The sequence below is a fragment of the Ruegeria sp. BG11 genome (genome assembly GCF_056538565.1).
Genome location: NZ_JBQFTH010000005.1, coordinates 55,962 through 168,205 on the forward strand (window position 1 = coordinate 55,962; position 112,244 = coordinate 168,205).

The window sequence follows — 112,244 nt, forward strand, 5'->3', positions numbered from 1 at the left end:
ACTTTTCGCTAGATAAAACCTCTATATCATCCCAGTATCAATCGTCACACGCAGTGTGTCTTAGGGCGACTCTGCACGTGTTTTTACCAAACCATTTTCAAGGTCCAATCTCTTGGAAGTATTAATATTGCTTGTCGTTGCTGTGGTGATTGTTCTGTTGGTCTTGCATAGCAAGCGCCACCCCGACAGTAGCATTGAGCCGACCATCCAACCAAAGTCGGATTTGAAACCGAGATTGGAAACCTCCTACCCCCAAGTAGTTCAGCAGTCCCCGCGTTTCGATGCCGAAAGTGCCATACCAGAGCCCACAGAAAAGGTTCTAGAAGGCTCAGCCTATGTTGTGGATGGCGACACCATTAAAATAAAAAAACACAAGTGCGCTTGTTTGGTGTAGATGCGCTGGAGATTAACCACCTGTACGGCAAGAAGGCCAAGTGGGCTTTGGTATCCCTTTGCAAGGGGCAAAAGGTGAGGGTAGTGGCTACTGCTGAAGATGCCCACGGTCGTATAGTGGCAAAGTGCTACCTTGAGGATGGGCGCGACCTGTCCGCAGAAATGGTTAAGCTGGGGACGGCTAAAGACTGGCCAAAGTTCTCGAATGGCAAGTACAGTGATTTAGAATTGCCCGAAGAGAGAAAGAAGTAGTGGCTGACTGACGCATGGGAAAAGGGGCGGATATAGGTCTGGGAACAATTCGAAGCCAAGCAAGCACGGCGCAATCAGAACAAGTAGCAACGAACCAATTGTGTGGCGACAAACGCGCTGGCAACTTTGCGTTCTATTAATTGCCTAGTTGCTTCAAAAAATCGCTTGTTTGGCGCTATTGACGGCACCCTGTTTCTCTTCGTTACCAGTGTTTGCCGAGTACTCATTTGTGCCGAAACCGGTTTCTCCAGGAGGGGTCGAAGTGCCTGACGAGAGTCGCTTCAGACACAAATTTCTAAACGCGATGAAGCGCGAGCCAGATCAAAAAACCAATGTACAAAAAAACAGACACGTTCAAAACCGTATCGACGATAGAACCTGTCATTCGGAGACCTCTTTTGAAAGCGACTTGAGGAGACAGACCACAAGAATTGGTACGATGAATACAAACGCAATTGCCGAGAGAGCGATAATGGACCTGACAAGTGAAACATCGTTTACGAGGATCATGGCTAGCCCTAGTGCACCGAGCACCATCCCCCAGATGGTTCGAACGCTCGGCGAGGGGTTTTCGTCTCCGCCTGTTCCAATCATTGCAAGTGTGAAGCCTGCGCTCACGACGCTCGTTACAACAAAGAGGAAAGCGGCAGTGATCGTTGCGATCTGCGTGACAAACTTCAATGGAAATTGTTGCAGGAGAGCAAATGTCGTCGCATCAAGACTCTTTTCGTTGACCTCAAGAAGATGACCACTGCCATCCAAAACATCAAAAAAACCTACACCGCCGAGCACACCAAACCAGAAAACCGAAAAAAGAGTGGGCGCGATTATGACACCAGCCAGAAACTCGCGTATTGTGCGCCCCCGCGAAATGCGTGCAATGAAAATGCCTACAAATGGAGACCACGCAAGCCACCAGATCATGTAGTTCAGCGTCCAGTCTTGAAACCAGGTGGAAATGCTCTGATCAAAAAATGCTGTTGTCGAAAAACCGGCAGGTATGACGTTGTAGACATAACGTCCAAAACCCGAGACGATCGAATTCATCACAAAAGACGTGGGACCGGCGACAAGTAGAAAAACCAAAAGACTGATCGCGATCGCCATGGCCAAATTTGACAGTTTTGACATTCCTTCTCCTAGATCACGTCTCAGAGGAATAAGGAAAGCAACGCACATGGCGGCAAAAATAATTGCTGTCAGATAAGGAGAATTTGGAATTCCAAGAACTCCAGCCAGTCCTGTTTGAATTTGAAACACACCCATGGCCAACGAACCCGCTAGGCCAACGGCTATGGCGACGACGGATAAGAAATCGAACAGCCAAGCCAATCCGCGGGTCCAAGTTTTCTCTCCGTACACGTCCAGCAACGGAGCGCTTAGCAGCAACGAGCGCTCACGTCTAAACGCAAAATAGGCAACTATGAGTGCAACGACGCCATAGATGGCCCAGGCGTGGAACCCCCAGTTCAAATAGGTTACGAACATGGCGAGCCTTGCGGCTTCTGGATCGGAAGAAAAATCGCGTATTACCGAAAAGTGGGTGAGCGGCTCTGATACGCCAAAAAACAGCAGGCCTACACCCATACCTGCCGCGAAAAGCATTGCAATCCAAGCTGTAGTCGAAAACTCGGGCTCTGAACCTTCGGGTCCAATTCGGATAGCGCCGTACTTGGAAACCGCAAGATAAATTGCCAGCAACAAAAGTGCGCTGGCTTCGAGCATAATGAACCAGCCTCGGCTTTCGAACTGGATGGTGACAATTCTTGAGGAGACAGAACCCAAGCCACGCGGGTCGACAACACCCCATAGAGCAATACAGCTGCTGACGAAGAGAGCCGAAACCAAAAGCGCATTGACTTTCATAAATTACCCAATCGAAGAAGAATGGCTTCGCTTAATCGTAGCAGCGATTATCCAGCTCTAATAGCTGGAAACTTTTCTTTCCGGATTGGAACAGATAGCCGTTTTGTCCCGCTTAACAGTTGTTCGATTTATATAGACCGATTCAATTCATCAGATGACTGGTTTGGGCTGAAAGGCGACGTGAACACAGAATTTGAGCGCCGCATTCGTCGCTGTGGGTGAAAATCTGACTTTCGCTGTAATCGCTAAAACGCGCTTTGATTTTTTCTGTTTTCGGGGTCTGAGCAGAATAAGAAACAGCTTAGAGGGCTATGGGGAGCTTAAGCGAAATGCTCGCTCCTCTATCGACTTGGTTGATTTCGACCATTCCTCCATGCCTCTGCGCCACTGCCGAGACGATAGATAACCCTAGTCCGCTGCCCTCGGAATACTCCAACTGCGAAAACCTACTGAATGCTGCTTCGCTTTGGTCGGGAGACAGGCCAGCACCGTCATCGGCCACGGTTAGCTTCACGTGATTGCCCTCACGCCGCAGCACAACTGAGATGTGGCTCAGTGTAGTGCCACCGTGTTTGACTGCGTTGTCCAACAGGTTCTTTAGAGCCTCAATCAGAAAGATACGGTCGCCGAATACCGTGACTGCTGTCTCAGGCATCGTGACATCAAATTCGATACCCTTTGCGAGGATGTGAACGCCCATCTCCGCGCAGGCCTCTTCCACGACCGAGCGGAAGCCAATTTTATCCATTTGGTCTTGGTGCGTCGGCTGTCTAAGCCTTTCAAGTGACAAAAGCTGTTCGGCCACTGTTGCTGAGTTTTTTGCTGCCGCAACAAGTTCTGAGATGCGTTTTTCACGGTCGTCATCCGTTTGCGCGTCCTGCAACGCTTCGGCCATCGACTGCACGGCTGCCGCTGGATTCCGCAGTTGATGTGCAGCTTCGGATATAAACACTTGATGGGCGTTGATACTATTTTCCACCTGTCCAAAAAGTCGGTTCAGGGTTCTGACAACTCCTTGAACCTCGATCGGGACAGGGCGCTTGATCTCGCTGAGGTCATCTGGTGAACGCAGGTCAATTGCGTCCTGCAAATCCAACAAGGGCCTCAGACCACGCGCGACGCCGAACCATACAACAATGGCGAGGGTGGCCAGCAGAATTCCCATGAGAATTCCTGCGCGTATTGACAGTTCATTCGCGAAAGCGTTGCGATCCGCCATACGTTGCCAGACTGTAACTGTCGCATCTCCGACTAAATTTTCTATGGTTACTCTTTCCGTCATCTTGAGAACGCGAACTGGTTCTTGGCGGTAGAGCGCTTCGAAAAACCGCGGCTTGTACACCTCTTGATCAGAAGGGTTGGTGGCTGCCGGTGGGTAGGCATAGCCTGTCACATAGATGCCACCGGGTCCCGTTACGTGGTAAAAAATCTCTCCGCCCGACGCGTCACGGATCATGCTGCGTGTCGTTGGTGACAGCGCGTCACCTCCCGAAATCGCAACATCTCGCGAAATTGCGAGGCCAGCAGATAATAGGCTGTCGTCGAACAATTCCTGAGCCGTTTTCTGCGCAATCATAAAACGCCAAAGACCAAGCAGGGCGGCAATTAGTACCAAGGGGGTTAGGATAAGAATGAAAAGTCTTAACCTGAGCGAGCCGTGATTGATCACTTCTGCACCTCAAGCAGATATCCCAGACCACGAGCTGTCTTAATTCTAATACCGAGATCTTGAAGACGTTTTCTCAGCCGAGACACATGAGGCTCAACGGCCGAGGCCTCGACATCGGCACCCACGCCATAGACGTAATCTGTAAGTTGGCTTTTGGGAACAATTCTGCCCCTGCGCTCTAACAGGCATTCAAGCACCGCGATTTCCCGCCGCGGAATATCCATAACTTCGCCCTGCACACTCACCTGACGGGCAGCGCGGTCGAATTCCAGGCCACCAATGCTCTCCTTTGCGCCGTAGTCGAGATCTTTGCGTCGAGAAAGCGCCCGGATGCGTGCTTCCAACTCGTCCATCTCGAACGGCTTAACCAGGTAATCATCGGCGCCCATATCCAACCCCGATACCCGGTCGCTTGTTTCGGCACGTGCCGTAAGCAAGATCACTGGTACGCCGTCACCACGATTGCGAAGGGATTTCAGGATCTCCAATCCCGACTGTCCGGGCAAATTGATATCCAGAACAACCAAGTCGGCACCCTCTTGCGCAAGATACAAGTCAGCCTCGTCGCCATCCGCAAGCACTTCTGCCGCATGACCGCGATCCCGCAGACGATAGGCAATAGCGTTGGCGAGGGTCTCGTTGTCTTCGACGATGACGATCCGCATCGGGTCTCCTGCAAGTTTCGCGCAAGGTTGGCGCTCCATGATTGCCAGATGGGAGGGGGAATCAACCCCACAGTTCTATTTGCGATCACGGTGGCGCAGAGGGCGCTAGCGTGGTTGTTTGGTCAACAGGGAGGAACCAATGACCATTTCCAACTTCACCCGTCGCGCCGTCGTGGGGCTGATTGCCGCCGCCGGTATCGCCGCACCTGCCGCCGCCGAGGTCGATTTCTCGGGCAAGACAGTTGAATGGGTTATCCCGTTCTCGGAAACGGGCGGGTCTGCCAAATGGGCCAACTTCTTCGCGCCGCTTCTGTCCGAAGCACTGCCGGGTCGACCGACTGTTGTTGTGAAATTCATGCCCGGTGCCGGATCGACCAAAGGCGCAAACTGGTTCCAAGAGCAGAGCCATGACGATGGTACGCTGCTGTTTGGCACCTCCGGTTCAACTCAATTCCCTTATCTGCTGAGCGATCCGCGCGTGCGATATGAATACAACGACTGGATTCCGGTGATGGCGTCGGGAACCGGTGGTGTTGCCTATCTGAACGCCGAGGATGGAGCAAAGTTTGATGGCTCTGCGAACGCGCTGAAAGATACCAACTTCATCTATGGTTCGCAGGGCGCGACACGTCTTGACCTCGTGCCGCTGCTGGCTTGGCAAATGCTGGGTATGAATGTCGAGCCTGTCTTTGGCATCAAAGGCCGTGGCGATGGTCGTTTGATGTTCGAACGCGGTGAAGCCAACATCGACTATCAGACCTCGTCCGGCTATCTGGGTGGATCGGCGCCGCTGGTTGAATCCGGACAGGCTGTGCCGATGATGACCTGGGGGGCTCTGGATGCAGACGGCAATATCGTCCGTGACCCGACCTTCCCGGACATCCCGACATTCAAGGAAGTATGCGAAGCCACCGATGGCTGTGAAACAAGTGGTGAGGCATGGGATGCTTGGAAAGCGTTCTTTGTAGCCGGTTTCCCGGTTCAAAAGCTGGCCTTCCTGCCGGGCGATACACCTCAGGAAGTGGTCGACACATACACCGCAGCGTTCCAAGCTGTGACCGAGCGGGGCGACTTTGCCGAAATCTCGTCAAAGCGCGTGGGCAAGTACCCGGTGTTCGTGGGTGACGGCTCTAAGGCGGCGCTGCAAACCGCAACAAATGTCGACGACAACGCCAAAGCTTACGTTTTGAACTGGCTCAAAGAAGCCTATGGTGTCGAGCTGAACTAAACCCAGACACCACCGCGCGTGCCCCAATGTCGGGCGCGCGCTTTTCCAAACACAAGACAATTTATGAAAGGCGGCCGCTATGGAGGTTTTCGCCACAGCTCTTCCTGCGCTCAGTGATGCGTGGGGTCTGATCCTGCAACCTATTGTTCTGGGTTATCTTATTCTCGGTGTCGTCATGGGACTGGCCGTAGGTGTTTTCCCTGGGCTTGGCGGTATTGCTGGTCTGTCCTTGCTGCTGCCTTTCATGTTCGGCATGGACCCTATCCTCGGGTTGGCGTTGATGATCGGGATGGTTGCCGTTGTTCCGACCTCTGACACCTTTGCGTCGGTTCTTATGGGCATCCCCGGCAGTTCCGCCTCACAGGCGACGGTGCTGGATGGCTTCCCGATGGCGAAAAAGGGCGAGGCCGCGCGGGCATTGTCAGCGGCCTTTGCGTCATCGCTGTTTGGCGGTTTGGTCGGCGCGACTTTTCTGACCATGTTCATCCTGATCGCGCGGCCAATCGTTCTGGCATTCGGCCTGCCCGAGATGCTGATGATCACTATACTTGGTCTTTCCATGGTCGCCATTCTCGCCGGACGTATCCCGCTAAAAGGCGTTGCCGCCGCTGGGCTGGGCCTGATGGTTGGCACGATTGGCGAGGCGGATGCAGGCGGCTCACTTCGTATGGCCACTTATGACATTCCTTACCTGACCGACGGTCTGAAATTGGTCATCGTCGGCTTGGGTATCTTTGCGGTGCCGGAAATCGTCTCGCTGCTGCGTCAAGACCGATCCATTGCAAAGGGCGCTTCGCTGGGAGCGGGTTGGTTTGATGGCGTCAAAGACTGGGCTGCGAACATTTGGCTGTCGGTCCGCTGTTCAATTATTGGCGTGGTTGTCGGTGTCATTCCCGGCCTTGGGGGTTCGGTTGTTGACTGGATCGCTTATGGCCACTCTGTTCAATCGACCAAAGACAAAAGCAACTTCGGCAAGGGCGAAGTGCGTGGCGTCATCGGGCCGGAAAGCTCGAACAATGCCAAAGAGGGCGGCGGGCTGGTCCCGACGCTGCTGTTTGGCATCCCCGGTTCGGGTTCGATGGCGATCTTTATCGGCGCAGTTGCGCTGTTGGGATCCGGCGATATCGAGGTTGGTCCGAGCATGCTCAAGGATAATCTCGACATCACCTATTCGATTGTCTGGTTGTTGGCACTTGCCAACGTGGTGGGCACCATCCTGTGTATCGCTGCCTCGGGTGGCATCGCCAAACTAACGACGATCCGCTTCACCTATCTGGCGCCGTTTCTGTTCATGCTGATCAGCTTTGCGGCATTCCAATCCGGTCAGAATTTCGAAGACCTTCTGGCCCTGTTTGTCATCGGCCTGATCGGCATCTTCCTGCGCCGTTTCGACTGGTCACGCCCGGCCTTCCTGATTGGATTCGTGTTGTCCAACCCGGTTGAGAAGTTCACCAACCAGGCGTTCCAGATTGCCTCTTTCCGCTTCCGCAAAAGCTTTGGCGAAGGAATGGAGTACGTCTTCAGCCCAATCGTCATCGTCCTGATCGTGGTCACCGTGGTTTCGGTTATACTTGGCATTCGTCAAGCCAAGATGATCATGGCCGAGGGTGAGGTTAAATCCGGCAGCAAGCGCGCGCCGCTGATCTTCCTGCTGGTGATCATGGCCTATCTGATCGTGGCGTTGATCAATGCCAACATGATCCCTGACTACAACATGACTGACAAGATCATCCCGCTTGTGATCGGTAGCGTGTCGCTGTTCTGCTGCGTCATCCTGCTAATCCAGATGATGCGGCGGCCCGAGGGTGACGCGATCTTTGCTGACAAGGAACTCGCCGGTGAGGATGCAAGCGCGCCGCACGGACTTTGGTCAACGCTCGCGTGGTTTGCAGGTCTGATCGCGGCCACTTGGGTTGTTGGGTTCATCCTCGCCCTGATCGGGTTCCTGATCGCATTCTTCCGCATTCGCGCCGGGTCCAGCTGGCAGATGACGCTGCTCCTAACGGCCTGCGGCATCGGTTTCATGTGCTTCATGGCTGGCGCTTTGAACCGGGATTTCCCGCCGGGTCTGCTGCAAGACATGGTGAACCTGCCATGGCCGCTCAAGTAGGCGCTCAATGTCTGCCCGGCCTGCTCATCTGGCAACCGGGCAGCACTGAAATCAGAAATTTCAACGGTTTGTAAAGGAGGGTTCGCAATGACCCAGACAGCAATCCCATATGTTTTCATGCGCGGCGGTACTTCCCGAGGGCCTTATTTTCGACGCTCTGATCTGCCTGAAGATAGGGATAAGTTGGCTGATGTGCTGGTTGCTGCCCTTGGGGCTGGGCAAGCGCTCAATATCGACGGGATCGGTGGCGGCAACGCGGTGACGACCAAAGTGGCGATGCTGTCTGCCAGCGAGGACGACTGGGCCGATATCGACTATTTCTTCGCGCAAGTTTCTGTTGAAGAAAAGCTGGTCGATTTCAAACCCACCTGCGGAAACATTCTCTCAGGAGTTGGTCCAGCTGCGATCGAAATGGGATTGTTTCAGCCCAAGGGCGATGAGACCGAAATCCGCATTCGCGCCGTCAATACAGGCGCCCGCGTCGTTGCCAATGTGCAGACCCCAGGAGGTGAGTTGGTCTATGAGGGTGACGCGGAAATCGCCGGAGTTCCCGGCCATTCTGCACCGGTGAAACTGAGTTTCATGGGCGTTGTGGGCTCGGCAACAGGTGCATTTCTGCCCACGGGAAATTTGCGCGATAAAGTACAGGGGATCGAGCTGACTTGCATGGATGTCGCTATGCCGATGGCGATAGCCCGAGCAGAGGATTTCGGGCTGACAGGATATGAAAGCGCCGAAGAGCTGGATGCCAATCGTGCTTTCTTTGATCGGATGGAGTCCGTGCGGATCGAAGCCGGGGAACTAATGGGTATGGGGGACGTATCGAAATCGGTAACTCCCAAGTTCGGGCTGATGGCACCCGCCAGAGAGGGTGGAACCCTTGCGGTTCGGTACTTCATGCCATGGAAAACTCATCCAACTATGGCCGTTACGGGTGCGCAATGCATGGCGTCTTGCGCTTTGTCGCCCGGAACCGTCGCAGACGGGTTGCTTGATCGCCCGGATTCAAGCCCGGCTGACGTTGTGTTGGAACACGCTTCAGGCAAGATCGACGTTCTGGTGGACTTCTCGAACGATCAGGAGTTCAACGTGAATGCCGCCGGTCTGGTGAGAACAGCGCGCAAATTGGCGGATGGGCATGTCTATGTACCGGAATCTGTGTGGAACAACAGTTGAAAAGGCGGATCTCAAAAGGTATACTATGGTATACATAAAGAGGATGCCTCGATGGATGACTATTCTGAATGCCTTGGTATCGCGCGTCAGGAACTCAGGCTGGCGCAGTCGGCTCTGCGGAGGGACATTGCGGACTACCCGACACCGATTGCCGGGTGTGATGAGCAATTCAACCATTTGCTGGATCAGCGCGAACGTGTTCGCAACGCGCTAGAAGCGCTCGACACACGTCATTTTGTGCCGACGCCAAGAAAACTGAGCACCGAGTAGGGTATAGAGAGTCGATGAAAGTTCACATTCTGGATGATTGGTTTGATACTCTGCAGAGCTTGTCCTGTTTTGAGAAGCTATCTCTCCATGACGTGAAGGTCTGGACAGACCATGTCGAAGATACCAGCGAATTGGCTGAACGCTTGCAGGAGGCTGAGGCGCTGGTGTTGTTTCGCGAACGCACCAAGATCACCCGCGACTTAATTGAGAAACTCCCAAACCTGAAATTGATCAGTCAGCGCAGCGTGTATCCGCATGTTGATGTGCAGGCATGCTCGGATAACGGAGTACTGCTGTGTTCGAACATGCATGGCGGGACGCCTTCATATGCAGCAGCCGAATTGACGTGGGCGCTGATCATGGCCGGGATGCGCGATTTGCCTGCACAGATGGCCTCGGTCAAAGCTGGGCGTTGGCAGGCCGGAGTTGGCAAGACCCTGAGGGGGCGGCAGCTAGGGCTGTATGGATATGGCCGCATCGCCCGCGCCGTTGCTGGTTACGCCGAGGCATTCGGGATGAATGTGGTCTGGTGGTCTTCGGACGAAGGCCGGGCAAGGGCGCAGGCAGACGGCGTGCAGGTCGCCGCAAGCCGTGAAACGTTCTTTGCCGATAGTGATGTTGTGTCGGTCCATGTTCGTCTGAAGCCAAACACAAACGGCATCATCACAGCGTCGGATTTCTCGCAGATGCAACCGAGAGCACTGTTTGTGAATACCTCCCGGGCCGGGCTGATCGCTCCGGGTGCTTTGTTGAAAGCGCTGAACGCCGGTCACCCAGGCAAGGCCGCAATTGATGTCTTTGATACCGAGCCCCTAACGGACCCGAATGACCCTTTACTATCGCACCCAAACCTTATTGCGACACCGCATATAGGCTTTGTGACCGAGGACGAATTCGACCTGCAATTCGCAGACATTTTCGATCAGGTGAACGCCTATGCTGAAGGCGCTCCCATTCACGTCATCAACCCCGAGGTTTGGACCAGCGCAGGATAAGGTTGGCCGCTATTGGCGCGCCGATGATTACCAGCACAATCCTTGTCAGATGGTGGGTAATCACAAAGCCCAGATCCGCGCCTGAGACGATGGCCAGCACTGTCATCTCGGCTTGTCCGCCGGGGGCAAAGGCCAAGAAAGCCTCGACCGGTTGGCCGAAGCCCAACGTGGTGACAACGGCGGTGAAAGCGGCAGCAAGGATGGCAAGGACAATGACATAGGCGAAGCCCGCTGCAACCACCCGGCGAAGTTCGACCCAAGTGACGCCCACGAACTTCACGCCGATTCCGCAACCGATAAAGAACTGCGCTGCAAGGATGGCCTCGCGCGGTGGTCGTGTATGAATGAAGTCCCCCAGCGACAGGGCGGCTGTCAGGATCATTGGGCCGAGGATAGATGCCCCGAACAGGCCGATCCGCTCACCGCCTTTCCAGCCTATAAGGGCGGCCAGCACCATCAGCGCCAATTCATGTATTGGGAGGTCACGCGCAGGCTCTCCGATTGGGTTGGTGAGTTGAGCATCATAGAACACCGTCAGAAATAGCGGGGCCAGCGTCACGATTATCAGTACGCGCGTACCATGGATCAGGGAAAGTGTACGCGGGTTGGCGCCTGCTTCGGCGCCAAAGATGATCATGTCCTGCAATCCGCCCGGCATGGCGGCGTAAAATGCGGTCGTGGTGTCAAACCCCCAGATCTTGCGAAAGAAGGGCACGCCGACCAGTGCGATCAGCAGGATGAAGAACGGGACTAGTGCAATAGACGCGGCCATCTTCGGCAGCTCTGCGAACAGGGCAGGGGTAATCGAAGCCCCAACCGCAACGCCAAGTATCGTGCGCGCTGCAACCGAGACCTGACCAAAACCTTCCATAGGGGCATGCGCCAGGGCAGCGATCAGACACGCGCTCATCGGGCCGAAAAGAAAGGGCAGCGGCAGGTTCAACGACCAAAATACTCCGGTGCCCAGTAGTGCAAGGACCAGTGTTACGGCCCGCTTTGTCAGGAGAGAAGGTGTTTTGTTTTGGGCGGGCAAGGCGCGGCTTCCGACAATATTGACTCGCTATGTATCCAAATGTATACAACTGGACGCAAGAAGACAAGAGAGCGTTCGATGACCATTCAAGACGACCCCTTACAGCCTGGTCCACAAGGCAATTCAGCGTATCAACGCCTGCTGGATGAGATTCGGGATGGCACACTTCTGCCTGGCGAACGCCTGCGCGAGATTGAGTTGTCGGAACGACTAGGCGTCAGCCGTACTCCCGTGCGCGAGGCTATCCGGCAGTTAGAGGCCGACGGGCTAGTCACTCATGTGCCACGGCAGGGCGCAACTGTACGCAGCCTTGATTACGCCGAAGTAATGGAGCTCTATGAGATGCGCGCGGTGCTCGAGGGAACTGCGGCCCGTTTAGCCGCGCGTGCTGCGTCGGATGTCGAGTTGGACGAGCTGGGCGTCTTGAATGATCGCTTGGCTGAGGCTGGCACCGGTTCGGAAACGGCTCGGATCAACCGGATTTTCCACGCCACACTTTTGGACGCAGCAAAGAACCGGTTTCTTGCCAAGTCGATGTTGTCTTTGCAAAAAGCGCTGTTGATCCTTGGGCCGTCGCAATTGCTGGACGGTGATCGGGCCGAGACAGCAGTGGCAGAGCATAAGCGCGTCATGGCTGCCTTAAAGGCCCGCGATGGCGCAGCGGCTGAAACAGAAATGCGTGCGCATATTCAGGCCGCACAACGGATGCGTATTCGGGCGTTGCAAGAGCGCGACCGGACAACCGACGAAAATCAATAGGTAGACAGGATATGGCCACCCAAAAGGAAGCTTATGATATCGCTGTGATCGGCGGTGGGAACGCAGCCCTCTGCGCCGCGATGACCGCTGCCGAGGCAGGCGCCCGTGTTCTGATCCTTGAGACGGCACCAAAACCCTATCGTGGTGGAAACTCCCGCCATACGCGCAATTTTCGTTGTATGCATGGCGCTCCTCTGGGCCCGCTGGTCGAAGAATACAGTGAGGATGAGTATCTTGAAGATCTGCTCAAGGTCACTGGCGGCAAAACCGACGAACATCTTGCTCGCCTCGCGATCCGAACCTCCGAGGAATGCCTGCCGTGGATGGAAGAACACGGGGTGCGGTTCCAACCCTCTCTGTCCGGGACATTGTCACTGGCGCGGACCAACGCCTTCTTCATGGGGGGCGGGAAGTCTTTGGTAAACGCATATTACCGAACTGCTACTGGTTTGGGTGTCGATGTTCTGTACGAAGCTGCTGTCACGCATCTGGAGTTGAAAGGTGATCGGATCGAGTGGGTCGACTACACCTATGAGGGCCAGTCTCATCGTATCACGCCCAAGGCGGTCATCGTTGCCTCGGGTGGGTTTCAGGCCGACACCGATTGGCTGACCCGTGCATGGGGTGAACCTGCCAAGAATTTCTTGATCCGGGGCACACCCTATAACCGTGGCGTGGTTCTGTCTGATTTGCTGGATCAGGGTGTGGACAGCGTCGGCGATCCGACCCAGTGCCACGCCGTCGCAATTGACGGGCGCGCGCCGAAGTTTGACGGCGGTATCGTCACCCGCCTGGACTGCGTGCCGTTTTCAATTGTCGTGAACAAGAATGCCGAGCGGTTTTATGACGAGGGCGAAGACGTATGGCCCAAGCGCTATGCGATCTGGGGGCGTCTTGTTGCGGCCCAGCCGGATCAAGTTGGCTATGTGATCATCGATGCGAAGTCGCTGAACCTGTTTATGCCCTCGGTCTTTCCACCGCTAAAGGCGGACACCTTGGAAGAACTGGCCGGAATGATGGATCTGCCTGCCGACAAGTTGAAAGCGACTGTTGCTGAATTCAACGAAGCATGCGGTGATACCAGTGGGTTTCATCCGACTGAGTTGGACGGGGTCACGACCTCGGGTCTGACGCCGCCCAAGACGAACTGGGCGCGTCCGATCACCGAGCCGCCCTTTTATGGCTACTCGCTGCGCACCGGCGTGACCTTCACCTATCTGGGTCTGAAGGTCGACGACACAGCGCAGTGCTCGACGTCCAGCGGCAAGATCAAAAACCTTTGGGCCGCTGGCGAAACCATGGCCGGGTCGATCTTGGGGCAAGGTTACTTGGCCGGGTTCGGCATGACTATCGGAACCGTTTTTGGACGCATCGCAGGACGTGAGGCCGCCGCTTATGCAAACTGAACTAATTCAAGAAGCCCGCCGTCAGGCCGAGATTTGCAACGCCTGCCGGTATTGCGAGGGCTACTGCTCAGTCTTTCCATCCCTGCATGCGGAACGCGCGTTTTCCGGTGGAGACATCACGCAGCTGGCCAACCTCTGCCACAACTGCAGAGGCTGCTACTACGCCTGTCAGTATACCGCACCGCACGAGTTTGACCTGAACCTGCCGAAAGCTCTGGCCGAAGTGCGGCGGGACAGCTGGGAAAGCTTCGCCTGGCCGCAGCCTCTGGCGCGCCGGTTTCACACTCACGGCGGGGCTATTGCCTTGGCTCTGGTGATTGGATTTGCCCTGTTATTCTGGGCAATTCGCGCCATTGGATCAAGCGGAGGAGAGGGGTTCTATGCCGTCCTGTCCCACGATGCGATGGTCGCAATCTTTGCGCCGGCATTCTTGTTACCGCTTGTTAGCGTGGCTATCAGCCTAAGGCGCTATTGGGCGGAAGTCGGTGGCAAACCCCTCCAATTGTCTGATTTGATGGCCGCGTTCAAACGCGCCGGCAAGATGCAGGATCTGGCTGCCGGGCATGGTGAGGGATGCAACTTTGAAGATGAAGATCGGTTCAGCCAGGGGCGCCGTCACATCCACCATGCTATCATGTACGGCTTCCTGCTGTGTTTCGCGTCGACCTCGGTGGCGACAGTTATGCACTACGGGTTCGGGTTGCACGCGCCCTACGGGTTCTGGTCCCTGCCTAAACTCTTCGGGGTTTCCGGAGGTATCCTGCTGACAGTGGGATGCGGAGCTATGGTTCTGCTCAAGCAAAAATCTGATCGAGCGCTTGGCGATCCGTCTGCTTGGGGTGGAGACATCGGTTTCATCCTGCTGCTCGGTTTTGTCGGCCTAAGCGGGCTGGTCCTTTACGTCCTTGGTTCAACGTCTCTGATGCCTGCGCTGCTTGCTATCCATCTGGGATCGGTTCTGACTTTCTTCCTGCTAATGCCCCACACCAAGATGGCTCATGGCTTCTATCGGCTCGCGGCTTTGATCAGAGACGCGCAGCGGAAAAGAGAACTATCAGTTGTTTCCTAGTAAACACCCAACAATAGGCGCGTTTCTTCATCTTCCTTCAGCCGGAAGTTGTAGTATACGGCCTTGATTTGTTGATCTGATCTGAGGCCAGTTCAGCTCAAGCTTCCTGTCCTTGGGCTTTGAGCAAACATAGGTGGCGTCAAATTGTTGGTCGACCTCAACGGCAGCGAAACGGACCTTCCGAATAGCATCGGCGTTGTCCTTCGTCCTCAAAGAGAACGTTTCTTCGGTATTCGGGTAGGTCGCTGCGATGTCTGCAGGGACGGTTGCGCGGTGATAGTAGACGTCGCCATGTCTATAGAGTCGGGGTGTCGAGGCATCTTCTCAAGCGTCCTCTCTGTGACACCTCACTGTAACAGAATCGTTTCTAAGCTCTTGTAAATTAGGGGATAAACTCAAATCAACAGTATATCAAGATTTGGTGGAGCCTAGGGGAGTCGAACCCCTGACCTCTTGCATGCCATGCAAGCGCTCTCCCAACTGAGCTAAGGCCCCTTCCAGGTACTGCCGAAGCAGTGGGCGGACGTTTATGAGACAGCGCGCACGAGTGCAAGAGCAAATTTTGAATTCCGCGAAAAACTATGCGCCACCTCGCGCCACGAAAAAGGGCGGCCAGTGGCCGCCCCCGTATCGGATCAGTTTTCGTCTTCCGAGGACATGTCTTTGATGTCGTCCAGCGAAACATCATCATTGCCGTCGTCATCATCGTCCAGCAGATCGTCATCCAGGTCGACGTCGACATTGTCGTCATCATCCAGAACCAGATCATCCTCGGATGCGTTTTCGCGCGCTTTCTTGGTTGCCGCATCTTCGGCATCGGCCGCGATCATCCGGCTCTTGCCGGTTTCAAGTTCCACGATCTCGCCCGTGTAGGGGCTGACGATCGGGTCTTTGTTCAGGTCATAAAACCGCTTACCGGTGGTCGGACAAACGCGCTTTACGCCCCATTCTTCCTTGGGCATGTCAAATCCCCTTGATATCAGGTGAGTCGTCTAAAAGATTCAGTTCACCTGCCACAGGCGGCGGGTGCTGTCAAAGCCTTTGCGCGGAAGAGGACGGGATATGGGGGAACACGCTTTGCCGGGCAGGCCGCCAGTGCCGCTGACGCTGCGCAAATCAGCGCGGGCGCGGCGGATCAGTCTGCGGATTTCCCAATTGGACGGGCGGGTTACCCTGACTTATCCAAACGGCGTGCCCGAGATCGAGGCGTTGAACTTCGCGCGCAGCAAGGAAGATTGGATTCGTCAGAATCTGGCGGGTCAGCCCGAGAGGGAAGACGTTCGCGTTGGCGGCCTGATCCCAGTCGAAGGCATCGAACGCCGAATCGTCCCTGCAACCGGTCGGCGCGTTCAGTTGGGCGCGGACAAGGTGGCTGTCCCGACAGGGGCTGAGGGGCGTCGATTGGCCCGTTTTCTCAAGGAACTTGCTCGGGATCGTCTGAGCGAGGCTTGTGATGACTACGCCGCAATTCTGGGCCGGTCCTACACGACCCTGTCGCTGCGGGACACGCGGTCGCGTTGGGGGTCCTGCACTTCCGACGGCGGGTTGATGTTCTCGTGGCGCTTGATACTCGCCCCGCCCGAAGTTCTGCACTATGTCGCTGCGCATGAGGTGGCGCATCTGGCGGAGATGAACCACTCGCCGGCCTTTTGGGCGCAGGTGGAGCGTATATTTGGCCCTTACGATACCCCGCGTCGCTGGCTTAGGGACAATGGAGCCGTGTTGCATCGCTTCCGATTTGACGGGCCAGCGAGTTGACGTCACCGAATTTTGTGATCACATGAGGGCATGATAACGACACGGCCCACGGACTCGAGTATCGCAACGCATGATCGAGTCTATCGCACCCTGAGATCGCGCATTCTGCACGGAGAGATTGCGCCGGGCGAGGCTTTGACCCTCAGGGGCATTGGCAAGGAATTCGGTGTCTCGATGACGCCTGCGCGCGAAGCGGTGCGACGGTTGGCGGCTGAGGGGGCTTTATTTTTGTCGTCATCGGGGCGCGTCTCGACGCCTGAACTGACAAATGACCGAATTGAAGAGCTGGCAGCCCTAAGGGCGCTGCTGGAGGTTGAACTGGCCAGCCGCGCTTTGCCTCGCGCGCATATGGCGCTGATCGACCGGTTGCAGAGCATCAATATGAACGTCGCCGAGATGGTGACCAAGCGCGATGCGGTGGGCTATATCCGAACGAATCTGGAATTTCACCGAACGCTCTACCTGCGCGCGCAGGCGCCTGCGATGTTGGCCATGGCGGAAACCGTTTGGCTACAGCTTGGGCCGACCATGCGTGCGCTTTATGGCCGTTTGCGGCGAACAGAGCCGCCGCATTACCATAAGCTGATCATCGCTGCGCTGAAAGCGGGGGATGAGCCGGGCCTGCGCCTCGCGGTCCGCTCGGACGTGACACAGGGCTTGCGGTTGCTGGTCAGTTAGATCGCTTTGCGTTGATTTGGATCGAAACACGTTGCCTCGCCCTAGGGTCGACGCGCATTTCGATGGTCTTTCCTAAAGTTAAACGCAAAAATGCTTTAGGCGGCCAATTGCCGACCTGTCCAATCGGCGACCGTAGGGGTCAGTCGTTCTGGTTTGCGGGCGCGGACTGCGCTACTCTTGGGCAAATCACAAACCAGAGCAGATTTCAGTCATGATCAATAGACGCAGTTTTTCACTCGGTCTTGGTGCGGCGTTTTTGGCGGCTTGCAGTAATGCGACCACTCCGGCGCGCGCGCCTGCATCCCGAATGCAGCCTGTATCCAATGCGGGCTATGATGCCTGGGTGGCGGGGTTCAAATCCCGCGCTTCTTCACAGGGTATCTCACAATCCACACTGAACCGCGCTTTTCAGGGGGCAGGCTATCTGCCCGGCGTGATCGAACGGGACCGCAATCAGGTCGAGTTCAAGCGCTCGCTTGAGGACTATTTGGCCATAGCTGCCTCGGATGAGCGGATCAGTACCGGCAAACAGATGCTGCAACGCCATAACGGTGTTCTATCGCAGATTGAGGCGCAATACGGCGTCGACAAAGAGGTCGTCGTGGCCGTCTGGGGGCTGGAGAGCCGCTATGGCGCGCGACGCGGTGATGTGCCGGTGATCTCGGCAACCTCGACGCTGGCTTATGACGGGCGGCGCGGAGCGTTTTTCGAGAAGCAACTGATAGCAGCCTTGCAGATCATTCAGGCGGGCGACACATCGGCGGACAACATGACCGGCAGCTGGGCTGGCGCGATGGGGCATACTCAGTTCATTCCGACCTCGTATCTGGCCTATGCGGTCGATTTCACCGGTGATGGGCGACGCGATATCTGGTCCGAGGATCCGTCGGACTCACTGGCTTCAACCGCTGCCTATCTGTCGCGCGCGGGTTGGGTGCGTGGTCAGCCCTGGGGCGGAGAGGTCGGCACCGTTTCCGGCACGCCCGTCGCGGTCTTGCAGCCGCAGGTTCCCGGCCCAAAGATCGCCGTGTTCCGCAATTTCAACGTGATCAAACGCTATAACAACTCGGACAGCTACGCGATCGGCGTGGGCCATCTTTCCGACAGGATTGCCGGCGGCGCGCCGTTCAAGGCATCGTTCGGACCGGATGAAACAGGGCTCACACTGGAAGATCGCAAAGAGTTGCAACGCCGCCTGACTTCGGCCGGGTTCGATACAGAAGGCGCGGACGGCGTGATCGGCAAGAAATCCGAAGCCGCGATCAGCGGCTATCAGCGCGCAAACGGTCTGCCGGTCAACGGCAAGCCTTCGGTTGAGCTGTTGCGCCGGTTGGGCGGCTGACGGTTTACGCCGCCAGCCCTTTTGAGCCGATATCCAGGAACTTCTGACGGCGATCCTTGATCAGGGCCGCCGCATCCTTACCGTCCAGCTCTTTCAGCATGGCCGCAATGGCGGAACGGACCGATTCAATTGCAGCCGGACGATCGCGATGGGCGCCGCCTTTTGGTTCGGTGATGATGCGATCGCAGACACCCAAATTGTAAAGGTCCTGCGCGGTCAAGCGCAGTGCCTCGGCGGCCTCACGCATCTTCTCGGCGTCTTTCCAAAGAATCGAGGCACAGCCTTCGGGTGAGATCACCGAATAGACTGAATGCTCCAGCATCGCGACGCGGTTCGCGGTGGCAAAGGCCACAGCCCCACCAGAGCCACCTTCACCGATGATGACCGAAACCAGAGGCACTCCGATTTTCAGGCACATCTCGGTCGACCGGGCAATCGCTTCGGACTGACCGCGCTCCTCTGCGCCCTTGCCGGGGTAGGCCCCTGCGGTGTCGATCAGGGTCACGACCGGCAGACCAAACCGCCCGGCCATCTCCATCAGGCGGACGGCTTTGCGGTAGCCTTCAGGGCGGGCCATGCCGAAATTCCGCTCGATCCGCGACTTGGTATCCGAACCTTTTTCATGGCCGATCACCATCACCGGCTGGTCGTTGAACCGGGCCAGCCCGCCGATCACAGCCAGATCGTCGGCAAAGTTGCGATCCCCGGCCAGCGGCGTGAACTCGGTAAAAAGCTCTTTGACATAATCCTGACAATGAGGCCGCTCGGGGTGACGTGCGACCTGACATTTCCGCCAGGGGGTCAGATCGGCATACAGCTCATCCAGCAGCTTGGCGGCTTTGGCGTCCAGAGCTGAGGCTTCCTCGGCCACATCCATCTCTTCATTTGCGCGGGCCAGGGCGCGCAGCTCTTCTGCTTTGCCTTCGATCTCGGCCAGCGGTTTTTCGAAATCCAGATACTGGGTCATGACGCCTCTCAACGCGGAAGTTCCCTGCTATATGACGCGTGGTCGCTTGGGATGCAACTCAGCAAGATTTGTGAGAGCCGATTATGCGACCACGATTGGGCAGAGAGAAGGAAGGGATGCCAGATGGCAACCAGTTACGAGGACCGCATCCTGCGGGTGCTGACCTATATCCACGAACACCCCGATGGAGATCTGTCGCTGGATGCGCTGGCTGATGTCGCTGCGATGTCGCGGTTTCATTGGCACCGCGTGTTCCGCGCATTGACAGGCGAAACCTGCGCCCAAGCGGTACGTCGGATACGGCTGCACCGTGCGGCGGTCCAACTGGTCCGGTCAGACAACTCGATGTCGCAGGTTGCGCATTCCGTTGGCTACCCCAACCCGAACTCTTTCATCCGGGCCTTTACCGAGGCCTATGGCAGCAGCCCCGCCGCTTTCCGCAAAGCCGGTCAGTTTCTGCCAGCCCATCCAAACTTCAAAACCGGAGGATATCCGATGCATCCTGTGACCACCCGAACCGAACCCGCCCGCCGCGTGATCGCCTTGCCGCACAAAGGCGCATATTCCGAAATTGGCAAAAGCTTTGAAGCGTTCGGCGCGTTGTGCGAATCTCGTCAACTTTGGCCGCAAGTTGGCCCTGTAGTTGGTATCTACTTTGACAGCCCCGATGAGGTGCCAGAGGATCAGTTGCGCAGCTATGCCGGGGCCGAATTCCGTGGGAAAGGTACTCCCGATGGGATGGAGGACGTGCAGATCGCCGGGGGAAAGACAGCGGTGCTAACCTACAAAGGGCCCTATTCTGGCTTGGAGGCCGCCTACCACAGTCTTTTTGGAAACTGGTTGCCTGAATCAGGGGAAGAGCCAGCAGATCAACCCTGCTACGAGATCTACCTCAACGATCCGCGCGACACCGTGCCCGAGGATCTGTTGACCGAGATCTGCCTGCCGCTGAAGTGATCAGCTCGGCCACAATACCGGATAGAGCGAGGCCACTAGCAGGGCTGCCATTGTCCAGTTGAATACCACCAACCGGCGCGGATTCGTCAGGAGCCGCGCCATTTGCTGCCCCAGGACCGTCCAGGTGCTGACTGAGGGCAAGTTGACCGCTCCGAACACAAGCGCAACGATGATGATGACATTGAGAGTCTGACCCGGCGCATAAGCCGTTGTCGCGGTCAGCGCCATAGCCCAGGCCTTTGGGTTGACCCATTGAAAGGCGGCGGCCTGTAGAAAGCTCATCGGCGTACCCACGTCAGCGCCTTTCTCGGCCGGTGCGGCATGCGCGATCTTCCACGCCAGATACAACAGATATGCGACCGAGGCTGCCTTCAGCACCGTGTAGCTGACCGGGTATTGGTTGAACACCTGCACCAGACCCGCGCCAACCAGCAGCACCATGAAGGTGAAGCCAAGCCCGATACCCAACATATGCGGAATCGTACGCCGAAAGCCGAAATTGGCGCCAGATGCCATCAGCATCAGGTTGTTCGGTCCCGGCGTAATGGACGAGACGAAGGCAAAGGCGATCAGGGCCAAAAGGATATCGTAGGTCATGCGGGGGATATTTACCCCATATGGCGCAAATGAAATTGCGTTATTGTGCGTGAGTGATCTAGTTTAACAATTAATGACGAAAATGGATCGAATAAACCGCGAAATATTGCGTGAACTCTCAACGGATGGGCGCATCAGCAATCTTGAGCTGGCGGATCGTGTCGGGCTATCCCCGTCGGCCTGTTTGCGTCGCGTGCAAGAGTTGGAGAAGGCCGGAGTCATCACCGGTTACCGCGCTATTCTGGACCCGACCGCGCTTGGCAAGGGGTTTGTCGCCTATATCGGCGTTGGTCTGGGAGAGCATACAAAAGCCGCTCAGGAAGGGTTTGAACGGGCCTTGCAGCGCGCGCCCGAAGTGGTTGAATGCCACAATATCACCGGCACGATCGAATACCTTTTGCGCGTGGAATGCGCGGACCTTCCGTCGTACAAGGTTTTTCACACCGATGTGCTGGGAACATTGCCCCATGTCACGTCGATCACGTCGTACGTGGTCATGGGCTCGCCCAAGGATTTGCGGAGTTGATCGAAGGTTTACGTCTTATTGGACGGGAATTTGACTCTAATTCCGCAAAATGCTTCGGTGCGGCCTGACAGATATCATTTGGGGGAGGCGACATGTTTTCGCGACTAGCAATAATCTCAACCCTTGCGGCCATCGCAGGTACGGCAAGTCTTGCAGCGGAAACTGCAGAGCTTGCTCCGGTCCAGACCGATGTGAAGCCGGGCTTGAACGTGGTCTATGCTGAAGCGCCAAAAAAGATCAAAAGCCTTGAGCAGGCACGGGAATTGATCGACACGATCGGTGTTGCCGCGGACCCTGTGCCCGCATTTGATTTTCGAGATACCGAAGACGGTGACCCGGTCATGACAGCATCGCAGCCCTATAACGTGGCGGCGGAAATCACCGGGCTGATCAGGATTGATGAACCCGGTACCTACCAGTTTGAGGTTTATTCAAACGATGGAGCGGAAACAAAGCTGGGTGGGCAAACAATCGGATACTTCGACGGGGTGCAGGGCTGCGAAGGCAACGGTGTAAACGAAGTCGAAATTCCCGAAGCGGGTTGGTACGAGCTTACCACTTTGTATTTCCAGAAGGGCGGAAGTTCTTGCCTGATGATGAAATGGGGCAAGGACGGTCAGGACCTCGAATGGGTCCCGAACGATATCTTCGGACATAACTGAACCAGAACAAGGCGCCGTTTTGGTGCCTTGATCCGACTTGGCTTAGCCGTTCGCGGCGATCAACTCGGCTTGGGCGACGATGACCTCGGCCTGTTTGATCGACGCGATGTCGACCAGGCGGCCTTTGTAGACTGTCGCGCCTTCGCCATTGGCTTTGGCTTGTTCCATCGCGGCCAGGATTTCGCGGGCCTCGGATACAGCCTCGTCCGACGGGGTGAAGACCTGATTTGCCAGTGCGATCTGCTTGGGGTGGATAGCCCATTTGCCGACCATACCCAAAGTGGCTGAGCGTTTGGCTTGCGCAATATAGCCCTCATCGTCGCTGAAATCACCAAAGGGTCCATCGACCGGCAGAACGCCATGGGTGCGGCACGCGGCGACGATGGCCGCTTGCGCCCAATGCCACGGGTCTGACCAGTGCTTTTCACCTTCGCGCAGCATGTAGTAGTTTTCTTGCGTGCCGCCGATCCCGGTGGTCTGCATGCCCATGGAGGCGGCGAAGTCTGCAGCACCCAGGCTCATCGCCTGCATCCGGGGCGAAGATGCGGCGATCTCCTCGACATGGGCAATGCCAGCCGCGGACTCGATGATAACTTCAAACGAGATCGGCTTGCTCCGACCCTTGGCGCGCTCAATTGCGGTGACCAGAGCGTCTACGGCGTAGACATCTGCTGCGCAGCCGACCTTGGGGATCATGATCTGGTCGAGGCGCTCTCCGGCCTGTTCCAGAACGTCCGCCACATCGCGGTACCAATAGGGCGTATCCAGCCCGTTGATACGCACGGACATGTATTTGTTGCCCCAATCGACGGTTTTCAGCGCCTCGATGACATTAGCGCGGGCGACGTCCTTGTCAGAGGGTGCAACCGAATCCTCAAGGTCCAGGTTGATCACATCCGCAGCAGAGGCCGACATCTTCCGGAACAGCTTTGTGTTCGAGCCTGGGCCGAACAACTGGCAACGGTTTGGTCGCGCCGGAGCGGCGGGTTGGATGCGGAAACTCATCGGGACCTCGCAAGAGTAATGAAGTTACGTTTTGGTTCTCGTTCGGGATATTAAATTGCGCAATGCGGCGCAAGGGTCATTGTGCGGATGCGGCAATGCGTGCGCAGCATTTCTTGCGCATGGCGCAGTTTGCGGGTGCTGAAAGATTGTTCAGTTTAAAAACTTCGAAGAATTTTGCGATCAGACATCAAAATGCGCGAAAAATTATTGGTGAGGGGATGTATGTAGTGAAAATTCGCGAAACGCTCGTTCACGTGGTTCTTTAGTTTGGCGCGGAATCAAAGGAGTGCGACGCAATGATCGAGACACCGTATCTGTTGTTTTTGGGCGATGCGCCCGACCAGTTGGCCGCTAAAGTTGCCATCGGCATCCGTGACTGGCGTCCGGAAAACGCTGTGGGCCAGTACCGCATGCTGTGGGCCAGTACCGCATGGAGGGCTGCAATGCCGATCTGGGTATGACCGACATGACTTTGGCCGAGGCCAAAGAGGCCGGCGCGAAGACGCTGGTTATCGGTGTCGCCAACCGCGGGGGCGTGATCAGCGAGGCCTGGAAAACCGTTCTGATCGAGGCGTTGGAAATGGGCTATGACATCGCGTCGGGCCTGCACAACCTTTTGCGGGACGAAGGCGATCTGGTCGCGGCCGCCCAGACCCACGGCTGCACCCTGCACGATGTGCGGGTGCCGACCGTTGGATACCCCATCGCAAACGGCAAGAAACGCAGCGGCAAGCGTTGCCTGGCTGTTGGCACCGATTGCTCGGCGGGCAAAATGTATACGGCGATGTCGATGGATGCCGAGATGCGCAAGCGCGGCATGAAATCCACTTTCCGTGCCACTGGCCAGACCGGTATTTTGATCACCGGTCAAGGTGTTCCACTCGACGCGGTTGTCGCGGATTTCATGGCGGGTGCGGTCGAATACCTGACGCCCGACAATGATGAAGATCATTGGGATCACATTGAGGGGCAGGGCTCTTTATATCACGTGTCCTATTCGGGCGTCACGATGGCGCTGGTCCATGGCGGTCAGCCCGATGCGTTGATCTTGTGCCATGAGCCGACCCGGACCCATATGCGCGGCCTGCCCGAGTATTCGCTGCCGACGCTGCAGCAGCTGCGCGACACCGCTCTGCCTCTGGCGCGGGTTGGCAATCCGGCCTGTCAGGTTGTTGGCGTTTCGGTCAACACCCAGCACCTCAGCGAGGATGAGGCCACGGCTTACCTGGCTAAGGTCGAGGAAGAGATGGGCCTGCCTACCACTGACCCTTACCGCTTTGGTGCTGGAAAACTGGTGGATGCTCTGTCCGCTCTGTGATCAAAGAAACCCGCCGGAGGATCGTCTTCGGCGGGCATATTTTTGAAAAGATGAAGGAACAGGCGCGTGCAGGTTGAGGTCGCTCGTGATGTGTTTCGGCTGGCGCAGGTGTTTACCATCTCGCGCGGGTCGCGGACCGAAGCAAAGGTTCTGACGGTTCGAATTTCGGACGGAACCCATCAGGGCTGGGGCGAATGCGTGCCTTATGCCCGCTATGACGAAACGCTCGAGTCGGTCGAAGCTGAAATCGCGGCGCTGCCTGCCGAGTTCACGCGGCAATCGCTGATGGACCTGCTGCCCGCCGGGGCCGCGCGGAACGCTGTGGACTGCGCTCTTTGGGATCTGGAGTGCAAGCGTGCGGGCAAGCGCGCTTGGGACTTGGCCGGTCTGCCAGCTCCGGGTCCTGAAATCACGGCCTATACCCTGTCTCTGGCGACGCCCGAGGCGATGCAGAAGCAGGCGGCAGAAAACGCGCATCGCCCGCTTTTGAAGATCAAGCTGGGCACCCCGGACGACATGCCCCGGTTGGAGGCCGTGCGCGCAGGTGCGCCAAAATCCAAGATCATCGTTGATGCCAACGAAGGTTGGTCGGCTGAGGTCTATGCGGATCTTGCACCTCATCTGGTGCGGCTGGGTGTAGAACTGGTCGAGCAACCCTTGCCCTCAGGTGAGGATGACGCGCTGATTGGCATGGAGCGTCCGGTGCCTGTCTGTGCAGATGAATCCTGCCATGACCGGACCAGCCTGCCCAAACTGAAGGGCAAATATGATGTCGTGAACATCAAGCTCGATAAGACCGGTGGTCTGACTGAGGCTTTGCTGCTGCGTGAAGCGGCGTTGGCTGAGGGCTACAAAGTCATGGTCGGTTGCATGGTCGGCAGCTCTCTGGCCATGGCCCCTGCGACATTGCTGGCGCAGGGTGCGATGGTGACAGACCTTGACGGCCCGCTTCTGTTGGCCGAAGACCGCACCAACCCGCTGATTTTTGACGACGCCGGAGTGCATCCGCCTAGCGTGGACCTCTGGGGCTGAGGAGAGTGACATGACCCGCACCGTTTATGTGAATGGCGAATACCTGCCCGAAACCGAGGCCAAGGTATCCATTTTTGACCGCGGTTTCCTGATGGCAGATGCCGTTTATGAGGTGACCAGCGTTCTGGATGGCAAGCTGATCGACTTTGAAGGCCACGCGGTGCGCCTGAAACGTTCTTTGGACGAGCTGCAGATGGCCGAGCCTTGCGCCAAAGACGAGCTACTGGAGATCCACCGCAAGCTGGTCGAGTTGAACGAGATTGACGAAGGTTTGGTTTACCTGCAGGTCTCACGCGGCAGCGATGGGGACCGAGATTTTGTGTTCCCCTCCGCCGACACCAAACCGACGCTGGTTCTGTTCACGCAAAACAAGCCGGGTCTGGCGGATAGCCCTACGGCGCAAAAGGGCGCCAAGATCATCTCGATCGAGGATATCCGCTGGGGACGTCGTGACATCAAGACCGTGCAGCTGCTCTACCCGTCGATGGGCAAGATGATGGCCAAGGCTGCCGGGTGTGATGATGCGTGGATGATCGAAGACGGTCATGTCACCGAAGGCACCAGCAACAACGCCTATTTCGTGAAGAACGGCAAGATCGTCACCCGCCCGCTGTCGAACGAGATCCTGCACGGTATCACCCGCAAGGCCGTTCTGCGCATGGCTGCTGAGGCGCAGATGGAGGTCGAGGAACGTCTGTTCACCATCGACGAGGCGAAAGAGGCGGACGAGGCTTTCACCACATCGGCCAGCGCTTTTGTCATGCCGGTGGTTGAGATTGATGGAGTGGCGCTGGGCGATGGCACCCCTGGCCCAATCGCCAAACGCCTGCGCGAGATCTATCTGGATGAAAGCCGCAAAGCGGCCATTTGAGCGCCAGATCAGCCTAGTTTGAAATGCTATGGAAGTAGCCATTTTGGTTGGCCGCAAAATAGGCCAACCAAACCGACCAGAACCTTAGCGTCGCTTTAGTTGTTGTTCAGGTTTCCGACCCGATCCACGATTTTTGCACAGTCTTTTCGGCTCTGACGCGCGCATGACGCGTTCAGACGTGCGATGACATTCGCAATTGCAGACGGGTAGAGGATCGACGTCTCGGCAACGATCGCCTCGAACAGGGCCTGATACTGTCGGTGATTGTTCACGCTGTAGTAGAAGGCGCGCGGAAGATAGGCCCTTAGTTCATCCTGAAGTTCCTTGTCGCCTTCGAATTGATCGGGCAGTTCACGGCCAGCCAGAGGAAAGTCCTGAGGCTCTTCCCCCGGCGTCACATCGAAATGCAGATAGGCGTTTTCGACATAGCGCGGCAGTAGCTTGCCGAAGCTTGGGTTTTCACGGCGGCACGTGACCGTCTGGGCCAGACCACCGAATTTGTAGAACTCTTCATTAACCCATTCGGAATCCCGATACGCGATGACCGTGAAGTCCAACGACACAGGGCCGCTTGCGGATTCCGTGCCGGTCCCGATTTCAGCGGCCAAAGTGCCGACATATTCTGTACCTGCAGCATTCAGCGCGACGTCGCCCAAGCCAAAGACTTCGATCGCCTTTAGTGACCAGTTTGGACTGTTGGCCGCCCACTCGGATGGCTTGGCTTCATACTCTGCCTTAGGGGCCTTTATGTCGGGCAGGACACTGCGCACAAGGCCGCAGCCCGTCGACACTTCGGAGGCGTAGCCGTCGTGAATGATTAGGCGGGGATGAACGCGATCCTTGACCTGAGTAGTGTAGCCGCGTGCCTCCAACTGATCGAACCCCTCCCTCGTATGCACGATACGCAATTCCGACTGTGGATTGAACAGGACGAGCTTGTCATCGTCGGCTTCTTCAATCTGGAACGAGAACCCGATTCCAACTTCAGCCTCTGAGGTGCAAGCCAGATCCCGGCATCCGGTGTAGGAATGGTGGGTCACAACATCTGTAGTGTCACGGTCGCTAAATGCACCGTTCGAAAGCTCACCCTCCAGCACCACGACACGGATCCCGTTATGCGTTGTACCTGAAAGATACCCGGACCGTCCCGGCGTGGGTTCAAGATTGTAGACGATCGTCATGCCGGGCAAGAAGGTGGCGACCCTGTTGGCCTCTTTCTCCGCGCCAGAGTAGCTCTTTTTGCCTCTGGGTTCATTGTTGCCGATATTGGACAACGCAAATGTCCCGCCCACGACCCAGCGTCCTCCCTCAGGGATGCCGTTTGAGGTTGTTTGGGCAAAAACCGTTGAGACCGAGCAGGTTAGAGCGAGGACGTAGACTGTATTTTTAATCATCGAAAATCTCATTTCTATCGGAAATTCTGCGCCATTTCGTCCAATGAGGCGCCAAAAGTGGACGCGAATACATCCAGAGCGGCCTGATCAATGTCCTCGGGTTGCGCGTGCATCGTCTTGGTCAGGGTTTCTAGGCTCAGAAGGTTATCGTAATCTTGGTCTGGATAATGAATCCTAAGCTCGAGATAGATCGAATTGAGTTCGGTCAGGAGGGCCGAAAACTCGCTCTGACAGGTATCAACGTCGACACTGCGCAGGCTTCGTGCGCAGTCGGTAGACATGTAAGCCTTTGTGAACCGCTTGGTCAGCATGGTCAGCTGATCATTTCGAAACGTATTCAGCGCATCGCGTTTCGATGCCACTTCGATCCGGTTGTCCACCATGGCGATCAGAAATTGAGCGAAGAACACGATCACAAGGCCTGAAAGCAAGGCTTTGAAGGTGATCTCGACCAGGCTTTGAACAAGCGACTCTTTCTTTCCGGTCCAGAACGACATGTCCGACCCCTTTGCCAAGACAGGTTTTCGTCACGCAGTCAGTTATGCTGGGCGTGACGATTGGGACTCAGGTTCAGCAGAGCTGATATCTTGGGTTGCAGGCTGACGCCGGGGCCGTTGATACAGCCGTTAATGCAATTGCAGTTATTAAAACTACTGCAAAACACGTGCAAAAATTCCACGTCATTTCACGCTCCATAACACATTAAACAATATGACAAAGTTATCGGAAACCGCTCGATTCGTCAATTTTGGCAGGTTTTGAGCGGTGTGTGCCACGCTGATCGCCTCGCCGCCAAACCTGGATATGCCCGCCTTGCATAGCGGCTAGACCGTAACTGGCGTTGTCGGCCACGCGGCCCTTTCCTATCTGCTCGCTGTATCCAAAAGGAACACAAAATTTGCCGGGGAATACGCCTCGGTCTGAAAGGAAAGAAAATGGCACATACCGCAACACTCACCCCCTCGACCTTCAATTTCGGCGCACGCGTTTCCGCACTTATTGAACGCATCAAAGTCGCGCGGGCTCGGGCTGCCGAATACCAGCGGACCTACTCCGAACTGCAGCGGCTCAGCAATCGCGAGCTGGATGATATCGGTGTCCGTCGCTGCGATATCGCTGATATTGCGCACAAGCACGCTTACTGCGCCTGAACACCCCCACCACTCACACGCGAAGAGGCGTCCTTTTGGGCGTCTCTTTTGCGTTTGACAGGCTACACATCCACGCGCCACTTGCAACGCGGGCCACAAAGCTGTAGAGCGCCCCGGTGGCATTGCGTCCACGAGAATCAAAACCAAGAAATGCCGTGTTTGGCCCATCACGCTTCGGGGGTCACATCCGGCTTAGGAGAAGCGATATGAAACTGAACGAATTGCGCGATAACCCAGGCGCCTCACCGAAACGGACCCGCGTTGGCCGTGGTCCCGGTTCCGGCAAAGGTAAAATGGGTGGCCGTGGTATCAAAGGTCAGAAATCCCGTTCGGGTGTGGCCATCAACGGCTACGAAGGCGGCCAGATGCCGCTGTACCAGCGTCTTCCCAAGCGTGGCTTCAACAAGCCGAACCGCAAGGAATTCGCCGTTATCAACCTGGGCCTGATCCAGAAATTCGTCGACGCCGGTAAGCTGGACGCCAAAGCTGCGATCACCGAGGACGCTCTGGTTGCTTCCGGTCTGGTTCGTCGCAAGCTGGACGGTATCCGCGTTCTGGCCAAAGGCGAGGTTAGCGCCAAACTGAACCTGGAAGTGACAGGTGCTTCGAAAGCTGCCGTTGAGGCAGTTGAAAAAGCAGGCGGCTCACTGACGGTCACAAAAGCTGCTGCGGCAGAGTAAGCGCTTGTGAGCGGGCGAAGACCCGCTTACATAGAGCACTAAGTTTTCCCAGACGCCGCCCGAGCCGGAAAACGGTTCCGGGCGGTGTTTTCATAAGAGAGACCGATTTATGGTATCAGCAGCAGAACAAATGGCAGCCAACACAAGCTGGTCTGCCCTTGGCAAAGCCACCGATCTGCGCAACCGCATCCTGTTTACACTGGGTTTGTTGATCGTTTATCGCCTGGGCACCTTCATTCCGGTGCCGGGAATCGACGGACAAGCGCTGCGTGAATTCATGGAGCAAGCGGGGCAAGGCATCGGCGGCATGGTTTCGATGTTCACCGGCGGGGCGCTGGGTCGAATGGGTATCTTTGCCCTCGGCATCATGCCCTATATCTCGGCCTCGATCATCGTGCAGCTGCTGACTTCCATGGTTCCCGCGCTCGAGCAACTCAAGAAGGAGGGCGAGCAGGGCCGCAAGAAGATCAACCAATACACTCGTTTCGGTACTGTGGCGCTGGCCACCGTGCAGGCCTATGGTCTGGCCGTTTCGTTGGAATCGGGTGATTTGGCGACCGATCCGGGCCTGTTCTTCCGCATGTCGACCATGATCACTCTGGTCGGCGGCACCATGTTCCTGATGTGGCTGGGTGAGCAGATCACTGCGCGCGGCATCGGAAACGGGATCTCTCTGATCATCTTCGTCGGCATCATCGCCGAAGTTCCGGCCGCTCTGGCTCAGTTCTTTGCCTCGGGTCGTTCGGGCGCAATCAGCCCGGCCGTGATCGTTGGTGTAATCCTCATGGTCATCGTCGTGATCACCTTTGTGGTGTTCATGGAACGGGCCCTGCGAAAGATCCACATTCAATACCCGCGCCGTCAGGCCGGTATGAAGGTTTACGAAGGCGGCTCGAGCCACCTGCCGGTCAAGGTCAACCCGTCGGGCGTTATCCCTGCGATCTTTGCAAGCTCGCTGCTGTTGCTGCCGGTGACGATTTCGACCTTCTCGTCGGGTGCGGCCAACGGTCCGGTCATGTCGTGGCTGCTGGCGAACTTTGGCCCGGGACAGCCGCTCTATCTGCTGTTCTTCGCGTCGATGATCGTGTTCTTCGCGTATTTCTATACGTTCAACGTATCTTTCAAACCGGATGACGTGGCCGACAACCTGAAAAAGCAGAACGGTTTTGTGCCCGGCATCCGCCCTGGCAAGAAAACCGCCGAGTATCTCGAATACGTGGTCAACCGCGTTCTGGTTCTGGGTTCGGCTTATCTCGCGCTGGTCTGTCTGCTGCCCGAAATCGTTCGGAACCAGTTTGCCATCCCGTTCTACTTCGGTGGCACCTCAGTTCTGATTATCGTCTCTGTAACCATGGACACGATCCAACAGGTTCAGAGCCACCTGCTGGCGCATCAATATGAAGGGCTGATCGAAAAGTCCCAACTGCGCGGCAAAGGCAAGAAACGCGGCAGAAAGGGAGCTGCTCGTCGATGAATATCATTCTGCTTGGCCCCCCGGGTGCCGGTAAAGGTACCCAGGCGCGTCATCTGGTCGAAACACGCGGTATGGTGCAGCTTAGCACTGGTGATATGCTGCGCGAGGCCAAGGATAGCGGCACCGAGATGGGCAACCGTGTGGCCGAGGTTATGGCCAAAGGGCAGCTTGTGACCGATGAGATCGTGATCGGTCTGATCCGTGAAAAGCTGGACGCAGGTGCAGAGGGCGGTTTCATCTTTGACGGCTTCCCGCGCACATTGGCACAGGCCGACGCGCTGGGTGAGTTGCTGGACAGCACCGGCAACAGCCTGGACGCCGTGATCGAGATGGAAGTCGACGATGCCGCTCTGGTCGAACGGATCACCGCGCGGTCGACATGTGGCGGCTGTGGCGAGGTCTACAACGACATCACCAAGCCGATTCCCGCAGACGGCAAATGCTCCAATTGCGGCAAAGAGAATGACTTCAAGCGCCGCGCGGATGACAATGAGGAAAGCCTCAAGACCCGCTTGATGGAGTACTACAAGAAAACCTCGCCGCTGATCGGCTACTATTATGCCAAGGGTCAACTGACCAAGATCAACGGACTGGGCGAAATCGAAGAGGTTCAGGGCGCAATCGAAGCTGCCCTAAGGTAACACATCTTGACAATTGAATGTGTGCGTTTGACGAGGTATCACTTCGGCCAACGCGCGCATTTTTTGTTGGGAGATAGCTATGAGTCTATCGCTTAAATCGCTCGCGATGACGTCCGCTCTGACTATGGCAGCAATCGGTGCTTGTGCAGAACCGACGCCGGTGACCATCGACAACTTTGTCCGTGCGGCGACAGATATCGAATTTCGGAAGTATCTGGCGCAGTCGGGCGGCGTCAACACGCTGTTTCATGTGCGCGAGCCTACACCGTTGGATATGCAACCGACGATCCGCATGAACCGGGATACGCTCTATAGCATGGCGGTGGTTGATATTTCGGACGGCGCTGTGCTGACCGTGCCGGACACCGGGGATCGCTATGTCTCCGTACAGGTGGTCAATCAGGATCACTACGTCAATGATGTGTTCCTAGGCGGTGGTACCTATGAGCTGACGATCGATCAGTTCGATACGCCTTATGTTGCGCTGTTGTTTCGGTACCTCGTCGACTCGGAAGACCCCGCAGACATAGCCGAAGTAACCGCGTTGCAGGATGGCGTTACGCTGCAGGCTAATTCGGCGCGTCCTTTCGACGAAGTTCACTATGACAAGGATGCGTTTGATGAGGTGTTGAGCGCCGTGTTGGAGCTGGCGCGTTTCTCACCCGACAGCACCGGCACATTCGGCTCGAAAGAGGCGGTTAACCCTGTGCGCCACCTGCTGGGAACAGCGTTCGGCTGGGGCGGTCTGCCAGAGGCGCAGGCCTTCTATCTGAACGTCGAGCCGGGGCTGGAACTGGGGGCGTACAAGCTCAAGGTTCCTGCCGAGGTTCCGGTTGGCGCGTTCTGGTCGGTCAGCCTGTATAACGCGGCGGGGTTCTTTGAAGAGAACGATCTGGGTGTCTACGTGATCAACTCGGTGACGGGCGATAGCAACCCGGATGGGTCGATGACGGTTCATTTCGGTGGTTGCGACGACGGCCGTATGAATTGCCTGCCGATCATGGAGGGCTGGAACTATACCGTGCGTCTGTACCAATCCGCGCCCGAAGTGATCGACGGGACCTGGACCTTCCCCGAAATCGAGCTTGCGGAGTGAATTCGGGATCAATATGCGATCTGCGCTTGACGCGCGGGTCGCGCGACACTAATTGACGCTATCTCGGAAGAGAATCGAATTGTGCGCGGGTATTCCGTTCACATGATCATATCATAAAATGCTGAGCCCTCTGGCGACACTGCCACGGTTAGGCGTTGTGAAAAAAGGTTCTGGAGTTACGGAACCGCAACGAAAAGGAAAGTGACACGTGGCACGTATTGCCGGCGTAAACATCCCGACTGCAAAGCGGGTACCAATCGCCCTCACATACATCACCGGAATCGGCAACACCTCGGCCAAAGCGATCTGCGAAGCCGTGGGCATTGAAGCGACCCGTCGCGTCAACGAACTGTCCGACGCCGAAGTTCTGAAGATCCGTGAATTCATCGACGAAAACTTTACCGTCGAAGGTGACCTGCGTCGTGAAGTTCAAATGAACGTCAAGCGCCTGATGGATCTGGGCTGCTACCGCGGTCTGCGTCACCGCCGCAACCTGCCTGTTCGCGGTCAGCGCACCCACACCAATGCTCGTACCCGCAAAGGCCCCGCAAAGGCCATCGCTGGTAAGAAGAAATAAGGGAGGGTCTGACTGATGGCACGTGATAAGACTCGCGTTAAGCGCAAAGAGCGTAAGAACATCGCATCGGGCGTCGCCCATGTGAACTCGACCTTCAACAACACCAAGATCCTGATCTCGGACGTGCAGGGCAACGCCATCTCGTGGTCGTCTGCCGGTACCATGGGCTTCAAAGGGTCGCGGAAATCGACTCCCTACGCCGCTCAGATGGCTGCAGAAGATGCAGGCAAGAAGGCGCAGGAACATGGCGTCAAGACGCTGGAAGTCGAAGTTCAGGGCCCCGGTTCGGGTCGTGAATCGGCTCTGCGTGCACTGGCTGCCGTGGGCTTCAACATCACGTCGATCCGCGACGTGACTCCGATCGCTCACAACGGCTGCCGCCCGCCGAAGCGCCGCCGCGTCTAAGCGATTTTGAATTCAGCTGGGGCTGCGTTTTTGCGCGGCCCCAGCATGTCATTTTGAACCTCGGGCGTCTGCACCTTGTTGGTCATGGGGCGCGGACAGGAATGGAGGGATTACATGATCCACAAGAATTGGGCAGAATTGATCAAGCCGACCCAGCTGGACGGCAAGCCGGGCAACGACCCTGCGCGTCAGGCAACCTTGGTTGCTGAACCGCTGGAGCGTGGCTTTGGTCTGACACTGGGCAACGCGCTGCGCCGCGTTCTGATGAGCTCGTTGCAAGGCGCGGCCATCACCAGCGTTCAAATCGACAACGTCCTGCACGAGTTCTCGAGCGTGGCGGGCGTACGTGAAGACGTCACCGACATCATCCTGAACCTCAAAGGCGTGTCGCTGCGCATGGAAGTCGAAGGCCCCAAGCGTCTGTCGATCAATGCCAAAGGTCCCGCGGTTGTCACCGCTGGTGACATCAGCGAAAGCGCCGGCATCGAGGTTCTGAACCGCGATCACGTCATCTGCCACCTGGATGATGGCGCCGACCTGTTCATGGAACTGACCGTCAACACTGGCAAGGGATACGTCTCGGCTGAGAAGAACAAGCCGGAAGATGCACCCATCGGCCTGATCCCGATCGACGCAATCTACTCGCCGGTCAAAAAGGTTGCCTACGACGTTCAGCCGACCCGTGAAGGTCAGGTTCTGGACTATGACAAGCTGACCCTGAAGATCGAAACCGACGGTTCGATCACGCCGGAAGACGCGCTGGCCTATGCTGCGCGCATCCTGCAGGATCAGCTGTCGATCTTCGTCAACTTCGACGAGCCGGAATCGGCTGGCCGCCAGGACGAAGACGATGGTCTGGAGTTCAACCCGCTGCTGCTGAAGAAAGTCGACGAGCTGGAGCTGTCGGTCCGTTCGGCAAACTGCCTGAAGAACGACAACATCGTTTACATCGGCGACCTGATCCAGAAGACCGAAGCCGAGATGCTGCGCACCCCGAACTTCGGCCGCAAGTCGCTGAACGAGATCAAAGAAGTGCTGTCCGGCATGGGTCTGCACCTCGGCATGGATGTCGAGGATTGGCCGCCCGACAACATCGAAGATCTGGCGAAGAAATTCGAAGACGCGTTCTAAGCGCGTCTTCACAAATGCCCGGGCTTCCGGGGACTGTATGGGCACTTCCGCCCCAAGGAGAGCCGGTGACACGCATCGCCGGCCAGACAAAGCAAAACGCAAGATAGGAACTGAAAAATGCGTCACGCACGTGGTTACCGCCGCCTGAACCGTACTCATGAGCACCGCAAGGCTCTGTTTGCCAACATGGCTGGCTCGCTCATTGAGCATGAGCAAATCAAAACAACTCTGCCCAAGGCAAAAGAACTGCGCCCGATCATCGAAAAGCTGGTCACTCTGGGCAAGCGCGGCGACCTGCACGCCCGTCGTCAGGCCGCAGCACAGCTGAAAGAAGACAAAGACGTCGCAAAGCTGTTCGAAGTTCTGGGCCCCCGCTATGCCGAGCGTCAGGGCGGTTATGTCCGCATCCTGAAAGCAGGCTTCCGCTATGGCGACATGGCTCCGATGGCGATTATCGAATTCGTTGATCGTGACGTCGACGCCAAAGGCGCAGCTGACAAAGCTCGCGTTGCAGCCGAAGAGGCCGCAGAAGAATAAGAAAGCCTATAGCTTTCAAAAAAGAACCCCGTGTCCTCGACGCGGGGTTTTTCTTTGCGCAGTTGCAAATTGCTTGCATCGGCGCGACCAAAAATAGGCTTTCTCACACGGCGACCAGCTTACCGTCTTGCAATTCCAGCCTGTCCGGAGCCAGCGCATCGCGAAATGCAGGAGAATGGCTGACCAGAAGGATAGCCTGAGGCAGAGATTGCAGGATTTCGAGCAACCGCGCCTCGTTCTTGGTGTCCAGCGCATTGGTCGGCTCATCCAGCAGCAGGGCCTGGGGCTCCATCGCCAGAACCGTTGCCAGCGTGATCAGACGCTTTTCGCCACCTGACAGTTTATGCGTGGTCCGTTCCTTCAGATGCATGAGGTCGAGATCACCGAGAACGCGTTCTACAATCTCCAAGGCCTCGTCGCGCGTCTTGCGGAGGTTCAACGGACCAAAGGCAATGTCCTCAGCCACAGTGGGGCAAAACAGTTGGTCGTCAGGGTCTTGAAAGACAAGCCCGATATGGCGGCGCACTTCATGGAAATCTGCCTCGGCCTGTCGTGGTTTGCCAAAAACGGACACTGTACCCGAGGAAGGTCGCTGCAGACCAAGTGTGATACGTAGAAGCGTGGACTTTCCAGACCCGTTCGGGCCGGTCAGAGACAGGCGTTGTCCGGCCTCCAGCTGCAGGTTTGCACCGTTCAGAACCGGTTCTTGCCCGTGATAGGCAAAGCAGATGTTGTCCAGCGCGATTAGGGTCATGCGAATTCCACTAGGATCAGGGCTAGACAGAGGGCTCCAAGCCCGGCAGCAAAGACAATATCACGTCGGTTGATGCTATAGTCTTGCAGCAACAGCATCTTGCCTGAAAACCCCCGGCATTTCATCGCGCCGAGGATGCGCTCGGACCGTTCGATTGCCCGGACTAGCATCATGCCGACCAGATAGCCAAAGCTGCGATAGGTGTGCCAGTTGGTGCCGGGACGGAAGCCTCGGACTTTCATAGCGGCGCGGAGGCGTTGGTATTCCTCATGCAAGACGTCGATGTATCTGATGGTGAACATCAGAAGGTGCACCAGTGTTTCCGGGCAGCGTAGCCGGTGCAGGGCGTGGCCCAGTGTGACAGGCTCCATTGTGCCGACCAGAACCATCACGGTCAGGATCACGGCGTTGGCGGTCAGCGCGATTTCCACGGCTTTCCAGAGCCCTTGCCAGCTGGCCGGAAATCCCCAGATGGTAAACATAGGGTCGCCAGGCATGGTGAACGGCAAGAGGACCAGCATGAAGATGATGAAACTGTCCATCATCGCCATCCGCTTGAGTGTCTTGCGCCAAGGCAGCCGGGATATCACCAGCAGAGACAGCGCGATCATCAGCGCCGCCGCAAGGGCGGGCAGGGAGGATAGGGAGACCACAACGACCGCAAACAAAACGGACATGACGACGCGGACGCGCGGATCAAGCGCGGTGATCAACCCCCGTTGACCGATCGTGCCAGCCTCGGCCAGTGTCCGCTCCTGTGGTTCCAGTACGTGTGCCATCAGCCTGCCAGTTTCCTCCGCGCCGCGAGGTAGAAGCCCAGCCCGAACAGGCCAAAGATGTAACCGATGCCGCCTAGAATGGTCTGTAGGTCGTTATGTTCACGATAGGCGGCGATTTCCCGGCGTAGAGGGCGTATTTCGTCGCGGACCGCTGCTGCGATGGCCTGACGCTCTTCTTCGCTGAGAGAGGCCATTGTGACGCCCTCCGAGGCGGGCGTAGGCGTGGGTGACGCTGCAGGCTTGTTCTGGATGGCGACGCCCATGATCTTGGCAACGTCATCGGCGGGCATGGTGACCTCGGCCACGTGACCGGCGCCGAGGTCGGCAAAGAAGGTATGGGCGACGGCTGTGGTGGGCGTGTAGATGAAGAACCCGTCTGCGTTGGTCGTGGCCCGGCCCAGCTCGACCCCGTTTGGATCGGTCACGACGACCTCGGTATCGGTCGCCATGGTGCCGTTGGAGAAGCCGATTTCCCCTTCGATCGCATCGCCGGACGCAAAGACTCCGGCAATCACCTTATGGGCCAGCGCGGGCAGAGGGGCCGCGCATAGGGCCAGGATGAGCGCAATCTTTCTCATGTGGCGGGCCTTGTCAGGAACAGTTCAGGTTTGACTTTTCGCGCGAGAAGAACGGCAAATCCGGTCAGGACGGCCTCGACTATCATAACCGGGATGTGGGCAAAGAAGACCAGCTTGGCGGCAGGGAGGAATTCGTCCCCTGAAAGGGCCAATGAAATGCCCACCATGACGGTCGTGGCTGCAATGGCAAAGGCACCACCTATGCCACCCCAAATCGCTCCATGGACCGGCGAACCGCGCCCGATCAGGGGGCGGAACAGCAGCCCCGCCAGAACGGCCGGAAAGGCGATGTTAAGCGTATTGATCCCCAGCACCGTAAGCCCGCCGAAGCCGAAAAAGACTGCCTGCAGGAGCAGACCCACAAACAGGGCCGGGAAGGCGGCCCAGCCGAGCAGAAGCCCGGCCAGACCGTTGAGGATCAGATGCACCGACGACGGGCCGATCGGCACGTGGATCAGAGAGGCCACGAAGAAACTGGCCGCCAGCACCCCTGCTGTGGGGATGCGGTCCAGATCCAGCGACCTGAGGCCCATTGCGACCCCACCAGCGGCGGCAACGGCTCCGCCGATGACGACCGGGTTGGATAGGGCTCCGTCGACGATGTGCATCTGTGGTTACTCCATGTCCCAGGCGCGGATCCAGATCACCGCGTCCTGGCTCAGCTCTTTGCCTTCATGTTCGGTTTCAGGACCAGCGCCCAGGGCGGCAAAGCCCCAGTAACCAGCTTTCGGGACACCGAAGGAGAAATAGCCGTTGGCGTCGGAAATGGCCACCACGGCGCCACCGGGCATCGGCGAAACGGTGGGTTCGGAGGAGGCTTGGCTGTCGAAGCTGGGCTTGGCCGCCATGTATTCGATCTCGATCTCAGCGCCGGCAACCGGTTCGCCGTTTGCCAGAACCTGACCGGTGAAGGTCGAGCCTGCGATGATGTTGTAGGGCTTGTTCAGCGGTACGATCTCGGTCGCCAGACCTGCAGGGTTCATCCAGTCGGTCGGCAGTTCGTTGCGGTTCAGGAACGCTTTGGTGATCTGCTGGATATAGATATCCTCGGCCTCTTCGTAATAGGGCTCAGGCACAGTGACCATCACGTAGTCGCCCGAACGCTTAACCGGGACAGAACCTTGAAAGGCCGCGCCTTCGTTCTCGGGGCTCGAAAACCGGATGGGCTCCAGCGTGTCCAGCAGGTCGGTCTTTTCGCCATTGTGGATCACGTAGAATTCCTGCGGCTTTTCCAGATCCATGACATGGCCGTTTTCAAACGGGTGCCAGAAGATCAGCTTGACCGGCACGTCGCCCGGCGCCTCGATCAGCGTGTCGGTGGTGTATTCCAGCAGAAAATGTGCGTGCGCCATCGCTGGAATCGCCAGCGCGGCAGCAGCCGTGCAAAACAGCTTCTTCACAAAGTGTTTCCTTCGTCCTTCGTGCCAACCCCGGCACGTTTCTTGCTTGATATCGGGACAAACGGAGCCATTTACCCAAAATAAGGGCATCGGCCCAATGCACACCCCGGCATCGGTGACACACCCCTTCCGAGGGTGCATGTCCGGCAGGTCTCCTGACTTGCGGGTCAAAGCAACGGGCTGGCCTTCCCGGGTGGAACCCAGTGGCGCATCAGCCCTGCTCACCGCCTACAGTTGCGGGGGCAGTTGCGGCATTGGGTGGATCAGAATTCCCCGCACCGCATTCCCTTTTCTCCGGGCGAACCCGGAACCGGACATGAGGATGCTGATGGCAGAGATTCCCATCACCGGTCAATCTCTATTTAAGACTGTAGCGATAACATCTTGTCGATAGGATCGGATGTTCCTGTTCTGCCCGCTCGGTATTGAAGGCGCGCGTGTAAGCGACGACAAGAGGACGCGCAAGCCTGCACCGCAATCTGGACATCAGAATCAGATGCATGCATCTTGCGCCGCGTCAGACTCCGGCGTAGCGCGCTTGTGTTCGGCGCCCTATTCCCCACAAGCCCCGGAGGCCCAATGTCTGAGATCAAACAAGGCGACACAGTTCGCATCCACTATACCGGCACGCTGCTGGACGAGACCGTGTTTGACAGCTCAGACGGGCGCGATCCGTTAGAGTTCGTTGTTGGTTCGGGCCAGATCATACCCGGCCTGGACAGTGCGATGCCAGGACTGGCGGTTGGTGACAAGAAGCGGGTCGAGATTGCCTGTGTCGACGCCTATGGCCCGATCAACCCGGCGATGCGGCAGGACATCCCGCGTGAGGGTATTCCGGATGATATCCCACTAGAGCCGGGAACCCAGTTGCAGATGCAGACCCCCGATGGTCAGGCGCTGCCGGTAACGGTTGTCGAGGCGAACGAGGCCACGGTGACGCTGGACGCCAATCACCCACTGGCCGGGCAGGACCTGATCTTCGATATTGAGGTTGTCTCGGTGAACTGAAGGCTTGAGGTCTTAGCCCCAAAGCCCGTCAAGCGCTGCACGGACCTGCGGTTGCGTGAAGAACACGAACAACACCAGCAATGTGGTCAGCGTCAAAAGCAGAACACGGGCGCGGGGGCTTAGGAACCCCGTCTTCCGTTTGGTCTGGGTGCCACGCGTATTGCTGGCAAGGATCTGGTCAGTTTTGCTCATGCCCATATCCCTGACGCCGAAAGATGGTCAAATCTTGGCGGCGTCTGGGAAAGATATGGTCACATGAAATCCGGCTGTGGCATTCCAAGCACGTGGAAACCGCCATCCACTCTGATGATCTCGCCCGAGGTGCAAGCCCCCGCATCCGAGGTCAGGTAAACCGCTGTGCCGCCAACGGCCTCTAGCGTAGCGTTCGAGCGCATCGGCGCATTCTGGTCGCAGAACTTGTAGGTCTTGCGCGCACCGCCAATTGCAGCCCCGGCCAGGGTCTTCATCGGACCGGGCGAAATCGCGTTCACGCGGATGCCCTCTGGGCCGAGATCGTTGGCCAGATACCGTGTTGCCGATTCCAGCGCGGCTTTGGCAACGCCCATGACGTTGTAATTCGGAACCACACGATTCGAGCCTTGGTAGGTCAGCGTCAGTAGTGAGCCGCCATTGTCCTTCATCAGCGGATAGGCGCGACGGGCGACCTCGATGAAAGAGTAGGCCGACACATCCATCGAGTGCTTGAAATTGGCCCTTGTGGTGTTCAGAAACCGGCCTGTCAGCTCGTTCTTGTCCGAATAGGCAATCGCGTGAACGACAAAGTCGATGGTTGGCCAGCGTTCGCCCAACTCGCCAAAGGCGCGGTCCAGCGAGGCGTCATCGGTGACATCCGCATCCACCATGAAGTCGCTGCCGAGGCTTTCGGCCAATGGCTGCAGACGCTTCCCGAACGCATCGCCCTGATAGGTGAAGGCCAGTTCAGCCCCTGCTTCATGCATCGCTTTCGAGATACCCCAGGCAATCGACCGGTCATTGGCGACACCCATGATAAGGCCGCGTTTCCTTTTTAGAACTTCCGACATCTCGTTCACCCGTTATACTTTGACAGGATCATGGATCCGTTTGTGCCGCCAAAGCCGAAGCTGTTGGTCATGACCGAATCCAAACCTGCATTTTCAACCACTTGAGTTGCAATTTCACCGGGCTGGATGCCTTCGGCTAGTGTGTCGACATTGATCGACGGTGTTATGAAATCATTGTCCAGCATGAGCAGGCAGAAGATCGCCTCAAGCGCTCCGGCCGCGCCTTGTGCGTGCCCGGTCATCGACTTGGTGGATGAGATGGGCGGCACGTTGCCTTCGCCGAAGATGCGACGCACGGCTTCAACTTCGCCCACATCTCCGACCGGGGTCGAGGTGCCGTGCGCGTTGATGTAGCCAACCTTGCGGCCTTCGGGCAGAGTCGAAAGAGCCAGACGCATCGCGCGCTCACCGCCTTCACCGGACGGGGCCACCATGTCATGACCGTCCGAGGTTGCGGCATAGCCGTTCACCTCGGCGTAGATCTTGGCTCCGCGCGCCAGCGCATGGTCCAGATCCTCAAGCACGACAATGCCGCCGCCACCCGAGATCACGAAGCCGTCGCGGTCCTGATCGAACGCACGCGAGGCTTTCTTCGGAGTGTCGTTATACTTGGACGACATCGCACCCATCGCGTCGAACAGGCAGGACAGGGTCCAATCCAGCTCCTCGCCGCCGCCTGCGAACATCACGTCCTGCTTGCCCAGCATGATCTGTTCCGCCGCGTTGCCGATGCAATGTAGCGAGGTCGAGCACGCCGAGGTGATCGAGTAGTTGATACCCTTGATCTTATAGGCGGTGGCAAGGTTCGCGGAAATCGTGGAACACATGCATTTCGGCACGGCAAAAGGCCCGATCCGCTTGGTGGCGCCGTTCTTCAGTACCGTCTGATGCGCGGTCAGCATCGCGCTGGTGGACGGTCCGCCGGACCCGGCAACCAACCCGGTGCGCGGATTGACGACCTGTTCCTCGGTCAGCCCGGAATCGGCAATAGCCTGTCCCATTGCGATGTGAGCGTAGGCCGCACCCGGCCCCATGAAACGCAGGGTACGTTTGTCAACGTGTTCGGACACGTCAATCTTGAGCGACCCGGCGATCTGGCTGCGAAAGCCATGTTCGACCATCTGCTCATTGGCCTCGATGCCGGATTTACCTGCTTTGAGCGAGGCGAGAACCTCTTCGGCATTGTTCCCGATCGAGGAGACGATCCCCAAACCGGTGACGACGACGCGACGCATATGCGTTCTCCTGTGTTCCGTTCCTGTTGGCGTAATGTCCGCTGGCGTCAGCTTTCGGACAGTGCAACCTTCATATCTTTGACTTGGTAAATTACTTCACCATCCGCCTCGACACGGCCATCCGCGACCCCCATGGTCAGACGACGTGTTTGTACGGCTTTGGTAAAATCAACATAATAGGTCAGCATCTTGCGGTCCGGGCGGACCATACCGGTCAGTTTGACTTCGCCAACGCCCAACGCATAGCCGCGCCCCTGCCAGCCGCGCCAGCCCAAGTTGAAGCCGGTCAGCTGCCATAGGCCATCCAGACCCAAGCAGCCCGGCATGATCGGGTTGCCGGGGAAATGGCAGTCAAAGAACCAAAGATCAGGCGTGATGTCGAATTCTGCGACAACATGGCCTTTGCCATGTGCGCCTCCGTCACCCGAAACGTCGGTGATCCGGTCCATCATCAGCATCGGAGGGGCAGGCAATTGCGCATTGCCGGGGCCAAAAAGTTCGCCTCGCGCGCATTTCAGCAGATCCTCTTTGTCAAAACTGCTTGGGAATTGGGCCATTCTTGCCGCCTCTTCTGCCTTGGGTCTGTTCATTACATTTGGCCTCACCTAGCACCCGTATGCAAGGTCCTGCAAGAGCAGTGGCCGGATGATGTTGCGACCTAGCGGTCTTTGCGAATGAATTTCATTTGAAATTGGCATCCCTGCGCCCCTATATATATAAGCAGCAAAAATGGGTATCGGATTCATGACACCTCAGAGCCGTAAGATAGCTACAGACTGGTTGGAGAGCGCCGGATTGCGCCCGACGCGACAGCGTGTTGCGCTGGCCGAGTTGCTTGTGGGCGATGGTCGTCACCGGCATGTCACAGCGGAAAGCCTGTTTGACTCGGCCAAGACCAAGGGCGATGCCGTTTCGCTTGCGACCGTCTACAATACGCTGCGCGCGTTCTGCGATGCGGGCGTACTGCAAGAGATCACGGTGGATGGGTCGAAAAGCTATTTTGACACCAACACCCATGATCACCCGCATTTTTATTGGGAAGACGAAAGCCGGCTGAGTGACGCACCGTCCGAAGAGTTGGTGATCCAGCGCCTTCCGCAGGCACCGGAAGGGGTCGAGATCGCCTCGGTCGACGTAGTTATCCGTCTTCGCAAGAAACCTCAGGTCTAGTTTCGGACAGCGCATCAAACAGGAAACGTTCCGCTGAGGCCAATGTGGCTTCGACGGGGCCGGTTCCGTGGCGCGCCAAGACGACAGGCTCAGCAGCATCCTTGTCCAAAATTGGCAGGCGGGTCAGCATTCGATTGTCGTAGCTCGTCGAATTTTTTGGGCTGGCATAGCTGATTGCGATTCCTTCCCCATGGGCTGCGAGGCTGCGCTGAATCTCAAGCGTAGCTGCCCTGTGGGCGACTGTTGGGTTCAGGCCTTTGCGCCGAAACAGGTTCAGGACGTGCTGCGCGGACAGCCCCTCCTTTGACAGGATCAGGGGTTCCAGTTCCAGATCGGCCAAAGTCACACTGTGGGCTGTTGCAAGCGGGTGATCAGGTGGGACCAAAGCGTGCGGGACACTGTCGAACAGCTCTTGCCGGGTATACCCTGCATCCATGCCAAGGTCATATGTGATCGCGATATCCGTCTGACCGTTGACCAGACCGTCCAGCAACCCCTCGAAACTGTCCACGTGATAGGTGATGGTCACATCGGGCAGGACAGTTTGCAGACTGCGCAAGGCAGAGGCCAGATGAAACGGTGCCAGGTCAATGAAACAGCCCAGCCGCAGGTGTGAAGACCCGTGCGGCGCATCTGTCGGATTTTCGATCTGCGCGGCAGAGTGCAACAGCTTTTCCGCCTGTTCGATGAAAAGGCGGCCCTGAGGGGTTGTGGTCATCGCCGCCCCTCGTCGACGCATGAACAGCGGATATCCCAGAAGCGACTCAACCCGCGTCAGGGCTGTCGATAAGGCAGGTTGCGATACGTTCAGCGCGTGGGCTGCGGCAGACAAGCTGCCATGGCGGCCGATGGCGCAGACATATTCGTATTGGCGCAGCGAGATATATAACATCACGTTAATTATTACTTCGAAAGATATGATTTGAACAGATGGCTTTGCTGTCCTTTAAACGGGTCAAGCACAAGGAGAACGCCATGCCACACCCTCTTGTTTCTCAGGACATGATCGACACCTACCAGGAAGACGGGGTTGTCCTGATCAAAGGGCTTTTTGCCGATCACGTGGACGCGTTGCGCGACGGGGTTGCCGCCAATATGACCGAGCCGGGACCCTATGCCTCGGACAACAAGAAAGAGGGGCAGACCGGGCTGTTCTTTGATGATTACTGCAACTGGACCCGTATCCCGCAGTTCCGCGAAGTGATCGAGACCTCTCCGGCAGCTGAGGTCGCGGCGGACCTGATGCAGTCGAAAACCGTGCAGATGTTTCACGACCATGTACTGGTGAAAGAGCCGGGCACCTCGATGGCGACGCCCTGGCATCAGGACGGGCCATATTACTTTGTCGAAGGGCAGCAGACGATCAGCTTTTGGTCGCCCTTGGATCCGGTGAAGCAAGCCACCCTACGCTGTGTTGCGGGATCGCACAGGTGGGAGAAAGAGGTGCTGCCGACCCGCTGGGTCAGCGAAGAGGGGTTCTTTGCTGATGAAGGCCAGTACATTCCGGTCCCCGATCCGGATGTGGAAGGGATGAAAGTGGTCGAGTTCGAAATGGAACCCGGCGACGCGGTTGCGTTCAACTACCGTACCCTGCATGGGGCGCGGGGGAATCACTCGGACAGTCGTCGTCGGGCGTTTTCACTAAGGCTGGTCGGGGATGATGCGCGCTATGTCGAGCGTCCGGGCCGCACGTCGCCTCCGTTTCCGGGGCATGACATGACGCCCGGTCAGCGTTTGCGGGAAGACTGGTTCCCGATGCTGCTGCAGCGATAGGGGGCTCTGCCCCCGCCGCCTGCGGCGCCTCCCCCGGGATGTTTTCAGCCAGGTGAAGAGCGGATTAGAACCACTGGCCGGGTTCGATCAATCCCAGATCGAGCAATTGGCGCGATGTCCATTCGAACGAGACGGAATTGTGCCAACGGAAGCTGGAGATGTCGAAGGCCGAACCTGCGTTGCTTTTCAGAGCTTTTGCCGCCCGGAATGAGCAGATCGCAGCCGTTAGATTGTGATGCCAAGGGCAGGCATAGGTGTTGTATTCGGCCTCGTTGAACGTGTGATCGGGCTGCAGGACCAGGTCTTTGCGGGTCTTGAACAGGGCGATTCTGTCAATCCTGCGGCGTTCATAGGGAATGTGATCTTCGAACCGCCAGCGCAAGCCGCCGGACATGTCCAATTGGCGCTCGACCGGGCGGCCCGTGGGATCGTGGCGGGTGTGGGCATAGTAACCGGTGCTGTCCAGCATGGCCTGATCGGGGGCTACACCATTCGGGAACTGTGTCAGGTCGCCGGCATAGAGGTCGATCACGTGGCACAACATTGCGTTTCGGCGTTCCTCGGCGTGGAAGGCCAGCAATTCCCCTACGCTGCGTGTTTCGCAGAAAGGGTAAAACAGGTATTCGGCGTTGTAGCAGTAGTACATCCAGACGCTGGGTGCGGCTTTTGTGATGCGGTTGATCGCGTCGAACACCACAGTCCGGGGTGCGCATCTGTGCGTCACGCGATGTATCCGCGCGGACAGGTCCTCGCTGAGGGTGAATTCGGCGGGCATAAAGGCCACGACGGACTTGAAGCCGAGGCTTAGATGGTGGTGTAGCGTACTTTCGACCTCGGTCTCGTCTTCGGCGAAAATAAGTGCCACGGGGCCTTTTGACAGGGCGGATTGGCCTGAATTCAGAAGGCTGTCGAGGGATTCGTACTGCATCGCCGGTTTTCATTCGCGTCTTGCTGGAAAGTTTCGCCAAATTCGGGTAATTGCGCCGGCATTGCAAGCGGCGTTCGAAGCATATAGATGACGCCGATCCAGCGACTACAAAGGCCCGATCCATGTCTGAACCCAAAAAGCTGTTTATCAAGACCTATGGCTGTCAGATGAATGTCTATGACAGCGAGCGTATGGCCGAGGCCTTGGGCGGGCAGGGATATGTCGAGACCAAATCGCCGGACGATGCAGACATGATCCTGCTGAACACCTGCCATATCCGCGAAAAAGCTGCCGAAAAGGTCTATTCCGAGCTTGGCCGGTTCAAGGGGCTGAAGGCAGATAAGCCCGATCTCAAAATCGGTGTAGCAGGCTGTGTTGCACAGGCCGAAGGCGAAGAGATTATGCGCCGTCAGCCCCTAGTCGATCTGGTGGTTGGACCGCAGAGCTATCACCGTTTGCCGGAGATGGAGGCCAAAACCCGCGAGGGGGCCAAAGCTCTGGACACGGATTTCCCGGAAGAGGACAAGTTCGAAAAGCTCAAGAACCGTCCCAAGGCCAAACGCGGCCCGACGGCGTTTTTGACGGTACAGGAGGGTTGCGACAAGTTCTGCGCCTTCTGTGTTGTGCCCTATACCCGTGGGGCCGAGGTCAGTCGCCCTGCAGACCGCATCATTCGTGAAGCGCAGGATCTGGTCGAACGTGGCGTGCGCGAGATCACTCTGCTGGGTCAGAACGTCAACGCCTATCACGGTGCCGGTCCCAACGGCGACATGACGCTAGCCGGGCTGATTTGGGAATTGAACAAGGTCGACGGTCTGGAGCGTATCCGTTTTACCACCTCGCACCCCAATGACATGGCAGATGATCTGATTGAGGCTCATGGTACCTGTGAAAAGTTGATGCCCTACCTACACTTGCCGGTGCAGGCAGGGTCGGACCGGATCCTCAAGCGGATGAACCGCAGCCACACGGCGGACAGCTATTTGCGCCTGATTGAACGTATCCGCGCTGCGCGTCCGGATATCGTGATGTCGGGGGATTTCATCGTCGGATTCCCAGAAGAAACTGAAGAGGATTTCCAGGCGACTTTGGACTTGGTCGAGCAGGTCAAATACGGCTATGCCTACTCGTTCAAGTACTCGACCCGTCCGGGGACTCCGGCGGCGGAACGCGCCCAGGTTGACCCGGCGGCGGCGGATGACCGCTTACAACGCTTGCAAGCTCTGATCACCAAGCATCAGCGCGAGATTCAAGATTCCATGGTCGGTCGCACTGTCGGCGTTCTGTTTGAGAAGCCCGGGCGGCTCGAAGGGCAAATGGTTGGAAAATCGGACTATCTTCACTCGGTGCACGTGGTTGGGTCTGATCTGAACGTGGGAAACCTGCGGAAGGTGCGTATCGTGAAGTCTGGCGCGAACTCTTTGGCCGGGGAACTGTTGCAATAAGGTGGTTCTTTGCGGGCACGTCGTGTGAGTACGAATATATCTAAAATTTACCCTTGATTTATGAATTGGAACTATGTTCCGAGAGGAGCCAAGTTTTCTGATGGGCCTCGACCGCTTGCGGAAGGTTTGTTTTTGCCGATCACGAAAGTGGCGTCGATGGAGGGTATTGAGTGGTAGTTCTGAAGTGCAGAGGTCTCTGGTCTGTGTCGGTCGCAACTTTGGCGGCTTTTGGGGCCAGCGCGACGTGGGCGAGTGATCAAACGGGGGACATTTCTGATCCCGAGGTGATCAGTAACAAGCGCTTCAGCGACGATGTCAGTGCTTTTTATCTCGGTTTGACGGCCGGGTATGGCGGTGGGGGCGACGACCGTTTCGGTTTGACCACGCCAACCGATACTTTTGCAATCGGCGATCAGGACATCAGCGGAACCTATGGCGGTGTGCGCGGAGGCTGGCGCGGTGTCCTGCCGGCTCGGGGCGGTCGTGACTATGTATATGGATTTGAGCTGGGATATGATTTCGGATCGCTGGACGACAGTGTATCCACCGTAGTCGGCTCTGAGACGGTTCAAGGCGGGTCAGAAGTCTCGGATATTGTCACCTTGCGGTTTCGGAATGGCCTAACTAACCGCAGCGGGCGGATCCTTTATTTCGTCAGTGTCGGTTACCTTTGGGGTGACGTAGAGACCACAAACAGTATTTCCTCCACCACTGGCACGCAGTCGTTTGAGGCCTCGGATCGGCGCAACGGGTTCTCGCTCAGCATTGGTGCGGAACACTATCTGACGGAAAACTGGTCGATCACAGGTGAGTATGAATATGTCCAGTTCGACTCCAAGGATATTGAATTCTCTTCGGGTTTTTCGACAAAATCCACGCCGAACTATCGCGGTCTGAGGTTCGGTTTGAACTACAAGTTCTAAACCAGAGCAAAGCGCCAGATCGGCGCTTTTGTCATCGCCGTGCGAATTTTTGAAACTGTGGCTTGCACCCGGTCCGAGTTCTTGTCTACGCTCAAGGTGAAACGCCAAGACAGGAGAACGGATTGGCCATCGGTGCCCTTACCCCACCGCAAGATGAGATGCCCCAGCGCGAGGCATTTGTAGAATTCCCAGACAACCGCTTGTTGATTGATTTATGTGGCGAATATGACCGCAACCTGACCGAGATAGAACAGAAGCTCTCGGTCCAGATTGTGCGCCGCGGCAATCAGTTGGTGGTGATGGGTGAAGAGGATTCGCAGAAAAACGCCATTGAGGTTTTGCAGGCCCTTTACACCCGTCTGGAAGGCGGGCGCGATGTTGAAGCCGCTGACGTGGACCGAGAGTTGCGAATGGGTGGCTCGGAACAGGGGACCGGTAGTCGAGACGGCGACCAGCTTGAGATGTTCAAGGGCGGTACCGTTGAGATCAAGACCCGCAAAAAGCTGGTCGAACCCCGCACGGATGCGCAAAAAGCCTATGTGCAGGCGCTTTTCCAGAATGAACTGGCCTTCGGAATCGGCCCAGCGGGTACCGGTAAGACATATCTGGCCGTTGCCGTGGGCGTGTCGATGTTCATCGGTGGCCATGTGGACCGCATCATCCTCAGCCGTCCTGCGGTCGAGGCCGGCGAAAAGCTGGGTTATCTGCCGGGCGACATGAAGGACAAGGTCGATCCGTATATGCAGCCGCTTTATGACGCGCTAAACGACTTTTTGCCCGGAAAACAGCTCGCCAAACTGATCGAGGAAAAGCGAATCGAGATCGCTCCGCTGGCGTTTATGCGAGGGCGGACTTTGGCCAATGCTTTTGTGGTGCTGGATGAGGCGCAGAACGCGACGACCATGCAGATGAAGATGTTCCTGACTCGTCTGGGCGAGGGTAGCCGTATGGTCATCACGGGCGACCGGTCTCAGGTCGATTTGCCGCGTGGGGTCCAATCTGGGCTCGCAGATGCTGAACGTCTGCTGAAAACGATCCCGAATATCAGCTTCAACTACTTTACTTCGAAAGATGTGGTGCGGCATCCGCTTGTCGCCGCAATCATCGAAGCGTATGAGGCCGATTCAGGGCGCGAGACAGGATAACTCAAAGCCCGACAACAGGCTTTGAGGCGACAGGATGAACCTTGAACTTACCGTGGAAGACGACCGATGGCAGGGGCTGGAGCCTCTGTCCTTGCGCGCGGTTGAAGCGGTCCTGCACCATTGCCAGCTGGATCCGGATTTGTGTGAGGTCAGCGTGCTGGCCTGCGATGACACCCGAATTGCCGAACTGAACGCCGAGTTCCGGGAAAAGCCGACACCGACGAACGTTCTGAGCTGGCCCGCCGAAGACCTCGCAGCGGATGTCGCAGGTGAAACGCCCGAACTGCCGGAACCCGATTTTACCGGCGAAATCGCCCTTGGGGACATCGCGATCTCATACGACATCTGCGCGCGCGAGGCTGCTGAGGCGGGCAAATCCATGTCTGATCACGTGACGCATCTGATCGTTCACGGAACGTTGCATTTGCTGGGGTATGATCACATTCGTGACCTCGATGCGACCTTGATGGAAGGGATTGAGGTCAAGATACTTGGCAAACTGGGTATCAATGACCCATATAATAGGTGAAGCGGGTTATTTCACCCGATCAATTGGAAGAGGACAATGGGCGATACAGACGGCAGTTCTAGGGCGGCGCAAAGCGCGCAGTCTGAGAATTTGGACATTGAAGAGAAAAGCGGTTTCTTTTCGCGGATTATGGATGCCATCTCAGGGGCCGAAGAGGAGCAAAGCGCTCCGGTCAACGGGCATGAAATAGCCGACAATCAACATCGCGGCATGGTTAACCTGCGTCGCAAGCGGGTTGAGGATGTCGCCATTCCGACCGTTGAAATCGTCTCGGTTCCCTCAACGATTTCCAAGGATGAACTGGCTCAGGTCTTTCGCAAAAGCGGCCTGTCGCGGATACCCGTGTATGAAGGTACGCTGGATACGCCGCTGGGTTTTGTCCACCTCAAGGATTTTGCTCTAACCCATGGGTTCAATGGTGGCGGAGCCGAGTTCGACCTGACCTCGATGCTGCGCACGCTGCTGTTTGTGCCGCCCTCGATGCCTATCGGTGTTTTGCTGACCAAGATGCAGACCGAACGCCGTCACATGGCGTTGGTGATCGATGAATATGGCGGCGTTGACGGATTGTTAACCATCGAAGACCTGATTGAGCAGGTCGTCGGCGAAATCGCCGATGAGCATGACGCGCATGAAGATCAGCTTTGGCTGCAGGAAAAGCCGGGTTGTTACGTCGTTCAGGCCCGCGTTCCGCTTGAGGATTTTGAGGCCGAGATCGGACGTTCTCTGACCAGCCACGAGGATGTGGACGAGGAAGAGATCGAAACTCTGGGCGGTCTAGTCTTCATGCTGTCGGGTCGTGTTCCGGCGCGGGGTGAGGTTGTACTGCATCCCGAAGGCCCGGAGTTCGAGGTGATCGATGCCGACCCGCGCCGCATCAAGCGTCTGCGCGTCATGTTGCCGGACGTCGCTGCATGATCCCTGTCCGGGGTTGGCCTTTCTGGCTTAGACTTGGTGCCGCAGCTGCCTTGGGGGCGCTGGGCGCTTATGGCTTGGCGCCGTTTGGCTACTGGCCGCTGACGCTGATTGCGCTGACCCTAATTCCCGCGTTCTTTCTAGCCTGTGAAACCCGCGCGCGGGCCGCGTGGTTGGGCTGGGCCTTTGCCACCGGCTACTTCGCCCATGCGCTGAGTTGGATCATCGAGCCTTTCCAAGTGGACGCCGAGCGCCATGCGTGGATGGCTCCGTTTGCGCTGGTTTTCATGGCTGGCGGCCTGGCCTTGTTCTGGGCGGCAGCATTCTGGGCGGCGCGGCGGGTTGATGCTCCGGCTGTACGACAGGCTGTGTTGCTGGCCCTTACAATGTCGCTGGCTGAGTTTGGGCGTGGCTATCTTCTGACCGGCTTCCCCTGGGCCGGGGTTGCGCAGGTCTGGGTCGACACACCGGTTGCGCAACTTTTGTCTTTGGTTGGTCCGTATGGGCTGGCTGCGCTGACCTTCGCAGTGACGTTTCCGCTTGGGGTGGCGATGTCGCAACCTGTGGCTCTCCGCTCGCTTTTGGTTCCGGTCGTTGGGTTCGCCGGTGCCGCCGCTCTTGCCATGGTCTACGCCTCCAGCAGGCCGACCATAGAGTATGGTGAAAACACTGTCCGACTGATCCAGCCGAATGCGCCTCAGCATCAGAAATGGGATCCTGCATATGCGCCCCTTTTCTTCGCTCGGCAGATCGAATTCACCGCGGCACAGCCACGTCCCGACCTGATCGTCTGGCCCGAGACTGCAATTCCGGCGTGGCTCAGCAGCGCCGATCCTTATCTTGAGGCCGCCACGGACGCGGCTCAGGGCGTTTCGGTTATTCTGGGCATTCAGCGAGGGGACGGCCCGCGCATCTACAACTCGATGATCTATCTCGATGAGAACGGGCAGCAGACGGGTCTTTATGACAAGCACCATCTGGCCCCGTTTGGCGAATATGTACCGTTCGGAAACCTGATGGCCCGGTTCGGTATTCACGGCATGGCCACAACGGCTGGTCATGGGTTCAGTTCTGGGCCAGGGCCTGCGGTGATGCAGGCGGGCAAGCTGGGTAAAGCCCTGCCGCTGATCTGTTACGAGGCCGTCTTTCCCCAAGACGTCAACGGCGCGCCGGAACGGACCGATTTCATCTTGCAGATTACCAATGATGCATGGTTCGGAACCCGTTCCGGCCCTTACCAGCATCTTGCCCAGGCCCAGATGCGGGCGATTGAGCAGGGGCTGCCACTTATGCGGTCCGCCAACACCGGCATTTCGGGGATGATCGATCCTTTGGGTCGGATTACCGCATCGCTTCCTTTGGGGCAGGCGGGGTTCGTAGACGCTGATCTGCCGCTGCCTCTTGCACCAACCGTCTATTCCCGCATTGGGGACCTGCCCGTGTTCTTGGTCTCGCTCTTGTTGGCCGTGTTGTTGTGGCGCATGCCGCGGCCGCGCAGCACCTAGTTTCCGATTGACGCCATTTCGCAAGGCGCGTATGCCCTTGGTGCCTGTCACAACGGCTTCCTGGCGTGGCAGAGGAACTTCAATGGAGCACATTTATGTCCCGACAGAACTACACTTTTACTTCGGAATCGGTTTCCGAAGGGCACCCGGATAAAGTTTGCGACCGGATTTCGGACGCCGTACTCGACGCATTTCTGAATGAAGAACCCGAAGCGCGCGTGGCGTGCGAAACCTTTGCTACGACCGATCGGGTCGTCATCGGTGGCGAAGTAGGTCTGTCTGATCAGGAAAAGCTGCACGATTATATGGGCCGCATCGACGAGATCGCGCGCGCCTGTATCAAGGATATCGGTTACGAGCAGGACAAGTTTCACCACGAAACAGTCGAAGTGACGAACCTGCTGCATGAACAGTCCGCTCATATCGCTCAAGGCGTCGATGCCTCAGATGACAAGGATGAGGGCGCGGGCGATCAGGGCATCATGTTTGGCTATGCCACCACGGAAACACCTGCGCTGATGCCGGCCCCGATCCAGTATTCGCACGCAATCCTGCGTCGTCTGGCCGAAGTGCGTAAAAACGGCACCGAACCAGCGCTGGGCCCAGATGCGAAATCGCAGCTGTCAGTCGTCTATCGCGATGGCAAGCCCGTTGGCGTCAGCTCGATCGTTCTGTCCACGCAGCATCTGGATGAAGCGCTGACCTCGGACGACATCCGTGCGATCGTCGAGCCCTACATCTCTGAGACCCTGCCCGAAGGTTGGCTGAGCGCCGATACCGAATGGCACGTGAACCCGACCGGTAAGTTCGTGATCGGCGGCCCGGACGGGGACGCAGGCCTGACTGGCCGTAAGATCATCGTCGACACCTATGGCGGCGCGGCCCCTCATGGCGGCGGAGCGTTCTCGGGCAAAGACCCAACCAAGGTTGACCGCTCAGCTGCTTATGCTGCGCGTTACCTGGCCAAGAACGTGGTTGCCGCCGGTATGGCAGAACGCTGCACCATTCAGTTGAGCTATGCTATTGGCGTCTCCAAGCCGCTGTCGATCTACGCCGACACTCATGGAACCGGCCAGATTGCTGACGCCGTGATCGAAAAAGCCGTTGGTCAGGTCATGGACCTCACCCCGCGCGGCATTCGTGAGCATCTGCAATTGAACAAGCCGATCTACCAACGCACCGCAGCTTACGGTCATTTCGGCCGTGAACCCGCAGCCGATGGCGGTTTCAGTTGGGAACGCACTGATCTCATCGAAGCCCTGAAAGCGGCAGTCTGATCCAAGACAAAAGGGGCGCGTCTCGCCGGATGCGCCCTTTCTCTTTTTCGAGATACTCCGAGGGTCAGCCCCTTGTCACACGGCGCCCGCCACAGTAAGGGCACCGCCATGAGCAACCAGACACCCCAACGACCCCGCAGAAACTTCTATGGTCGCTTCAAGGGCAAAACCCTGAAGCAAAGCCAGAAGACGTATCTGAACGAAGACCTCGAAGCCTTGTCGCCCGGTGCCGTGGATTGGGAGACGAACCCCGAACGCCACCCGCTGGACCTCGATGCGCTGTTTGGCGGTGAGGATGTTTGGCTTGAAGTCGGCTTTGGCGGTGGGGAACATCTGGTGCATCAGGCCGCGAACAACCCCGATATCGGAATCATCGGGGCCGAGCCTTACATCAACGGCGTCGCCATGTTGCTCGGCAAGATCCGTCAGGCTGGGGTCGAAAACCTCGCGGTGCATCCCGGTGATGCGCGCGACCTGTTCGATGTGCTGCCAGAAGCCAGCATTTCACGCGCCTTCCTGCTCTACCCAGATCCGTGGCCCAAAACGCGCCACCACCGCCGCCGCTTCGTGACGCCCGAACATCTGGAGCCTCTGGCGCGTGTCCTGAAGCCCGGCTCGATCTTCCGTGTTGCCACCGACATTCCTGACTACGTGCGCCAGACGCTTGAGGAAGTACCCCGCGCTGGTTTCGAGTGGTTGGCTGAACGCCCTGTCGATTGGCGCGAGCCTTGGGACGACTGGATCTCGACCCGCTATGAGCAAAAGGCCCTGCGGGAAGGGCGGACACCGCACTATCTGACCTTCCGCCGGACAGACGCCTGATCGGTTTCAAATTTTTGTAATCCTGCACGCTATGCTAGGCTGTGCGCGTTACGCGTTTTCAGCATAGCTTATTTCAAGGATTACCATGTCTGATATTCGGATTACCAACTGCCATACGCATCTGTTTCACTCGCGCCACGTGCCCGAGGACTATCCCTATCCGGCGCTCAAACCGTTCAAGAAGATGCCATGGTTGATCAAGGCTCTGGCTTTCGGTGCCAGACTGATCGGCCAGCCTGGCGTCGCCGAAAAATTGGATCGGCTCTATCGTTTTCAGCAGGAAACGGATGAGGGCAGCCAGCGCGAGATTCTGGATAACCTGCAGCGACATTACCCCAGCAATACCCGTTTTGTCGTCTTGCCGATGGATCTGTCAGCCTTTGGCTTCGGCGCGCCTGAGGTGCCCCTGCACGACCAGCACGACGAACTGGCGAAGCTGGCCACTGACCCTGAGGTTGGCCCCTCGGTGATTCCCTTCGCAACGATTGACCCGCGGGCCGACCCTCAAGCCACCGAGCTGTGGCGCGCCATTGACGATCTGAGGTTTCGCGGGCTCAAGCTCTATCCTCGTTTGGGGTTTGCACCGAATGACCCAGTTCTGATGCAACATGTCTATCCGCAGTTGCAGGACAAGAACCTGCCAGTGATGTCGCATTGTTCACGTGGCGGGGTGCAGGGGCGGTACCTTTCCGACCATTGGGCCGACCGCTATACCGAGCCAGAGGCATTTATCCCGGTGATGCGTGCCTTTCCTGACCTGCGTATATGTCTGGCTCATTTTGGCGGGCAGCGTGACTGGAATGCCTATGTAAATCCTGACAACCGCGACCCTTTGGACGATGCATTCAACCGGAATTGGCTGAGATCCATTCGCACGATGATCGGCAGCGAAGACTACGATGGCCTGTGGACGGATATCTCCTACACTCTTTTCCAGTTTGAAGACTATGCGCCGTTCCTGCGCCTATTCCTGATGGGCGAGGATGAGGAAAGCGAACGCCTGCGGTCGCGCGTTTTGTTCGGCTCAGACTACTACATAACCCGGCAGCAGGCATTGTCGGAAAAGGCGGTCTGTATCCGGTTGCGCAACGTTCTGGGCGAAGAGATCTTTCGTCAAATCGCCGAGGAAAACCCGGCAAAGTGGCTGGGAGAGACCTGAGAGGCACCCATCCCCTCATTGCCGCTGGACCAACTGGCCCCAATTCGCTAATCGGCATGGACTGATAGCGAAAACAGGAGCCCCCATGTCCGGACACGGCACGCCCATCCCGATGACCTCGCATCCCTGCGGCCCGTTGAACGGAACGGCTGAGGTGCCCGGCGACAAGTCGATCTCGCACCGGTCGCTGATCCTTGGCGCGATGGCGGTTGGGGAAACCAAGATCTCGGGCCTGCTTGAGGGCGAGGATGTACTGGACACTGCCAAAGCCATGCGTGCCTTCGGGGCCGAGGTGACCGACCATGGCGGCGGTGAATGGACCGTGCATGGAGTGGGCGTTGGCGGCTTTGCCGAACCCGATCAGGTGATCGACTGCGGCAACTCAGGCACCGGCGTGCGGCTGATCATGGGCGCGATGGCGACGTCTCCGATCACGGCGACCTTCACGGGTGATGCAAGCCTGAATAAACGTCCAATGGCGCGGGTTACCGATCCGCTTGCGCTGTTTGGCACGCAGTCAGTTGGCCGCTCGGGCGGACGCCTGCCAATGACCATCGTGGGCGCAGCGGATCCGACACCGGTTCGCTACCAAGTTCCTGTTCCTTCGGCGCAGGTAAAGTCGGCCGTTCTGCTGGCGGGCCTGAACGCACCCGGCAAGACCATTGTTGTCGAGAAAGAAGCAACCCGTGATCACTCGGAACGGATGCTGGCCGGTTTCGGGGCCGAGATTACCGTTGAAGATACAGATGAGGGCCGCGTGATCACGCTGACCGGTCGACCCGAGCTGAAACCTCAGGTCATTGCCGTGCCGCGTGACCCGTCGAGCGCAGCTTTCCCGGTTTGTGCGGCGCTGATCACCCCCGGCTCGGACGTGCTGGTGCCAGGCATCGGCCTTAACCCGACCCGCGCGGGCTTGTTCACAACACTGCGTGAGATGGGCGCGGACCTGACCTATGAAAACGAACGCGAAGAGGGTGGTGAGCCCGTCGCCGATCTGCGCGCTAAATACTCGCCTAACATGAAGGGGATCGAGGTCTCGGCCGAGCGCGCCGCCTCGATGATCGACGAATATCCGGTTCTGTCCGTAGTGGCGGCTAATGCAACCGGCACCACGATGATGAGCGGCGTGAAAGAGCTGCGCGTCAAGGAAAGCGACCGGATCGACGCTATGGCGCGGGGTCTGCGGGCCAATGGTGTGACTGTGAATGAGGGCGACGATTGGTGGTCGGTCGACGGGCTGGGCATCGGCAATGTTCCCGGCGGCGGCACCTGCGAGAGCTTTCTGGACCACCGGATCGCGATGTCCTTCATGGTGATGGGCATGGGTGCGAAAACGCCCGTCTCTGTCGATGATGGCGGCCCGATCGCAACCTCGTTCCCGATTTTCGAGCCGCTGATGGCCTCGCTGGGTGCCAAGGTCAAACGGACATGATCTTTACCGTCGCCATTGATGGCCCAGCGGCGGCGGGCAAGGGGACGATCTCGAAAGGCGTCGCGGCGCATTTCGGGTTTGCGCACTTGGATACGGGGCTGCTTTATCGTGCGGTCGGGCGGCGCGTGTTGGATGGAGTCGACCCCGTCGCTGCGGCCCAAGCCCTGACCGCAGAGGAACTGGAGCAAGGCGATCTGCGCACGGCTGAGATCGCGCAGGCGGCGTCAAAAGTTGCTGTCATCCCTGAGGTGCGGGCCGCGCTGGTCGATTTCCAGCGTACCTTTGCCCAACGCGCAGGCGGGGCAGTATTGGATGGGCGCGATATCGGGACGGTGATTTGCCCCGAGGCTGAGGTGAAGCTGTTTATCACCGCCAGCGCTGAGGTTCGGGCCGAACGCCGGTTTTTGGAACTTAGCGCCAAAGGGTCTGATGTAACGCGTGATCAGGTCTTGGCCGATGTGCGCGAACGGGACGCGCGCGATGCGGAGCGTAGCACCGCCCCCATGAAACCCGCCGAAGATGCCGTTCTGCTGGACACGTCCGAACTGAGCATCGACGACACTCTGGCACAGGCTGTCGAAATCATCGCACAGAAAAGACCCGCAGCGTAGCTGCGGGCCGTTGTTTTAGGAGATCAGAGTTCGCCGACGGCGACGCTCTTGATGTTTGCCCACTGGTCGTCGGCGGTTTTGGCAGTGCCAACCACGTCTTTCAGGAAGGCTGCGCGGGTTTCGGCGTTCAGGAACAGGAACAGTTTGCCGTCCGCGATCAGATACTGATCCGGGTCACCGTCGAACTTCTTGCCAACCGAGACACCGAACGAGCAGAAGCCGCCGTGCTGGGGCAGGTAGGCCGCCGGGTTGGCCTCGAACGCCTCGCGGTTTTCGGCGGTGGTGAAGTAGTAGGACGCGCCATCATAGGTGGCCGAGTGGGTTGCAAAACCCTCGACCGGGTTGCTGCTGTTGACCAGTGCGACCAGATCCACCCCATGCGCAGCAAGCGGCGCACCAGCCGCCGAGATGCCTTTGGAGACATTGATTTCATCCGCAGCAAAGGCCGGGGCCGACAGGGCAAGCGCAGCAACAAAAGCAGTGAATACGAGCGATTTCATTTAGGTCATCCTTTCATTATCAGATCAGAGCTGAGGTATCCCCTCGGCCGATGTGACAAAGTTAGGACAGAGGCTTTGTACGCGTAATCGCAGATAGACCGCGAAACTATGCAGATCGTTCAAACATCCGGATTGCACGCAAAAACACTTCACACAGCTTTGTTTAGCCAGTGACCCGGTTGCTTTCTAAGGTAGGGGGGCAACTATGGGAGCGGCCTCATGATCCGACTAGCTGTGATTTTGTTCCTCATCGCCGGCAGCGTGAGCGCGCAACAGGCCGAACCGCCCGTGCCTGAGGGCGAACCTCCGATGACATATGAGCGGTTGGGCAGGATTCTCTTTGCGCTTGATCCGGAGACGCAGCCCAGCGGGCCAGGGTTCCAGATCACCATTGCGGATGTGCCGGTTCTGGTGATCACCGATGTAGTGGCCGATCGAATGCGCGCTATGGTGCCCATCAGCAGCACGGCAGATCTGTCTGTGGAGGATCTGCAACGGATGATGCAGGCCAATTTCGACAGCACGCTGGACGCGCGCTATGCGATTGCCAACGGAACCCTGTGGGCCGTGTTCATCCACCCGCTGTCGCCGCTGAAAAAGGATCAGCTGATCTCGGGCCTGGCGCAGACGGTGAACATCGCAAACACTTATGGCACTCTGTATTCGGGCGGAGCGGCTGAGTTCGGAGGGGGTGACAGCGGCGATCTGCAGCGTGCGCTGATCGATGAGCTTTTGAAAAAGGGCGAGGAAATCTGAAATCGGAATGTGACCGCGTTTCAATTTGACACAGCTCGGCGTTGCCGGATTTTTGGCGCTATCAATTTGGGGCCAAAAGACCAAGTGAAACCCATTAAGTATCTGCTCAAGAAGGGTAAAATAGCCACATCGACAGGGCCCTAGCCAGATGTAACAAAACTGTTATGCTCCCCACACAAGCAATAAAGGGAAGGCCGCCGGAAACCTCCAAAAAAGGGGGAAGTGGCCACAAAATTCCCTAAGCCAACAGGGACAGACAAACATGACCAAACGTTTGCGCAAAATCACCATCGTGGGTGGTGGGACCGCGGGCTGGATGACCGCGTTGATTTTGGAGATGGTGCTGTCGCGCACCTCCGCGCCCAAGGATCGCCCACGTATCTGCCTGATCGAAAGCCCCAATATCTCGACCGTCGGTGTGGGTGAGGCAACGGTTCCGAGAATGCCGGTTACGCTGAGGCAAGCGGGCATTTCCGAACGGGACTTTTTTCGCGAAACCAATGCCTCATTCAAGCTGGGCGTGAAGTTCTGCAATTGGAACAAGGACGCCAAGGGCAATCGCATCGACTATGTGAACCCGTTTGCCCATGGTCAGATGCTGGAGGGGTTGGAGACGGCCGAGTATTTCCTGCGTTTTGGCAACGGAGATCGGGATTTCACGCAGTCCATCTCACCGCATGATGATCTGGGACGGATGTGCAAAGGCGCGCGGCCCTTGGGGGCACCGGAATTCGAGCAGCGCTTTGGTTACGCCTATCACCTGGACGCCGTGAAGTTCGCGGGCATGCTGACCAAGGTGTGTACCAAGCGCGGTGTTGAGCATATTCAGGATGAGGTGCAATCGGTCGAGCTGGATGAGCAGGGCAATGTCAGTCACCTGATGCTGGAGCGGAAAGGCCGTCACGACATCGAAATGGTCATTGACTGCACAGGGTTCCGTGGTCTGATCATCAATCAGGCTCTGGGTGAGCCCTTCATGGATTACTCGGACTTTCTGCCGAACGACCGGGCCATGGCGTTGCAGATTGAACATCCAGATCCAGAGAAGATCGAAAGCCTGACCCGCTCAACCGCGCTTGGGGCGGGGTGGACATGGCGCGTGCCGCTCTTCAACCGAGTGGGTACTGGTTATGTGTTCTCATCTGCGCACCGGACGGATGATCAGGCGGCAGATGAATATCTTGAGTGGCTGGGCGACAGCGGCAAGGGTCTGACGCCGCGCGTGATCCCGATGCGTGTTGGGCGCGTGCGTAACGCGTGGGTCAAGAACTGCGTGGCGATCGGCCTGTCTGGCGGGTTCATCGAGCCGCTGGAAAGCACCGCGATCCACATGATCGACCATGCCGTGCGCTGGTTTGCCGAGCATCTGCCGACGCAGGACATCGAACCAGCCTTGCGGAAGCGTTACAACCGACAGATGGACAAGCTCTATAACGAGGTGTTGGAGTTCATCTGTCTGCACTATCGCCTTGGCAACCGCACCGATGACCAATACTGGATCGACGCGCGGACCGAAATGAAACTGCCTGATCGGTTGGCCGAGAACCTTGAACTCTGGCAGCATCGCTTGCCGATGGAACATGATATCGAGTTCGTATCCCTGTTCGATCATCGCGTCTATCAGACGGTTCTGCTGGGCAAACAGGTCTATGATACGGGCTATGGCGAAGGCATCCGCGATCGTCTGCGTCCATTGAAGAAACCTATCTGGTTCCATTGGTGGAAGGGCGCGCGCATGCACCTCAACGAGATTCTGCAAACAATGCCGGATCACAAAACGCTTCTGCGCGATATTCGGGGTGAACTGAAGAAGCCAGCTTTTGGCAAGGCGGCTGCAGTGAAACCCACTGTGGCCATGCCGGGCGCAAAGCCGGCTCCGGTTGTGGTGCAGAACATGCCGAACCTGGCCGAAATCCAAAGCGGTGCGAAGGACCTGCAATTGTTCTAGGGCGCTTAGGCATGGGCAGAATAATCTTCGACACCCGCTGCGGTGCCGAGATTTAGGCTTTGCCCTTGCGTATCTGGCGGAACCAGCCTATACCCGCGCTGTCTGAACAAGGGCGGTTAACGTCCGGATGACGTATCTGAGCAGGGCCGGGTTACCTCGGCCTTTTGTGTTTGTGTAGTCAGATGCGCACTGGGTCACGCCTGCAGACACCATGAAACAAGACCGGCGGAAACAACCGCTCGGCCAGCAAAAACATATGTAAAGGAAAATGACGCCACATGGCTAACGCATCCATGGAGGAATTCGAAGCCCTCCTGAATGAAAGCTTCGAAATGGACACACCCGAAGAGGGTTCTGTTGTCAAAGGTAAGGTTCTGGCGATCGAAGCCGGCCAAGCCATCATCGACGTAGGCTATAAAATGGAAGGCCGCGTTGATCTGAAAGAATTCGCAAATCCTGGCGAAGCCCCTGAAATCGCTGTAGGTGACGAGGTCGAAGTTTACCTGCGCGCCGCAGAAAACGCCCGTGGCGAAGCTGTCATCTCTCGCGAGATGGCCCGCCGTGAAGAGGCATGGGACCGTCTGGAAAAAGCATATGCCGACGACCAGCGCGTAGAAGGTGCAATCTTTGGTCGCGTTAAAGGTGGCTTCACCGTCGATCTGGGTGGCGCAGTTGCGTTCTTGCCCGGCTCGCAGGTTGACGTTCGCCCCGTGCGCGACGCTGGCCCGCTGATGGGTCTGAAGCAACCGTTCCAGATTCTGAAAATGGACCGCCGCCGTGGCAACATCGTTGTGTCGCGTCGCGCAATCCTGGAAGAATCGCGTGCCGAACAGCGTGCCGAAGTTATCGGCAACCTGTCCGAAGGTCAGACCGTCGAGGGTGTCGTCAAGAACATCACCGAATACGGTGCATTTGTTGACCTGGGCGGCGTTGACGGCCTGCTGCACGTTACCGACATGGCATGGCGTCGTGTGAACCACCCGTCCGAGATCCTGACGATCGGCGAAACCATCAAGGTTCAGGTCATCAAGATCAACAAAGAGACCCACCGCATCAGCCTGGGCATGAAGCAGCTGCAGGAAGATCCGTGGGATCTGGTTGCTGCGAAATACCCGCTGGGCTCGGTCCATCAAGGTCGCGTCACCAACATCACCGACTACGGCGCGTTCGTCGAGCTGGAAGCCGGTGTCGAAGGTCTGGTGCACGTGTCCGAGATGTCCTGGACCAAGAAAAACGTCCACCCCGGCAAGATCGTTTCGACCAGCCAGGAAGTCGACGTCATGGTTCTGGAAATCGACGGCGCCAAGCGTCGCGTGTCTCTGGGCCTGAAGCAGACTCAGCGCAACCCATGGGAAGTGTTTGCAGAAACACACCCCGAGGGCACCGAGGTCGAAGGCGAAGTCAAGAACATCACCGAATTCGGTCTGTTCATTGGCCTCGAAGGCGACATCGACGGCATGGTTCACCTGTCCGACCTGTCCTGGGACGAGCGTGGCGAGGATGCGATTCAGAACTACCGCAAAGGCGACATGGTTTCGGCCGTCGTTTCGGAAGTTGACGTTGAGAAAGAGCGTATCTCTCTGTCGATCAAAGCCCTGGGCGGTGACAAGTTCGCAGAAGCCGTGGGCGGCGTGAAGCGTGGCTCGGTCATCACCGTTGAAGTCACCGCGATCGAAGATGGCGGCATCGAGGTCGAATACGAAGGCATGAAGTCGTTCATCCGTCGTTCGGACCTGTCGCGTGATCGTGCTGAGCAGCGCCCTGAGCGCTTCAACACCGGCGACAAAGTCGACGTCCGCGTCACCAATGTCGACAGCAAGACGCGCCGTCTGGGCCTGTCGATCAAGGCACGCGAGATCGCCGAAGAGAAAGAGGCCGTGGAACAGTACGGTTCTTCCGACTCGGGCGCATCGCTGGGCGATATCCTGGGTGCAGCGCTGAAATCCGGCGACTAAATCCGGTCTTTGAACCGATACAAATCAACGGCCCCGTACATGTGTGCGGGGCCGTTTTTGTTGCGAATCAACAAGTTCTCAAATTGGACGCTAAAATGTACATACTATGTGCATGAACGGGATTTTGGGTGTTCAAGCTAAAAATCATGCGAGTTTGCCCGAAATAGCAGCTTCTACACACAGAGTTTACGTTCCCCCGAACCGGGTTTTTTTCTATACTGTCCAGAACACTAGAGATGGTAAACCGGTCGCCTGGGAGGGTAGCGCGCATGATCCGTTCTGAATTGATTCAAAAAATTGCTGATGAAAACCCGCATTTGTATCAACGCGATGTCGAGCGGATTGTGAATACAGTTTTCGAGGAAGTCACCGACGCGATGTCGCGCGGTGACCGCGTCGAGTTGCGCGGGTTTGGCGCGTTCTCGGTGAAAAAGCGCGACGCCCGCGTGGGTCGCAATCCGCGCACCGGCGAAACTGTGCAGGTCGAAGAAAAATGTGTGCCGTTTTTCAAGACGGGTAAGTTGCTTAGGGACCGATTGAACGGTAAAGCCTGACCTTATGATGCGCTACATTCGATATGCTTTTCTGGGGGCACTGGGGATTATCTTGGTCTCGGTCTCCCTTGCCAACGTAGAATCCGTTGAACTCAAGTTGATGCCCGACCCTCTGGCCGAGCTGCTGGGTTTCAACCTGTCTACCTCGCTACCGCTGTTTCTAGTGGTACTGGGCGGCGTTGTGGCCGGTCTGGTCATCGGTTTCTTGTGGGAATGGATGCGCGAGCATAAGCATCGCCGTGATGCGACCGTCAAAAAAGGCGAAGTGCGCAAGCTTGAGCGCGAGGTCAAGAAGCTCAAGAAAAAGCAGAATGAAGGCAAGGACGAGGTTCTCGCCATTCTGGATGAGGCAAGCTGAGCCAAAGCAATGCCTGATGTGTCTGTCAAAATCTGCGGTTTGACCGCCCCTGATCACGTGCGCGCTGCGGTTGATGCAGGCGCGCGGTATCTGGGTTTCAATTTCTTCGCCAAATCCCCCCGCTATGTCTCGCCCCAGCAGGCCGCTGAGTTGGCGACCCATGTGCCGGCGGGCGTGGCCAAGGTGGCGTTGGTGGTGAATGCCTCTGATGAGGTATTGGACGACATCACGCAGAACGCTCCGTTCGATATCCTGCAGCTGCATGGGGGCGAGTCGATTGAGCGCGTGCAACAAATCAAGGACCGGTATGGCTTGCCGGTGATGAAGGTGATCGGGGTGGCCGATGAGGCTGACCTGGCCACCATTGATGCATTCAGTGAAGTGGCGGATCAGCTGTTGATTGATGCCAAGCCGCCAAAGAATGCTGTTCTGCCCGGAGGCAATGGCTTGGCTTTTGACTGGCGTCTGCTGGCGGGTCGCAAATACTGGCGCAAGCCGTGGATGTTGGCCGGTGGTCTGACCCCTGACAACGTGGCCGAGGCGATCCGTATGACCGGCGCGCGTCAGGTTGATGTCGCATCCGGTGTCGAAAGCGCGCCGGGGGTGAAAGATGCCACCCTGATGAAGGCATTTATCGACGCGACGCGGTGATCTGATCGCGTATTCGCGCCGTATCTCTCGACGGAGGGGTACAAACATGCTGGCGGCAATAGGCGGCGTTTCTCTGAAACACTGGTACAACGCGCCAGAGTTTTTCTGGCGAGCGGGACAGGCTTTGCGTCAGGCGCGGGGCGATCCGCTATGCTTGCATGCGGCGACCTTCCGTCAAGATGGTCTCTATTTCTCTCTCAGCGTCTGGCACGATATCGAGGCGATGCTTACCTTCGCCCAATCAGGCCCACACCGTCGCCTGATGCTGGAGGCGAACCGCTTGGCGCATGTGAACCAGTTCCACCATTTCCCTTGCATAGGGATACCGACGGCTGAGCAAGCGCTTGAGCTTTGGCGGCATCATACCCTGGCTGCCGAATGAGGCGTTTTGCCCATGGCAAAACCTGCCGCTACCTCCTATGAACAACGGATACGACGCGGGAGACTTCCATGGCCAACGATCTTTTCAATTCCTTCATGTCCGGCCCTGACGAACAGGGGCGTTTTGGCATTTTCGGAGGGCGTTTTGTCAGCGAGACGCTGATGCCGCTGATCCTGTCGCTGGAAGAGGAATATGACAAAGCCAAGGATGATCCGACGTTCTGGGCAGAGATGGACGATCTATGGGCAAACTACGTGGGCCGCCCGTCGCCTCTGTACTACGCTGAACGCCTGACCGAGCATCTAGGCGGGGCGAAGATCTACCTCAAACGTGATGAGCTGAATCACACCGGCGCGCATAAGATCAATAACGTGTTGGGCCAGATCATTCTGGCGCGCCGCATGGGCAAGACCCGGATCATTGCGGAAACTGGGGCAGGGCAGCACGGCGTGGCCACAGCCACAGTCTGTGCCAAGTTCGGCTTGAAATGTATCGTCTATATGGGCGCCCATGACGTGCAGCGCCAGGCGCCGAACGTGTTCCGCATGCGTCTGCTAGGGGCCGAGGTGATTCCGGTGACCTCGGGCCGTGGGACGCTGAAGGACGCGATGAACGACGCGCTGCGCGACTGGGTGACCAATGTGCGCGACACGTTCTACTGCATCGGCACCGTGGCCGGTCCGCACCCGTACCCAGCTATGGTGCGCGACTTCCAGTCGATCATCGGCAAGGAAGCCAAAGAGCAGATGATGAAGGCCGAGGGCCGTCTACCCGACACGATCATCGCTGCCATTGGCGGTGGCTCGAACGCGATGGGCCTGTTCTACCCGTTCCTCGACGACAAAGAGGTCAACATCATCGGCGTCGAAGCCGGTGGTAAAGGCGTAAACGAGAAGATGGAGCATTGCGCTTCGCTGACCGGTGGTCGTCCAGGCGTGTTGCATGGCAACCGGACCTATCTGCTGCAGGACGATGACGGCCAGATTCTCGAAGGCTATTCGATCTCGGCCGGTCTGGACTATCCGGGCATCGGGCCCGAGCACTCCTGGCTGAACGATATCGGCCGCGCGAACTATGTCGCCATCACCGACAAAGAGGCGCTTGAGGCATTCCAGCTCTGCTGTGCCACCGAAGGCATCATCCCGGCGCTGGAGCCCAGCCACGCGCTGGCCCATGTTATGAAGATCGCACCGGATCTGCCGAAAGATCACCTGATCTGCATGAATATGTGCGGACGCGGTGACAAGGACGTGCAGACCGTCGCCAAATACCTAAACTTCGACATGTCGGACACAGAAGGCCGCACGGCGGACTAACATTCGGTCAAGCGGATGGAACCGGCCCCCAGAAAGGGCCGGTTTTTCTTTAGCTCTCTTGCAGGACGGTTTCGAACCCTTCGAACTGGGGCGGGCCCATAAGGGCGGATTGGGTCTTGCTGTTGCCTGCATTTTTATGCGCGTCGCGGAACTGTTCCGACTTGGTCCAAGCCTCAAAATCTGCGTGGCTATCCCAAATCACATGGCTGGAATACAGGCGATATCCGTCGCCTTCAGGCCCTTTGAGTAGGCGGAATTCCTGAAACCCTTTCAGCTCATTCAGACGGCTCTGGCGTTCCTTCCAGACATTCTCAAAATCGGCTTCACTGCCGGACCGGACCTTGAAACGGTTCATTGCGATAAAGCTCATGGCTTTCCCCATTCTTTCGTGATTGAGGCTGGCGAAACGAAATGTCGGCTGGCTGTTGGTATAGAGAGTATTCCCCACCCGCCGTCAATTGGCGCGCGCTGCGTGTTGGCGCAGGATGTCTAGCGGCACGATCTCAAGCGCGCGCTGATGCGTCGCCTCAAGATGCACCTTGGGCGCACAGCCTTCGTCATGCGCCTGAAGGAAGCGACCGGCGCAAAGACACCAGCTGTCCCCGGGGTTGAGGCCCGGAAAGTTGAACTCGGGCCGAGGGGTGCTGAGGTCGTTGCCAACGTATTTCGAATAGGCCAGAAACTCAGCCGTCATGACGGCGCAGACGGTGTGACTGCCCTGATCCTCGATGCAGGTGTTGCAGGCCCCGTCGCGGAAGAACCCGGTCAAAGGGTCTTTCGAGCAATCGGCCAGAATCCCGCCGAGAACATTGATGCTGTCTTCTTTCTGCATGAGGCTCACCCTAAAGGCTTTGCGCAATACTGCGGAACATTTCGACATTCTGTTCGTTAACACCCGGATCACGGAATTTGCGATCCGCACCGGTTGTCATGATCAGAACGCCACGAGGCTGGTCGAAATACATATATTGCCCATAGACCCCGCGGGCCAGAAATTCCCCTTCATGCGCGCCAACGGGGATCCACCACTGATAGCCGTAGCCGATCTTTCCTGGCTCGGTCGGGGCGCTGGGCCAGGTCGATTCCTTGATCCACTCTGCGGGCACCAGCTGTTCGCCGTCATGCTCTCCGCCCTGTAGGATCACCTGGCCGAAGCGCGCAAAATCGCGCGTGGTGAAATTCAGACCACCCAGTACAAAAGCCACACCTGCCCCGTCGGTGACATAGTATCCGTCGCGTTCCAGCCCCAAGGGCTGCACGATTTTCTCGGTCATCAGCTCCGTGACGCTGCGCCCGGTGGCCCCCCGGATCACCATGCCGATGACATGGGTGTCGATCGACACATACTGCCAGCTCTCTCCGGGTTCGATGAAGCTGTCCTGTAGCGCGATGGTGAAATCATCCAACTCACCGCCGAGGGCCAAAACGCGGCCCATTCGGTTGATATCAGAGTTCGGGTCAAAATAGTCCTCGTCAAAGACGACCCCGCTGGCCATGTTCAGCACATTGCGGATGGAGGCGGTCTCATAGGCGCTGCCGGTCAGGTTGGGCGCGTATTTCACCACCGGATCGTCAAGCGATGTGATCGCGCCTTCGTCCAGCAGAATCCCCAGAAGCGCCGAAAGATAGCTTTTGGCCACCGACCATGAGATGCGACGGTCGTCGGGACCTGTCCCCAGATAATATTCCTCGAACCGGATCTGACCGTCCTGCATCACCAGAAGTGAGGTGACCGCGCGATCCTCAATCCAGTCATCGGTCCCTTCGGGCAAGTCAAAGCCGGGGCCGTAAGGCAGCTCCCACGTTGGGCCGTTGCCTCGGGGCAGATCGGCGGTCAGGAAAGCCTCATCCATGTGAGAGAAATTCTGGACGATCTTCTCGTCGGAAAACAAAGAGTTCACGGCCAATAGACGTTGAATTTCTTCGCGTTTCCAGACGCCGACAACCACTGCGGCCAGGACCAATGCCAGAGTGATCCGCAACACCCATTTGAACAGAGCTTTCATGAAATGCCTCCCTCTCGGTTGGTATAGGAGCGCGAGACGCCGCATTCCGCAATCAAGACCTTACGGCACCAAGGGCGTAGGCTATTTGAACTTGTCCAACAGCTTTTGCATGGCCGAGCGGTTGTCTTCTTCGGGCACAGGCTTCGCCTCAGGTTTTGGGGCCGATTTTTCGGGCTTTGGCGAGGTGGAAGAGCGGGGCGGCGCAGTACGCAAAGCCACCGCATTCATGAACTTGCCGCCGTCACCATCCGCAAGATGGCCCGCGCCGTCTGCAACGCCGCGCAGTACGTCTTCCAGCCAGTCCCCATCGGCTTTGGCAAAGTCACCCAGAACATAGGGCGAGACCATCTCTTTCCGTCCGGGATGCCCGATGCCCAAACGCACCCGATCATAGGCCGGACTGATATGCTCATGAATGGATCGCAGCCCATTATGCCCTGCATGACCACCGCCCGCCTTGACCCGCACTTTGCCGGGCGCAAGGTCCAGCTCGTCGTGGAAAACGGTCACGTCGGTTGAGTCGAGCTTGTAGAACCGCATCGCCTCGCCCACGGATTGACCCGAGCGATTCATGAAGGTCTGCGGCTTGATCAGAAGCACCTTTTCGTGCCCAAGACGCCCCTCGGCAATCTCGGCCTGAAACTTGGATTTCCATGGGCCAATACCATGATCATCGGCAATCCGGTCCAGCGCCATGAAGCCGATATTGTGCCGGTTGTGGGCATATTTCGATCCCGGGTTCCCCAATCCGACAAATAGCTTCATGCCACAATCCTCTTTCGCATGCCTTCAGCGCAGAGGGGTGATGGCATGAAATGGCATCCGTTTTCCAGTCCGATGGCAAAAGAAAACGGGGCCCGATGTTGGGCCCCGTTTCACAATCCGACAATTCGAATTCGGATTTATTCTTCAGCTTCTTCCTGGCCGACGACTTCTACTTCGTCCGCGGCCACTTCTTCGCCGTCTTCGTCGTCGCTGGTCGACAGACCGGTCGGTGCCGAAACGTTGGCGATCACAAAGTCACGGTCGATGGTCGGCTTGGTGCCTGCGGGCAGGTCAACCGACGAGATGGTGACAACGTCGTTGATCTCCATGCCTGTCAGATCAACGGTGATCTTCTCAGGAATGTCGCCAGCGGTGCACATCAGTTCGACTTCCGGGCGAACAACGGTCAGAACGCCGCCCTTCTTGATGCCGGGGGCTGCTTCTTCGTTGACGAATTCAACCGGGATGAACAGCGCGATCTTGGTGGTCCGACGCAGGCGCATCAGATCCAGGTGGGTCGGCAGGTCTTTGACGACGTCACGCTGTACGTCGCGGCAGATGACGCGTACGTCTTCGTGGCCTTCAACCTTCAGGTTCCACAGGGTCGACTTGAAACGGCCTGCTTTCAGGCGCTTGAACAGTTCGTTGAACGGGATCTTGATTGCCAGCGGATCTTTGTCGCCACCAAAAACAACGCCCGGAACCATGCCTTCGCGGCGGGTCTGACGAGCGGCGCCCTTGCCTGTCCCCGTCCGTTCCAGAGCTACGAGATCAGGAATCTCTCCAGCCATGATATATTCTCCAATGTTAGGGCGGGCATCCTCCAAGGCTGTATGCCCGCGTGAAGCCGCGTCCTTAGCTTGTTTTTTACGGTTTGGAAAGCAGTAATTTGCGAGGCTCTGCCTCGCGCTCCGAGGTATTTTCAAACAGAAGAAGATGCGAAGCGCCCGTTGCTTCTTCTGTTCAACAATACCTCGGGGGAGTCGCCCCTTCAGGCGCGGCGGGGGCAGCGCCCCCTGTGCCGGCTCAGCTTTGCCAGCGCCCGCCGAAATCTTCGGGCACAAGCAGGTTGTGGCGGCCCAGATCTGCGACATTGCGCTCGCCGCACAGGGCCATCGTGGTATCAAGCTCCTTCTGAATGACGTCCAAGGCGGTCGTCACGCCAGATTGACCCATTGCGCCTAGCCCGTAGACGAAAGCGCGGCCGATATAGGTGCCCTTTGCCCCCAGTGCCAAAGCCTTTAGGACGTCCTGACCCGAGCGGATGCCGCTGTCCAGATGCACTTCGACATCTCCGCCGACAGCGTCCATGATCTCGGGCAGCATGCGGATCGAACTCAGCGCACCGTCCAGTTGCCGGCCGCCGTGATTCGACACAATGATAGCGTCCGCGCCGAGTTTGGCCGCCATCTTGGCATCTTCGGCGTCGAGTATGCCTTTCAGGATCACTTTGCCGCCCCATTGCTCCATCAGCTTTTCGACCTTTGTCCAGTCGAGGCTGGGATCGAATTGCTCAGCCGTCCACGCGCCTAAGGATGAGGCGTCGGAGATACCTTCGACATGACCGACGATGTTGCCAAACTCGCGCCGCTTGGCTCGCAGCATCTCGATCCCCCACGACCATTTCGTCATCAGGTTGGCGATGGTTTTAGGTGTGAGTTTCGGTGGGGCAGAAAGGCCGTTCTTCAGGTCTTTGTGGCGTTGACCAAGAATCTGCAAATCCAGCGTAATCACCAGTGCGGAGCACTTGGCATCCTTGGCCCGCTGGATCAGGCGGCTGACATAGTCTTCATCCTTCATGGTGTAGAGCTGGAACCAGAACGGCTTGGTGGTGTATTCCGCCACATCTTCGATCGAGTTGATCGACATTGTGGAAAGAGTGAAGGGCACGCCGAATTCCTCGGCAGCTTTGGCGGCCTTCATTTCCCCGTCGGCGTGTTGCATGCCGGTCAAGCCGACAGGGGCAAGCGCAACCGGAAGCGCCACGTCCTCTCCAATCATCTGCGACGCGGTCGACCGGCCCGCCATATCCACGGCCACTCTTTGGCGCAGGCGGATTTTCTCGAAATCCGAACTGTTTTCGCGAAAGGTCTGCTCGGTCCAGCTGCCGCTTTCGGCGTAGTCGTAGAACATGCGCGGCACACGGCGTTCGTAGATCCGGCGCAAGTCTTCAATCGTCGTAATCACGGGCATGTTCGGGAACCTTCCTTGAATTGTCCCGAACTGTGTAACCGGCAAGAGGGCAGTTTCGCAACGCTATCGCGAGATCAAAAAACGCGGCTGTCCCATGTCAGCCGCGTTTGGAAAAGCAACCTGATCGTCAGGGTTTATGCGGAATGGGCACCATCCGCGAGGGACTTCACGAAATCCAGCACCTCGGCCACTGGCTTGCCCGCGCCGATCTGGCTGACGATGGCCGACCCAACAACCGCCCCATCCGCGACTGAGGCAATGGCCTGCGATTTCTCAGGTGTGTTGATGCCAAAGCCAACAATGACCGGAAGGTCGGTGGCGGATTTGATCCGGGCGACCTCGGGGCCGACATTGGTGGCCTGCGCCTCCGCCGCTCCGGTGATTCCGGTGATCGAGACGTAGTAAACAAAGCCCGAGGTGTTCTGCAGCACGCGGGGCAAGCGTTTGTCGTCGGTGGTTGGTGTCGCGAGGCGGATGAAGTTCAGACCGGCGGCTTGGGCTGGCAGGCAAAGCTCCTCGTCTTCTTCGGGCGGCAGGTCGACGACGATTAAGCCGTCGATGCCCGCAGCTTTGGCCTCTTCCAGAAACGCATCGACGCCACGGTTGTAGATCGGATTGTAGTAGCCCATTAGAACAATCGGGGTCGTGTCATCGGTTTCCCGGAACGTGCGCGCCAGATCCAGCGTGCGTTGCAGGGTCATGCCGCCATCCAAGGCGCGCTGACCTGCAAGCTGGATCGTCGGCCCATCCGCCATCGGGTCGGTAAAGGGCAGGCCAAGCTCGATCACATCCACGCCCGCACCCGGCAATCCTTTGACGACCTCAAGCGAGGTTTCATAGTCTGGGTCGCCTGCCATCACATAGGCGACAAAGGCCTTTTTCCCCTCGGCTTTCAGAGCGGCAAACTTGGCGTCGATACGGGTCATGGCATGTCCTTGCAGTCAGGTTCGGACCTGATGTGCAGAAAGTTTTGCCGAAAATCAATCCCGCCGCGGCCGCAAACCTTCAGAACGCGAAGTGATAGCGGAAAAGCAGGGCGTTGACGCCCGGATTATCCTCTTGCGTGCTGGCGTTGGATTTGTGGGTGATCGCCAGCGACACCTTGTTGCCATTGTCCAGTGTATATCCCACCCCAAGAAGGCTGCGGATCTGAAAGCTACCGCCAAGATCGTTCAACTCGTCAGCCTCGGAAAAGTAGCCGGGCATGACGCTGCCTTCCAGAAACCAGCGATCGTTCAGAGAATAGAGACCAACCAGACCCACGCCGATATGGGTATCGCCCGCTTCGTCGATCGACAGGGCTGCGCCCCACCCAACGCTGAACCGGGTGGCCTGATGAAATGGGCGGTGCTGATACTCCAACGCAATAAGCGCATGATCATCCGAGTCGCTGTCCGAGAAATCTGCGAAACCAGCCCCTAGAATAATGGACTGGGCATGCGCAATGCCGGCGCTTATGGCCAAAACAGCCGACAAAGCGAGGAGTTTCTTCATAGGAACATTTCCGTTTGGTCTTCGATGTTTCTTTTCACGTGCTTATTCCAATGGTCTCTTTTCAATGCGCCCGCGAACACAACAGAGGAACAAATCCGTGAATCCAGCGTGAGGGTGAAGGGCGCTCTCCGGCCACATTGGCTTGCGCATTCACCCTGACCCGCCTAGAAGCAGCCGCGAAAAGCATCAGGAGACCGTCATGGGCTTTAAAATGGGAATCGTGGGCTTGCCGAATGTGGGCAAGTCGACCCTCTTCAACGCGCTGACCAAAACCGCAGCCGCCCAGGCTGCGAATTTCCCGTTCTGCACCATCGAACCCAATGTGGGCGACGTGGCTGTGCCTGATGACCGGTTGGATAAGTTGGCGGCGATCGCTGCCTCAAAACAAATCATCCCGACGCGGATGACCTTTGTGGATATCGCCGGTCTGGTGAAGGGGGCCTCGAAAGGTGAAGGGCTTGGCAACCAGTTTCTTGCCAATATCCGCGAGACCGACGCCATCGCCCATGTGCTGCGCTGTTTCGAAGACGGCGATGTGACCCATGTAGACGGCCGAGTTGACCCGGTGGCCGATGCCGACACGATCGAGACCGAACTGATGCTGGCCGATCTGGAAAGCATTGAAAAACGCCGCGCCAATCTGGTGCGCAAGCTGAAGGGCAATGACAAAGAGGCGCAGCAACAGGACCGTTTGCTGGCCGAGGCGCAGGAGATGCTGGAAAACGGCAAGCCCGCGCGTCTGGTTGAGGTCTCGGACGAGGACGCCAAAGCGTGGAAGATGCTGCAACTTCTGACCACCAAGCCGGTGCTCTATGTCTGCAACGTGTCAGAGGAAGAAGCCGCCGAGGGCAATGAATATTCCGCCAAGGTCGCTGAAATGGCCGCGGCGCAGGGCAATTCCCACGTCATCATCAGCGCCAAGATCGAAGAAGAGATCAGCCTGCTGGAAGAGGACGAGGCCGAGATGTTCCTGAGCGAGATGGGTCTGGAAGAACCCGGCCTCGATCGTCTGATCCGCGCCGGTTACGATCTGCTCAAGCTGGAAACCTATTTCACCGTCGGTCCGAAAGAGGCCCGCGCCTGGACCATCCGCACAGGCACCGCCGCACCGCAGGCCGCAGGCGTGATCCATGGTGATTTCGAAAAGGGCTTCATCCGCGCCGAGACCATCGCCTATGACGACTACATCGCTGCCAATGGCGAGCAGGGCGCGAAAGAGGCAGGCAAGATGCGGGCTGAGGGCAAGGGATACATCGTCAAAGATGGCGATGTGATGCATTTCCTTTTCAACACGTAAGTCAGTAGGTCACGGTAGGTTTTCAAAGCGCTTCGTTCAAGCTGCACTGGGCGATCAACCACTTACCATCTGCCTGTTGATACAAAACGTTTAGGGATGTGCCGCTGGCGGCACTTCCTTCACTAAAGCGAGCGAGACACCAGCCAATGCGGCCTTCAGCATCCGCGTGCAAGACCTCGATTGCTTTGTCCTCGCCTTCTTCTTCAACCCACTCCTTATGCGTCGTCTCGATTGCCGGCCGACCAATGGCTGCCGGGCCATAAGGCGAATAGAGTTCCGCATTGTCCGTAAAGTACGACGCACATCCTGCTGCATCCCTGGACCGGTAACTATGAACGTACCCGTCAAACACCTGTTGAAAAAGGTCTTTGGCTTCCATTTTGAACCTCGCCAATTTGCAATTTCATTCAATATAAGTCTCGGTGATCCTGCGCGACAACAACGCAATTCCGTCCCCATCGACGGACGAGCAGACGGCGCTCTTTCTTTAGGCTACAACGGCTTGAGCGACCTTGAGCCTCAAAGTGGACGACCAGCGCATGATCGAAATCCGAGACCTCCAACTCCTCAGCGCCCTCGCGCGGCATCGGCATTTTGCCAAAGCGGCTGAGGAATGCGGGATTTCCCAGCCTGCCTTCTCGATGCGCATTCGCAATCTTGAGGACCGGTTAGGTGTCTCGATTGTCCGACGCGCCAATCGGTTTCAGGGCCTGACTGAAGAGGGTGAGATGATCGTCCTGCGGGCGCGGCGCATTTTGGATGATGCCAAGGCATTGGAGCAGCAGGTGCAGGCCGCAAAGGGCGAGATCACCGGCACGTTGATGCTGGGTGTGATCCCGACCGCCATCGCCTTTACCGGACGACTGACGAAACATTTGCGTAAGGCGCATCCGCGGATCGTGACCCGGATCGAGACCATGTCAGCCTCAGCCATTCAGCATCGGCTGGACGAAGGCAGCTTGGATGCGGGCGTGACCTATGGCGACAGTATCGGCACCGATTTGCGGCAGGTGCAGCCTCTTTACGAGGAGACTTATGTCCTCCTGGCCCCTGCGCATATGGTGGAGGATACGGGACCGATCCCTTGGGCCAAGGTCGCAGATTTCCCCCTAAGCCTGCTTGTACCGCAAATGCAGAACCGGCGTATTCTGGATCGGATCTTTCTGGATCAGGGGCTGCACCCGGATGTAGTGGCTGAAACCAGCGGCTTTACCGCCTCGATGGTGATGGCGCGCGAGGGGTTGGCGGCCACTGTGGTTCCGCGTGTTCTGCTGCGATCTCTGGGTGATCTGAAGGGGACCAAAGTGCTGCCCTTGATTGACCCAGTGGTCAGCAAACCGATTTGCCTGGCGACCCTGACCCGAGATCCGGAATTGCCAACGGTCGAGGCCCTGAGGGCGGTTGTGACGTCTTTGCGGTGATAAGGTGTCGTTATCGTGCGATTGCATATGACGATTTGACGATATCCTCATCTGATGAAACACGGAGCCTCAATCGGAGGGCATCATGGCACCATTAGATACCAAGCCATCAGGCGCACCCAAGGGCGTTTGGAAGTCAGGTAAAGGCAAAGGGCGACACACGCCTAAAGGCCGTCAGTTCACGGATAAGGCACAGGCGGAGATTTCGCGCCTGCTGGGGGATCGCCCCCGTCGCCGCGATCTGTTGATCGAATTTCTGCATTTGATTCAGGACGCGCACGGCCATATCAGCGCCGACCACATCGCCGCCTTGGCGGTCGAGATGCGCATCGGTCAGGCCGAGATCTATGAAACCGCGACCTTCTATGCCCATTTCGATGTGGTGAAAGAGGGTGAGACGCCTCCTCCGGCGTTGACGATCCGCGTCTGTGATTCCCTGTCCTGCGAGATGGCCGGCGCCCAGCAATTGCAAAAGGCGCTTGAGGACGGTCTGGACTCGTCCGAGGTTCGTGTTGTTCGCGCGCCCTGCATGGGCCGTTGTGACACCGCGCCGGTGCTTGAGATCGGTCACAACCATATCGACCATGCGACCCCCGAAAAGGTGCAGGCTGCAATTGCAGCGGGTGACACCCATACCCATCTGCCCGACTACGAAACCTTCGCGACCTATGAGGCCGAAGGCGGTTACGCAAAATTGAAAGAGCTGCGCGAGGGCGGCGATTGGGAGAAGGTGCAGGAAGACGTTCTGTCCTCGGGCCTGCGCGGTCTGGGCGGTGCTGGCTTCCCGTCGGGTAAGAAATGGGGCTTTGTTCGCATGAACGAAGGTCCGCGCTATCTGGCCGTGAACGGTGATGAGGGCGAGCCCGGCACGTTCAAAGACCGCTACTATCTTGAGCGCACGCCGCATGTCTTCCTGGAAGGCATGCTGATCGCCGCATGGGCGGTCGAGGCCGAAACCTGCTTTATCTACATGCGTGACGAATACCCCGCGGTTCTGGAAATCCTGCGCCGTGAAATTGCCGCGCTGGAGCAGGCCGGGATTGTCGAAGAAGGCTACATCGACCTGCGCCGCGGGGCCGGTGCCTATATCTGCGGTGAAGAATCCGCGATGATCGAATCGATCGAAGGCAAGAAGGGTCTGCCGCGCCATCGCCCTCCGTTCGTGGCGCAGGTTGGCGTGTTCAACCGCCCGACCTTGGTTCACAACGTTGAGACGCTGTATTGGGTCTCGAAAATCTGCCGCGAAGGGTCGCGGATCCTGAGCTCGGTTGAAAAGAATGGCCGCAAGGGCCTGCGCAGCTACTCCATCTCGGGTCGCGTTACGAAGCCGGGTGTTTACCTGCTGCCCGCTGGTTCGACCATTCTGGACGTGATCGAGGCTGCCGGTGGCATGGCCGAAGGGCAGACCTTCAAGGCGTACCAGCCGGGTGGTCCGTCCTCGGGCCTGTTGCCTGCATCGATGGATGATATCCCGCTGGATTTTGACACGCTGCAACCGCATGGCACCTTTATCGGCTCGGCAGCTGTGGTGGTTCTGTCCGATCAGGACACCGCCCGCGATGCGGCGCTGAACATGCTGCGCTTTTTCGAGGATGAAAGCTGCGGCCAGTGTACGCCTTGCCGTGCTGGCTGCGAAAAGGCGGTCAAGCTGATGCAGGCTGACAAATGGGACACCGATCTGCTGGAAGATCTGTGTCAGGTCATGGGCGACGCTTCGATCTGCGGTCTGGGGCAGGCAGCCCCGAACCCGATCCGCCTTGTCATGAAACATTTCGCTGACGAAATCTGAAGGGAGACAGAGCCATGCTAGACGCAAGCCCAACCAAGACCGTCACCTTCAACCTGAACGGCGAAGATGTCACCGTGCCCGAGGGCTGGACCATCTGGGAAGCCGCCAAGGGCCAGGGGTTCACCATCCCGCACCTGTGCCACAAACCGCAACCAGGCTACCGCCCCGACGGCAACTGCCGTGCCTGTATGGTTGAGGTGGAAGGTGAGCGCACGCTGGTCGCCTCGTGCATCCGCCCTGCCGCAGACGGTATGGTCGTCAAGACCGACAGTGACCGGGCCGAGAAATCGCGCGCCATGGTCATGGAACTGCTGGTCGCCGATCAGCCCGAAGAGGCGCATGACACCTCCAGCCATTTCTGGGACATGGCCAAGCTGAACGATGTCAGCGAGAGCCGTTTCCCGGCGAAAGAGGCTGAAAAGATTCCGCTACTGGATGACAGCCACGTTGCGATGCGTGTCAATCTGGACGCGTGTATCAACTGCAACCTCTGCGTCCGTGCCTGCCGTGAAGTGCAGGTGAATGACGTGATTGGCATGGCCGGTCGCGGCCATACGGCTCAGGTGGTGTTCGACCAGAACGACCCGATGGGCGATTCGACCTGTGTGGCCTGTGGTGAGTGCGTTCAGGCTTGCCCCACCGGCGCGCTGATGCCCGCCACCGTGCTGGACGACCAGCAGAAGGGTGACAGCAAGGATTATGATAGCGAAACCGAAAGCGTCTGCCCGTTCTGCGGCGTAGGCTGCAAGGTCTCGCTCAAGGTCAAGGACGGCAAGGTCAAATATGTCGAGGGCATCAACGGCCCCGCTAACGAAGGCCGCTTGTGTGTCAAAGGCCGCTTTGGTTTCGACTACATCCACCACCCGCACCGCCTGACCACGCCGCTGATCCGTCGTGAGGACGCGCCTGAAAAAGGTTTGAACGTCGATCCGGGCAACTTGTCGACCCATTTCCGCGAAGCGACCTGGGAAGAGGCGATGGATCTGGCCGCCACAAAGCTGATGGCCCTGCGCGAAGAAGACCCGCGCAGCGTTGCGGGCTTTGGCTCGGCCAAATGCACCAACGAAGAAGCCTATCTGTTCCAGAAGTTCATCCGTCAGGGCTTCCGCCACAATAACGTCGACCACTGCACCCGTCTGTGCCACGCCTCGTCGGTTGCGGCCCTGATCGAGAACGTGGGCTCGGGCGCGGTGACCGCGACTTTCAACGAGATCGAAAACGCGGATGTGGCGATCATCATCGGCTCGAACCCGATCGAGAACCACCCCGTTGCAGCGACCTACTTCAAGCAGTTCGCCAAACGCGGCGGCAAGCTGATCGTGATGGACCCGCGCGGCGTTGGTATGCGCAAGTTTGCCGACGAAATGCTGCAGTTCCGTCCGGGGGCGGATGTCTCGATGCTCAACGCGATCATGAACGTGATCGTCGAAGAAGAGCTCTATGACAGCCAGTATATCCACCGCTGGACCGAGAACTGGGAAGCCGAGAAAGAGCATCTGCGCCAGTTCACACCCGAGGCGATGTCGCCGATCTGCGGTATCGAGCCCGAGCAGCTGCGCCGTGTCGCGCGCACCTTTGCGCAGGCAAAGGCCGGCCTGATCTTCTGGGGCATGGGCGTTAGCCAGCACATCCACGGGACCGACAACTCTCGCTGTCTGATCAGCCTTGCGCTGATGACCGGCAATGTCGGCAAACCCGGCGCGGGTCTGCACCCTCTGCGGGGTCAGAACAACGTGCAGGGGGCCTCAGACGCCGGTCTGATCCCGATGTTCCTACCGGATTACCAGTCGGTCATGGATGATGACATCCGCGCCAAGTTCAACTCTGTGTGGAATGATGAGCGTGACTTCTCGAACGAGAAGGGCCTGACGGTCACCGAGATCATTGATCAGGCATATGCGGGCAACATCAAGGGGATGTATATTCAGGGCGAAAACCCGGCCATGTCCGACCCCGATGTTGGTCACGCGCGCGACGCTCTGGCCAAGTTGGAGCTGATGATCGTGCAGGATATCTTCCTGACGGAAACGGCGAACTATGCCGATATCATCCTGCCTGCCTCGGCGCTCTATGAGAAGAACGGCACCGTGTCGAACACCAACCGTCAGGTGCAGCGTGTGCGTCCGGCCGTGACCCCTCCGGGTGAGGCGCGTGAGGATTGGAAGATCACCGTCGAGCTTGGGCAGAGGATCGGGCTGAACTGGGACTACACCGATGTGTCGCAGGTGTTCAACGAGATGAAGTTGACGATGAACTCGCTCAACAACATCACGTGGGAGCGTCTGGAGACCGAGACCATCACCTATCCGTCCCTGTCCGAGACAGACCCGGGTCAGGCGATTGTCTTCGGTGATGGCTTCCCACGTGCGGACGGCAAGGCCCGGTTCACTCCGGCCAGCGTCATACCGCCGGATGAGGCCCCTGATGACGAATACCCGATGATCGCCACCACCGGTCGTCAACTTGAGCATTGGCACACTGGGTCGATGACTCGTCGCGCCAAGGTATTGGACGCGGTTGAGCCTGAGGCGAACTGCTCGATGAACCCGCGGACGCTCAAACTGATGGGGATCGAACCGGGCGAGATGGTCCGTTTGACCACGCGTCGTGGCTCGATCGAGATCATGGTTCGTGCCGACCGTGCGATTGCCCAAGATATGGTGTTCATCCCGTTTGCCTATGTCGAGGCAGCGGCGAATATCCTGACCAACTCGGCCATCGACCCCTATGGCAAAATCCCCGAGTTCAAGTTCTCGGCAATCCGGGTCGAAAAGATCGAAGACGCCATCGCGGCAGAGTAAACTCCATTCCAGACGCTCGGAAAAGGCGGCCCATTGGGTCGCCTTTTTCGCGTCTTGACAGCGGCTTACACGCGGCCAACCCTGTCACCGTCATTCATGATGGAGTTGCCGATGCCCCGCCGTTTCGTCGATTTGTCCGTTCCGCTGGAAACCGGGATCGTGTCGGACCCGCCGATCATGCTGCCTGAGATCGAGTACATGACCCATGACCAGACTGCAGAGCAGGTCATATCCTTCTTTCCCGGCCTGCAAAAGGATGACCTGCCTGGCGGCGAGGGCTGGGCCATCGAACGGTTACAAATCGCGACCCATAACGGGACCCATCTGGACGCGCCCTATCATCATCATTCCACAATGGACAAAGGTGAGCGGGCGATCACCATCGATGAGGTGCCGCTGGAGTGGTGCATGAATCCCGGCGTTAAACTGGATTTTCGCGATTTCGAGGATGGCTATGTGGTCACAGCAGCGGATGTCGAAGCTGAACTGAAACGGGTCGGCCATACGCTGAAACCGTTGGAAATCGTAGTCGTCAACACCTCTGCCGGGACGCAATATGGCCAGCCCGACTATCTGATGAAGGGCTGCGGTATGGGGCGCGAAGCAACCCTATATCTGACAGAACGCGGCGTGCGCGTCACAGGCACGGATGCCTGGAGTTGGGACGCGCCCTTCCCGTTGACCGCACAGGAATATGCGGAAACCAAAGATGCCTCGATCATCTGGGAGGGGCACCGCGCCTCGATGGAGATAGGCTATTGCCACATGGAGAAGCTAACCAATCTCGAAACACTGCCCGCAACGGGGTTTGAGATTTCTTGTTTTCCCTTCAAGATCAAAGGAGCGTCAGCCGGGTTCATCCGCGCCGTCGCGATCTTTGAGGACCCCGAGGAGTGAAAATCACCAACATGTCGCAAGATACACAACCTCTTGGCGGCCATGATGGCCCGTATGATGCACCGATCGAAATCCACGGCTTTGCTTTGCAGCCGGACTGGGTCGACTACAACGGGCATATGAACATCGGCTATTATGGCGTGGCGTTCGACATGGCTTTTGAACGTCTGCTGGTCGATCATCTAGGCTTGGGTGAGCCACAGGTCGCCGCGATGGGGCAGGGGCCATATGTTCTGCAGTCGCATATGCAGTTCCTGCGGGAGGTCACTCCGGACATGACGATAAACTTTCGGTTTCGGCTTCTGGATGCAGATCAGAAACGAGGGCACTATTTCGGGCAGATGGTCTCAATGCCGGATGAAACGGTGTGTGCCACGCAAGAGGTGCTGTTCATGAATGTCAGCCACGCGACGGGGCGGTCTGCGCCTTACCCGGATTGGGCGGTCAGGCGGCTGGCGCGGATGGTGTCCGATCACGAGGCGCTTCCCGCGGCACCACAAATCGGCCAGCTGATTGGTATTCGCCGAAAGTAGTCTGTTAGTAATCGCGCTCGAAAAACAGCCCGATCCCGGTTTCTCCGCGCCCGTCAACAGTGCCCCGGACAGTGAAGCTGTCTGTGACGTCCAGGTTCAGGTTTACCTCGGTATCGCCGTCTGTGTTGACGGTGAAGTCCGTGTACAGATTGTCCCCAAGATATGCTCCTGCGCCAAAGCGACCCGCGCCGCCTTCGGTCGCACCGATATCCACCGTGTCAACACCGGTCGAGTCGCGCAGGCCCTTGGTCGCATCGCCGCCAGCCCCGCTGAGTTGCGCCAGAGAGGCCGCCATCTGTGCGATGACAAAAGGTGAGAGCTCCGAGAACCGGTTGCCAAACAACAGCATGGCCAGCGCCTCTTCGGTCGGGCGTTCGGGGTCTGAGAAAACATTGACTTCGGGCGAATCCAGAGGCCCGGCGATCTCGATCGTGGCGGTCCCGTCCGATGTGCTGCTCGAAGATTCGAACTCGATATAGGGCGTCAGATCGCCTTGCAGCGTGACGATCCCTTTGGTCAGGGTTAGCCTGCGCCCCAGAATGTCCAGGTTGCCGCGCAGCAGTTCGATCTGACCCGAAGGGACAACCGATGTCGTTGTGCCGCCGATTGAGATGTTCCCGCCCAGTTCCGCATTCACGCCGCGCCCCCTTACAAAGACGGCTTTTGGGGCCAGCAGGCTAATATCCAGCGCAATGCGCGAGTTGCTTTTGCTTTGCTCTTCCTTGGGGATCAGTTGCGCCCGTTCGCGGGTGACATAGCCCAGACGGCTTTCGTTGATATGCTGTATTTCGGGGATCGGAGCTGCCCCGACGGCGCCTGATGCGGCAGCGAGGTTAATGTTGGTTTCGCCAAATGTGATCTGCCCCGCCAGGCTGCTATTCCCTGTCAAAGCGCCCGCCAACACGATCTGACCGTTCAGCGTGGTCTCGTAGAGCAGCTGGTCGGTCAGCACGAGATTGTTCAGCGTCGTTGTGATCTGCGCGTTAAACGGCGGGGTCAGGTCGACGGGTCCGCTGACGGTGAACCCCCCACCCGCGCGCATAGCCCCGTTCATCGATATCGTGGCGCGGCCTTGGGCCAGATCGACCGACCCGCCAATCCCAGTGATCGTTTGCCCTGCAGTCGGTATCGCAAAGGACGTGCCCGAGGTTGTGATCGTCCCCGACAGAGCCTCCAGCCCGGGTTGACCCTTGAGCGCCAGATTGTAACGGGCTGAGCCTTCAATCTTGTTAGGCGTGATGAATGCATTGGCGATACCCAGATTGATCCCACCTTGGGCAGTTACATCTGCCAGACCCGTACCCTCATCGAACGTTCCGGACAGCTCGGTGCTGAGATCCGCGGGGCCTGTCGCGTTTGAGGAAATCGTCCAGACTCCATTGTCGCGTTTAGCAGTGCCTTCGGCCGTCACTGTGCCGGGGAAGTCCGGCACAAAGCGTTCGATCCGGTTGAACTTGGCCTCGTAGTCCAGATCTGCCGAGCCATCCGTCTCAACCGTTCCGACAACGTTTACATACGAGCTGTCAGGCCCTTGCAGGCGCGCGGTGCCTTCGAGCCCCGACTGAGTAGGCGCGACATTGCCATCCAGTTTCAAAGGACCGGACAACGTAGTGGAAAGGCGGCTGAGGTCATCCAGCATCGCCGAAAAGTTCAGCCCGCCTGATTCACGATCAAGCTGGCCCGAGGCATTTGCCGTCAGCGCCGTCCCGTTTAGCCGGAACGTGCGGATGTTCATACCGGCGTCAGTGTTTTCGGCATCCACGTTCAGAGTCGTGCGACCCGAAACCAGCGTGTCCAACTGGTCGATCCCAGTGCGGATGTCATTGGCCTCGACCGTGCCCTGCACATCGAACAGCTTGCTGCCCATAGCGCCTTTGCCCTGCATATCGGCCTTCACAGACCCAGCCAGATCCCGCCCCGCAAGGCCGGAGAACAGCGACAGGTCGGGCACGTTCGCCTTGGCTTGTCCGTCGACGGCCAGATCGCTGGTGGGATCTGTGATCGTCGCAACGGCTTCGGCCGTCAGAGCGCGCCCGTTGATCGTGGCCTGACGAATCTCGATCTGCTCTTGCGACAAGGCTCCGTCGAATTCGATTGAGGTCTGCCCGGCCAGAAGCGGATCCAGATCATCCATCCCGGTCTTAATATCCCGCGCGGTCACACTGGCCGTGCCGTCAAACTCCAGCGTTTGGACTGTGCCCTTGCCGTCCAGACTGGCCTGTACCGAACCGCCCAGATCACGCTTGGCGAGGCCTGAGAAAACCGACAAATCTCGGGCGCTGACCGTAGCTTGCCCGTCAATGGACAGGTTCCCTTCGGGCGTGGTCACGGTTCCTGCAGCCTGAGCCCGGGCGGCATCTGCGATCAATGTGAAGTCCCGGATTGTCACACCGTCCGAGCCGCGTTTTGCATCCAGCGTGATCGTGGTCTCGCCCGTGATCACCGGATCGATGTCGTCTCGACCCGTGGAAAGATCGCTGCCTTTGACGGTGACTTTCCCGTCAAAACTGCGCTCTAGTGGCGACCCGCTGCCTTCGACGGTGGCCGAGACCTCTCCGCCGAGGTCAAGCTTGGCCAGATCCGAGAACCGCGAAAGGTCGGAGGCGTCAAGCTTCGCCGAACCGTCGATGTTCAGGCCGCTGGTCAGCCCGCTGATCAGCGCGTCGAGATCAAGTGTGTAGTCCGCCCCGATCAACTCAAACCCGGATAGGTTCAGCGTTTGGTCGCTGCCATATTCGAACACGCCGTCCAGCGTGATTCTGTCGCCTATCGCGGTGTTCAGGGCGGGGTCGGACAGATCTAAGCCGTCAAGCGCGGCTTGCAGGTCACCATCCACGCTGAGGGCATCCCCCTGTTCCAAGCTCCCCTGAGCCGCAATTTGCGCGCGCCGCAGGCTGATCTGGTCTGTGGTCAACCCATTGGCTGTCAGGCTCAGGTCCCACAGATTGCCGTTCTTCTGGTCGAACAGGGCCGAGATTTGCGCGGCTTCGATCGACGTCCCTCCGCCCGAGACGGGCAGGACCACCTTGTCGCCCTCAGGTGGGGTGATGCGGCCCTGCAGAGCGGCCAGTTGCAAGGTGCCGCCCGAGGCTAGCTCTAACTGGCCTTCCAGTTTCAGCGCCTGAGACGTAAATTCCAGATCACTGATGTTCAGCGCGCCTTCCGGCTGGGTCTGGCCATCGACAAAGAGGCGCGTGTCGGAGCCAAAGAACACATCCATATCGCTGGCGACAAAGGGCGTCAGGTCACCGCCCAGATCGGCGGTGAACGCGATCCCATCCGCTGCACCGCTTTCGGCGGCACGCAGACGCACCTGACCCGACACACGCGGCTGGTTGTCACTGCTCAGACTGATATCTGCGGTGAAGTCTGTAACTGGGCCAGAGCCTTTGGCTGTCAAACCAATGGGAGGGCTGTCGGGGATATTCAGCGCGGTTGAGATGAGGCCGCCGGAGGCTTCGACAACGCTCAGGTCCAGGTCAATCTGGCTACTGGCGTTCTGGAAGCCGGCTTTGAGGCTGATTTCGTCTCCGGCGCGGTCAAGGCGGGTGATATCAAGGCTGGTATCCAATGTTCCATCGGCCAGCGACAAGTTGCCGGTGACGTTCAGGTCAGCGGCAACGCCGATCAAAGGCTCGCCCAAGGCCAGCTCATCAATCCGAAGCTCTCCGATTTCAATCGCGACGGGCAGTTCAGGCAGTTGGAACGGTGTGGTCTCAGCCGAAGGGGCCGGAGCCTCCTTGGTTGTGGTGCCAGGGGCACGGGCGATGTCGATTTCCTGTGCGGTCAACGCGTTGACCGAGAAGCGCCCCCGGATCAGTGCCAGGCGGTTCCAGTCAAGCTCGGCATCCTTGATGGTCAGCCAGACACCTTCATCATCGGCCACTGTGATCTCGGCAATGGTGGCGCGGGAACTCAGCGCGCCTTGCAGGCCTTTGACGGTGACGTTCTGATCATCACCTGACAGCGTGTCCTGCAAGAACCGCTCGATCATGCTGCCGCCTTCGTCCTCTTGGGCGTGCAGGGTTGGGGGCACACAGATCAGCGTGCCGATCAGCAGCAGATATGCGAGGTAGCGTTTCAAAATGCCTGTCCAATCCCGATATAGAATTGCAGCCCGTTGCCTGTATCGCCCTGAACCGGGTAGGCCAGATCAAAGCGTAGTGGTCCGAATCCGCCCAGATCATAGCGCACACCCAGACCGGCACCGGCGTGATTTTCGGCATCGCTGCCGATGAACGAAGATGTATCCACGGTACCGTAGTCGTAGAACCCGACCAGCGACAGGCTTTCGGTGATTTTGCCGCGTACCTCGCCGGAAAAGCCCAGAAACGATTTGCCACCTGCGATGCCGGTGCCTACCGGAATACCGAGGCTTTCAAACGGTTGCCCGCGAACAGTTCCCGCACCGCCCGAGAAGAACAGGAAGTCCGGCGTTACCCCATCCGCTGACGGGCCGATGACTGACCCGATTTGAACGCGCCCGGCCAAGACCAGTTTTCCGCCAGTACCCAGACTGGTGTAGGCCCGTCCGTCTCCGAAGAGGCGAATGCCACTTTCGGTTCCGGAGAGCCCGGCGAAGGGAGTGGCCTGCGCGTCCAGATAGAACCCACGTGTCGCACTGATCTTGCTATCGCGCTCGTCCCATTCTGACCGAAAGGGGATTATGAAGTATCGGAATTTTCGCCCATCTCCGTAGGCGTCATCGGCATCCGACCACTGAAAACCGACAGACGCTTCGGCATAGAGCCTGTCTGAAAACGTGCGCCGCGCACCATAAGCCAATGAGGCCACGGTGACGTTGTAGTTTTCCGTGTTGCGCCGCTCTAGCAGAGCGTTCCAAAACGTGTTGTCATCGGGTCCCAAACGGTCGGGTTGGTCCAGTCGTAGACCGATCCGCCCGTCCAAATCCTCGGCCCCGCCGATATTGCGCAGGGCGGCCTCAAATCGTAGCCGCTCGGCCCGGCGAAAAACGTTACGGTGGGTCCATGTGGCCGTCACATCCAACCCATCGCGAGAGGCCAGTTCGACCCCGAAGGTTAGGCGGCGTTTAGGCAGGTCTTCGAAGGTGGCATCGAAATCCAGCGTTCCATCGGGGTTGGGGGTCTCGCGCTCGGTTATCGAAACAACGCTGAAGGTACCGGTCCGGCGCAGGCGCGTGCCGACTTTCTGGATTTTGGCGGGAGAGTAGACCTCACCGCTTGGGAAGCCTGCGATATCTTCGATTGAACGGTGTTTGACGTCAGTGTCGCCCTTGATGAACATCTTGCCAAAGGTCAGGCGACGCCCCGGGTCCAGATCAATCTGTGCGTCCAGTTGAGCCTGCGCATGGCGAGCGATGATAGTTTGGTTCGCAAGTTGGGCTTTTGCATGACCGGCATCTCTCCACCCCTGCACCCCGGCCGAGGTTGCCTGTTGGATTGCCCCTGTAGTGGCCAGTTTGCCCGGCGCGAATTCTTCCGGCAGTACCGTGTCCGGGGCGACGGGCTGTACGATTGCTTTGCCGAACCGGAAGCTTGGGCCAGTTTCGACGGTGATCACCGCGCGGTTAATCTGTGCGGGAACGCTTAGGGTGCTGAGGTCTGCCGCCTCTTTGCCGTCCAGTTTGATGCTGACCACGGGGCTGAAATAGCCCTCGTCGTACAGAATCTGAACAATGGTGCGATAGTCGGACAGGGCGGCCGAGAGGATTTCCAGAGGTGTGTCCAGACCACGGGAGTCAGCGGTCGTGACGGACGAGGTTTCCTCGATGCGTTCTCTTAACTCTTTTGAGGCCCCTGGAGCGACGAGACTGGTTTCAAGGGCCATAAGGCCGGTTGGGGCCAAAGCTGTCATTGCGGCCAAAAGCCAACCCGTCAGACGGCGTTGCGGTCTGCTGCCCTGCATTAAATGGCTCCAACTGCCTCAACTCGAATACTATTCGACCGCGCTGTCGGATCGCGGTCGATTAAATTCATGTTAGAGCATTTGAGGCCGTTCAGGAAAAGGCTTTTGATGTGTGGCTAGTGAATAAGGTCCACAGTTGTGTTGCGTCGAGGTCGACGGCTTGGGGCGGCTCCCGCCCGGTTTGGTCGCATCGTAGATGCACCCAACCCGGTTGGGCCAGGCAGCGCGCGGGGCGCGCTGCGGTTGCGACGGGTCAGGCGGCGGTCATCAAACGGGCGACGTCCAGCATACGGGCGGAGAAGCCCCATTCATTGTCGTACCAGCCAAAGACGCGGACCTGGTTCGCGCCGACCATGCGGGTCTCTGGTCCGGCGATGACCAGCGACTCGGGCCGGGCGCGCAGATCAGAGGAGACAAGTGGCATGTCGGTCCATCCTAGAACCGGCGACGCGCTGACCTGATCGCGCAGAGCTTTGTCGAAGGCCTCTGCGTCAAGGCTGCGGTCCAGCGTGACGATCAGGTCAATGGCCGAAACACTGGCCGTTGGCACCCGTACCGCCGCGCCTGAGATGCGCCCTGCCAGATGCGGAAGCACGACGTCGATCAGGTGGATCGCGCTTGACGTGGTTGGGACCATCGACAGCGCGCCTGCGCGCGAGCGGGCAAGATCGCCTCGTGGGGCATCCACCATCGGTTGGCTGTTTGTGTAGCAATGGATGGTCGTCATGTGCCCCGTGGTGATCCCGCCGATGTCATCCAGAACCCGGACAAGAGGCGCCAGCCCGTTGGTGGTGCAGGACGCGTTCGAGACGACATGAGCGCCGCCCAATTGATCCTCATTGGCGCCAAGGACCACGGTCACCTCGGCGGCGGGAGAGGGGCCGGAGATCAGCACTTTGCCCGCCCCAGCGGCCAATCCACGCTGTGCCACGTCGGATGTCCGCGCGATGCCGGTGCAGTCCAGCAGGACATCGACGCCCGACAGGTCGATATTTGCGAGATCAGAGCTGTGGGTCATGGGGATGGGCAGCCCATCCACGACCAGTGCGCTGTTTCCCTCAGAGACCTCTCCTGCATAGGGGCCGAAGGTGCTGTCGTATTTGAACAGGTAGGCACAGGTTGCCAGCGGTGCGATGTCGTTGATCAGCACCAGCTCGATATTCGATCCCTGCGGCAAGGCCAGAACCTGCCGCAGGATCGTGCGGCCAATACGGCCGAATCCATTGATCGCGAGTTTCATGCGCAAGCTATGGCAGGCGTCTCAGACGACCTCAATGAAAGTATTGTACCAATTTCAGTTGCAGCTGACCTGCGAGAAAAACTGGCCCGAGATGTTCTGATACATGCTGGCCACGATGGGTCTGCAGCCGGTGGCCTGCTGAATTGCAGCAATGGCCTGCAGGGTGCGCAGGCGCGGTGGCGGGCCGAAAGGGTTGAGATTGTTGTTGTCCCGAGTGGCGCGGTAGATCACCGGCTCTTCAGCGACTTGGGTCACCGCCCATGTGCGGCTGAGGACCACGACGGACTTGGTCTCTTCCTTGGCGATGGCAGGGGCGCTTGGCGCGACGGTCAAAGTGGCAACCGCGGCCAGAGCCAGAAGGGGCAGGCGCAGGGTCATAATGCAAACTCCTACATTCAAATGAGAATTTTCCTGATTTCACCAGATTTAGGTGCTGCTGTGAACCCTTTCGGGTCAAATTCGCAGAACCTTTGCGCGTTTCAGGCGCTCAATTTTGATTTTCTGAAGGTGCAACCGCTCGGGGCTTGGCCCGGCCCGCGCTGGGGTATATCCTTCAGGACAAATTGATTTTAGTCATGTGAGGCACAGATGAAAGCCCGGATTTCTTTGGTTTTGACAGCTGTAGTTCTGACGGTTGGGGCGGTTCAGGCCAAGCCTTTGTCACGGATTATTGCGGAAATGGGCCTTAGCCCGCAGGATTTCGAAGTGCTGAGCGCGGCCTCGACTGCGTTGTTGACCAGCGGCGCTCCAGCCGTTGGGCAAGAGCGGGCATGGACCAATGACGCAACCGGTTCGAAAGGCACCGTGCGTATCGCCGCGGTACAGGGGAACTGTGTCTCGTTACAGCATTCGGTTGAACCCGGCGGAGAAGAGCAGAACCGGCAGATTCGAACGCGCCGGTGCAAGGACGCCAACGGGAACTGGTTGCTGACGCCCTGATTCGCTTCAATAGCCTCTGCCTCGGTCGATCTCGTGCAGCAGCGGCTGGCCCGAGGATAGCCGCTCGAAATTTCTGGCCACGTCTGTCAGCGCATCTCCCAGATGCCAGCCTGAGACATGCGGCGTGATTGTCACGCCGGGATGTTGCCAAAGGGGGCTGTCCTTCGGCAGAGGCTCCTGAGAGGTGACATCTAGAACGGCATGGCCGGGCGTGCCTGCGTCCAATGCAGCGATCAATGCGGTCTCGTCAATCAGATCGCCGCGCCCTGCGTTCAGCAGATGGCTGCCGGGCTTCATCGCCGCCAATATGTCGGCACCAAACAGTCCAACGGTTTGCGGGGTCGAGGGTAAGATGGCGCTGACGTAGTCGCACTGACCAAGCAGTTCAGGCAGGGCATCCTGACCGTGCAAGCAGGTCACGCCGTCAATTTGCTTGGGTGACCGGCTCCATCCCATGATCTGGAAGCCAAGGCCTTTCAGCATGAGGGCCGTGCGCGTGCCGATCGTACCAAGCCCCAGTACACCGACCTTTGTCTCTGACGTGATGCGCGGCGCTTCGGGGGACCATTCGGACCGGCGCTGGGCGGCTTCGTAGTCTCCCAAATGGCGTTGGGCGCGGAGGATATGGGCCAGAAACCACTCGGCGATTTCTTGTGCCGGGGCGTCCGGCCTCAGGCGTGCGACGCGGATATGATCGGGCAATTTGGGGTTGCCTACGATGGTTTCCACGCCAGCGCCCAGTTTCTGCACCAGTTTGAGGTTGGGCAGGCGCTCAATATGCGCATCCTGCAGCGTGCTGACCGCCACCATGGTGATTTCAGTTGGATTCCCGATCGTGTCTGGGGTGCGGACATCAGCGTCGGGCGACTGGTGCAGGACCTCTTTGGCCAAATCCGCATCGCTGATCCAGTTGGACAGGCCGGTTTCGATCAAAAGTGCCATGGGTGCCTCATGTATTGGAAATAGATGGAGGTGACGTTCCGTCACGGAACTGGACAGGGTCCGGGCAGCTAAGCCATTCTTCGGACGAAGGTAAAGCCCGAACCGATCGGCAACGGAGGAGCGTTCATGAACATGTCATTCGGTCTGCGCGAGGAAAACCGCGCCCTTTTGCAGCGCGTCGCAGATATGATCCGCGATGAGATCATGCCGCTGGAAGAGGAATATCAGGCCGAAATCGGCAAGGGAGACCGTTGGCAGTACACCGACCGTCAGGCGGATATTCTTGAGGGTTTGAAAGCCAAGGCCAAAGCGGCCGGGCTATGGAACTTTTGGCTGACCGACAGTGAAAAGGGGTTTGGTCTGACAACGGTTGAATACGCCTATTTCGCCGAAGAGATGGGCAAGACACCCCTTGGGGCCGAGGTATTCAACTGCTCGGCCCCCGACACCGGAAACATGGAGGTGTTCGAGCGTTACGGCACCGAGAAGATGAAAGAGCAATGGCTGAAGCCTCTGCTCGAAGGTCAGATCCGCTCAGCCTATTTGATGACCGAGCCAGACGTGGCCTCATCTGACGCGACAAATGTGTCGATGTCGTGCGTTCGGGACGGGGATGCCTATGTTCTGAACGGTGAGAAATGGTGGTCCTCGGGTGCGGGTGATCCGCGCTGCAAGGTTTACATCGTGATGGTCAAAACAGGGGGCGCGGATCAGGCGAAGCATCAGCGCCAGTCCATGGTTGTGGTGCCAGCTGATGCACCAGGGATCGAGGTCCTGCGGCCGATGGAGGTCTATGGCCACGACGATGCACCCCATGGGCATATGCACATCCGGTTCACCAACGTCCGCATCCCCGCCGAAAACATCCTGCTTGGTGAAGGGCGCGGGTTCGAAATCGCGCAAGGTCGGTTGGGACCGGGTCGCATTCACCACTGCATGCGCGCGATCGGGCAGGCCGAAAGCGCGCTTGAGCAGATGTGCAAACGGTCGCTGCAGCGTGAGGCGTTCGGCAAGAAGCTGGCGCAGCTTGGGGCCAATTACGACATCATCGCCGAATGCCGGATGGAGATTGAAATGGCCCGCCTGCTGTGCCTGAAAGCAGCGTGGTACATGGATCAGGGTGACGCGCGGGCGGCGGCGCCATGGATCAGCCAGATCAAGGTGATCGCGCCTCAAGTCGCGCTGAAAGTGATTGACGAAGCGGTACAGATGTTCGGGGCGCAGGGGATCAGTCAGGATACCCCGCTGGCCAATGCCTGGACCCATGTCCGCACATTGCGCCTCGCCGATGGGCCGGACGCGGTTCATCGCCGTCAGGTCGCGCGTGCGGAGCTTAGGAAATACACTCAGGAGAAGGTCTGACGCCCAGGATGGCTACCTATGATTTCGAAGATCTCTCCTTTTTTCATCAGCGAGAGGACGGGGCTTTTGTCGGCAATGATCCGGCGCGCGGTCCCTGGTCGGCGGAGCATTGTCACGCAGGGCCGGTGAGCGGCCTGATCGTACGCGCGGCTGAAACCGAGATCGGGCCCGAGAAGATGCTGACTCGCTTGACCGTTGATCTGCTGCGCCCTTTGCCCCTTGCCGGGCTGCGCGTGGCGGCTGAGACCAGGCGCCATACCAGAACGCTCGCGACCACACGAGTTACGGTTCATGATCTGGATGATACCCTTTGCGCAACCGCAACCACGATGCATTTGGTGCGTCGGGATTTGGGCGATGTACCCAATGTCGAAACGCCGCCATTGCGGTTCGAAGATGCGGTGGAAGGCCCTTTCCCGATCGGAGAGCTGCGGCATGACCTGCCCGGTTTCGCGCACTATAGCGACATCAGATACGGCGCGGGGGACAGGCACGGCATAGGACCGAAAACCGTATGGATGCGGACACCGAACCTGTTGGAGGGTGAGGTGCAGTCTCCGATCCAATCGATCTGTGCCTTGGGGGATTGCGGCAATGGAATCTCATGGAATGCCCCAACGGCTGAGATGGGGTTCATGAACACCGATCTGACTATCAACATCCACCGGGAGCCCACCTCGGACTGGTTGGCCTCCCAATCCATTTCGCATTGGCAGCCCTCGGGGATCGGGATGTCTCAGTCGTTGCTGCATGACAGGCAAGGACCTGTTGGGACGGCCCTGCAAACGATTGTTCTTTTCCCGCCCAAGTGACTGGTCGGCCAGTTTCTGCATCTTGACCGGAAATCGCATTGCCGATGCGCACCTCGGCGCCTATCTTGCCCTTATGCGTTGGTTGTTCTCATTCCTGACTTGCTGCCTGCCGATCCCGGCCTTGGCCCACCCGCATGTCTTCATCGACACGGGGTTGGAGTTCATCGTGGATGAGGCCGGACAGCTGACTCATGTCCGCGTGACCTGGGCCTATGATGAGCTGTTCTCCCTGCTGCAGTTAGAGGACATGAGGTTGGATCAGGATGGCGATGGCGCGCTGACCGATAGTGAGCAGCAGTTCCTGACCGGTTTTGATGCGCAATGGATGGAAGGCTATAACGGTGATCTGGTTGTTACCGCCGCCGGTGCCCCGGTTGCCTTGTCTGGCCCGTTGGAGCCGTATGCCACGACCGAGGATGGCCGCATCGTCACCACTCATCTGCGCGCCGTCGAAGGCGGATCTGTTCCGGCCGAGGCGATTTCGGCAAAAGCCTTCGATGAAACCTATTACACCGCCTACGACGTCACCCGCCCTGTCACTGTGTCCGGCCCGGCGACTTGTCTGCTCGAACGGATTGATCCGGATATCGATGGCCAATTGGCGCAGATGCAGGCCTTTCTGCTGACCCTGGATGCAGAATACGACCTTGAGGAAAACGATATCCCGCTTGTCGGCGAAAGCTTTGCGACCGAGATTTTGATTTCATGTCCAAATACCTGATTGTTCCGGTCGCTATCGCCTGTGGCCTGCTTTTGTGGTTCTGGGGCAGCGGCGGGTTTGACAGCCTTGCTGCTTGGGCGGCTGGCGAACAGCGCGAATTCCAGAACCAGATCGCGCGTGCCCTTCGGGCGGCCCGCGCCGAACAACCGCAGGCGGTGGCAACTCTGCTAACCGTTTGTTTCGCCTACGGGTTCTTTCATGCCATTGGTCCGGGGCACGGCAAGGTCCTGATCGGAGGCTACGGTTTGGGTCGTCAGGTCGCCTTCTGGCGACTTTCGGCTATCAGCGTATTGTCGAGCCTCGGGCAGGCCGTAACGGCGGTGGTTTTGGTCTATGCCGGGGTTCTGATTTTCCAGTTGTCGCGTGAGACGCTTGTGGGCACGACCGAGCAGGTGATGGCTCCAATCAGTTATGCGGCCATCGCGGCCATTGGTTTGTGGCTGGTTTTTCGCGGGATGCGCAGTTTCGCGCGACGTTCTCGCAGCGATTCCGCGCGTGGGCACTCTCACGACCATGAGCATCACCACGACCACCACCATGATGAACACCACCATCACCATCATCATCACCATGATGAGGTCTGCTCGGATTGCGGCCATCGCCACGGTCCCAGCGCGGAAGAGGTCGCCAATGTCGGGTCACTGCGTGAGGCGCTCGTGCTGATCGCGGGTATCGCTGCGCGCCCCTGTACTGGGGCATTGTTCGTGCTGATCCTGACCTGGCAGATGGGAATCGCCATGGTCGGAGTTGCCGGAGCTTTCGCGATGGCGCTGGGCACCGCGACCGTCACAACGCTGGTCGGCTGGACGTCCTTTGGCCTGCGCGGCGGGTTGCTTGCCTCTGCCTCGGCCACGCGATTTGCGTCGATACTGGCCCCGACCATCGAACTGGTGGCAGGGCTAGTGATTGTCGTGATTGCCAGCGGCCTGTTGTTGCGCGCGATTTAAAGCGATCTAGAAAACCGGATCAGGGTAACCGACCCGTGCCAGATACAGCCCTTGCGGCGGGCAAACCGGCCCGCAGGCGGCGCGATCTTCGGCCTCTAGCGCGTCGCGCACATCCTCAGGCGACCACGACCCCGCGCCAACACGTTCAAGCGTTCCCACAAAGCTGCGCACCTGATTGTGCAGGAATGACCGCGCGCGCACGTGAAAATGCACCTCGGGGCCAGAGAAGCCCTGCACCTGCTCCACCCGCAACTCATCCAGAGTTTTCACCGGACTGGCCGCCTGACAGATTGAGGATCGGAAAGTGGTGAAATCATGCCGCCCGATCAACATATCCGAGCCCGCCTGCATGGCCTCGACATCCAGCGGATGGTTGATCTGCCAAACCTGCCCTTTGTCGTGGGTCGCAGGCGCGCGGCGCATGAGAATGCGGAACAGGTATTGACGCTCAACCGCCGTAAAGCGCGCGTGCCAGTCGTCATCGACCCGTGCAGCCTGTACAATCGCCACCGGCTGCGGCTTGAGGTGATAGTTCAACGCCTCGGACAGACGGAACGGATCCCATTCCTTGACCAGATCGCAATGCGCCACTTGCCCCAACGCATGCACACCCGCATCGGTGCGCCCGGCGGCAGCAATGGTATGATCACCCGGCTGGATGCGGGACAGGGCGAGCTCAATGGCCCCTTGCACCGAGGGCAACTTTTTCTGCCGCTGCCATCCGGCAAACGGCTCCCCTTGGTATTCGACTTTCAGAGCATATCTGGGCATGGGCCGCTGGTAGCGCGCGGCGCGCGAACGGGCAAGGGGGCGAAAGCGCTGGCATGTCAGGCAGCGGCTACCTATCTTGGGCGAAACGATTATTGCGGGGCGACAATTTGGTCATCTCATCCCTGGCAGACAGTCTTGTGCGCGGCGTCGAATCCATCGGCGACAGCGTGTCCGAGACGTTTTTCGAGCCGGTCATCCGTCTGGGCGTCACCGGCCTGGCGCGCTCCGGTAAGACGGTATTTATCACGTCGCTTGTGGCAAACCTGCTGGACCGGGGCCGCATGAGCGGCCTTGTCGCGCAGCAAGAGGGGCGCATCAACGCAGCCTACTTGCAACCGCAACCGGACGACACGGTCCCGCGGTTCGACTACGAATCCCACCTGTCCGACCTCACAGACCCAAGGCCGCACTGGCCCGAAAGCACCCGCGCCGTGTCCGAGTTGCGCCTGTCGTTCAAGGCGCGACCGGCCGGATTGCTGGCAGGGCTTCAGGGACCGCGCACCGTACATCTGGACATCGTGGACTATCCCGGCGAGTGGCTTCTGGACCTTGCGTTGCTGGACAAATCCTACGCCGACTGGTCGCAGGAGACGCTGTCGCGCATCGAAAAACGCCCCGAAGCGGCCGAGTTTCTGGCGCAGGCCCGCGGCACTGATCTGACAGCAACGCATGACGAGCCTACCGCGCAGGCTCTGGCCGCTGCGTTCACGACCTATCTGAACACAGCGCGGGATGCTGGTTTCTACGATTGCACGCCGGGTCGTTTTCTGTTGCCGGGCGATCTGGCAGGCTCTCCGGTTCTGACCTTTGCGCCTTTGCCTGTGTCCGAACCCTCGCGCCGTCGCACCCTGCAGCGCGAGATGGAGCGGCGCTACGAGGCCTATAAATCTCAAGTGGTGAAGCCCTTTTTCCGCGATCATTTCTCACGCATCGACCGTCAGGTTGTGCTGGTCGATGCGTTGGGCGCAATCCACAAAGGCCCGCAAGCGGTCGAGGATATGCGCCGCGCCATGGGCGATATCCTCTCGGCCTTCCGCCCGGGGCGCAACGCGTGGCTCAGCCAGTTGCTGCTGGGCAAACGGGTCGAACGCATTCTGTTTGCGGCCACCAAGGCCGACCACCTGCACCACACGCAACACCCACGCCTGACCGCGATCATGGAGGCTTTGACCCGTGAGGCGCGAGACCGGGCGAGCTTCGCTGGTGCTGAAACGGCAGCCCTGTCGCTGGCCTCGCTGCGTGCAACGACCGAAGAGATGCGCAGCCACAACGGAACGGAATTGCCCTGCGTCCAGGGCACCTTGCTGGACAGTGGCAAACAAGCCGCGTTCTACCCCGGCGAGTTGCCGGATGATCCATCACATCTGCTCGGCCCGGCCCGAAACGGGGCCGAGGCATGGCTTGGCGACGACTATGGTTTCATGTCCTTCGCTCCGGCCCAGTTGACGCTGCGCCCGGGAGACGGCCCGCCGCATATCCGGTTGGATCGTGCTGCACAGTTTTTGATCGGAGACCGGCTGTGACGGTTACGCTCCGCCCCGCCCGCAGCACCGACGCCGGTGCGACCGGAGAGATCTTGCACGGGTTTTCGCGCGAGAATGGCTGGATGCCCGACCTCCACAGCTGCGCCGAAACCATCGCCTTTTGCGGCCGTATGATTGATCAAAGCTGGATTACCGTTGCCGAGGTCTCTGACAGAGTGGTTGGATTTTTGGCCCTGAACGGAACGGATGTGCATTCGCTGTATTTGACGCCCGCGGCGCGCGGGCAAGGGATCGGCAAACGATTGCTTGATCATGCGAAGGCGCAGCACACTTGCCTGACTTTGTTTGCCTTTCAAGCCAATACCGGCGCTTGCAGGTTTTATGAACGCAACGGCTTTGCCGAGGTCGCCCGAAGCGACGGGGCGGATAACGATGAAAACCTGCCAGACATCAAATTCGTCTGGCGTAGTGAAGGGGCAGAGAATGGCTAAGGGTCCGGTTCTGATCGATCTCGAAGCAGACGAACCCGCCGCTGACGTGGCCAAGGCCCCTCCGGTGCCCGATCTGGCGGTACCTCAAGGGCAGGCCATGCAAAGCGCGGCGCGATTTGCCGCCCGCAAACCCTCGGCCTTGGCGCGTTGGTTCTGGGGGTTGGCGCTGGCGGTAGTCGGGGCTGCAATTTCGGTCGCCGCATGGGATTTCGCGACCTCGCTGATTGCACGCGCGCCCATTCTGGGCTGGGTTGTCACCGGTTTGATCGGAGCTTTGGTCCTTGTTGCGCTGATCATCGCCGTCCGGGAACTGGCTGCAATTGGCCGCCTGTCCCGCGTTGACGGATTGCGCCGCGCAGCGGATGAGGCCTTGGCGGATGCCGATCTGACCAAAGCGCGGGCGGTCACAACCCGCTTGATTGCATTCTACAAGGGCCGGGATGAGACCAAATGGGGCCGTGATCGGCTGTCCGAACGTATGTCAGAACAATTCGACGCCTCTGGCCTGCTGGCTTTGGCCGAGGATGAACTGCTGGCCCCCTTGGACGCCGCCGCCAGTCGCGAGGTTGAGGCAGCAGCCCGGCAGGTGGCCACGGTCACGGCCTTGGTGCCCCTGGCCCTTGCGGATGTGGTCACGGCCCTTGCGGCCTCGTTGCGAATGATCCGGCGGGTGGCCGAGATTTATGGTGGGCGGGCCGGGTTTCTGGGAAGCTGGCGCCTGACGCGCGCCGTTTTCGTGCATCTCGTGGCGACCGGTGCGGTGGCCGTCGGCGACGATCTGCTGGAGCCTGTTCTGGGTGGATCGGTCCTCAGTAAACTGTCGCGACGCTTTGGCGAAGGGTTGGTGAACGGTGCCCTCAGCGCCCGAGTCGGAGTGGCCGCGATGGAGGTGTGTCGACCTTTGCCTTTCTCGGATCGTCACAAGCCGTCGGTCCGAACGATGATCAAAAGGGCGTTGCAGGGGCTGTTCAGTAAGACTTGATCTGACGCAAAGCGGTATGGCACGCCATTCGTCACAGTGAATGTGACAGAAAGCGAGCCATGACAGATCACGGTCACAGCCAGCAGGAAATCGAACAGAGAATTAGCGACCCGCCCGGGCGGGGCGTTTTGCGTGACATCGTGTACGGAGGCATCGACGGGTCGGTCACCACATTCGCGATCGTTGCTGGTGTTGCAGGTGCCGGGTTGTCCTCGTTCGTAATTGTCGCTCTGGGCTTGGCAAATGTGTTGGCCGACGGGTTTTCAATGGCAGTCGGCAACTATTCAGGCACCAAGGCCGAACTGGACAATATTAAACGCATTCGAGCCATCGAACAGCGTCATATCGCGCTCTACCCAGATGGCGAACGCGATGAGGTGCGCGAGATCCTTGCGCAGAAAGGTTTGTCCGGGCAGGTGCTGGAGGATGCGACAGAGGCTATCACCGCGGACCGCGAAAACTGGATCAACCTGATGATTGAGGGCGAATACGGGCTTGGCAGCGTCGATCCGCATCCCGTGAAGGCTGCGATGGCCACGTTTCTGGCCTTTCTGGTGGCCGGGATGGTTCCTTTACTGCCGTTTTTGCTGGCTCTGGACAACGCTTTCACTGTCTCTGTCTGTATGACCATGGGGGTGTTTTTCGCCATCGGAGCGCTGAAAAGCCGATGGTCGCTGACCCCGTGGTGGCGCTCGGGGCTTGAGACGTTTGCAATCGGTGGCGCGGCGGCCATGATTGCCTATTTCGTGGGGTCGTTGTTTCACCCTTAGCCCGATGATGTAGCGCCATTCGTCGCATGGGGCGGAGCCTCTGGACCATCTGGCATGGGCGGCTTATAAGCGCCCCCATGTATGACCGGATGGCCATCATTATTCGAATTATATCCCCGGCGCTCTGACCCTCTGAGACGCCGGGCAAAGGTGTTTGAGACTTCGCACCGACCGCTTCGATCCTAGTACGACCAGATCATCCAAAGGACGCCCCAAATGTGCGCCGACACGATCCAGACACCTGACTACAAAGACACGCTGAACCTGCCCAAGACTGAATTCCCCATGCGCGCCGGATTGCCCAAGCGCGAACCCGCATGGCTGGAGCGTTGGGAAAAGATCGGCGTCTACGACCGCCTGCGCGAGAAAGAAGGCCGTAAGCCTTTCACCCTGCATGACGGCCCACCCTACGCGAACGGTCACCTGCATATCGGCCACGCGCTGAACAAGACGATCAAGGACATGATCGTGCGATCGCATCAGATGATGGGTTTCGACGCGCGCTATGTGCCCGGTTGGGACTGCCACGGTCTGCCCATCGAGTGGAAGATCGAGGAACAGTACCGCAAGAAGGGCAAGAACAAGGACGAGGTGAACATCGTCGACTTCCGTCAGGAGTGCCGCAAGTTCGCAGAAGGCTGGATCGACATCCAGCGCGAAGAGTTCAAGCGCCTGGGTATCACTGGCAACTGGCCCGATCCGTACATCACGATGGACTATCATGCCGAGGCGGTGATCGCCGACGAGTTTATGAAGTTCCTGATGAACGGCACGCTCTATCAGGGTTCTAAGCCGGTTATGTGGTCGCCCATCGAAAAAACCGCTCTGGCCGAGGCCGAGGTTGAGTATCACGACAAGGAAAGCTTCACGATCTGGGTGAAGTTCAAGGTTGTCCCGCAAGCGGTTGCTGGCTTCACTTCCGAAATCTCCTCTGAAGCGCTTGCCGACAAAGCCGCAGAAGTTGCGATCTCTACCGACTTGGTTGGCGCGCAAGTGGTGATCTGGACCACGACCCCGTGGACCATGCCGTCGAACAAAGCCGTGGTGTATGGCAAGGACATCTCTTACGGCCTCTACGAAGTCACCGGCGCGCCCGAGGAATGCTGGGCCGCTGTGGGTGACAAGTTCCTGCTGGCCGACAATCTGGCCGCCGACGTACTGGGCCGCGCGCGTCTGAACGACGACCAGTGGTCCCGTGTGAGAGGGGTCTCCGCAGATGAGCTGGCAAAACTCAATCTCAAGCACCCGCTGGCCGGGGCCGAGGGCGGCAATGGCGAATGGGACGACATCCGCGACTTCCGCGCCGCTGAGTTCGTGACCGATACCGAAGGCACCGGCTTTGTCCACTGTGCGCCCTCGCACGGGATGGAGGAATTCGAGCTGTACCGCGATCTGGGCATGCTGGAACAGGTCATCACCTATAACGTGATGGACGATGGCTCGTTCCGCGCCGATCTGCCGTTCTTTGGCGGCAAGTACATCCTGTCCCGCAAAGGCGGCGAAGGTGATGCAAATAAGGCGGTCATCGACAAGCTGGTCGAGGTCGGCGGACTGCTGGCGCGTGGCAAGATCAAGCACAGCTATCCGCATTCGTGGCGCTCGAAAGCGCCGATCATCTATCGCAACACGCCGCAGTGGTTTGCATCCGTTGACCGCAAGCTGGACGACGGCATGGGCGAGATGGGCGACACCATCCGCGAACGCGCCCTGCGATCAATTGATGAACTGGTGAAATGGACGCCGCAGACCGGTCGTAACCGCCTGTATTCGATGATCGAGGCGCGCCCGGATTGGGTTCTGTCGCGTCAGCGCGCCTGGGGTGTGCCGCTGACCTGCTTTACCAAGAAGGGTGCTTTGCCAACCGACGCGGAATACCTGCTGCGCAATGCCGATCTGAACGCGCGCATCAAGGCGGCGTTCGAGAAAGACGGCGCGGATATCTGGTACACCGACGGGTTCAAAGAGAAGATCCTCGACGGCATCGCCAATCCGGATGACTACGATCAGGTCTTCGACGTGTTGGACGTGTGGTTCGACTCTGGGTCCACCCATGCCTTCGTTCTGCGCGACCGTGAGGACGGCACCGAAGATGGCATCGCCGATGTCTACATGGAAGGCACCGACCAGCACCGCGGTTGGTTCCATTCGTCGATGCTGCAGGCCTGCGGCACCAAAGGCCGTGCGCCCTACCGCAACGTGGTGACCCATGGCTTCACGCTGGATGCCAAGGGCAACAAGATGTCCAAATCATTGGGCAACACCATCGTGCCGGAGGAGGTCGTCAAGCAATACGGCGCCGATATCCTGCGCCTGTGGGTGGCTCAAACCGACTATACCGCCGACCAGCGGATCGGGCCGGAAATCCTGAAGGGCACCGCTGACAGCTATCGCCGTCTGCGCAACACCATGCGTTTCATGCTGGGATCTTTGGCTGACTTCACCGAGGCCGACCGGGTCGCCCCAGAGGATATGCCGCGTCTGGAGCGTTGGGTCCTCAGCCGCCTGGCCGATCTGGATGAGCAGGTCCGCAAAGGCTATTCAGAGTTCGATTTCCAGGGTGTGTTCAGTGCGGTCTTCACCTTTGCTACGGTTGATTTGTCATCCTTCTACTTCGACGTCCGCAAGGACGCGCTGTATTGCGACGGCGATAGCCTGCGCTGCCGTGCGGCCCGCACTGTGCTGGACATCCTGTTCCACCGCCTGACCACATGGCTGGCACCGGTTCTGGTCTTCACCATGGAGGAGGTCTGGTTGGAGCGGTTCCCCAGCGACGACAGCTCGGTCCACCTGGTGGATTTCCCGGAGACCCCCGCGGATTGGCGTGATGCCGAGCTTGAAGAGGCCGTTTCCAAGGTCCGCCGCGTGCGTCGCGCCGTGACCGCCGCATTAGAGGTTCAGCGTCAGGACAAGGTGATCGGATCTAGCCTCGAGGCTGCTCCGATCGTGCATGTCGAAGATCAGGACACTGTAGCGCTGTTGGCGACTTTTGATGTGGATGATCTTTGCATCACCTCGGGCTTGACGGTCTCCGAGGATCCGGCCCCGGCCGAAGCCTTCCGCGTGCCCGAGATTGAGGGCGTTGGTGTGGTTATTGAGAAGGCGGAAGGCGACAAATGCCAGCGGTGCTGGAAGATCCTGCCGGACGTGGGACGGCATAGTCATGCAGGCGTCTGTGGGCGCTGTGATGAAGCACTGAGCTGAAGCACCTCATGAGTGCGGTGGGCGGAGTCCATTGCGAGGCTCTGCCTCGCGCTCTGAGGTATTTTTGAACAGAAGAAGAGGCGAGCGCGGCGCGTTATGGGTTGCGCTTTGCCTGCAAAGACTGGCAGCCTTCGGTCATGCCGATGATTGCAGTACAGACCCAGTTTGGGTGGCTTGGGGTCAAGGAACAGGACGGGGCGATCACGCGTCTTGTCTGGGATGGCGTGAGCGACGGGCCCGAGACGCCGTTGTTGCGTGAAGCGGCGGCGCAGCTAAGGGCTTATGACGAAGGGCGGCTTGAGCGGTTTGACCTGCCCTATCATATCTCGGGGTCCGAGTTTCAGCGGCAGGTCTGTGATTTGATGAACGCGATCCCGCTCGGCGAAACCCGCACTTATGGGGATATCGCCAGGGAACTGGGTCAGCCGCCTCAGCCGGTGGGACAAGCCTGTGGGGCGAACCCGATCCCTGTCATCATTCCGTGCCATCGTGTTCTGGCTGCCAATGGGTTGGGCGGGTTCTCGGGCGACGGTGGGGTTGAGACCAAAGTGGCTCTGTTGCTGCACGAAAAGGCGGCGGGTCTGTTGATCTGATCGGTGAAAACCTGTTGCATTCCATCGTCTCGAGCCTCACCTTGTTTCAAAAGGAGAGTTCGAAGGATCCTATTGAATGACCGACCAAGCAGAACGCGCCGCAGAAAAGAAAGCCATTATTGACCGTCTGATGTCTCTGGAGGCGCAGGAACTGGCCACGGCCCAGGCGCATTACGACGCCTTTTTGAAAGATGCCCAACTGGATGACCGAGAAGGGCATGACAAGGATGATATCGCCGCGTCGCGCGAGAATGCGGACCTTGCTGCGGCGTTTGACGCGCCAGTACATGCGCATCATGCCAAGATCGACGTGATCGAGAACACAAATTTCGGTATCACCGATACGGTTCAGCCCGGTGCGGTCATCAAGTTCAACAATCGCCGTTTTGTTGTCTGCGTCTCGACCACTCGCTTCGATGTGGACGGCAAGACCTATATGGGTATCTCAACCCAGAGCCCGATTTATCTGGCCATGATTGGCCTGCAGGCGGGCGACGTCTTCACCCATAACGGGACGGAGTTTGAGGTTCAGGACGTTTTGTAATCCGCGCTTTTGCGTTGCGGAATGATCTGCTGCGCAATGCCTGCGAAGACCAGATACAGGCTGGTTACAACCAGTCCCCAATGCGCCCAGCTTTCGGGGTGGAAATCTACCCAGGCCGCCCATCCGGCAAAGAAGGTCCAGGCCAGAGCCATGGGCAGGGTGACACTGCGCCAGCGTTCGGTGCGGACAGGGTGGACGAATTTCAATGGCAGGAACATGGCGACGGACAAAAGGGTTACCAGAACGAGGCTGACCCAGAAGTTCGGCTCGAGCGCGAAGATCACGATGACGAACATGTTCCAGCATCCGGGGAAGCCGGAGAATGAGTTGTCCTTGGTCTTCATCCGCGTGTCGGCAAAGTACATGGCGCTGGCAAAGGTGATGACGATGATCGCAAACCATCCGGTCCAACCATCCATCAAGCCGGATTTGAACAGCGCATAAGCCGGTATGAACACATAGGTCAGGTAGTCGATGATCAGGTCCAACAGGACACCATCAAACTCGGGCGCGTTTTTCTTGACATGATAGTGGCGGGCCAAGGGGCCGTCGATGCCGTCGACGATGAAGGACACCACAAGCCACAGATACATCAGGCTCCATTTTTCATCCACGGCCGCCAGCATGGCGAGCATTGCGAAAACGGCTCCGGTTGCGGTGAAAAGATGAACGGCAAGCGCTTTGAATCTAAGTGTCATGCCCGTGTCATGAAGGATGTGAGGGGCAGATGCAAAGCAAAAAGACAGTTTGGTTGCAAGGACATTGAGGACGGTATGCTTTTGAACCTCAGGCCTTTGGGTGGGCGCGGTTGTAGACCTCCATCAGGCGGGCGGTATCGACGGCCGTATAGGTCTGGGTGGTGGAGAGCGAGGCGTGGCCTAGGAGCTCTTGAATAGCGCGCAAGTCCCCACCGGCTGAGAGCAGATGCGTAGCAAAACTATGCCGCATGGCATGAGGCGTTGCGGTCGCGGGTAGGCCGAGCTGCATGCGGGCCTTGGACATGACCTCTTGGATCGCGCGGGGATTGAGCGCTCCACCCCGGACACCGCGAAACAGGGCAAGGTTGTCCGATTTCGGATACGGGCAGAGTTGGAGATAGTGGTCCACCGCTTCGCGCGCGGCCGGAAGAACCGGGACGATCCTTTCTTTGTCGCCTTTGCCTGTAATGCGTAGGGTTGCCGGCAGGGGGGCATCTGCGCCGGTCAGTGACAGCGCCTCGGAGATGCGCAATCCGCAGCCGTAGAGCAGCGTGACAACAGCCACATCACGGGCCGAAACCCAGTCATTGCTGGATTGCAACTCAACCGTTTCGATCATGGCGCGGGCTGCGTCCTCGGCCAGAGGGCGGGGGAGCTTTTTGGTGAATTTCGGCGCGCGGGTCGAAAGGACGGCTGTTGGCTCGAACCCTTCACGCTCGGCCAGCCAACGGTAGAAGCTTTTGACGGCTGACAGCTTTCGGGCCAGAGAGCGCGCGCCCACACCGCTTTGGCGCTGATCGGCCATCCAGGCACGCATGTCCGAAACTGTGATGCGTTCGAGTGCGGCGATGCCCTGGCGGTCTCCATGGTGGAGGGTCATGAAGGAGAGGAAATCGGTGACATCCCCGCGATATGCGGTTTGGGTGTTCTGAGACCGTCCCGCCAGTGCGCCCAGGCTCTCCAACCAGTGTTGGAGGGCGTCTCGGCAAGCTGGCGAGATCAGGCTCACGACAGCCAGTGGCGCATCGAGCGTTCGAACACGCCAGCAAAAAACGACAGTAGGTCGGTGCCAAGTTGCGGCGTGAAGTGCCTCGGGTCCGAGGCCCCCATGACAATCAGACCGGGCAGGCGACCGGGGCCGAGATCTAGCTTCAGGCAGGCCTCGGACCTGAGTTGAGCGGCAAGAGTGCCGAATACCCGTTGGTTGGGCCTATCGATTTCGCGCAAGATGACATCGCGCGCGGGACCGCCGCGATCATAGGTGAGGTATTGGTCGACAAAGCCTGGTTCTACAACGGTCAGCGTGCCGCCCAGCTTGTCGATCGCGGGATCGTCCATAAGGGCGGTGGTTTCAAGCACCAGTGTGATGCGCTGGACCCGCAGGATTTCGGCGACATCCTGGCCAAGCACGCGCAGGAAGTCTTCGAACTCAACCGGTTCCAGAAGACGCAGAATGGCGCGGTGGACCTGATTGGTCCCCGCCAGGTTTTCATAGGCTGCGGCGATAACAGACCGATGCGTGTCTTCCAAGCGGTCCAGTCTGGCCTCGAGCCGTTGCATGGCGATGCCGCGCAGGTCGATGACGTTGTCGCCTCGGGCCTGTTCATTGGCGTCCACCAGTGCCTGCATCAGATCTTTGTCATCCAGCAAAGCATCAGGCTTGGCCAGAATCGCGGCTCGGAGGTTGTCCTCGAGTTTTGGGTTGCTGCTCATTTCCCGTCCGGTCGTTTTTTGTTTTGGCGGCTTATAGCACGGCCAACCGGAATTACCTTGGGAAAAATGCACTTCTGGGTGGAATTCGTTTTGCGCTGTGTCCGGAGCGCTCCCGCCTGTTTGGCGCTGATCTGAGATCAGCCCCGCACAGTTGGGCCGCGCGCGGTGCCTGTCGGCACCGCGAGGTCGTGCAAAGGGTCAGAGGATTTTCTGACCGGTTTTGGCCCAGTCTGCCAGGAAGGTTTCCAGACCTTTATCTGTCAGCGGGTGGTCGGCCAGCTTCTTGATGACGGCGGGCGGTGCGGTGATCACGTCGGCACCGATGCGCGCGCTGTCGGTCACGTGATTCACGGTGCGGATCGAGGCAGCGAGGATTTCGGTCTCGAACCCGTAGTTGTCATAGACCTGACGGATATCAGCGATCAGGTCCATGCCGTCGAGGTTGATGTCATCGAGACGCCCAATGAAGGGCGAGATGAAGGTCGCGCCCGCCTTGGCTGCCAAAAGAGCTTGGTTGGTCGAGAAGCACAGGGTCACGTTGACCATCTGGCCTTCGTCGCTGAGGGTTTTGCAGGTTTTAAGACCGGCCCATGTCAACGGTACTTTGACCGCGATGTTTGGCGCGATCTTGGCCAGCTTGCGGCCTTCAGCGATCATTTCGTCGGCCTCGGTGGCGACAACTTCGGCCGAGACGGGGCCGTCGACCAGATCACAGATCTCTTTGGTGACTTCCAGTATGTCGCGGCCTGATTTCAGGATCAGCGAAGGGTTGGTGGTGACGCCGTCCACCATGCCCAGGTCGTTCAGTTCGGCAATGGCGTCGATCTCGGCGGTGTCTACGAAGAATTTCATGCGGGCAGTCCTTTGATGGGTTGGCCTTGGTCGCGGATGGCTTTACCTCAAAGAGACCCCTGCTGGAACCCCCTGCATAGGATATGCTGTGAGCGCTAACGGATTTTTCGACGAAGGAGAGCTGATTGCGGTTCTGACAACCCAGCCGCTGGACCGAACGTTGGATTACAAAGCGCCCGAAGGTGGGTGCTTTTTAGGCGCGTTTGTCGAGGTGCCATTGGGGCCGCGCAAGGTGCTGGGCGTAGTTTGGGGACCGGGGCAGGGCGGGTTCGATTTGACCAAAGCACGGTCCGTGATCCGGGTGCTTGAAGTTGCGCCCATGCGCGACGAGATGCGGGTGTTTCTGGGAAAGGTGGCGGACTACACGCTGACACCGATGCCTGCGATGCTGCGCCTTGCGACTCGCGCGCCGGGCTTGGGGGATCCGCCCTCGATGCGCAAGGTCTACCGGCTAGGGACTGCCGAGCCTGATCGAATGACCGATGCCCGCACCCGGGTGCTCGAGGTGTTGAAAGAATATGGCGGGCTGGTCTTCACCTTGAAGGAACTGGCCGAGCAGGCCGGGGTAACCACCTCTGTCGTCAAAGGCTTGGTCAAACTGGGCGCGGTTCGGGAAGAGAACAGTCCACGCGATTTGCCTTATCCCTTTCTCGATCCCGAGTTGCCCGGTAAAGACCTGACCGAGGACCAGGCGACAGCCGTGGCGCGTCTGCAGGCGGGCCAGCGGACCGGCAACTATGGCACAACGCTGCTAAAAGGTGTGACGGGTTCGGGCAAGACCGAGGTCTATCTGGAGGCTGTCGCCGAAGCATTGCGCATGGGGCGACAGGCGCTGGTTCTGCTGCCCGAGATTGCGCTGACTGCAGAATTTCTGACCCGCGTCGAGGCCCGGTTTGGTGCCCGCCCAGCCGAGTGGCATTCGGGGGCCACAATGACCGAACGTCGCCGTGTCTGGCGGATGGTCGGGCAGGGCGATGCGCAACTTGTCGTAGGCGCGCGCTCGGCCCTGTTCCTGCCATTCCGTGACTTGGGTCTGGTTGTGGTCGATGAGGAACACGATACCTCGTACAAACAGGAAGACGGCGTGCATTACAGTGCGCGGGACATGGCGGTTCTGCGCTCGGCCATTTGCGGCGGGCGGGTGATTCTGGCCAGCGCGACGCCCTCGTTGGAAAGCTGGGCCAATGCCGAGGCGGGCAAGTATGAGCGGCTGGACCTGACCTCGCGCTTCGGGGCGGCGGTTCTGCCCGAGATGAAGTCGATCGACATGCGGGCCGAGCAGATGCAGCCGGGGACGTGGATTTCTCCGTCCTTGCGGCAGGCGGTGCGGCAGCGCATCGAAAAAGGCGAACAGTCGCTGCTGTTCATCAATCGTCGGGGCTACGCGCCGGTGACACTGTGCCGGGCCTGTGGGGAGCAGATCGCCTGTGATCACTGCGACGCGCGGATGGTGGAACATCGGTTCCTCAAACGCCTGATGTGCCATCAATGCGGCGAGACCAAACCGATGCCCGAGGCATGCCCCTCTTGCGGGGTCGAAGGGAAACTGGCCCCGGTCGGGCCGGGGATCGAGCGGCTGGCGGAGGAGGCCGAGGCGACGTTCCCCCAGGCCAAGATTGCGATGCTCAGTTCCGACCTGTTCGGCTCGGCCCGTGCGTTGAAGGCCAAGATCGAAGAGATCGCCGAAGGGGATGCGGATATCGTCATCGGCACGCAGCTGGTAGCCAAGGGGCATAACTTTCCCAAGCTGACGCTGGTGGGGGTTATTGATGCCGATCTCAGCCTGCATGGAGCGGATTTGCGCGCGGCTGAGCGGACGTTTCAATTGATGCGACAGGTGGCGGGACGTGCGGGGCGCGCGGATAAGCCGGGGCAGGCGCTGTTGCAGACGTTTCAGCCCGAGCATCCGGTGATCCGCGCCATTCTGTCGGGTGATGAGGAAGGCTTCTGGAAGGCCGAGGCCGCGGGTCGCCAAGCCGCTGGTGTGCCGCCCTATGGGCGCATGGCAGGGATCGTGCTGTCTGGCCCCGAGGTCGCTCCGGTCTTTGACATCGGTAACGCGATGGCGCGCAATGATGCGCCGCTGCGTGAGATTGGCGCTCAGGTCTTTGGTCCAGCGCCTGCACCGATTGCCCGCATCCGAGGCAGGCATCGCGTGCGCCTTTTGGTCAAGGCCCCCAAGGGCGCGCCCATTCAGGACGCCATCGCCCGCTGGATCGCGCCGCTGCGCCTGAAAGGGGATATCCGCCTGACCGTCGATATCGACCCGCAGAACTTTTACTGACCTCTGCACAGGCGCAGAGCGGATGTGCGTCGGGATCTCTCCTCTCGCCAAAGCGCAAAAATCGGCGTAGAGGGAGTCGCATGTTGAAACCCATGCCACTTTCCGAGGCGCAAAGCCTGCCGTTCTGGCGCCGCCCGATCACGCTGCTGTTCATGATGGCGCTGACTATGCCCATTGCGTTCAATGGGTGGAGCGCGCTTTTGAACAACTTTGTCATCGAAGTGGCGAATTTCGATGGCGCGGATATCGGCTTGCTGCACACGGTGCGGGAAATACCGGGTTTTCTGGCCGTAGGTGTGATCGCTGTGATCATCTTTGTGCGGGAACAGGTGCTGGCCATGATCTCGCTGATGATGTTGGGAGTGGCGACGGCGGTGACTGCATGGTTCCCAAGCCTTGGTGGGCTGTTGTTCGTAACGCTCTTCAGCTCGATAGGGTTTCACTACTACGAGACGGTCAACCAGTCGCTGCAGTTGCAATGGCTGCCAAAGGACCGTGCGCCGCAGATTCTGGGATGGCTGGTGGCAATGGGCTCGGCGGCGACGGCAGTGGTCTATGGGCTGATCGTCCTGACATGGGACCGTTTCGACCTGTCCTATAACTTCGTCTTCATGATGGCGGGCGGTGCGACGGCGCTGCTGGCTCTGTTTTGTCTGCTAGCCTATCCGCAATTCGACGCGCCGACGCCGCAGACCAAAAAGCTGATCCTGCGCAAACGCTACTGGCTGTATTACGCGCTCCAATTCATGGCGGGCGCGCGCCGTCAGATCTTTGTGGTGTTTGCTGGCTTCATGATGGTCGAGAAATTCGGGTTCGAGGTGCACGAACTCACCAGCCTGTATCTGATCAACCTCGTGATCAATATGGCCGCGGCTCCGATGCTGGGCAAAGCGGTGTCCAAATTTGGTGAACGTCGGACGCTGATCTTCGAATATGCCGGGCTGGCCATCGTTTTCGCAGCCTATGGTGGCATCTACTGGTTTGGGTGGGGCGTGGTTTTAGCCGCGACACTCTATGTGATCGACCATGTACTGTTCGCGCTGGCTTTGGCCCTGAAGACCTATTTTCAGAAAATCGCCGATCCCGCCGATATCGCACCGACGGCCGCCGTGGCGTTTACCATCAACCATATCGCGGCCGTGTTCCTGCCTGCGCTGCTTGGGTTGCTTTGGGTGGCCTCACCGGGTGCAGTGTTTGCACTGGCGGCGGCGATGGCAATGATCTCGCTCGCCCTGTCTCTGCTGATCCCGCGCCATCCTGAACCGGGCAATGAGACGATCCTGACCAAGTACGCGCCGGCCCCCGCCGAATAGGCGCAAGAGCTTGACCTCGCGCGGCCCACGCCCTAGGCGCTGTCGTGACCCAGACAGGAGGCCCCCATGCCCACATTCACCGCTCTTACCACGCTGACCGGCAAGAAACCCGCCGAAGGTCTTGGCGAAGCGATGGAGCGTCTGGATCCCGAACCCACTGGCGTTGGCGTTTTTGAGGTCGAAGATGGCTCAGGCCTGTGGGAGGTTGGCGGGTATTTCACCGAAGCCCCTGATGAGACGGCGCTGGCCGTGCTGGCTGCGGCGTTTGAGGCCAAGCGCTTTGTGGTGTCTGAACTGCCCGAAACCGACTGGGTCGCCCATGTGCGCCGCGAACTGGCCCCGGTCGAAGCGGGCCGTTTCTTTGTCTATGGCAGCCACGATGCCGACAAACTGCCCGAAGACCGCATCCCCCTGTTGATCGAGGCCGCGATGGCCTTTGGTACCGGCCACCACGGAACCACTCTGGGCTGTCTGAAGGCGCTGGATCAGTTACTGGACGAAGGGTTCTCGGCCAGCAAAGTCGCCGATATCGGGTGTGGGACTGCCGTGCTGGCCATGGCGGCTGCGCGTGTCTGGGAAGGCGACATCATCGCCAGTGATATTGATCAAGTTGCCGTTGATGTGGCCGAAGCGAACCTGAAGGCCAATGGCATGTCCGGTCAGGTTCACTGTGTCGAGGCCGCTGGCTTCGATCACCCGGACCTGAACGCGCACGCGCCCTATGACTTGATTTTCGCCAACATCCTGAAGGGTCCGCTGGTCGCTCTGTCGCCGGAAATCTCGGCGAATCTGCGGGCTGAGGGCTATGCAATCCTGTCGGGAATCCTGAACGAACAGGCCGATGACGTGGTTCAGGTCTATTCTCAGAATGGCTTCAATCTGCACCATCGAGGTGAGATTGGTGAATGGACGACGCTAATCTTAAGCAAACAGGGCTAAATCAGGGCCATTTACAGGAGTTTTCTAGAGTCGCGCCACGTTTTTGTCGCAATCTGTGCTTACCCTTTTTTAATCATTTTGATGGGGGGCGGTTTGTGGAGGCTGCCATGGCGGGAAAACAACTGGAATTCGATCAGCGCGTTCAGCGTCTGAACAAGAAGCACTCGAAGCTCAGCAAAGGCTATCGCGCGACGATGCGCAAAGATGGCTTGGTAGTGATGAAGCCGCAAAGGGTTCGCTCTGCGGTTCCGGCCAAAGTTCTGCTGTTTAGTCTGCTGGCAGTTTTCGCGTTCAAAGCGTTTCTTTTGTCCAACCTTGGCCCCTCAGGATATCAATACCGCATCGACAGCCTGAAAGAGGGCACACAGGTCGAACAGGCAGGCGCCTGGATCATGCAGATCGACCCGGTTTCACAGTTCCTCTCGGTTCAGCTCAACAAAGTTCTCTACTAAGCACCAGCTGAAACAGAAAACACCGCGGCCTTTCGGCTCGCGGTGTTTCTTTGTGCCTCACAGGGAGGAGAAAGGGGCGTATAGCGAGAGGGTCGTCTTACCGGCGGCCTTCGGCGATGACGTCGATGTCGCCGCGGCACAGGCCGATATCATCCAGTTCGCGGTCGCTCAGACCGGTCAGCACGTTGCGTGTTACGCGGGCGTCATTCCAATCGACGGCGGCATGTGCAACCGATGTGAAAAATGCGCCGATACGGCCAACGAGGCCGAATGAGCCAGTGGTGGCGATGCGGGTCGAGTCCAGTGCAGCCATATCCTGTTTCCTTCTGGTTTGTGTGAACATTTGATCTTGCGATCTGAGCGGCATCTAGTGTCGAAGATTTGTCTCCGCAATAGCAATTTTTGCATGTGTCCTATGCAGTTTTTGCAACGCTTGCTGAATCTGTAAGCACCTTAAAAACTTGATTAAAATGGGTTCATAAAAGTGTCGATTTCAGACTTTTCGAAGTCGCAAACCGTCCTTTGTGTCGCGCGCAGGATGGCGGCGTCGTTTTCAGACTTAGGGTCAATT

113 protein-coding genes, 1 tRNA gene, 2 pseudogenes and 2 riboswitches are annotated in these 112,244 nt (G+C 58.3%); of the genes and pseudogenes, 72 read left to right on the forward strand and 44 right to left on the reverse strand.

What is annotated here, in order from left to right:
• Positions 1-381 precede the first annotated feature (381 nt).
• Complete coding sequence (locus ACR0JF_RS09495; protein ID WP_480669187.1) at positions 382-645, forward strand: thermonuclease family protein; 264 nt, start codon at positions 382-384, stop codon at positions 643-645.
• 381 nt (positions 646-1,026) lie between these two features.
• Here ACR0JF_RS09495 and ACR0JF_RS09500 read toward each other — a convergent pair whose 3' ends face one another.
• The 3 genes from ACR0JF_RS09500 to ACR0JF_RS09510 form a co-directional block, all read right to left on the reverse strand.
• The gene (locus ACR0JF_RS09500) at positions 1,027-2,511 is read right to left on the reverse strand and encodes a BCCT family transporter (protein WP_170659837.1); all 1,485 of its coding nucleotides are present in this window, start codon (positions 2,509-2,511) and stop codon (positions 1,027-1,029) included.
• A gap of 301 nt (positions 2,512-2,812) precedes the next feature.
• The gene (locus tag ACR0JF_RS09505; RefSeq protein ID WP_480669189.1) at positions 2,813-4,180 is read right to left on the reverse strand and encodes a sensor histidine kinase; all 1,368 of its coding nucleotides are present in this window, start codon (positions 4,178-4,180) and stop codon (positions 2,813-2,815) included.
• The gene (locus tag ACR0JF_RS09510) at positions 4,177-4,845 is read right to left on the reverse strand and encodes a response regulator transcription factor (protein WP_170659838.1); all 669 of its coding nucleotides are present in this window, start codon (positions 4,843-4,845) and stop codon (positions 4,177-4,179) included. The genes ACR0JF_RS09505 and ACR0JF_RS09510 overlap by 4 nt, the downstream gene beginning before the upstream one ends.
• Before the next feature lie 139 nt (positions 4,846-4,984).
• Here ACR0JF_RS09510 and ACR0JF_RS09515 point away from each other — a divergent pair, with 139 nt between their 5' ends.
• The 5 genes from ACR0JF_RS09515 to ACR0JF_RS09535 all read left to right on the forward strand — a co-directional run bounded on the left by ACR0JF_RS09515 (position 4,985) and on the right by ACR0JF_RS09535 (position 10,624).
• Entirely contained in the window at positions 4,985-6,073 is a 1,089-nt protein-coding gene (locus tag ACR0JF_RS09515) for a type 2 periplasmic-binding domain-containing protein (protein WP_170659839.1), read from the forward strand.
• Between the two features lie 79 nt (positions 6,074-6,152).
• On the forward strand, positions 6,153-8,183 hold the full coding sequence (locus tag ACR0JF_RS09520) for a tripartite tricarboxylate transporter permease (RefSeq protein WP_170659840.1): 2,031 nt from the start codon (positions 6,153-6,155) through the stop codon (positions 8,181-8,183).
• 87 nt (positions 8,184-8,270) lie between these two features.
• Positions 8,271-9,359 carry a 4-oxalomesaconate tautomerase gene (locus ACR0JF_RS09525; RefSeq protein ID WP_170659841.1) on the forward strand — a complete coding sequence of 363 codons (1,089 nt, stop codon included), beginning with the start codon at positions 8,271-8,273 and terminating at the stop codon, positions 9,357-9,359.
• A gap of 51 nt (positions 9,360-9,410) precedes the next feature.
• Positions 9,411-9,629 (forward strand): hypothetical protein, encoded by a 219-nt coding sequence (locus tag ACR0JF_RS09530; protein ID WP_170659842.1) that lies wholly within the window; start codon positions 9,411-9,413, stop codon positions 9,627-9,629.
• Between the two features lie 14 nt (positions 9,630-9,643).
• The gene (locus tag ACR0JF_RS09535) at positions 9,644-10,624 is read left to right on the forward strand and encodes a D-2-hydroxyacid dehydrogenase family protein (protein WP_170659843.1); all 981 of its coding nucleotides are present in this window, start codon (positions 9,644-9,646) and stop codon (positions 10,622-10,624) included.
• Here ACR0JF_RS09535 and ACR0JF_RS09540 read toward each other — a convergent pair.
• Positions 10,593-11,657 carry an AbrB family transcriptional regulator gene (locus tag ACR0JF_RS09540; RefSeq protein WP_170659844.1) on the reverse strand — a complete coding sequence of 355 codons (1,065 nt, stop codon included), beginning with the start codon at positions 11,655-11,657 and terminating at the stop codon, positions 10,593-10,595. The genes ACR0JF_RS09535 and ACR0JF_RS09540 overlap by 32 nt on opposite strands.
• A 78-nt stretch (positions 11,658-11,735) precedes the next feature.
• On the opposite strand from ACR0JF_RS09540, the gene ACR0JF_RS09545 reads away from it, so the two are divergent.
• Genes ACR0JF_RS09545 through tcuB form a run of 3 tightly spaced genes read left to right on the forward strand, consistent with a single transcriptional unit; the run spans position 11,736 to position 14,891 of the window.
• Positions 11,736-12,416: a GntR family transcriptional regulator gene (locus ACR0JF_RS09545; protein WP_170659845.1), complete on the forward strand. Its 681-nt coding sequence runs from the start codon at positions 11,736-11,738 to the stop codon at positions 12,414-12,416.
• 11 nt (positions 12,417-12,427) lie between these two features.
• Positions 12,428-13,822, forward strand: a complete 1,395-nt coding sequence (gene tcuA / locus ACR0JF_RS09550) for an FAD-dependent tricarballylate dehydrogenase TcuA (RefSeq protein ID WP_170659846.1) — start codon at positions 12,428-12,430, stop codon at positions 13,820-13,822.
• Positions 13,812-14,891 (forward strand): tricarballylate utilization 4Fe-4S protein TcuB, encoded by a 1,080-nt coding sequence (tcuB, locus tag ACR0JF_RS09555; RefSeq protein ID WP_170659847.1) that lies wholly within the window; start codon positions 13,812-13,814, stop codon positions 14,889-14,891. Before tcuA ends, tcuB begins: the two co-directional genes overlap by 11 nt.
• A gap of 27 nt (positions 14,892-14,918) precedes the next feature.
• Here the strand turns inward: tcuB and ACR0JF_RS09560 are convergent.
• The 3 genes and pseudogenes from ACR0JF_RS09560 to ACR0JF_RS09570 form a co-directional block, all read right to left on the reverse strand.
• Positions 14,919-15,182, reverse strand: a pseudogene (locus ACR0JF_RS09560) (DUF6538 domain-containing protein); the annotation flags it as partial.
• 128 nt (positions 15,183-15,310) lie between these two features.
• Positions 15,311-15,386 (reverse strand) — tRNA-Ala (locus ACR0JF_RS09565).
• Positions 15,387-15,526: 140 nt separating this feature from the next.
• Positions 15,527-15,853 carry a TIGR02300 family protein gene (locus ACR0JF_RS09570; protein WP_170377607.1) on the reverse strand — a complete coding sequence of 109 codons (327 nt, stop codon included), beginning with the start codon at positions 15,851-15,853 and terminating at the stop codon, positions 15,527-15,529.
• Positions 15,854-15,953: 100 nt separating this feature from the next.
• Here ACR0JF_RS09570 and ACR0JF_RS09575 point away from each other — a divergent pair, with 100 nt between their 5' ends.
• The 3 genes from ACR0JF_RS09575 to ACR0JF_RS09585 all read left to right on the forward strand — a co-directional run bounded on the left by ACR0JF_RS09575 (position 15,954) and on the right by ACR0JF_RS09585 (position 18,669).
• Positions 15,954-16,649 (forward strand): YgjP family zinc-dependent metalloprotease, encoded by a 696-nt coding sequence (locus tag ACR0JF_RS09575; protein ID WP_170659865.1) that lies wholly within the window; start codon positions 15,954-15,956, stop codon positions 16,647-16,649.
• A 30-nt stretch (positions 16,650-16,679) separates the two neighbouring features.
• The gene (locus ACR0JF_RS09580) at positions 16,680-17,327 is read left to right on the forward strand and encodes a GntR family transcriptional regulator (protein WP_170377611.1); all 648 of its coding nucleotides are present in this window, start codon (positions 16,680-16,682) and stop codon (positions 17,325-17,327) included.
• Positions 17,328-17,538: 211 nt separating this feature from the next.
• Positions 17,539-18,669 (forward strand): lytic murein transglycosylase, encoded by a 1,131-nt coding sequence (locus ACR0JF_RS09585; protein ID WP_170659866.1) that lies wholly within the window; start codon positions 17,539-17,541, stop codon positions 18,667-18,669.
• 4 nt (positions 18,670-18,673) lie between these two features.
• Here ACR0JF_RS09585 and ACR0JF_RS09590 read toward each other — a convergent pair whose 3' ends face one another.
• Positions 18,674-19,636 carry an acetyl-CoA carboxylase carboxyltransferase subunit alpha gene (locus ACR0JF_RS09590; protein WP_170659867.1) on the reverse strand — a complete coding sequence of 321 codons (963 nt, stop codon included), beginning with the start codon at positions 19,634-19,636 and terminating at the stop codon, positions 18,674-18,676.
• Positions 19,637-19,759: 123 nt separating this feature from the next.
• On the opposite strand from ACR0JF_RS09590, the gene ACR0JF_RS09595 reads away from it, so the two are divergent.
• Positions 19,760-20,593, forward strand: a complete 834-nt coding sequence (locus ACR0JF_RS09595; protein WP_170659868.1) for an AraC family transcriptional regulator — start codon at positions 19,760-19,762, stop codon at positions 20,591-20,593.
• Here ACR0JF_RS09595 and ACR0JF_RS09600 read toward each other — a convergent pair whose 3' ends face one another.
• The gene (locus tag ACR0JF_RS09600; RefSeq protein ID WP_170640523.1) at positions 20,594-21,190 is read right to left on the reverse strand and encodes a LysE family translocator; all 597 of its coding nucleotides are present in this window, start codon (positions 21,188-21,190) and stop codon (positions 20,594-20,596) included.
• A 73-nt stretch (positions 21,191-21,263) separates the two neighbouring features.
• Between ACR0JF_RS09600 and ACR0JF_RS09605 the strand changes: the two genes are divergently transcribed.
• Together ACR0JF_RS09605 and ACR0JF_RS09610 are read left to right on the forward strand one after the other, a co-directional pair.
• A complete protein-coding gene (locus ACR0JF_RS09605; protein ID WP_170640521.1) occupies positions 21,264-21,716 on the forward strand; it encodes an Lrp/AsnC family transcriptional regulator in 453 nt (150 codons plus the stop codon).
• Between the two features lie 92 nt (positions 21,717-21,808).
• Positions 21,809-22,378, forward strand: a complete 570-nt coding sequence (locus ACR0JF_RS09610; RefSeq protein ID WP_170659869.1) for a PA14 domain-containing protein — start codon at positions 21,809-21,811, stop codon at positions 22,376-22,378.
• 42 nt (positions 22,379-22,420) lie between these two features.
• On the opposite strand, the gene ACR0JF_RS09615 is transcribed toward ACR0JF_RS09610, so the two are convergent.
• Complete coding sequence (locus ACR0JF_RS09615; protein ID WP_170659870.1) at positions 22,421-23,383, reverse strand: L-malyl-CoA/beta-methylmalyl-CoA lyase; 963 nt, start codon at positions 23,381-23,383, stop codon at positions 22,421-22,423.
• Positions 23,384-23,478: 95 nt separating this feature from the next.
• Here ACR0JF_RS09615 and ACR0JF_RS09620 point away from each other — a divergent pair, with 95 nt between their 5' ends.
• The 4 genes and pseudogenes from ACR0JF_RS09620 (at position 23,479) to ACR0JF_RS09635 (ending at position 26,604) form a co-directional block, all read left to right on the forward strand.
• Complete coding sequence (locus ACR0JF_RS09620) at positions 23,479-23,649, forward strand: hypothetical protein (RefSeq protein WP_170659871.1); 171 nt, start codon at positions 23,479-23,481, stop codon at positions 23,647-23,649.
• Between the two features lie 30 nt (positions 23,650-23,679).
• Positions 23,680-24,701 (forward strand): annotated as a pseudogene (gene dgcN / locus ACR0JF_RS09625) (N-acetyltransferase DgcN).
• Between the two features lie 66 nt (positions 24,702-24,767).
• Positions 24,768-25,733 (forward strand): N-acetyl-D-Glu racemase DgcA, encoded by a 966-nt coding sequence (gene dgcA, locus ACR0JF_RS09630; protein WP_170659873.1) that lies wholly within the window; start codon positions 24,768-24,770, stop codon positions 25,731-25,733.
• Between the two features lie 10 nt (positions 25,734-25,743).
• Entirely contained in the window at positions 25,744-26,604 is an 861-nt protein-coding gene (locus ACR0JF_RS09635; RefSeq protein WP_170659874.1) for a D-amino-acid transaminase, read from the forward strand.
• A 95-nt stretch (positions 26,605-26,699) separates the two neighbouring features.
• Here ACR0JF_RS09635 and ACR0JF_RS09640 read toward each other — a convergent pair whose 3' ends face one another.
• Both ACR0JF_RS09640 and ACR0JF_RS09645 read right to left on the reverse strand, forming a co-directional pair.
• Positions 26,700-27,998 (reverse strand): hypothetical protein, encoded by a 1,299-nt coding sequence (locus tag ACR0JF_RS09640; protein WP_170659875.1) that lies wholly within the window; start codon positions 27,996-27,998, stop codon positions 26,700-26,702.
• 14 nt (positions 27,999-28,012) lie between these two features.
• Entirely contained in the window at positions 28,013-28,495 is a 483-nt protein-coding gene (locus ACR0JF_RS09645) for a hypothetical protein (protein ID WP_170659876.1), read from the reverse strand.
• 438 nt (positions 28,496-28,933) lie between these two features.
• On the opposite strand from ACR0JF_RS09645, the gene ACR0JF_RS09650 reads away from it, so the two are divergent.
• The 9 genes from ACR0JF_RS09650 (at position 28,934) to rplQ (ending at position 35,690) form a co-directional block, all read left to right on the forward strand.
• Positions 28,934-29,149 carry a DUF1127 domain-containing protein gene (locus ACR0JF_RS09650; protein ID WP_170472137.1) on the forward strand — a complete coding sequence of 72 codons (216 nt, stop codon included), beginning with the start codon at positions 28,934-28,936 and terminating at the stop codon, positions 29,147-29,149.
• 206 nt (positions 29,150-29,355) lie between these two features.
• Positions 29,356-29,829, forward strand: a complete 474-nt coding sequence (gene rplO, locus ACR0JF_RS09655) for a 50S ribosomal protein L15 (protein ID WP_170659877.1) — start codon at positions 29,356-29,358, stop codon at positions 29,827-29,829.
• A gap of 109 nt (positions 29,830-29,938) precedes the next feature.
• Positions 29,939-31,303 carry a preprotein translocase subunit SecY gene (gene secY, locus ACR0JF_RS09660; protein ID WP_170555668.1) on the forward strand — a complete coding sequence of 455 codons (1,365 nt, stop codon included), beginning with the start codon at positions 29,939-29,941 and terminating at the stop codon, positions 31,301-31,303.
• Positions 31,300-31,944 carry an adenylate kinase gene (locus ACR0JF_RS09665; protein ID WP_170377639.1) on the forward strand — a complete coding sequence of 215 codons (645 nt, stop codon included), beginning with the start codon at positions 31,300-31,302 and terminating at the stop codon, positions 31,942-31,944. The genes secY and ACR0JF_RS09665 overlap by 4 nt, the downstream gene beginning before the upstream one ends.
• Positions 31,945-32,023: 79 nt before the next feature.
• On the forward strand, positions 32,024-33,040 hold the full coding sequence (locus ACR0JF_RS09670; protein ID WP_480669195.1) for a DUF1254 domain-containing protein: 1,017 nt from the start codon (positions 32,024-32,026) through the stop codon (positions 33,038-33,040).
• Between the two features lie 208 nt (positions 33,041-33,248).
• A complete protein-coding gene (gene rpsM / locus ACR0JF_RS09675; protein WP_170377641.1) occupies positions 33,249-33,617 on the forward strand; it encodes a 30S ribosomal protein S13 in 369 nt (122 codons plus the stop codon).
• 15 nt (positions 33,618-33,632) lie between these two features.
• Positions 33,633-34,022: a 30S ribosomal protein S11 gene (gene rpsK, locus ACR0JF_RS09680; protein WP_008757289.1), complete on the forward strand. Its 390-nt coding sequence runs from the start codon at positions 33,633-33,635 to the stop codon at positions 34,020-34,022.
• Between the two features lie 114 nt (positions 34,023-34,136).
• Complete coding sequence (locus ACR0JF_RS09685; protein WP_170377644.1) at positions 34,137-35,153, forward strand: DNA-directed RNA polymerase subunit alpha; 1,017 nt, start codon at positions 34,137-34,139, stop codon at positions 35,151-35,153.
• Between the two features lie 117 nt (positions 35,154-35,270).
• Positions 35,271-35,690 (forward strand): 50S ribosomal protein L17, encoded by a 420-nt coding sequence (gene rplQ, locus ACR0JF_RS09690; RefSeq protein ID WP_170334079.1) that lies wholly within the window; start codon positions 35,271-35,273, stop codon positions 35,688-35,690.
• 103 nt (positions 35,691-35,793) lie between these two features.
• Here rplQ and ACR0JF_RS09695 read toward each other — a convergent pair whose 3' ends face one another.
• The 5 genes from ACR0JF_RS09695 to ACR0JF_RS09715 are packed head-to-tail and all read right to left on the reverse strand — an operon-like array spanning position 35,794 to position 39,201.
• Positions 35,794-36,444 (reverse strand): ABC transporter ATP-binding protein, encoded by a 651-nt coding sequence (locus ACR0JF_RS09695; protein ID WP_170640513.1) that lies wholly within the window; start codon positions 36,442-36,444, stop codon positions 35,794-35,796.
• Complete coding sequence (gene cbiQ, locus ACR0JF_RS09700; protein ID WP_170640510.1) at positions 36,441-37,223, reverse strand: cobalt ECF transporter T component CbiQ; 783 nt, start codon at positions 37,221-37,223, stop codon at positions 36,441-36,443. The genes ACR0JF_RS09695 and cbiQ overlap by 4 nt, the downstream gene beginning before the upstream one ends.
• Entirely contained in the window at positions 37,223-37,801 is a 579-nt protein-coding gene (locus tag ACR0JF_RS09705; protein ID WP_170659878.1) for an Ig-like domain-containing protein, read from the reverse strand. Before ACR0JF_RS09705 ends, cbiQ begins: the two co-directional genes overlap by 1 nt.
• A complete protein-coding gene (gene cbiM / locus ACR0JF_RS09710) occupies positions 37,798-38,409 on the reverse strand; it encodes a cobalt transporter CbiM (RefSeq protein WP_170659879.1) in 612 nt (203 codons plus the stop codon). Before cbiM ends, ACR0JF_RS09705 begins: the two co-directional genes overlap by 4 nt.
• A gap of 6 nt (positions 38,410-38,415) precedes the next feature.
• Positions 38,416-39,201, reverse strand: a complete 786-nt coding sequence (locus tag ACR0JF_RS09715) for a DUF4198 domain-containing protein (protein WP_480669199.1) — start codon at positions 39,199-39,201, stop codon at positions 38,416-38,418.
• A gap of 128 nt (positions 39,202-39,329) precedes the next feature.
• Positions 39,330-39,531: riboswitch (cobalamin riboswitch) on the reverse strand.
• Positions 39,532-39,780: 249 nt separating this feature from the next.
• Here ACR0JF_RS09715 and ACR0JF_RS09720 point away from each other — a divergent pair.
• The gene (locus ACR0JF_RS09720; RefSeq protein WP_170377657.1) at positions 39,781-40,209 is read left to right on the forward strand and encodes an FKBP-type peptidyl-prolyl cis-trans isomerase; all 429 of its coding nucleotides are present in this window, start codon (positions 39,781-39,783) and stop codon (positions 40,207-40,209) included.
• Positions 40,210-40,221: 12 nt separating this feature from the next.
• On the opposite strand, the gene ACR0JF_RS09725 is transcribed toward ACR0JF_RS09720, so the two are convergent.
• From ACR0JF_RS09725 to fabA, 4 genes are read right to left on the reverse strand one after another with little or no spacing between them, the layout of a single operon-like run.
• Entirely contained in the window at positions 40,222-40,401 is a 180-nt protein-coding gene (locus tag ACR0JF_RS09725) for a hypothetical protein (RefSeq protein ID WP_170640503.1), read from the reverse strand.
• Between the two features lie 59 nt (positions 40,402-40,460).
• Entirely contained in the window at positions 40,461-41,252 is a 792-nt protein-coding gene (locus ACR0JF_RS09730; protein ID WP_170659880.1) for an enoyl-ACP reductase FabI, read from the reverse strand.
• Between the two features lie 5 nt (positions 41,253-41,257).
• Positions 41,258-42,487, reverse strand: coding sequence for a beta-ketoacyl-ACP synthase I (gene fabB, locus ACR0JF_RS09735; protein ID WP_170659881.1), 1,230 nt, complete (start codon positions 42,485-42,487; stop codon positions 41,258-41,260).
• A gap of 47 nt (positions 42,488-42,534) precedes the next feature.
• Positions 42,535-43,044 carry a bifunctional 3-hydroxydecanoyl-ACP dehydratase/trans-2-decenoyl-ACP isomerase gene (gene fabA / locus ACR0JF_RS09740; protein WP_170378117.1) on the reverse strand — a complete coding sequence of 170 codons (510 nt, stop codon included), beginning with the start codon at positions 43,042-43,044 and terminating at the stop codon, positions 42,535-42,537.
• Between the two features lie 187 nt (positions 43,045-43,231).
• Between fabA and irrA the strand changes: the two genes are divergently transcribed.
• Entirely contained in the window at positions 43,232-43,657 is a 426-nt protein-coding gene (irrA, locus tag ACR0JF_RS09745; RefSeq protein WP_170378119.1) for an iron response transcriptional regulator IrrA, read from the forward strand.
• On the opposite strand, the gene ACR0JF_RS09750 is transcribed toward irrA, so the two are convergent.
• Positions 43,626-44,549, reverse strand: a complete 924-nt coding sequence (locus ACR0JF_RS09750) for a LysR family transcriptional regulator (RefSeq protein WP_170659882.1) — start codon at positions 44,547-44,549, stop codon at positions 43,626-43,628. The two genes, irrA and ACR0JF_RS09750, sit on opposite strands and share 32 nt — an antisense overlap.
• Before the next feature lie 83 nt (positions 44,550-44,632).
• Here ACR0JF_RS09750 and ACR0JF_RS09755 point away from each other — a divergent pair, with 83 nt between their 5' ends.
• Positions 44,633-45,430, forward strand: coding sequence for a phytanoyl-CoA dioxygenase family protein (locus tag ACR0JF_RS09755; protein WP_170659883.1), 798 nt, complete (start codon positions 44,633-44,635; stop codon positions 45,428-45,430).
• 64 nt (positions 45,431-45,494) lie between these two features.
• Here ACR0JF_RS09755 and ACR0JF_RS09760 read toward each other — a convergent pair whose 3' ends face one another.
• Positions 45,495-46,358: a hypothetical protein gene (locus ACR0JF_RS09760; protein ID WP_170659884.1), complete on the reverse strand. Its 864-nt coding sequence runs from the start codon at positions 46,356-46,358 to the stop codon at positions 45,495-45,497.
• A gap of 122 nt (positions 46,359-46,480) precedes the next feature.
• Here ACR0JF_RS09760 and miaB point away from each other — a divergent pair, with 122 nt between their 5' ends.
• The 11 genes from miaB to cmk all read left to right on the forward strand — a co-directional run bounded on the left by miaB (position 46,481) and on the right by cmk (position 58,121).
• Positions 46,481-47,803, forward strand: coding sequence for a tRNA (N6-isopentenyl adenosine(37)-C2)-methylthiotransferase MiaB (miaB, locus tag ACR0JF_RS09765; RefSeq protein ID WP_170659885.1), 1,323 nt, complete (start codon positions 46,481-46,483; stop codon positions 47,801-47,803).
• Positions 47,804-47,973: 170 nt separating this feature from the next.
• Positions 47,974-48,726, forward strand: coding sequence for an outer membrane beta-barrel protein (locus ACR0JF_RS09770; protein ID WP_170659886.1), 753 nt, complete (start codon positions 47,974-47,976; stop codon positions 48,724-48,726).
• 122 nt (positions 48,727-48,848) lie between these two features.
• The gene (locus tag ACR0JF_RS09775; RefSeq protein WP_170659887.1) at positions 48,849-49,871 is read left to right on the forward strand and encodes a PhoH family protein; all 1,023 of its coding nucleotides are present in this window, start codon (positions 48,849-48,851) and stop codon (positions 49,869-49,871) included.
• Between the two features lie 34 nt (positions 49,872-49,905).
• Positions 49,906-50,400 (forward strand): rRNA maturation RNase YbeY, encoded by a 495-nt coding sequence (ybeY, locus tag ACR0JF_RS09780; RefSeq protein WP_170659888.1) that lies wholly within the window; start codon positions 49,906-49,908, stop codon positions 50,398-50,400.
• A gap of 36 nt (positions 50,401-50,436) precedes the next feature.
• Positions 50,437-51,318, forward strand: coding sequence for a hemolysin family protein (locus tag ACR0JF_RS09785; protein WP_170659889.1), 882 nt, complete (start codon positions 50,437-50,439; stop codon positions 51,316-51,318).
• Positions 51,315-52,820: an apolipoprotein N-acyltransferase gene (gene lnt, locus ACR0JF_RS09790; protein ID WP_170659890.1), complete on the forward strand. Its 1,506-nt coding sequence runs from the start codon at positions 51,315-51,317 to the stop codon at positions 52,818-52,820. The genes ACR0JF_RS09785 and lnt overlap by 4 nt, the downstream gene beginning before the upstream one ends.
• Positions 52,821-52,861: 41 nt before the next feature.
• Positions 52,862-52,910, forward strand: a riboswitch (SAM-SAH riboswitch).
• Positions 52,911-52,915: 5 nt separating this feature from the next.
• Entirely contained in the window at positions 52,916-54,097 is a 1,182-nt protein-coding gene (gene metK / locus ACR0JF_RS09795) for a methionine adenosyltransferase (protein WP_170659891.1), read from the forward strand.
• A 108-nt stretch (positions 54,098-54,205) separates the two neighbouring features.
• Entirely contained in the window at positions 54,206-54,919 is a 714-nt protein-coding gene (trmB, locus tag ACR0JF_RS09800) for a tRNA (guanine(46)-N(7))-methyltransferase TrmB (protein WP_170659892.1), read from the forward strand.
• An 85-nt stretch (positions 54,920-55,004) separates the two neighbouring features.
• The gene (locus ACR0JF_RS09805; protein ID WP_480669205.1) at positions 55,005-56,078 is read left to right on the forward strand and encodes an amidohydrolase family protein; all 1,074 of its coding nucleotides are present in this window, start codon (positions 55,005-55,007) and stop codon (positions 56,076-56,078) included.
• A gap of 85 nt (positions 56,079-56,163) precedes the next feature.
• The gene (gene aroA, locus ACR0JF_RS09810; RefSeq protein WP_170659894.1) at positions 56,164-57,510 is read left to right on the forward strand and encodes a 3-phosphoshikimate 1-carboxyvinyltransferase; all 1,347 of its coding nucleotides are present in this window, start codon (positions 56,164-56,166) and stop codon (positions 57,508-57,510) included.
• Positions 57,507-58,121 (forward strand): (d)CMP kinase, encoded by a 615-nt coding sequence (gene cmk / locus ACR0JF_RS09815; protein ID WP_170659895.1) that lies wholly within the window; start codon positions 57,507-57,509, stop codon positions 58,119-58,121. Before aroA ends, cmk begins: the two co-directional genes overlap by 4 nt.
• A 23-nt stretch (positions 58,122-58,144) precedes the next feature.
• Here cmk and ACR0JF_RS09820 read toward each other — a convergent pair whose 3' ends face one another.
• The gene (locus tag ACR0JF_RS09820) at positions 58,145-58,621 is read right to left on the reverse strand and encodes a YHS domain-containing (seleno)protein (RefSeq protein WP_170659896.1); all 477 of its coding nucleotides are present in this window, start codon (positions 58,619-58,621) and stop codon (positions 58,145-58,147) included.
• A gap of 219 nt (positions 58,622-58,840) precedes the next feature.
• Here ACR0JF_RS09820 and ACR0JF_RS09825 point away from each other — a divergent pair, with 219 nt between their 5' ends.
• The 8 genes from ACR0JF_RS09825 (at position 58,841) to trpB (ending at position 66,541) form a co-directional block, all read left to right on the forward strand.
• Positions 58,841-59,377 (forward strand): hypothetical protein, encoded by a 537-nt coding sequence (locus ACR0JF_RS09825; RefSeq protein ID WP_170659897.1) that lies wholly within the window; start codon positions 58,841-58,843, stop codon positions 59,375-59,377.
• A gap of 262 nt (positions 59,378-59,639) precedes the next feature.
• Entirely contained in the window at positions 59,640-61,325 is a 1,686-nt protein-coding gene (locus ACR0JF_RS09830) for a tryptophan halogenase family protein (protein WP_170659898.1), read from the forward strand.
• A 278-nt stretch (positions 61,326-61,603) separates the two neighbouring features.
• The gene (rpsA, locus tag ACR0JF_RS09835; RefSeq protein WP_170377709.1) at positions 61,604-63,280 is read left to right on the forward strand and encodes a 30S ribosomal protein S1; all 1,677 of its coding nucleotides are present in this window, start codon (positions 61,604-61,606) and stop codon (positions 63,278-63,280) included.
• Positions 63,281-63,549: 269 nt separating this feature from the next.
• Positions 63,550-63,834, forward strand: coding sequence for an integration host factor subunit beta (gene ihfB, locus ACR0JF_RS09840; RefSeq protein WP_008758048.1), 285 nt, complete (start codon positions 63,550-63,552; stop codon positions 63,832-63,834).
• A gap of 7 nt (positions 63,835-63,841) precedes the next feature.
• On the forward strand, positions 63,842-64,192 hold the full coding sequence (locus ACR0JF_RS09845) for a lipopolysaccharide assembly protein LapA domain-containing protein (RefSeq protein WP_170378121.1): 351 nt from the start codon (positions 63,842-63,844) through the stop codon (positions 64,190-64,192).
• Between the two features lie 9 nt (positions 64,193-64,201).
• Positions 64,202-64,843, forward strand: a complete 642-nt coding sequence (locus ACR0JF_RS09850) for a phosphoribosylanthranilate isomerase (RefSeq protein ID WP_170659899.1) — start codon at positions 64,202-64,204, stop codon at positions 64,841-64,843.
• Positions 64,844-64,889: 46 nt separating this feature from the next.
• On the forward strand, positions 64,890-65,225 hold the full coding sequence (locus ACR0JF_RS09855; protein ID WP_170659900.1) for a hypothetical protein: 336 nt from the start codon (positions 64,890-64,892) through the stop codon (positions 65,223-65,225).
• Between the two features lie 68 nt (positions 65,226-65,293).
• Positions 65,294-66,541, forward strand: coding sequence for a tryptophan synthase subunit beta (gene trpB / locus ACR0JF_RS09860; RefSeq protein ID WP_170377715.1), 1,248 nt, complete (start codon positions 65,294-65,296; stop codon positions 66,539-66,541).
• 49 nt (positions 66,542-66,590) lie between these two features.
• Here trpB and hmuQ read toward each other — a convergent pair whose 3' ends face one another.
• The 8 genes from hmuQ to ACR0JF_RS09900 all read right to left on the reverse strand — a co-directional run bounded on the left by hmuQ (position 66,591) and on the right by ACR0JF_RS09900 (position 72,999).
• Positions 66,591-66,911: a heme-degrading protein HmuQ gene (gene hmuQ / locus ACR0JF_RS09865; protein WP_170659901.1), complete on the reverse strand. Its 321-nt coding sequence runs from the start codon at positions 66,909-66,911 to the stop codon at positions 66,591-66,593.
• Between the two features lie 84 nt (positions 66,912-66,995).
• On the reverse strand, positions 66,996-67,373 hold the full coding sequence (locus ACR0JF_RS09870; RefSeq protein WP_170659902.1) for a DUF2237 domain-containing protein: 378 nt from the start codon (positions 67,371-67,373) through the stop codon (positions 66,996-66,998).
• 10 nt (positions 67,374-67,383) lie between these two features.
• Positions 67,384-68,547 (reverse strand): serine hydrolase domain-containing protein, encoded by a 1,164-nt coding sequence (locus ACR0JF_RS09875; RefSeq protein WP_170659903.1) that lies wholly within the window; start codon positions 68,545-68,547, stop codon positions 67,384-67,386.
• An 81-nt stretch (positions 68,548-68,628) separates the two neighbouring features.
• Positions 68,629-69,312 carry an aminoacyl-tRNA hydrolase gene (pth, locus tag ACR0JF_RS09880; protein WP_170659904.1) on the reverse strand — a complete coding sequence of 228 codons (684 nt, stop codon included), beginning with the start codon at positions 69,310-69,312 and terminating at the stop codon, positions 68,629-68,631.
• 137 nt (positions 69,313-69,449) lie between these two features.
• The gene (locus ACR0JF_RS09885; RefSeq protein WP_170377725.1) at positions 69,450-70,103 is read right to left on the reverse strand and encodes a 50S ribosomal protein L25/general stress protein Ctc; all 654 of its coding nucleotides are present in this window, start codon (positions 70,101-70,103) and stop codon (positions 69,450-69,452) included.
• Positions 70,104-70,338: 235 nt separating this feature from the next.
• A complete protein-coding gene (locus ACR0JF_RS09890; protein WP_170659905.1) occupies positions 70,339-71,505 on the reverse strand; it encodes an alpha-hydroxy acid oxidase in 1,167 nt (388 codons plus the stop codon).
• Between the two features lie 134 nt (positions 71,506-71,639).
• On the reverse strand, positions 71,640-72,431 hold the full coding sequence (trpA, locus tag ACR0JF_RS09895) for a tryptophan synthase subunit alpha (protein WP_170659906.1): 792 nt from the start codon (positions 72,429-72,431) through the stop codon (positions 71,640-71,642).
• Positions 72,432-72,510: 79 nt separating this feature from the next.
• On the reverse strand, positions 72,511-72,999 hold the full coding sequence (locus tag ACR0JF_RS09900; RefSeq protein WP_170659907.1) for an acyloxyacyl hydrolase: 489 nt from the start codon (positions 72,997-72,999) through the stop codon (positions 72,511-72,513).
• 199 nt (positions 73,000-73,198) lie between these two features.
• On the opposite strand from ACR0JF_RS09900, the gene ychF reads away from it, so the two are divergent.
• Positions 73,199-74,296 carry a redox-regulated ATPase YchF gene (ychF, locus tag ACR0JF_RS09905; RefSeq protein WP_170659908.1) on the forward strand — a complete coding sequence of 366 codons (1,098 nt, stop codon included), beginning with the start codon at positions 73,199-73,201 and terminating at the stop codon, positions 74,294-74,296.
• Positions 74,297-74,318: 22 nt separating this feature from the next.
• On the opposite strand, the gene ACR0JF_RS09910 is transcribed toward ychF, so the two are convergent.
• Positions 74,319-74,675, reverse strand: a complete 357-nt coding sequence (locus ACR0JF_RS09910; RefSeq protein ID WP_170659909.1) for a nuclear transport factor 2 family protein — start codon at positions 74,673-74,675, stop codon at positions 74,319-74,321.
• Positions 74,676-74,835: 160 nt separating this feature from the next.
• Between ACR0JF_RS09910 and ACR0JF_RS09915 the strand changes: the two genes are divergently transcribed.
• The 5 genes from ACR0JF_RS09915 (at position 74,836) to ACR0JF_RS09935 (ending at position 81,737) form a co-directional block, all read left to right on the forward strand.
• Entirely contained in the window at positions 74,836-75,717 is an 882-nt protein-coding gene (locus ACR0JF_RS09915) for a LysR family transcriptional regulator (RefSeq protein WP_170378123.1), read from the forward strand.
• A gap of 85 nt (positions 75,718-75,802) precedes the next feature.
• On the forward strand, positions 75,803-77,506 hold the full coding sequence (locus ACR0JF_RS09920; RefSeq protein ID WP_170659910.1) for an NAD(P)H-dependent oxidoreductase subunit E: 1,704 nt from the start codon (positions 75,803-75,805) through the stop codon (positions 77,504-77,506).
• A 14-nt stretch (positions 77,507-77,520) separates the two neighbouring features.
• Positions 77,521-80,307 carry a formate dehydrogenase subunit alpha gene (gene fdhF / locus ACR0JF_RS09925; protein WP_170659911.1) on the forward strand — a complete coding sequence of 929 codons (2,787 nt, stop codon included), beginning with the start codon at positions 77,521-77,523 and terminating at the stop codon, positions 80,305-80,307.
• Between the two features lie 111 nt (positions 80,308-80,418).
• Positions 80,419-81,204: a cyclase family protein gene (locus tag ACR0JF_RS09930; RefSeq protein WP_170659912.1), complete on the forward strand. Its 786-nt coding sequence runs from the start codon at positions 80,419-80,421 to the stop codon at positions 81,202-81,204.
• Positions 81,201-81,737 carry a thioesterase family protein gene (locus ACR0JF_RS09935; protein WP_480669213.1) on the forward strand — a complete coding sequence of 179 codons (537 nt, stop codon included), beginning with the start codon at positions 81,201-81,203 and terminating at the stop codon, positions 81,735-81,737. Before ACR0JF_RS09930 ends, ACR0JF_RS09935 begins: the two co-directional genes overlap by 4 nt.
• Before the next feature lie 4 nt (positions 81,738-81,741).
• Here ACR0JF_RS09935 and ACR0JF_RS09940 read toward each other — a convergent pair whose 3' ends face one another.
• From ACR0JF_RS09940 to ACR0JF_RS09955, 4 genes are all read right to left on the reverse strand, one after another.
• On the reverse strand, positions 81,742-85,821 hold the full coding sequence (locus ACR0JF_RS09940) for a translocation/assembly module TamB domain-containing protein (RefSeq protein WP_480669215.1): 4,080 nt from the start codon (positions 85,819-85,821) through the stop codon (positions 81,742-81,744).
• A complete protein-coding gene (locus ACR0JF_RS09945) occupies positions 85,818-87,623 on the reverse strand; it encodes a BamA/TamA family outer membrane protein (protein ID WP_170659913.1) in 1,806 nt (601 codons plus the stop codon). Before ACR0JF_RS09945 ends, ACR0JF_RS09940 begins: the two co-directional genes overlap by 4 nt.
• A 253-nt stretch (positions 87,624-87,876) precedes the next feature.
• Complete coding sequence (locus tag ACR0JF_RS09950; RefSeq protein ID WP_170659914.1) at positions 87,877-88,863, reverse strand: glyceraldehyde 3-phosphate dehydrogenase NAD-binding domain-containing protein; 987 nt, start codon at positions 88,861-88,863, stop codon at positions 87,877-87,879.
• A 54-nt stretch (positions 88,864-88,917) separates the two neighbouring features.
• Positions 88,918-89,241, reverse strand: a complete 324-nt coding sequence (locus ACR0JF_RS09955; protein ID WP_170472050.1) for a hypothetical protein — start codon at positions 89,239-89,241, stop codon at positions 88,918-88,920.
• A gap of 210 nt (positions 89,242-89,451) precedes the next feature.
• Between ACR0JF_RS09955 and ACR0JF_RS09960 the strand changes: the two genes are divergently transcribed.
• Positions 89,452-89,802: a hypothetical protein gene (locus ACR0JF_RS09960; RefSeq protein WP_170659915.1), complete on the forward strand. Its 351-nt coding sequence runs from the start codon at positions 89,452-89,454 to the stop codon at positions 89,800-89,802.
• Between the two features lie 6 nt (positions 89,803-89,808).
• Here ACR0JF_RS09960 and ACR0JF_RS09965 read toward each other — a convergent pair whose 3' ends face one another.
• A complete protein-coding gene (locus ACR0JF_RS09965; protein WP_170659916.1) occupies positions 89,809-90,744 on the reverse strand; it encodes a 2-hydroxyacid dehydrogenase in 936 nt (311 codons plus the stop codon).
• Positions 90,745-90,870: 126 nt separating this feature from the next.
• On the opposite strand from ACR0JF_RS09965, the gene ACR0JF_RS09970 reads away from it, so the two are divergent.
• The 4 genes from ACR0JF_RS09970 to ACR0JF_RS09985 are packed head-to-tail and all read left to right on the forward strand — an operon-like array spanning position 90,871 to position 94,586.
• Positions 90,871-92,106 (forward strand): acyl-CoA dehydrogenase family protein, encoded by a 1,236-nt coding sequence (locus ACR0JF_RS09970; RefSeq protein WP_170659917.1) that lies wholly within the window; start codon positions 90,871-90,873, stop codon positions 92,104-92,106.
• A gap of 8 nt (positions 92,107-92,114) precedes the next feature.
• The gene (locus tag ACR0JF_RS09975) at positions 92,115-92,918 is read left to right on the forward strand and encodes a thioesterase family protein (RefSeq protein WP_170659918.1); all 804 of its coding nucleotides are present in this window, start codon (positions 92,115-92,117) and stop codon (positions 92,916-92,918) included.
• A 22-nt stretch (positions 92,919-92,940) separates the two neighbouring features.
• Entirely contained in the window at positions 92,941-93,639 is a 699-nt protein-coding gene (locus tag ACR0JF_RS09980) for a DUF1007 family protein (RefSeq protein WP_480669219.1), read from the forward strand.
• Positions 93,624-94,586: a HoxN/HupN/NixA family nickel/cobalt transporter gene (locus ACR0JF_RS09985; protein WP_170659920.1), complete on the forward strand. Its 963-nt coding sequence runs from the start codon at positions 93,624-93,626 to the stop codon at positions 94,584-94,586. Before ACR0JF_RS09980 ends, ACR0JF_RS09985 begins: the two co-directional genes overlap by 16 nt.
• A gap of 6 nt (positions 94,587-94,592) precedes the next feature.
• On the opposite strand, the gene truA is transcribed toward ACR0JF_RS09985, so the two are convergent.
• Positions 94,593-95,357 (reverse strand): tRNA pseudouridine(38-40) synthase TruA, encoded by a 765-nt coding sequence (truA, locus tag ACR0JF_RS09990; protein WP_170659921.1) that lies wholly within the window; start codon positions 95,355-95,357, stop codon positions 94,593-94,595.
• A 107-nt stretch (positions 95,358-95,464) separates the two neighbouring features.
• On the opposite strand from truA, the gene ACR0JF_RS09995 reads away from it, so the two are divergent.
• The 7 genes from ACR0JF_RS09995 to ACR0JF_RS10025 all read left to right on the forward strand — a co-directional run bounded on the left by ACR0JF_RS09995 (position 95,465) and on the right by ACR0JF_RS10025 (position 103,422).
• Complete coding sequence (locus ACR0JF_RS09995) at positions 95,465-96,880, forward strand: YcjX family GTP-binding protein (RefSeq protein ID WP_170659922.1); 1,416 nt, start codon at positions 95,465-95,467, stop codon at positions 96,878-96,880.
• Positions 96,877-97,332 (forward strand): GNAT family N-acetyltransferase, encoded by a 456-nt coding sequence (locus tag ACR0JF_RS10000; protein WP_170659923.1) that lies wholly within the window; start codon positions 96,877-96,879, stop codon positions 97,330-97,332. Before ACR0JF_RS09995 ends, ACR0JF_RS10000 begins: the two co-directional genes overlap by 4 nt.
• A complete protein-coding gene (locus ACR0JF_RS10005) occupies positions 97,325-98,314 on the forward strand; it encodes a YcjF family protein (RefSeq protein WP_170659924.1) in 990 nt (329 codons plus the stop codon). The genes ACR0JF_RS10000 and ACR0JF_RS10005 overlap by 8 nt, the downstream gene beginning before the upstream one ends.
• Before the next feature lie 59 nt (positions 98,315-98,373).
• Positions 98,374-99,084 (forward strand): VIT1/CCC1 transporter family protein, encoded by a 711-nt coding sequence (locus ACR0JF_RS10010; protein WP_170639288.1) that lies wholly within the window; start codon positions 98,374-98,376, stop codon positions 99,082-99,084.
• Positions 99,085-99,300: 216 nt separating this feature from the next.
• The gene (gene ileS, locus ACR0JF_RS10015) at positions 99,301-102,285 is read left to right on the forward strand and encodes an isoleucine--tRNA ligase (RefSeq protein ID WP_170659925.1); all 2,985 of its coding nucleotides are present in this window, start codon (positions 99,301-99,303) and stop codon (positions 102,283-102,285) included.
• Between the two features lie 137 nt (positions 102,286-102,422).
• Positions 102,423-102,878 carry a methylated-DNA--[protein]-cysteine S-methyltransferase gene (locus tag ACR0JF_RS10020; RefSeq protein ID WP_170659926.1) on the forward strand — a complete coding sequence of 152 codons (456 nt, stop codon included), beginning with the start codon at positions 102,423-102,425 and terminating at the stop codon, positions 102,876-102,878.
• Between the two features lie 76 nt (positions 102,879-102,954).
• Entirely contained in the window at positions 102,955-103,422 is a 468-nt protein-coding gene (locus ACR0JF_RS10025; RefSeq protein ID WP_170377775.1) for a hypothetical protein, read from the forward strand.
• Here the strand turns inward: ACR0JF_RS10025 and ACR0JF_RS10030 are convergent.
• The 4 genes from ACR0JF_RS10030 to fsa all read right to left on the reverse strand — a co-directional run bounded on the left by ACR0JF_RS10030 (position 103,407) and on the right by fsa (position 106,685).
• Positions 103,407-104,120 carry a CDP-alcohol phosphatidyltransferase family protein gene (locus ACR0JF_RS10030; protein WP_170659927.1) on the reverse strand — a complete coding sequence of 238 codons (714 nt, stop codon included), beginning with the start codon at positions 104,118-104,120 and terminating at the stop codon, positions 103,407-103,409. The genes ACR0JF_RS10025 and ACR0JF_RS10030 overlap by 16 nt on opposite strands.
• Before the next feature lie 88 nt (positions 104,121-104,208).
• Positions 104,209-105,129, reverse strand: coding sequence for a tyrosine recombinase XerC (locus ACR0JF_RS10035; RefSeq protein WP_170659928.1), 921 nt, complete (start codon positions 105,127-105,129; stop codon positions 104,209-104,211).
• Complete coding sequence (locus ACR0JF_RS10040; RefSeq protein WP_170659929.1) at positions 105,126-105,833, reverse strand: DUF484 family protein; 708 nt, start codon at positions 105,831-105,833, stop codon at positions 105,126-105,128. The genes ACR0JF_RS10035 and ACR0JF_RS10040 overlap by 4 nt, the downstream gene beginning before the upstream one ends.
• A 198-nt stretch (positions 105,834-106,031) precedes the next feature.
• Complete coding sequence (fsa, locus tag ACR0JF_RS10045; RefSeq protein ID WP_170659930.1) at positions 106,032-106,685, reverse strand: fructose-6-phosphate aldolase; 654 nt, start codon at positions 106,683-106,685, stop codon at positions 106,032-106,034.
• 88 nt (positions 106,686-106,773) lie between these two features.
• Between fsa and ACR0JF_RS10050 the strand changes: the two genes are divergently transcribed.
• From ACR0JF_RS10050 to ACR0JF_RS10065, 4 genes are all read left to right on the forward strand, one after another.
• A complete protein-coding gene (locus ACR0JF_RS10050; protein ID WP_170659931.1) occupies positions 106,774-108,969 on the forward strand; it encodes a primosomal protein N' in 2,196 nt (731 codons plus the stop codon).
• A gap of 80 nt (positions 108,970-109,049) precedes the next feature.
• Complete coding sequence (locus ACR0JF_RS10055) at positions 109,050-110,282, forward strand: MFS transporter (RefSeq protein WP_170477551.1); 1,233 nt, start codon at positions 109,050-109,052, stop codon at positions 110,280-110,282.
• 66 nt (positions 110,283-110,348) lie between these two features.
• Positions 110,349-111,221 (forward strand): 50S ribosomal protein L11 methyltransferase, encoded by an 873-nt coding sequence (locus tag ACR0JF_RS10060; RefSeq protein ID WP_170659932.1) that lies wholly within the window; start codon positions 110,349-110,351, stop codon positions 111,219-111,221.
• On the forward strand, positions 111,188-111,673 hold the full coding sequence (locus ACR0JF_RS10065; RefSeq protein ID WP_480669226.1) for a hypothetical protein: 486 nt from the start codon (positions 111,188-111,190) through the stop codon (positions 111,671-111,673). Before ACR0JF_RS10060 ends, ACR0JF_RS10065 begins: the two co-directional genes overlap by 34 nt.
• A gap of 97 nt (positions 111,674-111,770) precedes the next feature.
• On the opposite strand, the gene ACR0JF_RS10070 is transcribed toward ACR0JF_RS10065, so the two are convergent.
• The gene (locus tag ACR0JF_RS10070) at positions 111,771-111,986 is read right to left on the reverse strand and encodes a DUF1127 domain-containing protein (RefSeq protein ID WP_170472013.1); all 216 of its coding nucleotides are present in this window, start codon (positions 111,984-111,986) and stop codon (positions 111,771-111,773) included.
• Between the last annotated feature and the right edge of the window lie 258 nt (positions 111,987-112,244).

Bases quoted from the DNA above. Each gene is read 5' to 3' on its own strand.
- ACR0JF_RS09500 (WP_170659837.1), bottom strand. From the start codon at position 2,511: ATGAAAGTCAATGCGCTTTTGGTTTCGGCTCTCTTCGTCAGCAGCTGT.
- ACR0JF_RS09510 (WP_170659838.1), bottom strand. From the start codon at position 4,845: ATGCGGATCGTCATCGTCGAAGACAACGAGACCCTCGCCAACGCTATT.
- ACR0JF_RS09515 (WP_170659839.1), top strand. From the start codon at position 4,985: ATGACCATTTCCAACTTCACCCGTCGCGCCGTCGTGGGGCTGATTGCC.
- ACR0JF_RS09520 (WP_170659840.1), top strand. From the start codon at position 6,153: ATGGAGGTTTTCGCCACAGCTCTTCCTGCGCTCAGTGATGCGTGGGGT.
- ACR0JF_RS09525 (WP_170659841.1), top strand. From the start codon at position 8,271: ATGACCCAGACAGCAATCCCATATGTTTTCATGCGCGGCGGTACTTCC.
- ACR0JF_RS09530 (WP_170659842.1), top strand. From the start codon at position 9,411: ATGGATGACTATTCTGAATGCCTTGGTATCGCGCGTCAGGAACTCAGG.
- ACR0JF_RS09535 (WP_170659843.1), top strand. From the start codon at position 9,644: ATGAAAGTTCACATTCTGGATGATTGGTTTGATACTCTGCAGAGCTTG.
- ACR0JF_RS09545 (WP_170659845.1), top strand. From the start codon at position 11,736: ATGACCATTCAAGACGACCCCTTACAGCCTGGTCCACAAGGCAATTCA.
- tcuA (WP_170659846.1), top strand. From the start codon at position 12,428: ATGGCCACCCAAAAGGAAGCTTATGATATCGCTGTGATCGGCGGTGGG.
- tcuB (WP_170659847.1), top strand. From the start codon at position 13,812: ATGCAAACTGAACTAATTCAAGAAGCCCGCCGTCAGGCCGAGATTTGC.
- ACR0JF_RS09570 (WP_170377607.1), bottom strand. From the start codon at position 15,853: ATGCCCAAGGAAGAATGGGGCGTAAAGCGCGTTTGTCCGACCACCGGT.
- ACR0JF_RS09575 (WP_170659865.1), top strand. From the start codon at position 15,954: ATGGGGGAACACGCTTTGCCGGGCAGGCCGCCAGTGCCGCTGACGCTG.
- ACR0JF_RS09580 (WP_170377611.1), top strand. From the start codon at position 16,680: ATGATAACGACACGGCCCACGGACTCGAGTATCGCAACGCATGATCGA.
- ACR0JF_RS09585 (WP_170659866.1), top strand. From the start codon at position 17,539: ATGATCAATAGACGCAGTTTTTCACTCGGTCTTGGTGCGGCGTTTTTG.
- ACR0JF_RS09590 (WP_170659867.1), bottom strand. From the start codon at position 19,636: ATGACCCAGTATCTGGATTTCGAAAAACCGCTGGCCGAGATCGAAGGC.
- ACR0JF_RS09595 (WP_170659868.1), top strand. From the start codon at position 19,760: ATGGCAACCAGTTACGAGGACCGCATCCTGCGGGTGCTGACCTATATC.
- ACR0JF_RS09600 (WP_170640523.1), bottom strand. From the start codon at position 21,190: ATGACCTACGATATCCTTTTGGCCCTGATCGCCTTTGCCTTCGTCTCG.
- ACR0JF_RS09605 (WP_170640521.1), top strand. From the start codon at position 21,264: ATGACGAAAATGGATCGAATAAACCGCGAAATATTGCGTGAACTCTCA.
- ACR0JF_RS09610 (WP_170659869.1), top strand. From the start codon at position 21,809: ATGTTTTCGCGACTAGCAATAATCTCAACCCTTGCGGCCATCGCAGGT.
- ACR0JF_RS09615 (WP_170659870.1), bottom strand. From the start codon at position 23,383: ATGAGTTTCCGCATCCAACCCGCCGCTCCGGCGCGACCAAACCGTTGC.
- ACR0JF_RS09620 (WP_170659871.1), top strand. From the start codon at position 23,479: ATGCGTGCGCAGCATTTCTTGCGCATGGCGCAGTTTGCGGGTGCTGAA.
- ACR0JF_RS09635 (WP_170659874.1), top strand. From the start codon at position 25,744: ATGACCCGCACCGTTTATGTGAATGGCGAATACCTGCCCGAAACCGAG.
- ACR0JF_RS09640 (WP_170659875.1), bottom strand. From the start codon at position 27,998: ATGATTAAAAATACAGTCTACGTCCTCGCTCTAACCTGCTCGGTCTCA.
- ACR0JF_RS09645 (WP_170659876.1), bottom strand. From the start codon at position 28,495: ATGTCGTTCTGGACCGGAAAGAAAGAGTCGCTTGTTCAAAGCCTGGTC.
- ACR0JF_RS09650 (WP_170472137.1), top strand. From the start codon at position 28,934: ATGGCACATACCGCAACACTCACCCCCTCGACCTTCAATTTCGGCGCA.
- rplO (WP_170659877.1), top strand. From the start codon at position 29,356: ATGAAACTGAACGAATTGCGCGATAACCCAGGCGCCTCACCGAAACGG.
- secY (WP_170555668.1), top strand. From the start codon at position 29,939: ATGGTATCAGCAGCAGAACAAATGGCAGCCAACACAAGCTGGTCTGCC.
- ACR0JF_RS09665 (WP_170377639.1), top strand. From the start codon at position 31,300: ATGAATATCATTCTGCTTGGCCCCCCGGGTGCCGGTAAAGGTACCCAG.
- ACR0JF_RS09670 (WP_480669195.1), top strand. From the start codon at position 32,024: ATGAGTCTATCGCTTAAATCGCTCGCGATGACGTCCGCTCTGACTATG.
- rpsK (WP_008757289.1), top strand. From the start codon at position 33,633: ATGGCACGTGATAAGACTCGCGTTAAGCGCAAAGAGCGTAAGAACATC.
- ACR0JF_RS09685 (WP_170377644.1), top strand. From the start codon at position 34,137: ATGATCCACAAGAATTGGGCAGAATTGATCAAGCCGACCCAGCTGGAC.
- rplQ (WP_170334079.1), top strand. From the start codon at position 35,271: ATGCGTCACGCACGTGGTTACCGCCGCCTGAACCGTACTCATGAGCAC.
- ACR0JF_RS09695 (WP_170640513.1), bottom strand. From the start codon at position 36,444: ATGACCCTAATCGCGCTGGACAACATCTGCTTTGCCTATCACGGGCAA.
- cbiQ (WP_170640510.1), bottom strand. From the start codon at position 37,223: ATGGCACACGTACTGGAACCACAGGAGCGGACACTGGCCGAGGCTGGC.
- ACR0JF_RS09705 (WP_170659878.1), bottom strand. From the start codon at position 37,801: ATGAGAAAGATTGCGCTCATCCTGGCCCTATGCGCGGCCCCTCTGCCC.
- cbiM (WP_170659879.1), bottom strand. From the start codon at position 38,409: ATGCACATCGTCGACGGAGCCCTATCCAACCCGGTCGTCATCGGCGGA.
- ACR0JF_RS09720 (WP_170377657.1), top strand. From the start codon at position 39,781: ATGTCTGAGATCAAACAAGGCGACACAGTTCGCATCCACTATACCGGC.
- ACR0JF_RS09725 (WP_170640503.1), bottom strand. From the start codon at position 40,401: ATGAGCAAAACTGACCAGATCCTTGCCAGCAATACGCGTGGCACCCAG.
- ACR0JF_RS09730 (WP_170659880.1), bottom strand. From the start codon at position 41,252: ATGTCGGAAGTTCTAAAAAGGAAACGCGGCCTTATCATGGGTGTCGCC.
- fabB (WP_170659881.1), bottom strand. From the start codon at position 42,487: ATGCGTCGCGTCGTCGTCACCGGTTTGGGGATCGTCTCCTCGATCGGG.
- fabA (WP_170378117.1), bottom strand. From the start codon at position 43,044: ATGGCCCAATTCCCAAGCAGTTTTGACAAAGAGGATCTGCTGAAATGC.
- irrA (WP_170378119.1), top strand. From the start codon at position 43,232: ATGACACCTCAGAGCCGTAAGATAGCTACAGACTGGTTGGAGAGCGCC.
- ACR0JF_RS09750 (WP_170659882.1), bottom strand. From the start codon at position 44,549: ATGTTATATATCTCGCTGCGCCAATACGAATATGTCTGCGCCATCGGC.
- ACR0JF_RS09755 (WP_170659883.1), top strand. From the start codon at position 44,633: ATGCCACACCCTCTTGTTTCTCAGGACATGATCGACACCTACCAGGAA.
- ACR0JF_RS09760 (WP_170659884.1), bottom strand. From the start codon at position 46,358: ATGCAGTACGAATCCCTCGACAGCCTTCTGAATTCAGGCCAATCCGCC.
- miaB (WP_170659885.1), top strand. From the start codon at position 46,481: ATGTCTGAACCCAAAAAGCTGTTTATCAAGACCTATGGCTGTCAGATG.
- ybeY (WP_170659888.1), top strand. From the start codon at position 49,906: ATGAACCTTGAACTTACCGTGGAAGACGACCGATGGCAGGGGCTGGAG.
- ACR0JF_RS09785 (WP_170659889.1), top strand. From the start codon at position 50,437: ATGGGCGATACAGACGGCAGTTCTAGGGCGGCGCAAAGCGCGCAGTCT.
- lnt (WP_170659890.1), top strand. From the start codon at position 51,315: ATGATCCCTGTCCGGGGTTGGCCTTTCTGGCTTAGACTTGGTGCCGCA.
- metK (WP_170659891.1), top strand. From the start codon at position 52,916: ATGTCCCGACAGAACTACACTTTTACTTCGGAATCGGTTTCCGAAGGG.
- trmB (WP_170659892.1), top strand. From the start codon at position 54,206: ATGAGCAACCAGACACCCCAACGACCCCGCAGAAACTTCTATGGTCGC.
- ACR0JF_RS09805 (WP_480669205.1), top strand. From the start codon at position 55,005: ATGTCTGATATTCGGATTACCAACTGCCATACGCATCTGTTTCACTCG.
- aroA (WP_170659894.1), top strand. From the start codon at position 56,164: ATGTCCGGACACGGCACGCCCATCCCGATGACCTCGCATCCCTGCGGC.
- cmk (WP_170659895.1), top strand. From the start codon at position 57,507: ATGATCTTTACCGTCGCCATTGATGGCCCAGCGGCGGCGGGCAAGGGG.
- ACR0JF_RS09820 (WP_170659896.1), bottom strand. From the start codon at position 58,621: ATGAAATCGCTCGTATTCACTGCTTTTGTTGCTGCGCTTGCCCTGTCG.
- ACR0JF_RS09825 (WP_170659897.1), top strand. From the start codon at position 58,841: ATGATCCGACTAGCTGTGATTTTGTTCCTCATCGCCGGCAGCGTGAGC.
- ACR0JF_RS09830 (WP_170659898.1), top strand. From the start codon at position 59,640: ATGACCAAACGTTTGCGCAAAATCACCATCGTGGGTGGTGGGACCGCG.
- rpsA (WP_170377709.1), top strand. From the start codon at position 61,604: ATGGCTAACGCATCCATGGAGGAATTCGAAGCCCTCCTGAATGAAAGC.
- ihfB (WP_008758048.1), top strand. From the start codon at position 63,550: ATGATCCGTTCTGAATTGATTCAAAAAATTGCTGATGAAAACCCGCAT.
- ACR0JF_RS09845 (WP_170378121.1), top strand. From the start codon at position 63,842: ATGCGCTACATTCGATATGCTTTTCTGGGGGCACTGGGGATTATCTTG.
- ACR0JF_RS09850 (WP_170659899.1), top strand. From the start codon at position 64,202: ATGCCTGATGTGTCTGTCAAAATCTGCGGTTTGACCGCCCCTGATCAC.
- ACR0JF_RS09855 (WP_170659900.1), top strand. From the start codon at position 64,890: ATGCTGGCGGCAATAGGCGGCGTTTCTCTGAAACACTGGTACAACGCG.
- trpB (WP_170377715.1), top strand. From the start codon at position 65,294: ATGGCCAACGATCTTTTCAATTCCTTCATGTCCGGCCCTGACGAACAG.
- hmuQ (WP_170659901.1), bottom strand. From the start codon at position 66,911: ATGAGCTTTATCGCAATGAACCGTTTCAAGGTCCGGTCCGGCAGTGAA.
- ACR0JF_RS09870 (WP_170659902.1), bottom strand. From the start codon at position 67,373: ATGCAGAAAGAAGACAGCATCAATGTTCTCGGCGGGATTCTGGCCGAT.
- ACR0JF_RS09875 (WP_170659903.1), bottom strand. From the start codon at position 68,547: ATGAAAGCTCTGTTCAAATGGGTGTTGCGGATCACTCTGGCATTGGTC.
- pth (WP_170659904.1), bottom strand. From the start codon at position 69,312: ATGAAGCTATTTGTCGGATTGGGGAACCCGGGATCGAAATATGCCCAC.
- ACR0JF_RS09885 (WP_170377725.1), bottom strand. From the start codon at position 70,103: ATGGCTGGAGAGATTCCTGATCTCGTAGCTCTGGAACGGACGGGGACA.
- ACR0JF_RS09890 (WP_170659905.1), bottom strand. From the start codon at position 71,505: ATGCCCGTGATTACGACGATTGAAGACTTGCGCCGGATCTACGAACGC.
- trpA (WP_170659906.1), bottom strand. From the start codon at position 72,431: ATGACCCGTATCGACGCCAAGTTTGCCGCTCTGAAAGCCGAGGGGAAA.
- ACR0JF_RS09900 (WP_170659907.1), bottom strand. From the start codon at position 72,999: ATGAAGAAACTCCTCGCTTTGTCGGCTGTTTTGGCCATAAGCGCCGGC.
- ychF (WP_170659908.1), top strand. From the start codon at position 73,199: ATGGGCTTTAAAATGGGAATCGTGGGCTTGCCGAATGTGGGCAAGTCG.
- ACR0JF_RS09910 (WP_170659909.1), bottom strand. From the start codon at position 74,675: ATGGAAGCCAAAGACCTTTTTCAACAGGTGTTTGACGGGTACGTTCAT.
- ACR0JF_RS09915 (WP_170378123.1), top strand. From the start codon at position 74,836: ATGATCGAAATCCGAGACCTCCAACTCCTCAGCGCCCTCGCGCGGCAT.
- ACR0JF_RS09920 (WP_170659910.1), top strand. From the start codon at position 75,803: ATGGCACCATTAGATACCAAGCCATCAGGCGCACCCAAGGGCGTTTGG.
- fdhF (WP_170659911.1), top strand. From the start codon at position 77,521: ATGCTAGACGCAAGCCCAACCAAGACCGTCACCTTCAACCTGAACGGC.
- ACR0JF_RS09930 (WP_170659912.1), top strand. From the start codon at position 80,419: ATGCCCCGCCGTTTCGTCGATTTGTCCGTTCCGCTGGAAACCGGGATC.
- ACR0JF_RS09945 (WP_170659913.1), bottom strand. From the start codon at position 87,623: ATGCAGGGCAGCAGACCGCAACGCCGTCTGACGGGTTGGCTTTTGGCC.
- ACR0JF_RS09950 (WP_170659914.1), bottom strand. From the start codon at position 88,863: ATGAAACTCGCGATCAATGGATTCGGCCGTATTGGCCGCACGATCCTG.
- ACR0JF_RS09955 (WP_170472050.1), bottom strand. From the start codon at position 89,241: ATGACCCTGCGCCTGCCCCTTCTGGCTCTGGCCGCGGTTGCCACTTTG.
- ACR0JF_RS09960 (WP_170659915.1), top strand. From the start codon at position 89,452: ATGAAAGCCCGGATTTCTTTGGTTTTGACAGCTGTAGTTCTGACGGTT.
- ACR0JF_RS09965 (WP_170659916.1), bottom strand. From the start codon at position 90,744: ATGGCACTTTTGATCGAAACCGGCCTGTCCAACTGGATCAGCGATGCG.
- ACR0JF_RS09970 (WP_170659917.1), top strand. From the start codon at position 90,871: ATGAACATGTCATTCGGTCTGCGCGAGGAAAACCGCGCCCTTTTGCAG.
- ACR0JF_RS09975 (WP_170659918.1), top strand. From the start codon at position 92,115: ATGGCTACCTATGATTTCGAAGATCTCTCCTTTTTTCATCAGCGAGAG.
- ACR0JF_RS09985 (WP_170659920.1), top strand. From the start codon at position 93,624: ATGTCCAAATACCTGATTGTTCCGGTCGCTATCGCCTGTGGCCTGCTT.
- truA (WP_170659921.1), bottom strand. From the start codon at position 95,357: ATGCCCAGATATGCTCTGAAAGTCGAATACCAAGGGGAGCCGTTTGCC.
- ACR0JF_RS10005 (WP_170659924.1), top strand. From the start codon at position 97,325: ATGGCTAAGGGTCCGGTTCTGATCGATCTCGAAGCAGACGAACCCGCC.
- ACR0JF_RS10010 (WP_170639288.1), top strand. From the start codon at position 98,374: ATGACAGATCACGGTCACAGCCAGCAGGAAATCGAACAGAGAATTAGC.
- ileS (WP_170659925.1), top strand. From the start codon at position 99,301: ATGTGCGCCGACACGATCCAGACACCTGACTACAAAGACACGCTGAAC.
- ACR0JF_RS10020 (WP_170659926.1), top strand. From the start codon at position 102,423: ATGCCGATGATTGCAGTACAGACCCAGTTTGGGTGGCTTGGGGTCAAG.
- ACR0JF_RS10025 (WP_170377775.1), top strand. From the start codon at position 102,955: ATGACCGACCAAGCAGAACGCGCCGCAGAAAAGAAAGCCATTATTGAC.
- ACR0JF_RS10030 (WP_170659927.1), bottom strand. From the start codon at position 104,120: ATGACACTTAGATTCAAAGCGCTTGCCGTTCATCTTTTCACCGCAACC.
- ACR0JF_RS10040 (WP_170659929.1), bottom strand. From the start codon at position 105,833: ATGAGCAGCAACCCAAAACTCGAGGACAACCTCCGAGCCGCGATTCTG.
- fsa (WP_170659930.1), bottom strand. From the start codon at position 106,685: ATGAAATTCTTCGTAGACACCGCCGAGATCGACGCCATTGCCGAACTG.
- ACR0JF_RS10055 (WP_170477551.1), top strand. From the start codon at position 109,050: ATGTTGAAACCCATGCCACTTTCCGAGGCGCAAAGCCTGCCGTTCTGG.
- ACR0JF_RS10060 (WP_170659932.1), top strand. From the start codon at position 110,349: ATGCCCACATTCACCGCTCTTACCACGCTGACCGGCAAGAAACCCGCC.
- ACR0JF_RS10065 (WP_480669226.1), top strand. From the start codon at position 111,188: ATGGACGACGCTAATCTTAAGCAAACAGGGCTAAATCAGGGCCATTTA.
- ACR0JF_RS10070 (WP_170472013.1), bottom strand. From the start codon at position 111,986: ATGGCTGCACTGGACTCGACCCGCATCGCCACCACTGGCTCATTCGGC.